99 protein-coding genes, 1 tRNA gene and 1 pseudogene (1 of these 101 running past the window's edge) are annotated in these 115343 nt (G+C 73.4%); 83 read left to right on the plus strand and 18 right to left on the minus strand.

What is annotated here, in order from left to right:
* Positions 1 to 397: 397 nt before the first annotated feature.
* Entirely contained in the window at positions 398 to 2548 is a 2151-nt protein-coding gene (locus tag GC157_06540) for an elongation factor G-like protein EF-G2 (GenBank protein ID MBI1377122.1), read from the minus strand.
* 109 nt (positions 2549 to 2657) lie between these two features.
* On the opposite strand from GC157_06540, the gene GC157_06545 reads away from it, so the two are divergent.
* The 16 genes from GC157_06545 (at position 2658) to GC157_06620 (ending at position 18617) form a co-directional block, all read left to right on the plus strand.
* Positions 2658 to 3278: a CDP-alcohol phosphatidyltransferase family protein gene (locus GC157_06545; protein ID MBI1377123.1), complete on the plus strand. Its 621-nt coding sequence runs from the start codon at positions 2658 to 2660 to the stop codon at positions 3276 to 3278.
* Positions 3275 to 4186, plus strand: coding sequence for a phosphatidylinositol mannoside acyltransferase (locus tag GC157_06550; GenBank protein ID MBI1377124.1), 912 nt, complete (start codon positions 3275 to 3277; stop codon positions 4184 to 4186). The genes GC157_06545 and GC157_06550 overlap by 4 nt, the downstream gene beginning before the upstream one ends.
* A gap of 25 nt (positions 4187 to 4211) precedes the next feature.
* Positions 4212 to 5393: a glycosyltransferase gene (locus tag GC157_06555; protein ID MBI1377125.1), complete on the plus strand. Its 1182-nt coding sequence runs from the start codon at positions 4212 to 4214 to the stop codon at positions 5391 to 5393.
* Entirely contained in the window at positions 5390 to 5956 is a 567-nt protein-coding gene (locus GC157_06560; protein ID MBI1377126.1) for a hypothetical protein, read from the plus strand. Before GC157_06555 ends, GC157_06560 begins: the two co-directional genes overlap by 4 nt.
* Before the next feature lie 63 nt (positions 5957 to 6019).
* The gene (locus GC157_06565; GenBank protein ID MBI1377127.1) at positions 6020 to 7099 is read left to right on the plus strand and encodes a DUF3048 domain-containing protein; all 1080 of its coding nucleotides are present in this window, start codon (positions 6020 to 6022) and stop codon (positions 7097 to 7099) included.
* A gap of 130 nt (positions 7100 to 7229) precedes the next feature.
* Positions 7230 to 8162, plus strand: coding sequence for a pyridoxal 5'-phosphate synthase lyase subunit PdxS (pdxS, locus tag GC157_06570; protein ID MBI1377128.1), 933 nt, complete (start codon positions 7230 to 7232; stop codon positions 8160 to 8162).
* Complete coding sequence (pdxT, locus tag GC157_06575; GenBank protein ID MBI1377129.1) at positions 8159 to 8767, plus strand: pyridoxal 5'-phosphate synthase glutaminase subunit PdxT; 609 nt, start codon at positions 8159 to 8161, stop codon at positions 8765 to 8767. Before pdxS ends, pdxT begins: the two co-directional genes overlap by 4 nt.
* Complete coding sequence (locus tag GC157_06580; GenBank protein ID MBI1377130.1) at positions 8764 to 9516, plus strand: YebC/PmpR family DNA-binding transcriptional regulator; 753 nt, start codon at positions 8764 to 8766, stop codon at positions 9514 to 9516. The genes pdxT and GC157_06580 overlap by 4 nt, the downstream gene beginning before the upstream one ends.
* Before the next feature lie 182 nt (positions 9517 to 9698).
* Positions 9699 to 10280, plus strand: coding sequence for a crossover junction endodeoxyribonuclease RuvC (ruvC, locus tag GC157_06585; GenBank protein MBI1377131.1), 582 nt, complete (start codon positions 9699 to 9701; stop codon positions 10278 to 10280).
* The gene (gene ruvA / locus GC157_06590) at positions 10277 to 10882 is read left to right on the plus strand and encodes a Holliday junction branch migration protein RuvA (protein ID MBI1377132.1); all 606 of its coding nucleotides are present in this window, start codon (positions 10277 to 10279) and stop codon (positions 10880 to 10882) included. The genes ruvC and ruvA overlap by 4 nt, the downstream gene beginning before the upstream one ends.
* A complete protein-coding gene (gene ruvB / locus GC157_06595; GenBank protein ID MBI1377133.1) occupies positions 10879 to 12024 on the plus strand; it encodes a Holliday junction branch migration DNA helicase RuvB in 1146 nt (381 codons plus the stop codon). The genes ruvA and ruvB overlap by 4 nt, the downstream gene beginning before the upstream one ends.
* The gene (yajC, locus tag GC157_06600; protein MBI1377134.1) at positions 11826 to 12458 is read left to right on the plus strand and encodes a preprotein translocase subunit YajC; all 633 of its coding nucleotides are present in this window, start codon (positions 11826 to 11828) and stop codon (positions 12456 to 12458) included. The genes ruvB and yajC overlap by 199 nt, the downstream gene beginning before the upstream one ends.
* A 204-nt stretch (positions 12459 to 12662) precedes the next feature.
* Positions 12663 to 14471: a protein translocase subunit SecD gene (secD, locus tag GC157_06605; protein MBI1377135.1), complete on the plus strand. Its 1809-nt coding sequence runs from the start codon at positions 12663 to 12665 to the stop codon at positions 14469 to 14471.
* The gene (gene secF, locus GC157_06610; protein MBI1377136.1) at positions 14468 to 15646 is read left to right on the plus strand and encodes a protein translocase subunit SecF; all 1179 of its coding nucleotides are present in this window, start codon (positions 14468 to 14470) and stop codon (positions 15644 to 15646) included. The genes secD and secF overlap by 4 nt, the downstream gene beginning before the upstream one ends.
* Positions 15643 to 16179 (plus strand): adenine phosphoribosyltransferase, encoded by a 537-nt coding sequence (locus GC157_06615; GenBank protein ID MBI1377137.1) that lies wholly within the window; start codon positions 15643 to 15645, stop codon positions 16177 to 16179. The genes secF and GC157_06615 overlap by 4 nt, the downstream gene beginning before the upstream one ends.
* Before the next feature lie 269 nt (positions 16180 to 16448).
* Positions 16449 to 18617, plus strand: a complete 2169-nt coding sequence (locus GC157_06620; protein ID MBI1377138.1) for a RelA/SpoT family protein — start codon at positions 16449 to 16451, stop codon at positions 18615 to 18617.
* 54 nt (positions 18618 to 18671) lie between these two features.
* Here GC157_06620 and GC157_06625 read toward each other — a convergent pair whose 3' ends face one another.
* Positions 18672 to 19859, minus strand: a complete 1188-nt coding sequence (locus GC157_06625) for a DUF349 domain-containing protein (GenBank protein MBI1377139.1) — start codon at positions 19857 to 19859, stop codon at positions 18672 to 18674.
* An 836-nt stretch (positions 19860 to 20695) separates the two neighbouring features.
* The gene (locus GC157_06630; GenBank protein ID MBI1377140.1) at positions 20696 to 21568 is read right to left on the minus strand and encodes a peptidylprolyl isomerase; all 873 of its coding nucleotides are present in this window, start codon (positions 21566 to 21568) and stop codon (positions 20696 to 20698) included.
* A gap of 156 nt (positions 21569 to 21724) precedes the next feature.
* Between GC157_06630 and GC157_06635 the strand changes: the two genes are divergently transcribed.
* From GC157_06635 to GC157_06655, 5 genes are all read left to right on the plus strand, one after another.
* Positions 21725 to 22429 (plus strand): MBL fold metallo-hydrolase, encoded by a 705-nt coding sequence (locus GC157_06635; protein MBI1377141.1) that lies wholly within the window; start codon positions 21725 to 21727, stop codon positions 22427 to 22429.
* 1 nt (position 22430) lies between these two features.
* Positions 22431 to 23798, plus strand: a complete 1368-nt coding sequence (locus GC157_06640; GenBank protein ID MBI1377142.1) for a histidine--tRNA ligase — start codon at positions 22431 to 22433, stop codon at positions 23796 to 23798.
* Positions 23795 to 25609 (plus strand): aspartate--tRNA ligase, encoded by a 1815-nt coding sequence (gene aspS, locus GC157_06645; protein MBI1377143.1) that lies wholly within the window; start codon positions 23795 to 23797, stop codon positions 25607 to 25609. Before GC157_06640 ends, aspS begins: the two co-directional genes overlap by 4 nt.
* Before the next feature lie 128 nt (positions 25610 to 25737).
* Positions 25738 to 26400 (plus strand): hypothetical protein, encoded by a 663-nt coding sequence (locus GC157_06650; protein MBI1377144.1) that lies wholly within the window; start codon positions 25738 to 25740, stop codon positions 26398 to 26400.
* A gap of 82 nt (positions 26401 to 26482) precedes the next feature.
* Positions 26483 to 28852: an AAA family ATPase gene (locus GC157_06655; GenBank protein MBI1377145.1), complete on the plus strand. Its 2370-nt coding sequence runs from the start codon at positions 26483 to 26485 to the stop codon at positions 28850 to 28852.
* Positions 28853 to 28862: 10 nt separating this feature from the next.
* Here the strand turns inward: GC157_06655 and GC157_06660 are convergent, their stop codons facing one another.
* Complete coding sequence (locus GC157_06660; GenBank protein ID MBI1377146.1) at positions 28863 to 29693, minus strand: GNAT family N-acetyltransferase; 831 nt, start codon at positions 29691 to 29693, stop codon at positions 28863 to 28865.
* Positions 29694 to 29808: 115 nt separating this feature from the next.
* Between GC157_06660 and GC157_06665 the strand changes: the two genes are divergently transcribed.
* From GC157_06665 to GC157_06820, 32 genes are all read left to right on the plus strand, one after another.
* Complete coding sequence (locus tag GC157_06665) at positions 29809 to 31176, plus strand: AAA family ATPase (protein ID MBI1377147.1); 1368 nt, start codon at positions 29809 to 29811, stop codon at positions 31174 to 31176.
* Between the two features lie 3 nt (positions 31177 to 31179).
* Positions 31180 to 31458, plus strand: coding sequence for a hypothetical protein (locus GC157_06670; protein MBI1377148.1), 279 nt, complete (start codon positions 31180 to 31182; stop codon positions 31456 to 31458).
* 13 nt (positions 31459 to 31471) lie between these two features.
* Positions 31472 to 34144 (plus strand): alanine--tRNA ligase, encoded by a 2673-nt coding sequence (alaS, locus tag GC157_06675; GenBank protein MBI1377149.1) that lies wholly within the window; start codon positions 31472 to 31474, stop codon positions 34142 to 34144.
* Positions 34141 to 34668 (plus strand): Holliday junction resolvase RuvX, encoded by a 528-nt coding sequence (ruvX, locus tag GC157_06680; GenBank protein ID MBI1377150.1) that lies wholly within the window; start codon positions 34141 to 34143, stop codon positions 34666 to 34668. Before alaS ends, ruvX begins: the two co-directional genes overlap by 4 nt.
* Entirely contained in the window at positions 34665 to 35753 is a 1089-nt protein-coding gene (mltG, locus tag GC157_06685; protein ID MBI1377151.1) for an endolytic transglycosylase MltG, read from the plus strand. Before ruvX ends, mltG begins: the two co-directional genes overlap by 4 nt.
* The gene (locus GC157_06690; protein MBI1377152.1) at positions 35743 to 36567 is read left to right on the plus strand and encodes a shikimate dehydrogenase; all 825 of its coding nucleotides are present in this window, start codon (positions 35743 to 35745) and stop codon (positions 36565 to 36567) included. The genes mltG and GC157_06690 overlap by 11 nt, the downstream gene beginning before the upstream one ends.
* A gap of 143 nt (positions 36568 to 36710) precedes the next feature.
* Positions 36711 to 37553, plus strand: coding sequence for a hypothetical protein (locus GC157_06695; GenBank protein ID MBI1377153.1), 843 nt, complete (start codon positions 36711 to 36713; stop codon positions 37551 to 37553).
* A gap of 64 nt (positions 37554 to 37617) precedes the next feature.
* Positions 37618 to 38865, plus strand: coding sequence for a DUF4388 domain-containing protein (locus GC157_06700; GenBank protein ID MBI1377154.1), 1248 nt, complete (start codon positions 37618 to 37620; stop codon positions 38863 to 38865).
* A gap of 2 nt (positions 38866 to 38867) precedes the next feature.
* On the plus strand, positions 38868 to 39443 hold the full coding sequence (locus GC157_06705; protein ID MBI1377155.1) for a GTP-binding protein: 576 nt from the start codon (positions 38868 to 38870) through the stop codon (positions 39441 to 39443).
* A 204-nt stretch (positions 39444 to 39647) separates the two neighbouring features.
* Positions 39648 to 39887 carry a hypothetical protein gene (locus GC157_06710; GenBank protein ID MBI1377156.1) on the plus strand — a complete coding sequence of 80 codons (240 nt, stop codon included), beginning with the start codon at positions 39648 to 39650 and terminating at the stop codon, positions 39885 to 39887.
* A 150-nt stretch (positions 39888 to 40037) separates the two neighbouring features.
* A complete protein-coding gene (locus GC157_06715; protein ID MBI1377157.1) occupies positions 40038 to 41720 on the plus strand; it encodes a type II secretion system protein GspE in 1683 nt (560 codons plus the stop codon).
* Positions 41721 to 42201: 481 nt separating this feature from the next.
* Positions 42202 to 43497 carry a PilT/PilU family type 4a pilus ATPase gene (locus GC157_06720; protein MBI1377158.1) on the plus strand — a complete coding sequence of 432 codons (1296 nt, stop codon included), beginning with the start codon at positions 42202 to 42204 and terminating at the stop codon, positions 43495 to 43497.
* Between the two features lie 23 nt (positions 43498 to 43520).
* Entirely contained in the window at positions 43521 to 44747 is a 1227-nt protein-coding gene (locus GC157_06725) for a type II secretion system F family protein (protein ID MBI1377159.1), read from the plus strand.
* 344 nt (positions 44748 to 45091) lie between these two features.
* The gene (locus tag GC157_06730) at positions 45092 to 45574 is read left to right on the plus strand and encodes a prepilin-type N-terminal cleavage/methylation domain-containing protein (protein ID MBI1377160.1); all 483 of its coding nucleotides are present in this window, start codon (positions 45092 to 45094) and stop codon (positions 45572 to 45574) included.
* Positions 45575 to 45787: 213 nt separating this feature from the next.
* Positions 45788 to 46267, plus strand: coding sequence for a prepilin-type N-terminal cleavage/methylation domain-containing protein (locus GC157_06735; GenBank protein ID MBI1377161.1), 480 nt, complete (start codon positions 45788 to 45790; stop codon positions 46265 to 46267).
* Positions 46268 to 46482: 215 nt separating this feature from the next.
* The gene (locus tag GC157_06740) at positions 46483 to 46962 is read left to right on the plus strand and encodes a prepilin-type N-terminal cleavage/methylation domain-containing protein (protein MBI1377162.1); all 480 of its coding nucleotides are present in this window, start codon (positions 46483 to 46485) and stop codon (positions 46960 to 46962) included.
* Between the two features lie 199 nt (positions 46963 to 47161).
* Positions 47162 to 48475 (plus strand): hypothetical protein, encoded by a 1314-nt coding sequence (locus GC157_06745; protein ID MBI1377163.1) that lies wholly within the window; start codon positions 47162 to 47164, stop codon positions 48473 to 48475.
* On the plus strand, positions 48472 to 49206 hold the full coding sequence (locus GC157_06750; GenBank protein ID MBI1377164.1) for a hypothetical protein: 735 nt from the start codon (positions 48472 to 48474) through the stop codon (positions 49204 to 49206). Before GC157_06745 ends, GC157_06750 begins: the two co-directional genes overlap by 4 nt.
* A gap of 1 nt (position 49207) precedes the next feature.
* Entirely contained in the window at positions 49208 to 51037 is a 1830-nt protein-coding gene (locus GC157_06755) for a hypothetical protein (GenBank protein ID MBI1377165.1), read from the plus strand.
* Positions 51038 to 51043: 6 nt separating this feature from the next.
* Positions 51044 to 51823 carry a prepilin peptidase gene (locus GC157_06760; GenBank protein MBI1377166.1) on the plus strand — a complete coding sequence of 260 codons (780 nt, stop codon included), beginning with the start codon at positions 51044 to 51046 and terminating at the stop codon, positions 51821 to 51823.
* Positions 51824 to 51960: 137 nt separating this feature from the next.
* Positions 51961 to 53007 carry a type IV pilus assembly protein PilM gene (gene pilM / locus GC157_06765; GenBank protein ID MBI1377167.1) on the plus strand — a complete coding sequence of 349 codons (1047 nt, stop codon included), beginning with the start codon at positions 51961 to 51963 and terminating at the stop codon, positions 53005 to 53007.
* Entirely contained in the window at positions 53007 to 53804 is a 798-nt protein-coding gene (locus GC157_06770; GenBank protein MBI1377168.1) for a hypothetical protein, read from the plus strand. Before pilM ends, GC157_06770 begins: the two co-directional genes overlap by 1 nt.
* A gap of 2 nt (positions 53805 to 53806) precedes the next feature.
* Positions 53807 to 54484 (plus strand): hypothetical protein, encoded by a 678-nt coding sequence (locus GC157_06775; protein MBI1377169.1) that lies wholly within the window; start codon positions 53807 to 53809, stop codon positions 54482 to 54484.
* A 15-nt stretch (positions 54485 to 54499) separates the two neighbouring features.
* Positions 54500 to 55129 (plus strand): hypothetical protein, encoded by a 630-nt coding sequence (locus tag GC157_06780; protein ID MBI1377170.1) that lies wholly within the window; start codon positions 54500 to 54502, stop codon positions 55127 to 55129.
* Positions 55130 to 55217: 88 nt separating this feature from the next.
* Complete coding sequence (gene aroC / locus GC157_06785; protein MBI1377171.1) at positions 55218 to 56396, plus strand: chorismate synthase; 1179 nt, start codon at positions 55218 to 55220, stop codon at positions 56394 to 56396.
* Between the two features lie 4 nt (positions 56397 to 56400).
* Complete coding sequence (locus GC157_06790) at positions 56401 to 56919, plus strand: shikimate kinase (GenBank protein ID MBI1377172.1); 519 nt, start codon at positions 56401 to 56403, stop codon at positions 56917 to 56919.
* Positions 56912 to 58012, plus strand: a complete 1101-nt coding sequence (locus GC157_06795) for a 3-dehydroquinate synthase (GenBank protein ID MBI1377173.1) — start codon at positions 56912 to 56914, stop codon at positions 58010 to 58012. The genes GC157_06790 and GC157_06795 overlap by 8 nt, the downstream gene beginning before the upstream one ends.
* A complete protein-coding gene (aroQ, locus tag GC157_06800; protein ID MBI1377174.1) occupies positions 58009 to 58440 on the plus strand; it encodes a type II 3-dehydroquinate dehydratase in 432 nt (143 codons plus the stop codon). The genes GC157_06795 and aroQ overlap by 4 nt, the downstream gene beginning before the upstream one ends.
* 42 nt (positions 58441 to 58482) lie before the next feature.
* Entirely contained in the window at positions 58483 to 59607 is a 1125-nt protein-coding gene (locus tag GC157_06805) for a M24 family metallopeptidase (GenBank protein MBI1377175.1), read from the plus strand.
* Positions 59608 to 59651: 44 nt separating this feature from the next.
* A complete protein-coding gene (gene efp, locus GC157_06810) occupies positions 59652 to 60212 on the plus strand; it encodes an elongation factor P (GenBank protein ID MBI1377176.1) in 561 nt (186 codons plus the stop codon).
* A gap of 2 nt (positions 60213 to 60214) precedes the next feature.
* The gene (gene nusB / locus GC157_06815; protein ID MBI1377177.1) at positions 60215 to 60628 is read left to right on the plus strand and encodes a transcription antitermination factor NusB; all 414 of its coding nucleotides are present in this window, start codon (positions 60215 to 60217) and stop codon (positions 60626 to 60628) included.
* Positions 60629 to 60772: 144 nt separating this feature from the next.
* Positions 60773 to 62212, plus strand: a complete 1440-nt coding sequence (locus GC157_06820) for a serine hydrolase (protein ID MBI1377178.1) — start codon at positions 60773 to 60775, stop codon at positions 62210 to 62212.
* 60 nt (positions 62213 to 62272) lie between these two features.
* Here the strand turns inward: GC157_06820 and GC157_06825 are convergent.
* Positions 62273 to 62346 (minus strand) — tRNA-Leu (locus tag GC157_06825).
* A gap of 85 nt (positions 62347 to 62431) precedes the next feature.
* On the opposite strand from GC157_06825, the pseudogene GC157_06830 reads away from it, so the two are divergent.
* The 7 genes and pseudogenes from GC157_06830 to GC157_06860 all read left to right on the plus strand — a co-directional run bounded on the left by GC157_06830 (position 62432) and on the right by GC157_06860 (position 69248).
* Positions 62432 to 62998 (plus strand): annotated as a pseudogene (locus tag GC157_06830) (response regulator).
* A 174-nt stretch (positions 62999 to 63172) separates the two neighbouring features.
* Positions 63173 to 64447 (plus strand): ABC transporter substrate-binding protein, encoded by a 1275-nt coding sequence (locus GC157_06835; GenBank protein ID MBI1377179.1) that lies wholly within the window; start codon positions 63173 to 63175, stop codon positions 64445 to 64447.
* Positions 64448 to 64568: 121 nt separating this feature from the next.
* Positions 64569 to 65618 (plus strand): branched-chain amino acid ABC transporter permease, encoded by a 1050-nt coding sequence (locus GC157_06840; protein ID MBI1377180.1) that lies wholly within the window; start codon positions 64569 to 64571, stop codon positions 65616 to 65618.
* Between the two features lie 112 nt (positions 65619 to 65730).
* Positions 65731 to 66876, plus strand: a complete 1146-nt coding sequence (locus tag GC157_06845; GenBank protein ID MBI1377181.1) for a branched-chain amino acid ABC transporter permease — start codon at positions 65731 to 65733, stop codon at positions 66874 to 66876.
* The gene (locus GC157_06850) at positions 66873 to 67679 is read left to right on the plus strand and encodes an ATP-binding cassette domain-containing protein (GenBank protein ID MBI1377182.1); all 807 of its coding nucleotides are present in this window, start codon (positions 66873 to 66875) and stop codon (positions 67677 to 67679) included. The genes GC157_06845 and GC157_06850 overlap by 4 nt, the downstream gene beginning before the upstream one ends.
* A gap of 47 nt (positions 67680 to 67726) precedes the next feature.
* Positions 67727 to 68431, plus strand: a complete 705-nt coding sequence (locus tag GC157_06855; protein MBI1377183.1) for an ATP-binding cassette domain-containing protein — start codon at positions 67727 to 67729, stop codon at positions 68429 to 68431.
* Positions 68432 to 68468: 37 nt separating this feature from the next.
* Complete coding sequence (locus tag GC157_06860; protein ID MBI1377184.1) at positions 68469 to 69248, plus strand: GNAT family N-acetyltransferase; 780 nt, start codon at positions 68469 to 68471, stop codon at positions 69246 to 69248.
* Between the two features lie 14 nt (positions 69249 to 69262).
* On the opposite strand, the gene GC157_06865 is transcribed toward GC157_06860, so the two are convergent.
* Positions 69263 to 69652, minus strand: coding sequence for a hotdog fold thioesterase (locus GC157_06865; protein MBI1377185.1), 390 nt, complete (start codon positions 69650 to 69652; stop codon positions 69263 to 69265).
* A gap of 35 nt (positions 69653 to 69687) precedes the next feature.
* Between GC157_06865 and polA the strand changes: the two genes are divergently transcribed.
* Together polA and GC157_06875 are read left to right on the plus strand one after the other, a co-directional pair.
* Positions 69688 to 72378: a DNA polymerase I gene (gene polA, locus GC157_06870; protein MBI1377186.1), complete on the plus strand. Its 2691-nt coding sequence runs from the start codon at positions 69688 to 69690 to the stop codon at positions 72376 to 72378.
* A 479-nt stretch (positions 72379 to 72857) separates the two neighbouring features.
* Positions 72858 to 74303: a hypothetical protein gene (locus GC157_06875; GenBank protein MBI1377187.1), complete on the plus strand. Its 1446-nt coding sequence runs from the start codon at positions 72858 to 72860 to the stop codon at positions 74301 to 74303.
* A 24-nt stretch (positions 74304 to 74327) separates the two neighbouring features.
* Here GC157_06875 and GC157_06880 read toward each other — a convergent pair whose 3' ends face one another.
* Positions 74328 to 75578 carry a polysaccharide biosynthesis protein gene (locus GC157_06880; GenBank protein MBI1377188.1) on the minus strand — a complete coding sequence of 417 codons (1251 nt, stop codon included), beginning with the start codon at positions 75576 to 75578 and terminating at the stop codon, positions 74328 to 74330.
* Between the two features lie 150 nt (positions 75579 to 75728).
* Between GC157_06880 and GC157_06885 the strand changes: the two genes are divergently transcribed.
* The gene (locus tag GC157_06885; GenBank protein MBI1377189.1) at positions 75729 to 77516 is read left to right on the plus strand and encodes a hypothetical protein; all 1788 of its coding nucleotides are present in this window, start codon (positions 75729 to 75731) and stop codon (positions 77514 to 77516) included.
* 286 nt (positions 77517 to 77802) lie between these two features.
* Here GC157_06885 and GC157_06890 read toward each other — a convergent pair whose 3' ends face one another.
* Complete coding sequence (locus GC157_06890) at positions 77803 to 79029, minus strand: glycosyltransferase (protein MBI1377190.1); 1227 nt, start codon at positions 79027 to 79029, stop codon at positions 77803 to 77805.
* 197 nt (positions 79030 to 79226) lie between these two features.
* Between GC157_06890 and GC157_06895 the strand changes: the two genes are divergently transcribed.
* Positions 79227 to 80006, plus strand: coding sequence for a methyltransferase domain-containing protein (locus GC157_06895; protein MBI1377191.1), 780 nt, complete (start codon positions 79227 to 79229; stop codon positions 80004 to 80006).
* Positions 79922 to 84169 carry a DUF3367 domain-containing protein gene (locus GC157_06900; protein ID MBI1377192.1) on the plus strand — a complete coding sequence of 1416 codons (4248 nt, stop codon included), beginning with the start codon at positions 79922 to 79924 and terminating at the stop codon, positions 84167 to 84169. Before GC157_06895 ends, GC157_06900 begins: the two co-directional genes overlap by 85 nt.
* Here the strand turns inward: GC157_06900 and GC157_06905 are convergent.
* Entirely contained in the window at positions 84117 to 85397 is a 1281-nt protein-coding gene (locus GC157_06905; protein MBI1377193.1) for an acyltransferase family protein, read from the minus strand. The genes GC157_06900 and GC157_06905 overlap by 53 nt on opposite strands.
* 84 nt (positions 85398 to 85481) lie before the next feature.
* Here GC157_06905 and GC157_06910 point away from each other — a divergent pair, with 84 nt between their 5' ends.
* The gene (locus tag GC157_06910) at positions 85482 to 86513 is read left to right on the plus strand and encodes a DUF3068 domain-containing protein (protein MBI1377194.1); all 1032 of its coding nucleotides are present in this window, start codon (positions 85482 to 85484) and stop codon (positions 86511 to 86513) included.
* A gap of 13 nt (positions 86514 to 86526) precedes the next feature.
* Here the strand turns inward: GC157_06910 and GC157_06915 are convergent, their stop codons facing one another.
* A complete protein-coding gene (locus tag GC157_06915; GenBank protein ID MBI1377195.1) occupies positions 86527 to 87492 on the minus strand; it encodes a hypothetical protein in 966 nt (321 codons plus the stop codon).
* A 335-nt stretch (positions 87493 to 87827) separates the two neighbouring features.
* Positions 87828 to 88700: a methyltransferase domain-containing protein gene (locus GC157_06920; protein ID MBI1377196.1), complete on the minus strand. Its 873-nt coding sequence runs from the start codon at positions 88698 to 88700 to the stop codon at positions 87828 to 87830.
* Between the two features lie 116 nt (positions 88701 to 88816).
* On the opposite strand from GC157_06920, the gene GC157_06925 reads away from it, so the two are divergent.
* The 5 genes from GC157_06925 to GC157_06945 all read left to right on the plus strand — a co-directional run bounded on the left by GC157_06925 (position 88817) and on the right by GC157_06945 (position 94574).
* Positions 88817 to 90283: a 30S ribosomal protein S1 gene (locus tag GC157_06925; GenBank protein ID MBI1377197.1), complete on the plus strand. Its 1467-nt coding sequence runs from the start codon at positions 88817 to 88819 to the stop codon at positions 90281 to 90283.
* An 89-nt stretch (positions 90284 to 90372) separates the two neighbouring features.
* Entirely contained in the window at positions 90373 to 90978 is a 606-nt protein-coding gene (locus GC157_06930; GenBank protein MBI1377198.1) for a dephospho-CoA kinase, read from the plus strand.
* Between the two features lie 108 nt (positions 90979 to 91086).
* Positions 91087 to 93195: an excinuclease ABC subunit UvrB gene (gene uvrB / locus GC157_06935; GenBank protein MBI1377199.1), complete on the plus strand. Its 2109-nt coding sequence runs from the start codon at positions 91087 to 91089 to the stop codon at positions 93193 to 93195.
* Positions 93196 to 93249: 54 nt separating this feature from the next.
* On the plus strand, positions 93250 to 94269 hold the full coding sequence (locus GC157_06940) for a TerC/Alx family metal homeostasis membrane protein (GenBank protein MBI1377200.1): 1020 nt from the start codon (positions 93250 to 93252) through the stop codon (positions 94267 to 94269).
* 125 nt (positions 94270 to 94394) lie between these two features.
* On the plus strand, positions 94395 to 94574 hold the full coding sequence (locus GC157_06945; protein ID MBI1377201.1) for a hypothetical protein: 180 nt from the start codon (positions 94395 to 94397) through the stop codon (positions 94572 to 94574).
* Between the two features lie 33 nt (positions 94575 to 94607).
* Here GC157_06945 and GC157_06950 read toward each other — a convergent pair whose 3' ends face one another.
* From GC157_06950 to GC157_06960, 3 genes are read right to left on the minus strand one after another with little or no spacing between them, the layout of a single operon-like run.
* Complete coding sequence (locus GC157_06950; protein MBI1377202.1) at positions 94608 to 96164, minus strand: M1 family peptidase; 1557 nt, start codon at positions 96162 to 96164, stop codon at positions 94608 to 94610.
* The gene (locus tag GC157_06955) at positions 96158 to 96814 is read right to left on the minus strand and encodes an MBL fold metallo-hydrolase (GenBank protein ID MBI1377203.1); all 657 of its coding nucleotides are present in this window, start codon (positions 96812 to 96814) and stop codon (positions 96158 to 96160) included. Before GC157_06955 ends, GC157_06950 begins: the two co-directional genes overlap by 7 nt.
* 45 nt (positions 96815 to 96859) lie before the next feature.
* The gene (locus GC157_06960; GenBank protein ID MBI1377204.1) at positions 96860 to 97495 is read right to left on the minus strand and encodes a maleylpyruvate isomerase family mycothiol-dependent enzyme; all 636 of its coding nucleotides are present in this window, start codon (positions 97493 to 97495) and stop codon (positions 96860 to 96862) included.
* A 237-nt stretch (positions 97496 to 97732) separates the two neighbouring features.
* Between GC157_06960 and uvrA the strand changes: the two genes are divergently transcribed.
* The 12 genes from uvrA to GC157_07020 all read left to right on the plus strand — a co-directional run bounded on the left by uvrA (position 97733) and on the right by GC157_07020 (position 111016).
* The gene (gene uvrA, locus GC157_06965; protein ID MBI1377205.1) at positions 97733 to 100630 is read left to right on the plus strand and encodes an excinuclease ABC subunit UvrA; all 2898 of its coding nucleotides are present in this window, start codon (positions 97733 to 97735) and stop codon (positions 100628 to 100630) included.
* A gap of 49 nt (positions 100631 to 100679) precedes the next feature.
* The gene (locus GC157_06970) at positions 100680 to 101177 is read left to right on the plus strand and encodes a Rieske 2Fe-2S domain-containing protein (GenBank protein ID MBI1377206.1); all 498 of its coding nucleotides are present in this window, start codon (positions 100680 to 100682) and stop codon (positions 101175 to 101177) included.
* Positions 101178 to 101223: 46 nt separating this feature from the next.
* Positions 101224 to 103173 carry an excinuclease ABC subunit UvrC gene (gene uvrC / locus GC157_06975; protein ID MBI1377207.1) on the plus strand — a complete coding sequence of 650 codons (1950 nt, stop codon included), beginning with the start codon at positions 101224 to 101226 and terminating at the stop codon, positions 103171 to 103173.
* Between the two features lie 141 nt (positions 103174 to 103314).
* On the plus strand, positions 103315 to 104142 hold the full coding sequence (rapZ, locus tag GC157_06980) for an RNase adapter RapZ (GenBank protein ID MBI1377208.1): 828 nt from the start codon (positions 103315 to 103317) through the stop codon (positions 104140 to 104142).
* Positions 104143 to 104204: 62 nt separating this feature from the next.
* Positions 104205 to 105131, plus strand: coding sequence for a uridine diphosphate-N-acetylglucosamine-binding protein YvcK (gene yvcK / locus GC157_06985; GenBank protein ID MBI1377209.1), 927 nt, complete (start codon positions 104205 to 104207; stop codon positions 105129 to 105131).
* Between the two features lie 90 nt (positions 105132 to 105221).
* The gene (gene whiA, locus GC157_06990) at positions 105222 to 106205 is read left to right on the plus strand and encodes a DNA-binding protein WhiA (protein ID MBI1377210.1); all 984 of its coding nucleotides are present in this window, start codon (positions 105222 to 105224) and stop codon (positions 106203 to 106205) included.
* Positions 106206 to 106344: 139 nt separating this feature from the next.
* Entirely contained in the window at positions 106345 to 107349 is a 1005-nt protein-coding gene (gene gap, locus GC157_06995) for a type I glyceraldehyde-3-phosphate dehydrogenase (protein ID MBI1377211.1), read from the plus strand.
* 8 nt (positions 107350 to 107357) lie between these two features.
* Positions 107358 to 108560 (plus strand): phosphoglycerate kinase, encoded by a 1203-nt coding sequence (gene pgk, locus GC157_07000; GenBank protein ID MBI1377212.1) that lies wholly within the window; start codon positions 107358 to 107360, stop codon positions 108558 to 108560.
* A gap of 3 nt (positions 108561 to 108563) precedes the next feature.
* Positions 108564 to 109364: a triose-phosphate isomerase gene (locus GC157_07005; GenBank protein MBI1377213.1), complete on the plus strand. Its 801-nt coding sequence runs from the start codon at positions 108564 to 108566 to the stop codon at positions 109362 to 109364.
* 116 nt (positions 109365 to 109480) lie between these two features.
* A complete protein-coding gene (gene secG / locus GC157_07010; GenBank protein ID MBI1377214.1) occupies positions 109481 to 109714 on the plus strand; it encodes a preprotein translocase subunit SecG in 234 nt (77 codons plus the stop codon).
* Positions 109715 to 109750: 36 nt separating this feature from the next.
* Entirely contained in the window at positions 109751 to 110083 is a 333-nt protein-coding gene (locus GC157_07015; protein ID MBI1377215.1) for an RNA polymerase-binding protein RbpA, read from the plus strand.
* A gap of 153 nt (positions 110084 to 110236) precedes the next feature.
* Positions 110237 to 111016, plus strand: coding sequence for a histidinol-phosphatase (locus tag GC157_07020; protein MBI1377216.1), 780 nt, complete (start codon positions 110237 to 110239; stop codon positions 111014 to 111016).
* A gap of 30 nt (positions 111017 to 111046) precedes the next feature.
* On the opposite strand, the gene pgl is transcribed toward GC157_07020, so the two are convergent.
* The 4 genes in view from pgl to tal are tightly spaced (at most 12 nt apart) and all read right to left on the minus strand, a layout consistent with a single transcriptional unit that may run on beyond the window.
* Complete coding sequence (gene pgl, locus GC157_07025; protein ID MBI1377217.1) at positions 111047 to 111823, minus strand: 6-phosphogluconolactonase; 777 nt, start codon at positions 111821 to 111823, stop codon at positions 111047 to 111049.
* Positions 111820 to 112926 (minus strand): hypothetical protein, encoded by a 1107-nt coding sequence (locus GC157_07030; GenBank protein MBI1377218.1) that lies wholly within the window; start codon positions 112924 to 112926, stop codon positions 111820 to 111822. Before GC157_07030 ends, pgl begins: the two co-directional genes overlap by 4 nt.
* Positions 112923 to 114464: a glucose-6-phosphate dehydrogenase gene (locus GC157_07035; protein MBI1377219.1), complete on the minus strand. Its 1542-nt coding sequence runs from the start codon at positions 114462 to 114464 to the stop codon at positions 112923 to 112925. The genes GC157_07030 and GC157_07035 overlap by 4 nt, the downstream gene beginning before the upstream one ends.
* Before the next feature lie 12 nt (positions 114465 to 114476).
* On the minus strand, positions 114477 to 115343 hold the 3' portion of the coding sequence (tal, locus tag GC157_07040) for a transaldolase (protein ID MBI1377220.1). The gene runs 243 nt beyond the window's last position; the window shows 867 of its 1110 coding nt (coding positions 244-1110); its start codon lies off the right edge, out of view — the gene reads right to left on this strand; it ends in the stop codon at positions 114477 to 114479.

Consider the following 115343-nt stretch of genomic DNA (forward strand, 5'->3'; position numbering starts at 1 on the left):
AAACCGGCCGGTTCTCCGGTCATTCGGCCAGTTACGACGGGTGGGGCGGGTCGGGGCGGGGCGCCTGTCTCTCCGGGCGGTCAGGCTTGATCCCTGCGAGCCAGGCGACCCGCCCCGCGACCCCTGCGCTCCTGCGGCCGGGAGGGTCGCACGTTACTGCCGGAGAGCGCGGAAACCGGCCGGTTCTCCGGTCATTCGGCCAGTAACGACGGGCGGGGCGGGTCGCCTGTCTCTCCGGGCGGTCAGGCTTGATCCCTGCGAGCCGGGCGCCCCGCCCCGCCCCGCGCTGCCTCCAGCCCGCCCTGTCCCCGCTGCTTCCCGGCGCGCGCTGCGTCGAGTGCCGGACGTGCGACGCCGGCGGCCCGCTTCCTCGTCGGGCCGCCGGCGCCGGTCGGGCCTAGTGGGCGGCCGACTCGTCCTGGATCTTCTTGGCGATCTGGGGCGGCATCGGCTCGTGCCCGGAGTAGGCGCGGGTGAAGGTCGCGGTGCCGTGCGAGAGCGAGCGCAGCTCGACGGCGTAGCGGGTCAGCTCGAGCTGGGGGACGTCGGCCACGATCTGGGTGCGCCCGGTGCCGACCGGCTCGCTGCCCGAGACGCGCCCCCGCCGGCCGGACAGGTCGCTCATGACGGCGCCGACGTACTCGTCGGCCACGAGCACGCGGATCTGGTCCACCGGCTCGAGCAGGGAGACGGTCGCCGCGGCGGCGGCCTCCTTGAGGGCGAGGCTGCCCGCCTGCTGGAAGGCCATGTCGGAGGAGTCCACCGAGTGGGCCTTGCCGTCGACGAGGGTGACCCGGATGTCGATCACGGGGTAGCCGGCCGCGACGCCGCGCTCCATCTGGGCGCGCACGCCCTTCTCCACGCTGGGGATGAAGTTGCGCGGCACGGCGCCGCCGACGACCTTGTCGACGAACTCGAAGCCCGAACCCGAGGGCAGCGGCTCCACCTCGATGTCGCAGACGGCGAACTGGCCGTGCCCGCCGGACTGCTTGACCAGCCGGCCGTGACCCTTGCTGGCGCCGGCGAAGGTCTCGCGCAGGGAGACCCGGACGGGCACGGAATCGACCGCGACGCCGTAGCGGTTGCGCAGGCGGTCGAGCAGCACGTCGACGTGCGCCTCGCCCATGCACCACAGCACGAGCTGGTTGGTCTCCGGGTTGCGCTCCAGGCGCATCGTGGGGTCCTCAGCCACGAGGCGGCCGAGGCTGGTGGCCAGCTTGTCGTCGTCGGCCTTGGAGTGGGCGACGATCGCGACGGGCAGCAGTGGGTCCGGCATCACCCACGGCTCGACGAGCAGCGGGTTCTCCTTCTCCGAGAGGGTGTCGCCGGTCTCGGCGCGGGTCAGCTTGGCGACGGCGACGATGTCGCCGGCCACGGCCGAGCCCACGGTGCGCTGGGTCTTGCCCAGCGGCGAGGACAGCGCGCCGACGCGCTCGTCGACGTCGTGGTCCTCGTGCCCGCGGTCGGGCGCGAAGTGGCCGGACACGTGCACGGTCTGGTCCGGCCGCAGCGTGCCGCTGAACACGCGCACGAGCGAGACCCGGCCCACGTACGGGTCGGTCGTGGTCTTGACCACCTCCGCGCACAGCGGGCCCTCGGGGTCGCACGCCAGGGGGTCGCGGGGGTCGCCGTCGGGGGAGGTGACGGCGGGCAGCGGGTGCTCGAGTGGCGACGGGAAGCCGCGGACCACCACCTCGAGCAGCTCGGCGGTGCCGAAGCCGGCGGGCGCCGACGCCGCGGCGAGGACCGGGTAGAAGGTGCCGCGCGCGACGGCGGTCTCGAGGTCGGCGATGAGGGTGTCGAGGTCGATCTCCTCGCCGCCGAGGTAGCGGTCCATGAGGGTCTCGTCCTCGCTCTCGGCGATGATCCCCTCGATGAGGGCGCTGCGCGCCTCCTCGATCAGCGGCAGGTGCTCGGCGTCCGGCTCGCGCGTGGTGCGGGTGCCGTCGGAGTAGTCCGAGACGGTCTGCGACAGCAGGCCCATGAGCCCGGCCACGCCGCCGTCGTCGCCGTGCATCGGCAGGTAGAGCGGCAGGACGCCGTCGCCGAACACGCGCTGGCAGATCGCCACCACGTCGGAGAAGTCGGACCGCTCCTTGTCGAGCTTGGTGACCACGACGGCGCGCGGCATGCCGACCGCGGCGCACTCCTCCCAGAGCAGCTGCGTCGACCCGTCGACGCCGTCGGCCGCGGACACCACGAACAGTGCGGCGTCGGCGGCGCGCAGCCCGGCGCGCAGGTCGCCCACGAAGTCGGCGTACCCGGGGGTGTCGATGAGGTTGACCTTGACGCCGTCGACCTCGAGGGGCGCGAGCGCGAGGCCCACGGACCGCTGCTGGCGCAGCTCGGCCTCGTCGAAGTCCGACACCGTCGTGCCGTCCTCGACGCGGCCGGGGCGGGTGAGCGTCCCGGCAGCCACGAGGAGCTGCTCGACCAGCGTGGTCTTCCCGGATCCGGACGGGCCGACCAGCACGACGTTGCGGATCCTGTCGGGTCGGTCGGCCTCGGGTGCCCTGCCCGCGGCCCCTGCACTGCTCTTGTCGGCCATGTCGATCGCCTCCGCGCCGTTGCCGATGGATCGTGCCCCCACCTTTCTCCTGCGGCTCGCGCGAGGCAACCGCTTCGTGCAGGACGCCCGCCACTACGCTCGGCACGTCATGCTCAACAACACCTCAGCCCGCCGGGTGCTCGCGGTCGTCGTCGAGCCGCTGGCCCGCGGGCTCCTGCGGATGGGCGTCTCGCCGGACGCCGTCACGCTCGTCGGCACGCTCGGCGCCGCCACCGGTGCGCTGGTCTTCTTCCCGCGCCAGCAGTGGTTCGTGGGCACGATCGTGATCGTCGCCTTCATCTTCAGCGACATGCTCGACGGCACCATGGCCCGGCTGTCCGGCCGCCAGGGCCCGTGGGGGGCCTACCTCGACTCGACGCTCGACCGGGTGGGCGACGGCGCGATCTTCACCGGACTCGCGCTGGGCTTCATGGCCGCGGGCGACACCCGGACGGCGGCCGTGGCGCTGGCCTGCCTCGTGGGCGGCGCCGTCGTCTCCTACGCCAAGGCCAGGGCCGAGGGCCTGGGCGCGACGGCCAACGTGGGCATCGCGGAGCGCGCCGAGCGCCTGCTCATCGCCCTGTTCGCCGCGGGCCTCTACGGGCTCGGCATCCCCTACCTGCTGCCGGCCGCGCTGTGGGTGCTGGCGGTGCTGTCGTGGGTGACGGTCGCGCAGCGAATGTGGCACGTGCGGGGGCAGCTGCGGACCACCACGGAGCCGGCCCCGTGAGCACCGTCACGGACACCCTGGTGGCCTGGGGCTACGGCGCCGGCTGGTCAACGGTGCGCCGGATGCCCGAGCGCATGGCGTACGCCACGTTCGAGCGCATGGCCGACACCCTGTGGGCCCGCCGTGGCAAGGACGTGACCCGGCTCGAGGCGAACCTGCGCCGCGTGATCGGCCCGGAGCCCAGCGAGGCCGAGCTGCGGGTGCTCTCGCGGGAGGGGATGCGCTCATACTTCCGCTACTGGTGCGAGGCGTTCCGGCTCCCGGGCTGGAGCCGGGCCCGCATCCTGGAGTCGATCCGCATCGTGGACGGCCACCACCTCGCCGACGGCCTCGCCACGGGGCGCGGGGTCGTCGTCGCGCTGCCGCACATGGGCAACTGGGACCACGCCGGCGCGTGGGCCACGCTGGCGCATTCCCCGGTGATCACGGTGGCCGAGCGGCTCAAGCCCGAGGACCTCTACGAGAAGTTCCTGGCCTACCGCCGCGGGCTCGGGATGGACGTCATCCCGCTCACCGGTGGCGACCCGCCGTTCCCCTACCTCGCCGACAAGCTGCGCGGGGGCGGGCTGGTGTGCCTGCTGGGCGACCGCGACATCAGCAGGTCCGGCGTCCCGGTCACGTTCTTCGGCTCCCGCGCCAAGTTCCCGGCCGGCCCCGCCGCGCTGGCGGTCGACACCGGGGCGGTGCTGCTCACCGCGGCGCTCTACCTCGAGGACGGCCGCAACACCGTGCGCTTCCGCGAGCCCGTCGCGGTGCCCACCGAGGGCGAGCGCTCGCGGCGCATCTTCCGCTCGACGCAGCTGGTGGCCGACCAGCTCGAGGAGGGGATCCGCGCACATCCCGCCGACTGGCACATGCTCCAGCGGCTGTGGGTGGAGGACCTCGACCCGAGCAGGGCGCCGCGGTGAGCCCCCGCCGGCACGGGGGCTGGCGATGAGGGTCGGGATCGTCTGCCCGTACGACTGGTCGACGCCGGGCGGCGTCCAGTTCCACGTGCGCGACCTCGCGGTGGCGCTCCAGCGCCTCGGCCACGAGGTGTCGGTGCTCTCGCCGTGCGAGGACGAGTCGGACCTGCCGGACTACGTCGTGTCGAGCGGGCGGCCCGTGTCGGTGTCCTACAACGGCTCCAAGGCCAAGGTCGCGCTCGGGCCGGTGTCGACGCGCCGCGTGCGGCGCTGGCTGCGCCACGGCGAGTTCGACGTCCTGCACGTGCAGGAGCCGGCCGCGCCGAGCATCTCGCTGCTGTCGCTGTGGTCCGCGCGCGGCCCGATCGTGGCCACGTGGCACTCGTCCATGGAGCGCTCGCGCGCGCTCTCCGCCGCCTACCCGGTCGTGCAGACCGCCCTCGAGAAGGTGAGTGCCCGCATCGCGGTGAGCGAGGCCGCGCGCCAGACCCTCGTCGAGCACATGGGCGGTGACGCCGTGCTCATCCCCAACGGCGTCGACTGCTCGGCCTTCGGGCACGCCGAGCCGCTCCCGGGCTGGCCGGGCGACGGGGGAGCGCTGTTCTTCATCGGCCGGATCGACGAGCCGCGCAAGGGCCTGCCGGTGCTGCTCGCGGCCATGCCCGCCATCGCGGCTGCGCACCCGGGCGTGCGACTGCTGGTGGCCGGCCCGGGCGACGACGCGGAGCTGCGGGCGGGACTGTCCCCGGACGTGTCGGCGCGGGTGGAGTACCTCGGCCTGGTGTCGGAGGAGGACAAGGCCCGCGCGTTCGTGTCGGCGGACCTCTACGTGGCGCCCAACACGGGCGGCGAGAGCTTCGGCATCGTGCTGCTCGAGGCCATGGCCAGCGGAACCCCCGTCCTGGCCAGCGACCTCGAGGCATTCCGGCGCGTCACCGCCGAGGGGCGGGCGGGGGCGTCGTTCGCCAACGAGGACCCGGCCGACCTCGCGCGGGCCGCGATCCGCCTGCTCGACGACGCCGCGGAGCGCGAGCGGCTGCGCCGCGAGGGGCTCGTGCGGGTGCGCGACTACGACTGGCAGACGGTCGCCCGCCGGGTGGTCGAGGTGTACGAGGCGGTCACCGTCACGGGCGAGAAGGTCCGCGAGGACTTCCGCGGCCAGGTCATCGGCCGGCTGTCGACCCGTCCCGGCCGGACCGAGCCGGCATGAGCACCCTCGTCGACCTCCTGGTCGCGGCCCTCCTGCTCGGCGGGGTCGCGGTCTACCTCTCGTCGATGGCTGGCCGGCTCGACCGCCTGCACCACCGCATCGAGTCGACCCACGCCGGGCTCGACGCCCAGCTCCTGCGGCGCGCCGCCGCGGCGCAGGACCTCGCGGCGTCCGGGCTGCTGGACCCCGCGTCGTCGGTGCTGCTCTCGGCGTCCGCCCAGGACGCTCTCGCCGCCGACCCGGAGGACTCCCGCGCGCGCACCGTGGCGGAGAGCGAGCTCACCCGCACGCTCGGCGCGGTCTTCTCCGACCCCGAGGACGCCGCCGCCGTGGTCGAGGCCGCGGGGCCGGACGACGCCGTGGCCGCCCAGATGGTGGACGAGCTCGCCGTGGCGTGCCGCCGGGTGGAGCTGGCCCGCCGGTTCCACAACGACGTCGTGCGCAGCACGCTCCAGCTGCGCCGCAAGCGGGTCGTGCGCTGGCTGCGCCTGGCCGGCTACACGCCGATGCCCTCGACGGTGGACTTCGACGACACCGTCCCGGCGGGCCTCGCCGGCCGCTGAGACACCGCGACGTAGGGTCCCGGTGGTGGCCCCGGCGGGGGGCCGGGCGAAGCGAGGACGACCGTGCGAGGCGTGAGGCACCACCGGACCACCAGGACGGCCGGGCTGGCCGCCGTCGCCGCGGCCGCGCTGGCCCTCGCGGCCTGCTCCTCGGGCGACTCGTCGGCCCCGAGCAGCACGCCCGCGGCGGCGTCGTCGTCCACGTCGGCGGCCGCGGCCAGCGAGACGCCGAGCGCGAGCCCCACGGTGGACACCGGCATCCCGGCCGGCGCGTCGCCGTTCTCCGGACGCGCCGGCGGAGCGGGCAAGCGGGTGCTGGTGGTCAAGTACGACAACACGCTCAACGCGCAGCCGCAGACCGGGCTCAAGGACGCCGACATCGTCTACATCGAGGAGGTCGAGTACGGCCTCACCCGGATCGCGGCGGTGTTCTCGACCAAGCTCCCGCCCGTGGTGGGCCCGGTGCGCAGCGCCCGCATCTCCGACATCGACCTGCTCGCCCAGTTCGGCAAGCCGGCGTTCGCCTACTCCGGCAGCCAGCACCGGCTGCGTCCGGTGCTGGCGCGTGCGTCGATCTACGACGTCTCCGGCGACATGGGACCGGCGGGCTACTTCCGCGACCTGCACCGGCCCGCGCCCTACAACTTCATGGGCAAGCCGGCCGAGCTCATGAAGCGCGCGCCGCACGCCTCGGTGGCCCGCGACATCGGCTTCGTCTTCGCCGTCCCGACGCCCAGCGGCGGCGTCAAGGTGCACAGCGCGAAGGTGCCCTACCCGGCGTCCTCGGCGCAGTTCGTGTGGGACTCCGCGGCGAAGTCCTTCGACGTCAGCATGAACGGGCGCCCCGCGCGGGCGACCGAGGGCGGCATCCAGCACGCCACCACCGTGGTGCTCCAGTTCGTCAAGCAGCGCGACTCCGGCTACCACGACAAGTTCGGTGGCCGGACGCCGCTGCTCACCACCACCGGCACGGGCAAGGCGTGGGTGCTGCGCGACGGCCGCGCCTACCTCGCCACCTGGTCGCGCCCGGTGGCGACCGGCGGCACCACGTTCACCGACAAGGCGGGCAACGTCATCGACTTCGCGCCCGGACAGGTGTGGGTGGCCCTGGTGAACCGCAGCGCCAAGGTCACCTTCGGCTGATCCCTGGCCCGTCCGGCCACCCGGCGTCCGCGCAGGCTCCCGGGTGGACCGGCGGCGCGCGGCCGGGCCGGTATCCTGAGCGGGCCGGGCGCACTCCGGCACCCCGCCCCTGCGATCACCGAGGTCCCTGATGCCCGACCAGCCCGAGTCCGCCACCCCCGGCACCGCCGCCGCCGGACGCCCCGAGGTGGGCACCGCGCGGGTCAAGCGCGGCATGGCCGAGATGCTCAAGGGCGGCGTGATCATGGACGTCGTCACGCCTGAGCAGGCGAAGATCGCCGAGGACGCCGGGGCCGTCGCGGTCATGGCGCTCGAGCGGGTCCCCGCCGACATCCGGGCCCAGGGCGGCGTCGCGCGCATGTCCGACCCGGACATGATCCAGGGGATCATCGAGTCCGTCTCGATCCCCGTGATGGCCAAGGCGCGCATCGGCCACTTCGCCGAGGCGCAGGTGCTCCAGGCTCTCGGCGTCGACTACATCGACGAGTCCGAGGTGCTCACCCCCGCCGACTACGAGAACCACATCGACAAGTGGGGCTTCACCGTCCCCTTCGTGTGCGGCGCGACCAACCTCGGCGAGGCCCTGCGCCGGATCACCGAGGGCGCGGCGATGATCCGCTCCAAGGGCGAGGCCGGCACGGGCGACGTGTCGAACGCCACCACGCACATGCGCCGCATCCGCGGCGAGCTGGCCCGGCTGCGGTCGATGTCCAAGGACGAGCTGTACGTCGCCGCCAAGGAGCTGCAGGCCCCGTACGACCTCGTGGCCGAGGTGGCCGAGCTCGGCGAGCTCCCCGTGGTGCTGTTCACCGCCGGCGGCATCGCGACCCCGGCCGACGCCGCGATGATGATGCAGCTCGGTGCGCAGGGCGTGTTCGTCGGCTCCGGCATCTTCAAGTCCGGCAACCCGGCCCAGCGCGCCGACGCGATCGTGCAGGCGACCCTGCACTACGACGACCCCGGGATCGTGGCCAAGGTGAGCCGCGGGCTCGGCGAGGCCATGGTGGGGATCAACGTCGCCGACCTTCCGGTCCACCACCGCCTCGAGGACCGCGGCTGGTGAGCACGGCCCCGCTGGTCGGGGTCCTCGCCCTCCAGGGCGACGTGCGCGAGCACGTCCGGGCGCTCGCGGCCGCGGGCGCGCAGACGCGTGCCGTCCGTCGCCCCGAGGAGCTCGAGGGCCTCGACGGCCTCGTGATCCCCGGTGGCGAGTCCACCACCATGAGCAAGCTCGCGGTGCGCTGGGGGCTGCTCGAGCCGTTGCGCGACCTGGTGCGCCGCGGCGTGCCGGCCTACGGCTCGTGCGCCGGGATGATCATGCTGGCCGACCGGATCGAGGGCGGCCGGCCGGACCAGGAGACCGTGGGCGGGCTCGACGCCACGGTGCGGCGCAACGCCTTCGGCCGCCAGGTGGACAGCTTCGAGGCCGACCTCGACGTTCCCGTGCTCGGGCCGCCCGCCCTGCACGCGGTGTTCATCCGCGCGCCGTGGGTGGAGAGCGTGGGGCCGGACGTGACGGTGCTCGGGACGGTCGCCGCCGGTCCGGCCGCCGGTAGGATCGTGGCGGTGCGCCAGGGGACCGTGCTGGCGACCTCCTTCCACCCGGAGCTGACCGGCGACCACCGGGTGCACGCGTACTTCGTCGAGATGGTGAGAGAGCAGGCATGAGCGGCCACTCCAAGTGGGCGACCACGAAGCACAAGAAGGCCGTGGTCGATGCGAAGCGCAGCAAGCTGTTCGCGAAGCTGATCAAGAACATCGAGGTCGCGGCCCGCATGGGCGGCGGCGACCCCGACGCGAACCCCACCCTCTACGACGCCATCTACAAGGCCAAGAAGAACTCGGTCCCGAACGACAACATCGACCGCGCGGTCAAGCGCGGGTCCGGCGCGGAGGCCGGCGGTGCCGAGTACTCCACGATCATGTACGAGGGCTACGGCCCCAACGGTGTCGCGGTGCTCGTCGAGTGCCTCACCGACAACCGCAACCGCGCGGCCTCCGACGTGCGGGTCGCGATGACCCGCAACGGCGGGTCGATGGCCGACCCGGGGTCGGTGTCCTACCTGTTCAGCCGCAAGGGCGTCGTCATCGTCCCCAAGGGCACGCTCAGCGAGGACGACGTTCTCGGGGCCGTGCTCGACGCCGGTGCCGAGGAGGTCAACGACCTCGGCGAGGCCTTCGAGGTGGTCAGCGCCGCGGGCGACGTCGTCGCGGTCCGCACGGCGCTGCAGGCCGAGGGCATCGACTACGAGTCGGCCGAGACCTCGTTCCTGCCGAGCATGCAGGTGGAGGTCGACGAGGACACCGCCCGCAAGGTGCTACGGCTCATCGACGCCCTCGAGGACAACGACGACGTCCAGAACGTCTTCGTCAACGCCGACTTCACCGACGAGGTCCTCGAGGCCATCGACGCGTAGCGTCGGTGGCCTCCACTCCGAGTCGAGAAGTTCTCGAGGTAATCGACGCGTAGGGTCGCTCGTCCCCGTCCACCCCGGATCGGCTCCGTGGCGTCGGCGTGTCCTGGCGTGGGGTGGTCCCGGCGTCGGCTAGCATCCGAACACCTGTACGGGGCAGCTGGCGAGGAAGGGGTCGGAGGCGCATGCGTGTGCTCGGGGTCGACCCCGGCCTGACCCGGTGCGGGGTCGGCGTGGTCGACGGCGCACCCGGCCGCGTGCTGTCGCTCGTGCACGTCGAGGTGGTGCGCACGGCTCCCGACGACGACCTCGCCACCCGGCTGCTGGCCGTCGAGCGCGGGATCGAGGCGGTGCTCGACGCCACGCGCCCGGACGCGCTGGCCGTGGAGCGGGTGTTCAGCCAGCACAACGTGCGCACGGTGATGGGCACCGCCCAGGCCGGCGCGATCGCCGTGGTCGCGGCCGCGCGCCGGGGCATCCCGGTCGCCGTGCACACCCCGAGCGAGGTCAAGGCCGCGGTGACCGGCCACGGACGTGCGGACAAGGCGCAGGTGGGCGCCATGGTGGCCCGGCTGCTGCGCCTGGCCGAGGCACCTCGCCCGGCCGACGCCGCCGACGCCCTCGCCCTGGCCATCTGCCACCTGTGGCGCGGCGACGCCTCGGCCCGCCTCGCGGCGGCCGCCGCGGCCGCGCCGCGCTCCCGCATCCCGGCCCGGGGCTCCCGGGCCGTCCCCGCCCGCGCGCACCTGTCCGGAGGCCGTCCGTGATCGCCTACGTCCGCGGGGCCGTGGCGTCCCTGGGTCCCGACACCGCCGTGGTGGACGTGGCCGGCGTCGGGCTCGAGCTGCAGTGCGCGCCGGGCACGCTCGCCGAGCTGCGCGTCGGGCAGACCGCCACGCTGGCCGCCTCCCTGGTGGTGCGCGAGGACTCGCTGACGCTCTACGGCTTCGCCGACGAGGACGAGCGCAGCGTGTTCGAGATCCTCCAGACGGTCAGCGGGGTGGGGCCGCGGCTGGCCCAGGCGCTGCTCGCCGTCCACTCTCCCGACGCCCTGCGCCAGGCCGTGGCCACCGAGGACGTCGCCGCGCTCATGCAGGTCTCCGGCGTCGGCCGCAAGGGCGCCCAACGGCTCGTGCTCGAGCTCAAGGACCGGCTCGGCGCCCCGAGCGGACCCGTCGTCGACCTCTCCGCGCCGCCGGCCGCCGCGGCGCCCGCCTGGCACGGGCAGGTGCACGCGGCGCTCGTGGGTCTGGGCTGGTCGGCCAAGGAGGCCGAGGCCGCGCTGGTCGCCGTCGCCGAGGACACCCCGCCCGACGCCGATGTCGCCGCCGTGCTGCGCGCGGCCCTGCGCTCGCTGGACCGCGGATGACGGGCCGGCACCCCGATGCGGACCGGGCCGCGCTCGAGGTCGTGCACGAGGACGGCTCGCGCCTCGTGGCGCCCGAGCTGGCCGGCGACGACGCCGCGGTCGAGGGCGCCCTGCGTCCCCGCACGCTGGAGGCGTTCATCGGCCAGCAGCGGGTGAAGGACCAGCTCGGCCTGGTGCTCGAGGCGGCCGCGGCACGGGGCCGGGCCGCCGACCACGTGCTGCTCGCCGGCCCGCCCGGCCTCGGCAAGACCACGCTGTCGATGATCATCGCGGCCGAGCTCGGCGTGCCGATGCGGGTCACCAGCGGGCCGGCCCTGCAGCACGCGGGCGACCTCGCGGCGGTGCTGTCGAGCCTGGTGCCGGGGGAGGTGCTGTTCCCCGACGAGATCCACCGGATGTCGCGCGCGGCCGAGGAGATGCTCTACCTCGCGATGGAGGACTTCCGGGTCGACATCATCGTGGGCAAGGGCCCGGGCGCGACGGCCATCCCGCTCGAGCTCCCGGCGTTCACCCTGGTGGGCGCCACCACCCGGGCCGGCCTGCTGCCCGGTCCGCTGCGCGACCGCTTCGGCTTCACGGCCCACATGGACTTCTACGAGCCGGGCGACCTGCGCGCGATCCTCACCCGCAGCGCAGCCCTGCTCGACGTCGACCTCGACGGCGCCGCCGCAGACGAGATCGCCCTGCGCAGCCGGGGCACGCCCCGGGTGGCCAACCGGCTGCTGCGCCGGGTGCGCGACTACGCCCAGGTGCGCGCGGACGGCCGGGTCGACCTCGCCGTGGCCCGGGCCGCGCTCGCGCTCTACGAGGTCGACGGGATCGGGCTCGACCGGATCGACCGCGCGGTGCTCGACGCGCTGCTGCGGCGCTTCGGCGGCGGTCCCGTCGGGCTGTCCACGCTCGCCGTGGCGGTGGGCGAGGAGCCCGAGACGGTCGAGAGCGTGTGCGAGCCGTTCCTCGTCCGCGCCGGCCTGCTGGCCCGCACCTCGCGCGGCCGGGCGGCCACGCCCGCGGCGTGGGAGCACCTGGGCCTCACCCCGCCCCGGGGCAGCACGCCCGTGCCGCCGTTCGCGGAGCTCGGCGACGCCGAGGACGCCCCCGACGGGCGCGAGGATTCGGGTCCGGGCGCCGGCCCTGCCTAGACTCGACGCTCCACGCCGGGCCGGACGGGCCCGCGCCGACGAAGGGCCCCGTTGTGGACCTGGGCGTTGTGCTGCCCCTCCTGCTGCTCGCGGCGGCGTTCTACCTGCTCATCCTGCGTCCCACCCGCACCCGCCAGGCGGCGGCGCGGGCCACGCAGGCGGCGCTCGCCCCCGGCCGTCGCGTCATGACCACCGCGGGCCTGTTCGGCACCGTGGTGAGCATCGAGGACGGCGAGGTCGAGCTCGAGATCGCCCCGGGGGTGGTCGTGCGCTACGTCGTGGCCGCCGTCGCGCAGGTGCTCGACGTCCCGGCCGGGCCGGATCTCGCCGACGACTCCTCGGGTGCGACCGGGCCCGGGGACGCCCGCCCGGAGCCGGGAACCGGCACGGGCGGCCCGGCGTCCTCACCGGGGGGCGACACGCCTGAGGGCTAGCCCCGGTCGGAGGACGGCCTCGTCGTCCTCCATACTTCTCAGGCACGACGTCGTGGGGAGCCCCGCAGCGCCGTGCCCGGGAGCAGCCCGGACACGGAACGACATCCGCCGGTCCCCGGGGCCGGCACCGCAGGTCCCGCGCAGGGCGGGCACGAGAGGTTCCCGCCGGGGGCGCGACGCGCCTCCGCGGGACGCACGGGAGACATGACGGTGGCAGCACCGACTCAGCGGCACACGGCGCCCGGCCGCACGCTGGCGATCCTGGGGGCCTTCATCGTCCTCCTCGGCGCCTGGACGTTCTGGCCCGGCGAGTCGCACACGCCGAAGCTCGGCCTCGACCTCCGCGGCGGCACCCAGGTCATCCTGACGCCGGTCCCGGAGCCGGGCACGAACGGCACGGTGAGCGACGACCAGCTCAACCAGACCGTGGAGATCATCCGCCAGCGCGTCGACGGGTTCGGCGTCGCCGAGGCCGAGGTGACCACCCAGGGCAGCGGCGCCAACGCCAGCATCCTGGTGTCGATCCCCGGCACCACCAACCAGCAGATCCTCGACTCCCTGGCCACGACGGCGAAGCTGGACTTCCGCCCCGTGCTCGAGGAGGCCGCCGGCGCCCCGACGCCCACCGCCTCGCCCACCCCGTCGGCCACCGGCTCCGGCACGGCGTCCCCGAGCGCCTCGCCGTCCGCCACTGCCTCGTCGTCGGCCACCGCCTCCGCCACGGCGTCGTCCACCGCGTCGGCCACCGCCTCGTCGTCGGCGTCGGGCAACGGGGCGCCGCTCACCGCGGCCCTGCGCGCTGGCACGGCCAACTCGGCCAGCCCCAGCGCGAGCCCCAGCACGACCGCCAGCCCCAGCCCCTCGGCCAGCGGCTCGGCCACGGTGACGTCGGTGAACGGTCTGCCGCCGATCCAGTCCTCGGAGAACAACGCCGAACTCGAGCAGGCCTACCAGAGCCTCGACTGCAGCAAGACCGGCGCCACCAAGGGCGGCCCGGCCGACCCGAACAAGTTCCTGGTCACCTGCTCCAAGGACGGCGCGGTCAAGTACCTGCTCGACAAGGCCGCCGTCCAGGGCACCGAGATCGCCAGCGCCTCGGCCGGCATCAACACCCAGGGGGGCGGCGGCTGGGAGGTCAACCTGACCTTCACCAGCACGGGCGCCGAGCAGTTCGCGACGGTCACCGGCCAGCTGGCCCAGAAGCCGTCCCCGCAGAACCAGTTCGGCATCGTGCTCGACGGCCTGGTCGAGTCCTCGCCGTACGTCAGCAGCGCCATCCTGGGCGGCAGCGCGGTCATCACCGGCTCCTTCACCGCCGACGAGGCCAAGGCGCTGGCCAACGTGCTCAAGTACGGCTCGCTGCCGGTCACCCTCGAGGTGTCCTCGGTGGAGCAGATCTCGCCCACGCTCGGCCAGGACCAGCTCGACGCCGGTCTCATCGCCGGCGCCCTCGGCCTGCTCCTCGTCGTGATCTACCTCGTGATCTACTACCGCGCCCTCGGCCTGGTCGCGGTGGCGTCGCTGCTCGTGGCCGGCGCGATCAGCTACGGGCTGTTCGTCGTGCTGGGCCGCCAGCTGGGCTTCGCGCTCTCGCTGGCGGGCGTGGCCGGTGCGATCGTCGCGATCGGCATCACGGCCGACTCGTTCGTCGTGTACTTCGAACGCATACGTGACGAGATCCGCGAGGGTCGCAGCCTGCGCGCGGCCGGCGACGCCGGATGGATCCGGGCCCGGCGCACGATCCTGGCGGCCGACTTCGTGTCGTTCCTCGCCGCGATCGTCCTGTACTTCCTGTCCGTCGGCAGCGTCCGCGGCTTCGCCTTCACGCTGGGCCTCACCACGCTCGTCGACGTCGCCGTCGCGTTCCTGTTCACGCGCCCGCTGGTGTCGATCCTGATGCGCACGGCGTGGTTCACCTCGGGGAGCCACTGGACCGGCCTGTCGCCGGACCGGCTGGGCGTCAAGCCCGAGGTGGTCCCCGTGGCCGCGCGACCCGTGAAGGAGCCGTCATGAGCCGCATCGGCAGCCTCGGTCACCGCCTCTACAGCGGCGAGGTCTCCTACGACTTCGTCGGCAAGCGCCGTCGCTGGTACGCCATCTCCGGCGCCATCGTGATCCTGGCGCTCATCGGGCTCTTCGGCCGCGGCCTCAACCTCGGCATCGAGTTCAAGGGCGGCTCGCAGTTCACGATCCCGTCCACCACCGCGACCGTCGAGCAGGCGCGCGCGGCGGTGGCGGCGTCGGGCGTGCCGGGAACCTCGGACGCCGTCGTCACGCAGATCGGCAGCGACAAGATCCAGATCCAGACGATCCCGCTGACGCCGACGCAGTCCGCGGCGGTCACCCAGCAGCTCGCGAAGGACCTCGGGGTCTCGCAGGGCGACATCGGTGTCGAGCTGATCGGGCCCAGCTGGGGCGGTGAGATCACCAAACGCGCGGTCCAGGGCCTCATCGTGTTCCTGGTGCTCGTCGTGGTGTTCCTGTCCGCCTACTTCGAGTGGCGGCTCGCCGTCGCGGCGCTGATCGCCCTGATGCACGACCTCGTCATCACGATCGGCATCTACGCGCTGACCGGCTTCGAGGTCACGCCGGCCACCGTGATCGGCGTGCTCACGATCCTGGGCTTCTCGCTCTACGACACGGTCGTGGTGTTCGACAAGGTGAAGGAGAACACCCGCTCGATCACCTCGGGCAACCGGGTCACCTACAGCGAGGCCGCGAACCTGGCGCTCAACCAGACCCTGGTGCGGTCGATCAACACCTCCGTGGTCGCGCTGCTGCCGGTCACGGCGATCCTCGTGATCGGCGTGGGCCTGCTCGGCGCCGGCACGCTCAAGGACCTCGCGCTCGCCCTGTTCGTCGGCACCGCCGCGGGCACCTACTCGTCGATCTTCATCGCGACGCCGGTGGCCTGCCAGCTGCAGGAGCAGCGCCCGGAGATGAAGGCCCTGGCCGCCCGCGTGGCCGCCCGGCGTGCCGGCGGCGACTCGCGCCGCTCGTCGCGCCGCAGCGGCGGCGGTACGGCCACCGCCGTGCTCGAGGACGTCGAGGTCGAGTCGGACGCCGAGTCCGACGGCCCCGCGACGGTCACCCGCGACGACCTCACGGCGTCGCCCGTGACCCAGACCGGCCCGCGGGCCCAGCCCCGGCGCAACCAGACCCGAAGCCAGCGCAAGCGCAAGCGGTGAGCGAGCTCGACGCCCTCCTCGACGCGCGGGTGAGGTCCATCCCGGACTGGCCCGTGCCGGGCGTCGTGTTCCGCGACATCACGCCGCTGCTGGCCGACCCGGCCGGGCTGCGCACCCTGTGCGCCGCGATGGCCGAGGGCCTCGACGGCCTGGGCGCCGGCGGGGTGGACCTCGTGGCCGGCGTCGAGGCGCGCGGCTTCGTGCTCGGCGCACCCCTGGCCCTCGACCTCGGCGTGGGCTTCGTGCCGGTGCGCAAGCAGGGCAAGCTGCCCGGCGACGTGCACACCGAGACCTACGACCTCGAGTACGGCAGCGCCACGCTCGAGATCCAGGTGGACGCCGTGGCCGCGGGCCACCGGGTGGTGCTGGTCGACGACGTGCTGGCCACGGGCGGCACCGCGGCCGCCTCGGCGGCGCTCTTGCGCAGCGCGGGGGCCGAGGTGGTGGCCCTGGTGGTGCTGCTCGAGCTCGCCGCGCTCGGTGGCCGAGCCGCCCTGGGGGACCTGCCCGTGGTCGCGCTGCGCACGCTCTGAGCGGACACCGCACGTGCCGCCCCGCCTCCGCGTGCCTGCCGGCCGGGCGTGCGGCCGAGCCGTGCGCGTGACCGGCGTCGTCCGAACGTAGACTCGGACACCTCCCGACCCGACCAGGGGGCCACGTGGCAGAGGACGTCGTCCGGGGGGCCGGCACCGAGGTGCCCGCCCCGCCGACACCCGCGCCCGTCACGTCCCCGGCCGTCGAGGCCACGAGCCGCCGCTCGCTGCTGCGCATCGCCCCCCGGCGCGGGTCCGGCCGGCAGAGCATGCACCCAGAGCTCGAGCCGCTGCTGCGCACGGTGCGCCAGTACCACCCCAAGGCCGACGTCAAGATCCTCGAGGCGGCCTACGAGCGGGCCGCCTACCTGCACCGCGACCAGCGCCGCCGCTCGGGCGACCCCTACATCACCCACCCGCTCGCGGTGGCGACGATCCTGGCCGAGCTCGGGATGACCCCGCCCACGCTCGCGGCCGCGCTGCTGCACGACACGGTCGAGGACACCGACTACTCCCTCGACGCGCTGCGCGAGGACTTCGGCGACGAGGTGGCGGCGCTCGTCGACGGCGTCACGAAGCTCGACAAGGTCAAGTACGGCCAGGCCACCGCGGCCGAGACGGTGCGCAAGATGGTCGTCGCGATGGCCCGCGACATCCGCGTGCTCGTGATCAAGCTCGCCGACCGCCTGCACAACATGCGCACGCTGCGCTGGATGCCGCCGGAGAAGCAGGAGCAGAAGGCCCGCGAGACCCTCGAGATCTACGCGCCGCTGGCCCACCGCCTCGGCATGAACACCATGAAGTGGGAGCTCGAGGACCTCTCGTTCGCCACCCTCTACCCGAAGATGTACGACGAGATCGTGCGCCTGGTGGGGCAGCGGGCGCCGGAGCGCGACTCCTACCTCGCCGAGGTCAAGAAGATCGTCGAGGCCGACCTGCACACGGCGAAGATCACCAAGGTCACCGTCACCGGGCGGCCGAAGCACTACTACTCCGTGTACCAGAAGATGATCGTGCGCGGCCGCGACTTCGCCGACATCTACGACCTGGTGGGCATCCGGATCCTCGTGGAGTCGGTGCGCGACTGCTACGCGGTGCTCGGCGTCATCCACGCGCGGTGGAACCCGGTCCCCGGCCGGTTCAAGGACTTCATCGCGATGCCCAAGTTCAACATGTACCAGTCGCTGCACACGACGGTGATCGGGCCGGGCGGCAAGCCCGTCGAGATGCAGATCCGCACGACGGACATGCACCGCGCCGCGGAGTACGGCGTCGCCGCGCACTGGCGCTACAAGCAGGGCAACGTCGGGGGCAAGAGCGGGCCGGACGACCTCGGGTGGCTGCGCCAGCTGCTGGAGTGGCAGCGCGAGACCGACGACCCGGACGACTTCCTCGACGCGCTGCGCTACGACCTCGGCTCGAGCGAGGTCTTCGTGTTCACGCCCAAGGGCGACGTGGTGGCGCTGCCCGGCGGCGCCACGCCCGTGGACTTCGCCTACGCCGTGCACACCGAGGTGGGGCACCGCACCGTGGGGGCGCGGGTCAACGGCAAGCTGGTGCCGCTGGAGTCCTCGCTCACCTCGGGCGACGTCGTCGAGATCTTCACCTCCAAGTCCGAGAGCGCGGGACCGAACCGCGACTGGCTCCAGTTCGTCCAGAGCCCGCGCGCCCGCTCGAAGATCAAGGCCTGGTTCTCCAAGGAGCGGCGCGAGGAGGCCGTCGAGTCGGGCAAGGAGTCGCTCACCCGCGCGATGCGCAAGGCGGGGCTCCCGCTGCACCGGCTGCTGTCCGAGGGCGCCCTGCAGGGGCTGCTTGCCGACCTGCACTACCCCGACGTGACCGCCCTGTACATCGCCGTGGGGGAGGGGCGCGTGTCGGCGGCCAGCGTCGTCTCGCGGCTCATGGCCGCGCACGGCGGCGCGGACGGCGCCACGGAGGACCTGGCCGAGGCCATCACGCCGCAGCGCATCACCCAGGGCAAGGCCCGGCCGTCGGGCGACCCCGGCATCGTGGTCGACGGCGACGACGATGTGTGGGTCAAGCTGGCGCGCTGCTGCACGCCGGTGCCGGGCGACGAGGTGATCGGCTTCGTCACCCGGGGGCACGGCGTCTCGGTGCACCGGCGCGACTGCGTCAACGTCGAGTCGCTGCGCAAGGAGCCCGACCGCATCGTGTCGGTCACGTGGGCGCCCAAGGCCACCAGCGTGTTCCTGGTGAACATCCAGGTGGAGGCGCTGGACCGTTCGCGCCTGCTCTCCGACGTCACGCGCGCGCTGTCCGACCAGCACGTGAACATCCTGTCGGCCTCGGTCAGCACCACCCGCGACCGCATCGCGCTCTCGCGCTTCACCTTCGAGATGGCCGACGCGACCCACCTGGGCTCGGTGCTCAAGGCCGTGCGCGGGGTCGAGGGCGTCTACGACGTCTACCGCGTCTGAGCAGCCGCGGGCCGCGTCCGCGCGTCGCCGGACCGCGGCCCTGCGACCCTGCGCTCAGCCGGAGAACTCCTGCGCGGCCTTCTGCGCCGCCTCGAGAAGGGCTCGGGTGGTGGCGATCCGGCCCTCGGCGTCGGCGGCCTTGCGCGCGTCGCCCGCTGCTGCGGCGGCGTCGCGCTGCTTGACCAGCTTGTCGAGCGAGGCCTGGAACTGCTCCACCGTCGCCTCGGCCCGGGCCCGGGCCTCGGGGTTGCTGCGGCGCCACTGGTCCTGCTCGCCGCTGCGCAGCGCCTCCTCGACCCGCCGCAGCCGGCCCTCGACGCGATCCTTGTCGCCGCGTGGGACGTGGCCGATCTTCTCCCAGCGCTCCTGCACCGAGCGCAGCGCCGCCTTCGCGCTGCGCAGGTCGCGGGTGTCGATCGCCTCGGCCTCGGCGAGCAGCGCCTCCTTGGCCGCGAGGTTCTCGGCGTAGCCGGCGTCGCGCTGGCCCAGGGCGGCGTTGCGGGCGCCGAAGAAGGCGTCCTGCGCGGCGCGGAAGCGCGACCACAGGGCGTCCTCGTCGGCCTTGCCGGCGCGACCGGACGCCTTCCAGCGCGCCATGAGGTCGCGGTAGGCCCCGGCGGTGGCGCCCCAGTCGGTCGAGGAGGACAGCGCCTCGGCCTCGGCGACGAGCGCCTCCTTGACCTGCTTGGCCTCCGACCGCTCGCTGTCGAGGCGGGCGAAGTACTGGCGGCGGTGCTTGTCGAACTGGGACCGCGCGTGGCTGAAACGCTTCCACAGCGCCTGCTCCCCGGCACGGTCGGCGCGCGGGGCGGCCTTCCAGTCCTCGAGCAGCTGCTTGAACCGGTCGCCCGTGGACTTCCACTGGGTGGACTCCGCGAGCGCCTCCGCCTCGACGACGATCGCCTCCCGCGCCGCGAGCGCGGCCGCCTTGGCCTGGGCCCGGAGCTCGGCGGCGGCGGCCCGGCGCTCGCCCACGAGGGCGTCGAGGGCGTCGACGCGCGCGGTGAGCGAGGCGAGGTCGCCGACCATCGACGGGGACTCGAGCGACTCGCGCGCGCGCTTCACCACGGCGCCGGCCTGCTCGGGCGTGGCCTTGCCCTCGCGCAGCCGCCGGGTGGCGAGGTCGACCTCGACGGAGAGGTCGTCGTACTTGCGGACGAAGAAGGCCAGCCCCTCCGTGGGGGTGCCCGCGGCCCACTGGCCCACCGGCTGCTCGGAGCCGTCGGCGAGCGTGACGTGCACCGTGCCGTCGTCGTCGACCCGGCCGAAGGTGTGCGAGTCGGTGGGGGCCGGCACCGACTCCTCCGGCTCGGCCGCCGGGGCGGCGGCGGGCGCCGGCGCGGGGCTCTCCGGGGCCGCCGGGCGCGGCGGGGCGGGGCGGGTGAGCCCGGCCAGGGCCGCGGGGGAGGGCCGGGGCCCTGGGCGCGGGGCCGGGGGCTGGGGCGCCGGGGGCTGGGGCGCCGGGGCGGTGGTGCCCGCCGCGGGGGCGTCGGCCGCCGGAGCGTCCGCTGCGGGGGCCTCGGCCGCAGGAGCGTCCGCTGCGGGAGCCTCCGCCGCAGGGGCGTCTGCTGCCGGAGCGTCCGCTGCGGGGGCCTCGGCCGCAGGAGCGTCTGCTGCCGGAGCGTCCGCTGCGGGAGCCTCGGCTGCGGGAGCCTCGGCTGCGGGAGCCTCGGCTGCGGGAGTCTCGGCTGCGGGAGTCTCGGCTGCGGGAGTCTCGGCTGCGGGAGCCTCGGCTCCTTGAGCCTCGGGCTCCTCCGCCGGGGCCGCCTCAGCCTCGCCCGACTCGGCCGCGGCCTCGGGTGCGGGAGCCTCCGCGGCGCCTGCCTCCTCGGCCGGGGCGGCGGGGGTCGGGGCCTCCTCGGCGGGGGCGGCCTGCTGCCCGGACGGCTCGGCGGGGGACTCGGCAGCGGGAGCGGCGGGGGCCTCGGCGGGGCCGTCCGGCCCGGCGGGGACCTCGGGGACGCCCGCGGACGCCTGATCACCCTGGCCCGACGGCGTCCCGCCGGCGAGGGCGGGGTCGTGCGGGGCTGCCGGGTCTCCGGGCGCGCTCGTGGGGTCGCTCATCGCTGGTTCACTCCTCAGCCGGCCTGCGTCGTGCGGGTCGATGCCTTCGTGATGACGATCTTCTGGTTCGGGGCCCCGTCGCCGGTCCCGGAGGCGTCTCCGGCGGAGGCGACCCGGGTGACGACGTCGAGCCCGGACACCACCTTGCCCCAGATCGTGTAGTCCGGCCCCAGAGTTGTGTCCTTGTACACGATGAAGAACTGGCTGCCGTTCGTGTTCGGGCCGGAGTTCGCCATGGCGACGGTGCCCGCGGGGTAGTTGTTCGTGCCCGACTTCGGGAGGTTCTCGTCCGGGATCTGGTACCCAGGCCCGCCCTGCCCGTCGTTGCTGGGGCTGCCGCACTGGAGCACGAACAGCCCGCTGGTGGTGAGCCGGAAGCAGTCGGAGTCGGTGTAGAAGCCCTGACCGGCCAGGAAGGCCATCGACTGCGTGGTCTTGGGCGCGGCCTTCGCGTCCATCTGCACGACGATCTCGCCGCAGTTGGTGCTGATCGCGAAGTACGTCGGGCTGTCGGTCGGCAGGGGGCTGCCGCCGGGCGCGGACCAGGTCTGGGTCTTCTTGGTGGGGGTCGGGGCCGTGGTGCAGCCCTTCACCGGGGTGGGCGAGAGCGCCGGGGACGCCGACGCCGAGGGGCTCGCGGCGGGCGGGGCCGACGCCGAGGTGGTGGGGGTCGGCGAGTCGGTGGGCGAGGCCACGGGCGTCTGGTCGCCGCCGCGGACGGTCAGCAGGATCGCCACGACGGCGCCCACGACCACCACGAGGCTGGCCACCACCGCGGTCACGCGGTTGCGCCGGCGTCGTGCCGCCTCACGCTCGATGCGGCGCCGCTGCTGGCGCTCGAACTTCTGCCGGGCGAGCTCGCGCTCGCGCTTGTTGCTGGTGGCCACGCCCCGAGGCTCCCGTCTGGTCTGCGGCGGAGGTCCGCACCGCGCCGAGTGTAGGGACGACTACCCGCAGGACCACCCTCGGGGCGGCGGGTAGGCTCTGGCGGTCGGGGCGGGAGCCCCGGCCCCACCCACCCCGTCGCCTGGAGGCCCGCCCCCGTGCTCGTCGTCGGCTTCCCCGCGGGTCCCTGGGGGACGAACTGCTACGTCGTGGCCACGGGTCCCGGCGAGCAGTGCCTGGTGGTCGACCCGGGCAAGGACTCCGCGCCGGGCATCGAGGAGGCGGTCCGCGAGCACGGGCTGGCTCCCATGGCGGTGCTCCTCACCCACGGCCACCTCGACCACACCTGGTCGGTGGTCCCCGTGTGCGGGGCCCGGGGCATCCCGGCCTACCTGCACCCCGACGACCGCGGCATGCTCACCGACCCGCTCGGGTCGCTCAGCGCGCAGGCCTCGGCCATGGTCGACGCCATGGGCGGCAGGCTGCCCGTCGGCGAGCCGGACGACGTCCGCCCCCTCGAGGACGGCGGCGTCCTCGAGCTGGCCGGCCTCACGCTGGTGGTGGACCACGCGCCGGGCCACACCCGCGGCTCGGTGATGTTCCGCCGCGCCGGCGAGGACGGCACCCCGCCGCTGCTGCTGTCCGGCGACGTGCTCTTCGAGGGGTCCATCGGCCGCACGGACCTGCCCGGCGGCGACCACGCCGCCATGCTGCGCAGCCTGGCGACCAAGGTGCTGCCGCTCGACGACGACACCGTCGTCCTGCCCGGGCACGGCGGCACCACGACCATCGGGCGGGAGCGGGCCGCCAACCCCTTCCTCACGGCGCTGTCGGAAACCCCTGCTCCGACCCGGGGGCTGTGACATGAGCCGACCCACTGCCCTGTCGGGCTTCCCGGAGTGGCTGCCGGCCGAGCGCATCGTCGAGCTGGCGGTGCTCGACACCGTGCGGCGCGTCTTCGAGCTGCACGGCTTCGCCTCGCTGGAGACCCGCGCGGTGGAGCCGCTGGAGCAGATGCTGCGCAAGGGCGAGATCGACAAGGAGGTCTACGTCCTGCGCCGGCTGCACGCCGACGAGGACGACGCCGAGGGCTCCGGGCTCGCGCTGCACTTCGACCTCACCGTGCCGTTCGCCCGGTACGTGCTCCAGAACGCCGGCCACCTCGAGTTCCCGTTCCGCCGCTACCAGGTGCAGAAGGCCTGGCGCGGCGAGCGGCCGCAGGAGGGCCGCTACCGCGAGTTCACCCAGGCCGACATCGACGTGGTCGGGCGCGACACGCTCGCGTTCCACCACGAGGTGGAGGTGGCCCTCGTGATGGCCGAGGTGTTCCGCGAGCTGCCGTGCCCGCCGGCGGTGATCCTGGTGAACAACCGCAAGCTGGCCGAGGGCTTCTTCCTGGGCGCGGGCGCGAGCGACGCCGCCGCGGCCCTGCGCGCCATCGACAAGCTCGACAAGATCGGCCCGGACGCGGTCGCCGCGCTCCTGCAGTCGGAGGCGGGCCTGTCCGCGGACGGGGCCGCGCTGTGCCTGCGGCTGGCCTCGGTGCGCAGCGCCGACACCTCGTTCGCCGACCAGGTGCGGGCGCTCGGGGTCGAGCACCCGCTGCTCGACGAGGGCCTCGCGGAGCTCGCCGCCGTCGTGGGGGCCGCTCACGCGCAGATGCCGGGCGCCCTCATGGCCGACCTCAAGATCGCGCGCGGCCTCGACTACTACACGGGCACGGTCTACGAGACGCAGCTCGTCGGCTACGAGTCCTTCGGCTCGGTGTGCTCGGGCGGGCGCTACGACGCCCTCGCCAGCGACGGGCGCACCACCTACCCGGGCGTCGGCATGTCCCTGGGCGTGAGCCGGCTGATGGGCGTGCTGGTCGGCCGCGGCCTGGTGACGGCGAGCCGCTCGGTCCCCACGTGCGTGCTGGTCGCCGTCTCCGACGAGGCCTCGCGGCCGGCGTCCGACGCCGTCGCCGCGCTGCTGCGCGCCCGCGGCATCAGCACCGAGGTCGCGCCACGGGCCGACAAGTTCGGCAAGCAGATCCGGCACGCGGACCGGCGGGGGATCCCCTACGTCTGGTTCGTCGACGCCGAGGGCGCGCACAGCGTCAAGGACATCCGCAGCGGCGACCAGGTGCCCGCCGACCCCGCGGACTGGCGGCCCCCGGCCGAGGACCTGGCCCCCAGCGTCCACCTGGTCCACCCCGAGCACGGCCACGACGACGAGGAGAACCACCCGTGATCCGCACGCACACCGCCGGGAGCCTCCGGACGGAGCACGTCGGAGGGTCCGTCACCCTGGCCGGCTGGGTGGCGCGTCGTCGCGACCACGGCGGCGTGGCGTTCCTCGACCTGCGCGACGCGTCCGGCGTCGTGCAGGTGGTCGTGCGCGACCCCGAGGTCGCCCACCCGTTGCGCAACGAGTTCTGCGTCAAGGTCACCGGCACGGTGTCGGTGCGTCCCGAGGGCAACGCCAACCCCGACCTGCCCACCGGTGAGATCGAGGTGGTCGCCGACGAGCTCGAGGTGCTCAGCACCGCGGCGCCGCTGCCCTTCCCGATCGACGAGCACGTCGAGGTGGGGGAGGAGGCGAGGCTGCGCCACCGCTACCTCGACCTGCGCCGTCCCGCCCCGGGTGCGGCGATCCGGCTGCGCAGCCAGGTGAACCGGGCCGCGCGCGAGGTGCTCTACGCGCGCGACTTCGTCGAGATCGAGACGCCCACCCTCACCCGGTCCACCCCCGAGGGCGCGCGCGACTTCCTCGTGCCGGCGCGGCTCCAGCCGGGCAGCTGGTACGCGCTCCCGCAGAGCCCGCAGCTGTTCAAGCAGCTGCTCATGGTCGCGGGCATGGAGCGCTACTTCCAGATCGCCCGCTGCTACCGCGACGAGGACTTCCGGGCAGACCGCCAGCCGGAGTTCACCCAGCTCGACATCGAGATGTCCTTCGTCGACCAGGACGACGTGATCGAGGTGGGCGAGGCGGTCGTGGCCGAGCTGTGGCGGCTCGTGGGCCACGAGATCCCGCTGCCGATCCCGCGGATGACCTACGCCGAGTCCATGGCGCGGTTCGGCAACGACAAGCCGGACCTGCGCTTCGGCCAGGAGCTCGTGGAGTGCACCGACTTCTTCGCCGACACCCCGTTCCGGGTGTTCCAGGCGCCCTACGTCGGCGCCGTGGTCATGCCGGGCGGCGCGTCCCAGCCCCGCAAGCAGCTCGACGCCTGGCAGGACTGGGCCAAGCAGCGCGGCGCGCGCGGCCTGGCCTACGTGCTGGTGCAGGACGACGGCGAGCTCGGCGGCCCGGTGGCCAAGAACCTGGCCGACGCCGAGCGCGCCGGCCTGGCCGAGCGCGTGGGCGCCGCCCCGGGCGACTGCGTGTTCTTCGCCGCCGGCGAGCCCGGGCCGTCGCGGGCGCTGCTCGGCGCCGCCCGGCTCGAGATCGGCCGGCGGCTCGGCCTCATCGACGAGTCGGCCTGGCGGTTCGTGTGGATCGTCGACGCCCCGCTGTTCGAGCCCTCCACCAAGGCGGTGGAGAGCGGCGACGTCGCGGTGGGCGCCGGGGCCTGGACCGCGGTGCACCACGCGTTCACCTCGCCCAAGCCCGAGTGGGTCGACCGGTTCGAGGAGGACCCGGGCGCCGCGCTGGCCTACGCCTACGACCTCGTGTGCAACGGCAACGAGATCGGCGGCGGGTCGATCCGTATCCACCAGCGCGAGGTCCAGCAGCGCGTCTTCGAGATCATGGGGCTCACCCGCGAGCAGCAGCAGGAGAAGTTCGGCTTCCTGCTCGACGCGTTCCAGTTCGGCCCGCCGCCGCACGGCGGCATCGCCTTCGGCTGGGACCGGATCTGCGCGCTGCTGTCCGGCACGGACTCGATCCGCGAGGTCATCGCCTTCCCCAAGACCGGGGGCGGCTACGACCCGCTCACCTCGGCGCCGGCGCCGATCACCCCGGAGCAGCGCAAGGAGGCCGGCGTCGACGCCGTGCCCGCCCACGCGAACGCCGGCGCGGCCACGGGCGACGCCGGCGAGGCGGCGGTCGACCCGGCCTAGCGCCACCCTCAACCGGGGCGAATCGGGTCCCTTCGGGCGCTGGGCGGCGCTCGCGGCCGCATACTGTGCGCCACGGGGCCGTGGCGCACGGTCCCGACGTCCGCGACCGCTCGACCGGAGGGGGTGCCGTGAGCGGACTCCCGCGTCGCCGGGCGGCCCTGGCCGGCGTCGCAGCGCTCGTGCTCGCCGGCTGCGGCGCGCCGGAGTTCCAGTACGCCGCCGAGCAGCCCGGCTCGGTCCCGGCGGGCACCGTGTACTTCAAGGTGCCGCAGGGCTGGACCCAGTTCCCCGCGGCCTCCATCGCTGCGGCGGAGAAGCAGTGGTCCGGCGGCGGCGACCCGGGCCTGATCGTGTCGGCCACCGCCTGGCAGGAGGCCTACGACGCCGCGGCGGACCCCTCGCTCGACCACGTGCTGGGGCGCACCACGCCGGACCACCCGGTGGTCTACGCCAGCCTGCGCTCGCTGTACACCGAGGAGCAGGCCGGGGCGACCCGCGACGCCCTGCGCGACATGCTCGTCCCGGTGTCGACGGCAGGCTCCGGGGTCACGATCCGCACCGACCAGGACGTCGCCCAGGGCGGCGCCCAGGGCGTCCACCTGGTGTTCTCCTACGCTCCGTCACCAGGACAGCCCGAAGAGACCATCGACCAGACGGCGTACCTGTCCGACGGTACGGATGCGGTCTACCTGCTGGTGGTCCGCTGCACGAGCACCTGCTACGACCAGAACCAGGATGCGATCGAGGCCGTGACCTCGTCGTACACGATCCAGGAGGCCGGCCATGGCTGACGAGAGCGACGTCGACCCGCGCACGGCGGAGCACGGCGCGAGCGGCCTGCCCGAGCCCGAGGTGGGTCCGGTGGTCTCGCCCATGCACGGCCGGCGCGACAACCCCGACGACCTCACGCGCAAGCCGCTGGCGTTCTGGGACCGCGTGAAGATCCTGGTCTTCCTCGTCGCGGCGTTCCTGGTGCTCATCTGGGCGCAGATGTCGGGCAACCCGCTGATGACCTTCCCCGAGGCCGAGCGCACCGTCGCGCAGACCGGCCTCGGCCAGATCCTGCTCGTGCTCGTCGTGGTCGAGGCGCTGCGCCAGATCCACTTCCTGCTCGCCGAGCACGTCGCCGCCTACCACCAGGGCTGGCTGCGGGTCTTCGGCCGTAGCGAGCGGTTCACTGCCCGCTACAGCGCCTGGACCCGCTTCCGCGTGGCCCGGGTCGTCAAGTGGGTGGTGGGGCTGGCCATCGTGTCGATGGTCCTCGCGGCGGTGTTCAAGACCTCGCCGATCCTCGCCCTGTTCCAGGTGCCGGCGTGGTTCATCGGCCAGCTCCCGCTGATCCTCCAGCTCACGATCTACCTGTTCATCGCGGTCGCGCAGTTCGCGCTCATCTTCTGGTTCCTCTCCCGCGGCGGGGTCGACGTCTACTACCCGGACGACGTCAAGACCCGCTTCGACGACGTGTGGGGCCAGGACCGCGTGGTCGAGCGCGTGCGGGAGAACATCGTCTTCATGGAGAACCCCGAGGAGATCGAGGCCAAGGGGGGCTACGTGCCGGGCGGCATCCTGCTGTGGGGCCCGCCGGGCACCGGCAAGACGCTGCTCGCCGAGGCGGTCGCCGGCGAGACCGGCAAGCCCTACGTGTTCGTCGACCCGGGCGCCTTCATCAACATGTTCTTCGGGGTGGGCGTCCTCAAGGTCAAGGGCCTGTTCCGCAAGCTGCGCAAGCTGGCGCTGCGCTACGGCGGCGTCATCGTGTTCTTCGACGAGGCCGACACCCTCGGCAGCCGTGGTGGTGGCGTGAGCCAGGCGCGGCGGGCCGAGCTCGAGCGCGAGCGCACCCTGTCCGACGCGCTGCACGGGCCCGCCTGCAACGGTCGCCACTACGTCTCCGAGCCCACCCGGCAGTTCCTCGCCGCCTCCGACCTCGCGCAGCGCCAGCTGTTCGTGCCGACGGGCACCAACGCGGGCGGCGGCATGGGCGGCATGGGCACGCTCCAGGCGCTGCTCACCGAGCTCTCCGGCCTGAAGAAGCCGCGCGGCTTCGTCAACCGGGTGGTGCGCCGCACGCTGGGCATGCGGCCCAAGCCGCCGCCGAAGTACCGCATCCTCGTGATGATGGCGACGAACATGCCCGACGCCCTCGACCCCGCGCTGCTGCGGCCCGGGCGCATCGACCGCATCTTCCGGATGGGCTACCCGTCCAAGGAGGGGCGCGTCGTCACCTACCGCAACTACCTCGACAAGGTGAAGCACGAGGTCACCGAGGAGCAGATCGAGACCCTCGCGACGATCTCGCCGTACTCCACGGGCGCCACGATCAAGGACTCGGTCAACGAGGCGCTGGTCATCGCGATCCGCGACGGCCGCGACACGGTCACCTACTCGGACCTGATCAAGGCCAAGTCGCTGAAGGAGCACGGGATCCCGGACGGCTTCAACTACGTCGACCGCGAGCGGCACTCGCTGGCGATCCACGAGGCGTGCCACGCCGTGACGATGTACCGGCTCCAGCACCAGAACCTCATCGACACCGCGACCATCGAGCGCCGCGGCGACGTCGGCGGGTTCGTGCAGCCGATCCCGATCGAGGAGCGCTTCGTCAAGTGGCGCAGCGAGATCGACATCGACGTCATGACCTTCCTCGCCTCGCTCGCCGGCGAGCGGATGTTCTACGACGGCGACCACACCCAGGGCGTCGGCGGCGACATGGCGGCAGCCACGGGCATCGTGACCCGGTCCTACCTCTCGCACGCGATGGGTCCGAACCTGCGGGCGTTCAACGCGGGCATGCTGAGCCAGTCGGGGCTGGCCACGTCGGTGGGCACCCTCGTGGAGGGCGTGCCGTTCGAGGGCGAGACGGCGCGGGCGGTCGAGGCCAAGCTCGAGGAGCTCTACGAGCGCACCGTCGAGGTGCTGCGCGCCAACCGGCGCGAGGTGCTCGCGGTCACCCACGCCCTGGAGACGCACAAGACGCTCTCCGGCGAGGACGTGGCCGCGGTCATCGAGGGCACCCAGGGCCCGCTCGTGGACGGCCGGGGCTACGTGGAGCCCGAGTTCGTCGCGCAGCTCGAGGAGTACCACCGGCAGGCGGTGGAGGCGCACAAGGTGGTGCACGAGCGGCCGCCGGCGCTGCCCGACCTGCCGGAGCCGCTGGCCGCGGCCCGCACGGCCGCCCCGGCGGTGCCGGCCGCGCCCGCGGGTGCGGGCCTGCCGGCGTCGGCCGAGGCGCCCGAGGGCTGACCGGCCCCGGTCAGTCGCGAGCCAGCGGGCCCGAGGACTGCCCGCGCACGCAGGTGAAGCCGAGCGCGTCGTAGACCCGCCGGGCGGCGTCGTTCTCGGCGTACATGCCGAGCGTCACCGCCGGGCTGCCCGCCCGCAGGGCGTCGGTCGTCACGCGGCCGCAGAGGGCCCGGGCGATGCGCCGCCCGCGCCGCTGCGGATGGGTCGCGACGTCGTTGAGGTGCGCCGCGCCGGAGCGGTGCGTGGTGACCGCCAGCAGGGCCGCGAGGCCCCCGGTGTCGGGCAGCCCGCCCTCGGGGTCCTCCACGCCGGCCCAGCGCGTCACCCGCGCGTCGCCGGGGCGCAGCGGGGCGTCGGGGGAGGCGAGGTCGAGCAGCGGGCCGAGGCGGGGGTCGTCCGGGGCGAGGTCGACCACCTCGAGGTCGTCGCCGTAGGCCGAGCGCGCCTCGTGCGGGTCGGGCTCGCGGCGGGTGAACCAGTAGTCCCACTCCCAGTGCCGCACCGGCCGCAGCGGCTCGGGCAGCAGCTCGAGGCCGCCGCGCGACACGGTGATGCCCGACACCGGGCCGAGCTCCTCGGCCACCAGCCCGGCCAGGCGGACGGCGGCCCCCACGGCCGCGGCGATGTCGGTGCGCGAGTCGGGGTCGAGGGCGAGCGCGGTGAGCCACCGGACGCCGCGGACCGGGTGCGCGGACAGCCAGGCCGCGGCCTCGCCCGGGGCGCTGACCACCCGTTCGATGGTGGCGGGGTCGACGTCGAGCACGACGAAGGGGTCGTCGTGGAGGACGTCGCGGAGCTCGGCGAGCAGCGAGCGGTGACGCTCGTCGGGGACGGCTGGCACGGGGCAACCCTGGCAGACGCCCCGCACGCCACCACCTAGGGTTACGCCGGTGAGCGCGAGCCTGTTCGACGAGGGGGCGGCACCGACCCGGGCCGGGGCGCCGCTCGCGGTCCGCATGCGGCCGCGCAGCCTCGACGAGCTGGTGGGCCAGGCGCACCTGCTCCGCCCCGGCAGCCCGCTGCGCCGGCTGGTGTCGGCGGCCCAGGACGCCGGCCCGGCGCCGACGAGCGTGATCCTCTGGGGGCCCCCGGGCACGGGCAAGACCACCCTCGCCTCCCTGGTGAGCACGGCCACCGGACGCCGGTTCGTCGAGCTGTCCGCCGTGACGGCCGGGGTCAAGGACGTGCGCGAGGTCGTCGAGCGGGCCCGCGACGCCCTGGGGATGCAGGGCACCGGCACGGTGCTGTTCGTCGACGAAGTGCACCGGTTCTCCAAGACGCAGCAGGACGCTCTGCTGCCCGCCGTCGAGAACGGCTGGGTCACCCTCGTCGCGGCCACCACCGAGAACCCGTCCTTCTCCGTGATCTCGCCGCTGCTGTCGCGCTCGATCGTGCTCACGCTCGAGCCGCTCTCGGACGACGACGTCCTCGGCCTGCTGCGCCGGGCCGTCGCCGACCCGCGCGGCCTGGCCGGCACCGTCGAGGTCTCGGCGGAGGCCGAGCAGCACCTGCTGCGCATCGCCGGCGGCGACGCCCGCCGGGCGCTCACGTCCCTGGAGGCGGCCGCGGGTGCGGCGCTCGACGCCGGCACGCACGAGGTGGACCTCGCCGCGGTCGAGCGGGCCGTGGACCGCGCGGCGCCCCGCTACGACCGCGACGGCGACCAGCACTACGACGTGATCAGCGCGTTCATCAAGAGCATGCGCGGCTCCGACGTCGACGCCGCCCTGCACTACCTGGCGCGCATGCTCGAGGCGGGGGAGGACCCGCGCTTCATCGCCCGCCGCCTGGTGATCCTGGCGAGCGAGGACATCGGGCTGGCCGACCCCAGCGCGCTCCAGACCGCCACGGCCGCGGCCGCCGCGATCGCCCTCATCGGCCTGCCCGAGGGGCGGCTGGTGCTCGCCCAGGCGGTGATCGCGCTGTGCCTGGCGCCCAAGTCCAACGCCGTCACGCTGGCCATCGGCGCGGCCCAGGCCGACGTGCGGGCCGGGCTCATCGGCCCGGTGCCGCCGCACCTGCGCGACAGCCACTACGCCCGGGCCGCGGACCTCGGGCACGGCGTCGGGTACGTCTACCCGCACGACCTGCCAGGCGCGGTCGCCGCGCAGCAGTACGGCCCGGACGGTCTCGGGGACCGGCAGTACTACCGCCCGACGCGCTACGGCGCGGAGGCCCGGTACGCCGACGTGCTCGACCGGCTGCGGGTCGCGCTCGGCCGCGCGCCCGGCCCGGCCCCGGCGGCCGCCGGGAACGTCGACCAGCCCGCGGGCCCAGCGCAGGTAGGGTCGGACTCCGGTCGAGATGCAGGAGAGGCGGGCTGAGCCGTGCGGCGGGTGTTCTGGGTGACGGTCGGTGCCGTCGCGGGCTACTACGCCGCGCGCAAGGGTGCCGCCGTCGTCGAGGAGGCGCGCGAGCGCGGCGTGGTGGGCAACGTCACCCTGGCGGCGAGCACCGCCACCAAGGTCGCGACGACCGCCTCGCGCCTCACGCTGGCGGCGGGGGAGGCGCTCGGGTCCCGCACCCGGGCGCTGGCCGAGGGCCGTGAGGCTTCGGCGCCGCCCGCCCCGTCACCCGCCCCCGCACCCCGCCCCATCGAGCGCTGAGAGGTCCGACCCGATGGACTCCGCCGAGATCCGCAGCCGGTTCCTGCGCTTCTTCACCGAGCGCGACCACACGCCCGTGCCGTCGGCGTCCCTGCTGCTCGACGACCCCACCCTGCTGTTCGTCAACGCCGGGATGGTGCCGTTCAAGCCGTACTTCCTCGGCGAGGCGCCCCCGCCCTGGGACCGGGCCACGTCCGTGCAGAAGGTCGTGCGCACCCTCGACATCGAGGAGGTCGGCAAGACCACCCGGCACGCGTCGTTCTTCCAGATGGCGGGCAACTTCAGCTTCGGCGACTACTTCAAGGAGGGGGCGATCCCCTTCGCGTGGGAGCTGCTCACCCGGCCGCAGGCCGACGGCGGCTTCGGCTTCCCCGAGGACCGGCTGTGGGCCACGGTCTACGACAGCGACGACGAGGCCTACGACATCTGGCACCGGGTGGTCGGCCTGCCCGACGACCGGATCCAGCGGCGCGACGCCAAGGACAACTACTGGTCGATGGGCGTGCCCGGCCCCGGTGGCCCGTGCTCGGAGATCTACTACGACCGCGGCCCGGAGCACGGCGCCGAGGGCGGGCCGGTCGCCGACGAGGACCGCTATCTCGAGGTGTGGAACCTCGTGTTCATGCAGCACGAGCTCTCGGCCGTGCGCTCGAAGACCGACTTCGACATCAAGGGTGACCTGCCGGCGCGCAACATCGACACGGGCATGGGCCTCGAGCGGATGGCCGCGATCCTCCAGGGGGTCGACAACATCTACGAGATCGACACCACGCGCCACATCCTCGACCGCGCCGCGGAGCTGTCGGGCGCGCGCTACGGCGTCGACCACGACACCGACGTGCGGCTGCGCGTCGTCGCCGACCACTCGCGCACGGTGGCCTTCCTCATCCAGGACGGCGTGCTGCCCGGCAACGAGGGGCGCGGCTACGTGCTGCGCCGGATCCTGCGCCGCGTGGTGCGCAACATGCGGCTGCTCGGCGCGCACGACCCGGTGATGGCCGAGCTGGTGGCGGCGTCGGTGCAGGCGATGGGGCCGCAGTACCCCGAGCTGCTCGCCGACTCCGGCCGCCTCACCAGCATCGCCGGCACGGAGGAGTCGCTGTTCGCGCAGACGCTGCGCACCGGCACCACGATCTTCGACACCGCCGTCGACGACCTGCGCCGCGCCGGCGGGTCGCGGCTCGCGGGCGACCAGGCCTTCGCGCTGCACGACACCTACGGCTTCCCGATCGACCTCACCCTCGAGATGGCGGCCGAGAAGGGCATCGAGGTCGACGAGGAGGGCTTCCGCCGGCTCATGGCCGAGCAGCGCGACCGGGCGAAGGCCGACGCCCGCCAGCGCAAGGCGGGGCTCACCAGCACCACCGTCTACCGCGACATCATGGACGCGTCCGGCACGACGACCTTCACCGGCTACGACGAGGTCGAGAGCGAGGGCAGGCTGCGCGGCATCGTCGTCGACGGCGTCGACGTCACCAGCGCCCGCGAGGGCGACGGGGTCGAGCTCGTGCTCGACCGCACGCCGTTCTACGCCGAGGGCGGCGGCCAGCTCGCCGACGCCGGGCTCGTGCGCCTGGCCAACGGCGCGGTGGTGGAGGTCGACGACGTCCAGCAGCCGGTGCCCGGCCTGTACGTGCACCGCGGCCGGGTGCTGTCGGGCGAGGCCGTCGTCGGGCAGGACGCGATCGGGTCGGTCGACCTCGAGCGCCGGCGCGCCATCTCGCGGGCCCACACCGCCACGCACATGGTGCACAAGGCCTTCCGCGAGGCCCTGGGCGAGACCGCCACGCAGATGGGCTCGGAGAACTCGCCGGGCCGGTTCCGCTTCGACTTCCCGCTCGCCTCGGCGGTGCCGGCGTCGGTGATGGCCGACGTCGAGTCGCGCGTGAACGAGGTGCTGGCCCAGGACCTGCTCGTCCACGCCGAGTACATGAGCCAGGACGAGGCGCGGGCCTCGGGTGCGATGGCCCTCTTCGGCGAGAAGTACGGCGACCGGGTGCGGGTGGTCTCGGTGGGCGACTGGGCCCGCGAGCTCTGCGGCGGCACCCACGCGCAGCGCTCCGGGCAGGTGGGCCTGGTGAAGTTCCTCTCCGAGGGCTCGATCGGTGCCGGCGTCCGCCGCGTGGAGGCCCTCGTGGGGGTCGACGCCTACCGCTTCCTGGCCCGTGAGCACCTCCTGGTGTCGCAGCTGGCGGAGATCGTCAAGGCCCGGCCCGAGGAGCTGCCCGAGCGCGTCGACGCCGCGCTGACCCGTCTGAAGGACGCCGAGCGCGAGGTGGCGCGGATGCGCTCGGCCGCGCTGGTCGCCAACATCGACGGCATCATCGGCGTCGCCCAGGAGTACGGGGCGGTGCGCATGTGGACCTTCACCGCGCCCGAGGGCACCGACGCCCCCGCCCTGCGCGACATGGTCACCAAGGGCCGCGACGCCGCCCGGCGCGAGATCCCTGCGGTGATCCTCGGCGCGGCCGCGCTCGACGGCAAGGTGTCGCTGGTGGCCGCCACCAACGAGGCCGGCCGGGCCCAGGGCGTGTCGGCCAACCGCGTGCTCCAGGCGGCGCTCGCCGAGGTCGGCGGCCGGGGCGGCGGCAAGGACGACATGGCGCAGGGCGGCGGGTCGGACCCGTCGCGGATCGACGCGGCCCTCGAGGCGGCCCGGGCCGCCGTGCGCACGGCGGTGGCGTGACCTCGCCCACATCCGGCGCCTTCCGGCGCGGAGTGCGGATCGGCGTCGACGTCGGGTCCGTCCGAGTCGGCGTGGCCCGCACCGACCCCGACGGCGTCCTCGCCGTGCCCGTGGCCACCCTCGCGCGCCCGCGCGCGGCCGCCGCGCCGCGCACGGACCTGGAGGGCCTGGTGGCGCTCGTGGCCGAGCTCGAGCCCCTCGAGGTGGTCGTGGGCCTGCCCGTGGCCCTCGACGGCACGGAGGGGCCGGCGGCCGTCGCGGTCCGGGCCTACGCCGCCGACCTCGCAGCGGCGCTGCGCGGCGCCGGGAACCCCGTGGGCGTCCGGCTCGTCGACGAGCGGATGACGACCGCCGCCGCCACCCGCGGGCTGCGCGCCGCCGGGCGGGACGCCCGCAGCGGCCGCGACGTCGTGGACCAGGCGGCGGCTGTCATCATCGTGCAGGACGCGCTCGACGCCGAGCGGTCCACCGGGCGGCCTCCGGGCGAGCTGCTGTCCGACGACCCAGGGAGGATCCGGCCATGAGCCAGCTCGGCCTCGGCATGGTGCACGACGACCCCGGCACCGGGCGCCGCCGGCGCACCGGCCGCGGCGCCGGCGCGGTGCTGGTGGCGCTGCTGGCGCTCGTCGTCGTCGCCGCCGCGGTCGCTCTCGCCCTGCGCTCGGCGTCCGGCGGCTCCGTGGACGACTACACCGGCGACGGCACCGGCACGGTGTCCGTCGTCGTGGCCAAGGGCGACACCGTGCGGCAGATCGGGCGCACCCTCGCCGCGGCGGGCGTCGTCGCCACCGAGCAGGCGTTCGTGGACGCGGCCGCCAACGACCCGCGGTCGCAGAGCATCGTGCCGGGCACCTACCAGATGCGCTCGCAGATGAGCGGCGCCGCCGCGGTCGCCCTGATGCTCGACCCGGCCTCCCGCCAGGTGGTGAAGATCGCCGTCCCTGAGGGCTGGCGCGTCGACCGCATCGTCGCGCAGGTGGTGCAGACCACCGGGCTGTCCGTCGACGAGGTCAAGGGCGCTCTGTCGCGGGCCGGCACGCTCGGGCTGCCTGCCTACGCGGAGGGCGACCCGGAGGGCTTCCTGTTCCCGGCCACCTACGAGTTCCAGCCGGGGGTCGGCGCCGACGAGGTGGTCACGGCGATGCTCCAGCGCTTCGACCAGGCCGCCCAGCAGGCAGGGCTCGAGGCCGGGGCGCGGCGGCTCGGGCTCACCCCGCTCCAGGTGGTGACCGTCGCGAGCATCCTCCAGATCGAGGGCGACACCAGCGACTACCCCAAGGTCGCCCGGGTCATCTACAACCGGCTCGCCCAGGGGATGCCCCTGCAGATGGACTCCACGGTCAACTACGCGCTGGGCACCAACAACCTCAAGCTGAGCGCCAGCGACCTGAAGACCGACTCGCCCTACAACACCTACCTCAACACCGGGCTGCCGCCGGGCCCGATCAGCGCGCCCGGCGACGACGCCCTCCACGCCGCGCTGCACCCGGCCAAGGGCAGCTGGCTGTACTTCGTGGCCACGGACCCGGCCAACCACGTGACGGAGTTCGCCACCACCTACGACCAGTTCCTCGCGCTGAAGCGCAAGTACCAGGCGAATGCCGGCTGAGCCGGCCCGTCGCCGTGCGGCGGTGCTCGGGCACCCGATCGCGCACTCGCTGTCGCCGGTGCTGCACCTCGCCGCCTACGGCGAGCTGGGCCTGGACTGGACCTACGAGCGGGTCGACGTCACCGAGGAGGCCCTGCCGGCGTTCGTGGCCGGGCTCGGCCCGGAGTGGGCCGGCCTGTCGCTGACCATGCCGCTCAAGCACGCCGTGCTGCCCCTGCTCGACTCCTACGACGACGTCGTGGCGGCCACGGGCGCGGCCAACACCGTGCTGCTGGGCGAGGGCGGGAGGCGGGGCGCCAACACCGACGTGGAGGGCGTCGTCGCGGTGCTCGACGAGCTGGCGGCCGGCCGGGGTGACGCGGTGGTGCTCGGGGGCGGGGCCACGGCGCGCTCGACGGTGGCCGCGCTGGCCCGCCGCGGCACCGCGCGGGTGACGGCGTACGCCCGCCGGCCCGGCGCGGCCGACGACCTGCGGGCCACCGCCGAGGCGGTCGGGGTCGCGCTGGAGGTCCGCCCCTGGGATCAGGCCGGATCCGGCCTGAACGCCGGCGTCGTGGTGAGCACCGTGCCCCGCGGCGTCGCCGACGCGCTCTCCGGCGCCGTGCCGGCGCGCGCGGGCACGCTGCTCGACGTCGTGTACGACCCGTGGCCCACCCCGCTGGCCGGGGCGTGGGCGGCGGCGGGCGGCGCCGTCGGGTCGGGCCTGGACCTGCTGCTGCACCAGGCGGTCGCCCAGGTGCGGCTCATGACCGGGCGCACGCCCACCGTGGCGGTCCTGCGCGCGGCGCTCGAGGCGGCCGCGGCCGCCCGCTGACCCTCGCGCGGACCGCCGACGGCGCGTCGCGTCCCGCCCATCGGACGGCTCGGCGGCCCGCCTCAAGCCCGCCTCCCGGAGGGCCGATGGGACACCGTGGCGTTCGTTCCTGTCGCCACGTCCGCGACGCGTCGAGGTGCTCCATGTCCGATCCTGTGTCCGGCCGCGCCGCTCGGCTCGACCGCGCCCTGCGCGACCTGCTCAGCCAGGCACCCGAGCTCGAAGCCGCGGCGGTGGTCTCCTTCGACGGCCTGGCGATGGCGTCCGCGCTGCCGCCGGGCATGGACGAGGACCGGGTCGCGGCCATGAGCGCGGCGCTGCTCTCGCTGGGCGAGAAGGCGGCGCAGGGCCTGGGCCGGGGCGACCTGTCGCAGGTCTACGTCGAGGGGGAGACCGGCACGGTGTTCCTGGTCTCCTGCGACGAGGAGGCCGTGCTCGTGGCGGTGGCCGCCGCCGGCGCCAAGGCCGGCCTCATGCTCTTCGAGGTGCGCCACGCCGCCGCCGCCATCGCCGACGTGCTGCGCACGGAGTCGGTCCCGGTGCCCGCGACGGTGGACGAGGCGGCCCTGGCCGAGGCGGAGGCGGCGTACGCCGCGCACAAGGCGGCGCAGGCGGCCCAGGCCGCCGCTGCGGCCGAGCTCGAGGTGCCGGCCGAGGCCGACGAGCCCGCCGAGCAGCCGCTGCTGACCTCGGCCGAGGCGGCGGCAGCCGAGGCGCTGCCCCCGGCGCCGGCCGTCGCCGTGGAGCCGGAGCAGCCCGCCGAGGCCGCACCCGCCGCCCCGGTCCCGCCCGTGCTGCTGCCCGCGGACTCCCCGACGTCCCTCGCGCGCGGCACCGGCACCTTCTTCCCCGAGGCCGGCGCAGACGGCCCGGACTCCGGCGCGCCGATGGTGCCCGACACCGTGCCCGACGACCTGGCCGACCCGGCGCCGAGCCTCTCGCTCGCGCCGTGGGAGGCCCCGCCGTCCGACCGCAGCTGGTCCTGACCGGCCCGCCCGACCCCGACCGAGCACGAACCCGAGCACCTGACCGCGAGAGGAGGCCCGCCCCGTGAACCTCGAGGGTTCGCTGGACGCCTTCGGGCTGCCCGACGTGTTCGCGCTGCTGGCCTCCACCGGCAAGTCCGGCGGCCTGCTGCTGCGCGCCACCGGGGCGTCGCCGCAGGTCGAAGGCGTGGTCTGGTTCCGCGAGGGGCGTGTCTCCGGAGCCAGCTCGGACCGTTCGCGGGCCTCCCTCGTGCGCCGCGTGGTGGGCTCCGGCGCCGTCGACGACGCCGCCCTGCGCCAGGCCGTGGCCCGGGCCGCCGGTGGCGGCATCGGCGTCGCGCGGGCGCTGCTCGAGGCCGGGGCGGTCGAGCCGGAGCTGCTGCGGCAGGCGGCCACCGACCAGACCGTGGACGCCGTCTTCGACCTCCTGCGCTGGCCCGCGGGGGAGTTCGGGTTCGACCAGGCCGCCGTGGACGTCGACGACGTCGGCGTGAGCCTCGACCACGCCCGGGTGCTGGCCGAGGCCCAGGCCCGGTCGGAGGCCTGGGCCCAGCTCGAGGCGCTGGTGCCCAGCCGCGACAGCGTGCTGGCCGTGCCCGTGGTGCTCCACCACGACCCCGAGGTCTCCCGCGACGAGTGGGCGCTGCTCGCGCTGGTGGACGGCCGTCGCCGGGTGCGCGACCTGGTCGAGCTGACCGGCGCCGGCCAGTTCGCGGTCACCACCACGCTCGCCCACCTGGTGCAGCGCGGCCTGCTGCACGTGCGCGACGCCTCGACCCCCGACCACGTGGGGGTCGTCGAGCGCCGCCTCGCGCTGCTCGCCCCGGTCGAGGGCGGCGAGGTCGGCGCGCACGCGCCCGCCCAGGCCGAGCCGGTCGTGCCGGCGCTGCCGGATCGCGAGCACCCCGTGCCTGCGCCCGCGGCGGCGACGCTGCCGCCCGGACCCGGCGCCCAGGGGATCACCGCCGCCGCGGCGCTGGCCGCCGCGCGGGCGGCCCAGGGCGTCTCCGCACCGGCCGGCGCGGGTGCGCTCGCGCGGCCCGCCGCCCGGCGCGAGGTCGTGCCGCCGCGGCCCGAGCCGTTCCTGCCGGGCCGCCGCCCGGAGCACCCGGAGCCCGGGGAACCGGGTCACGCAGCCCGTGCGGCCACCGGCACGGGCGGGGCCGTGTCCGGCACCGCCGTGGAGGGGGCCACGGCCCGGGCGCTGAGCGAGCCGGTGGCCGAGGCGGTCCCGGAGGGTGTCATCGAGCGCGATCCCGGCGTCAACCGCAGTCTGTTGTTGCGCCTGATCGCCGGGGTCCGGGGGTTGTGACCATGGCCGCACGCAAGTCCCGGCGTCAGGGCGGCCAGGCCGTCAAGATCGTCGTCACCGGCCCCTTCGCGGCCGGCAAGACGACGCTCATCCGGACGATCTCGGAGATCACCGTGCTCTCGACGGAGCGCGGCATCACCGACGAGACGCGCAGCCGCAAGGCCGAGACCACGGTCGCGATGGACTTCGGCCGCATCACGATCGACCGCGACCTCGTGCTCTACCTGTTCGGCACGCCCGGCCAGGAGCGGTTCGACTTCATGTGGGAGATCCTCGGCGAGGGGATGCTCGGCTACGTCCTGCTCCTCGACGCCGACCGCCCGGAGACCCACCCCGAGGCGCTGACGATCCTCGAGGCGTTCCGGCGCATGGCCCGGGTGCCGTTCGTGGTCGCGCTCAACCGCGCCGACGGGCTCGACACGAGGACGGAGAACGAGCTGCGCGACGCGCTGCTGCTCGACGACGCCGTGCCGGTCGTCCCCTGCGACGCCACCGACAAGGAGTCGGTCAAGACCGTGCTGCTGGCGCTGCTCTACTCGGTCCTCGACGAGATCGAGCAGACCGCGGCGCACGCGTAGGCCGCCATGTGGAGGCGACTGCGCGCCTGGCTCGGCCGCTCCGGACGAGGCGCCCCGAGCAGCGGCGGCCGCCATGCCCGCACCGACGCGCTCCCCGGCCCGCGCCCGGACGGGGTCGAGACGCCCGCGCGGCTCGCGGCATCGGACGCCGCACCCCCGGCCGCAGCGGTCCCGGCCGCCGCGCCCCCGCCGCCGCAGCGTCCCGTGCCGCCCGAACCGTCGCTCCAGCCGTCCGTGGCCGAGGTCGTGGCGGTGGCCACCACCGGCGCGGACTCGCCGACGCCGGGGGAGCGGGTCCCGCCAGGAACCCCGCCCGCACCGGCCGGCGCCGGGGTGCGGCTCGGGTTCGCCGACGGGGCGCACGTGGAGCTCGCTCCCGACGACCCGCGGCTGGCGGGGTTCCGCGCCGCGGCGCAGGCGCTGCTGGACGGCCGCGGCCCCTGAGGCCCGGTGGGGTCCCCGGCCGGCTGAGCCGGCGCGCCGGGAGGCCGCGACCCGGCTTCAGCCGGGCTCGCAGTGTGCCGAATGGGTGAGGGTGAGGTCGCGCCTGCGCGCCCTCGTGACGGTCGACGTGACGGACCCGAGAGGACGATCGTGAAGCAGCTGGGCGACATCCTCCTCGAGGGCGGTCTGGTCACGCGCGACCAGCTCGAGGTGGCGATGTCCGAGCAGAACCGCCTGGGCCGCAGCCTGGGCCGGGTGCTCGTGGACCAGGGCGTCCTCACCGAGGCCCAGCTGGTCGCCTCGCTCGCGGCCCAGATCGGCATGCGCTTCGTCGACCTCAGCGACCTCCAGGTGGACGGGTCCGCGCTGGCCCGCGTGCCCGGGCACGTGGCGCGTCGGCACACGGCGATCCCGATCGGGTACGAGGACGGCAAGCTCGTCGTGGCCATGGCCGACCCGGCCAACGTGTTCGCCATCGACGACATCCGCACGGTGGCGGGCGCCGCCGCCGGCGCGCACATCGACGTCAAGCCGGTCGTGGCCACGCGCAACGACGTCGTCGCCGCGATCGACCGCTACTACCGGGCCGGCGACGAGCTCGACGACCTCACCACCGAGCTCGACATGGGCGAGGAGGAGGAGGACCTCTCCAAGGTCAAGGAGATCACCGAGGACGCACCGATCGTCCGGTACGTGAACCTGCTCATCACGCAGGCCATCCAGGACCGCGCCTCGGACATCCACCTCGAGCCCACCGAGCAGGACCTCCGGGTGCGCTACCGCATCGACGGCGTGCTCCACGAGGTCATGCGCTCGCCCCGGGCGATCCAGTCCGGCGTCATCAGCCGGCTGAAGATCATGTCCGACATCAACATCGCCGAGCGCCGCATCCCGCAGGACGGCCGGCTCTCGGTGAACGCCAACGGCAAGAAGGTCGACCTGCGCGTGGCGACCCTCCCCACGGTGTGGGGCGAGAAGGTCGTCATGCGCATCCTGGACAACTCCACCGCGCGCATGGACCTCGAGGACCTCGGCTTCAGCCCGCACAACTTCGGCGTCTACGAGCAGTCGTACATCAAGCCGTACGGGATGATCCTGGTGACCGGGCCGACCGGCTCCGGCAAGTCCACGACGCTCTACGCCACGCTCAACGTGGTGAACAAGCCCGAGGTCAACATCATCACGGTGGAGGACCCGGTCGAGTACCGGTTGCCCGGCGTCAACCAGGTGCAGGTGAACAACAAGGCGGGGCTCAACTTCGCCGCGGCCCTGCGCTCGATCCTGCGGTCGGACCCCGACATCGTGCTCATCGGCGAGATCCGCGACCACGAGACCGCCCAGATCGCCATCGAGGCCTCGCTCACCGGTCACCTGGTGCTCTCGACCCTGCACACCAACGACGCCCCCAGCGCCATCACCCGGCTCACCGAGATGGGCATCGAGCCGTTCCTCGTGGGGTCGGCCGTCGACTGCGTGCTCGCCCAGCGGCTCGCACGGCGGCTGTGCTCCAAGTGCAAGGAGCCGTACGAGCCCACCGAGGAGCAGCTCGAGAAGATCGGGTTCAACCCCCGTCCGGGCGACCCGGCGCCCACCTTCTACCGGCCGGTCGGGTGCTCCACGTGCGCCAAGACCGGCTACAAGGGCCGGCTGGCCCTGCACGAGGTCATGGCCATGGACGACGACATCGAGCGGCTGACGGTCGAGCGGGCCTCGGCCACCGCGATCGGGGCGGTCGCCATCGACCACGGCATGCGCGTGCTGCGCGAGGACGGCCTGCTCAAGGCCAGCCAGGGCATCACGTCCCTGGACGAGGTCTTCCGCGTCGTCGCGTGACCCGCTCACCCTGCGTGCTCGGAAGGCTCAAGCGGAGGTCTCCGCGAACCGATGCCACGAAGGACGCCCGAGGTGTGTCGGGCGCGGAGTCGTAGGAGTGCTCGTGGAGACCACGCCGTACACCGCGGTCCCGGCTGCACCGGGCTACCCCGCGCCCCCGGCAGAGCCCACCGAGTCGGTGCCGCTGACCGCGACCGGCGAGCCGGCCATCGTGTCCTTCGGCGGCCCCGCGCCGGCCGAGCCCGCGCCGTACTCGCCCGAGCCCCCCGCCGCGCCCTACGAGCCCGCACCGTCCGCCGCGCCGGCCGAGCCGTACTCGCCGGTGCCCCCGGAGCAGCTCGCCCAGGCCTACGCCGAGCCCGCCTACGCCGAGCCCGCGTACGCCGAGCCCGTCCCCGCGGAGCCCGCCTACGTCGCGCCGGCGTACGCCGCCCCCGAGGCCGTCGCCCCCGCCTACCCCGCGCCGGCGCCGGAGACGGCCGTGCCGGTCGACCTCCCGGCCCCGGCCACCGCCCCGGTGGCGGCCCCCGCGCCCGCGCCGGCGTACCCGGCGTCGGCCTACCCGGCCCCGGTGGCGCCGGCCGAGCCGGCCCCGGCCGAGCCCGCGCCCGCCGCGGTGCCGCACGACTCGCGCCCGCAGGCGTCGTCGGTGTCCGTCGGGCACGAGGCGCTGATCGGGCGGCAGAGCACCGAGCAGCAGGTGCGCGACGACGACTTCAGCCTCGCCGACGCGCTCAACCAGATGCTCGACCGCGGCGCCTCCGACCTGCACCTGACGTCCGCCGCCAAGCCCACGGTCCGGGTGAGCGGCTCGCTGGTGCCGCTCGAGGACTTCGAGGTGCTGACCCCGCCCGTGCTCCAGCGGGTCATCTACGCGATCCTCACCCAGGCGCAGCGGCTGAAGTTCGAGGAGCAGCTCGAGCTCGACTTCGCGTACTCGCTGCCCGGGCGGGCGCGCTTCCGCGTCAACATCTACCGGCAGCGCGACGCGCTCGGCGCCGCGTTCCGCATCATCCCGTTCGAGATCAAGTCCCTGGAGAGCCTCGGCATCCCGCCGGCGGTGGCGAACTTCGCGAACCTGCCCCGCGGCTTCGTGCTGGTCACCGGGCCGACCGGCTCGGGCAAGTCCACCACGCTGGCCTCGGTGATCGACCTCGCGAACCGCACCCGGCGCGACCACATCATGACCGTCGAGGACCCGATCGAGTTCCTCCACCGGCACAAGAGCTGCCTGGTCAACCAGCGCGAGGTGGGGGAGGACACCTGGTCGTTCTCCAACGCGCTCAAGCACGTGCTGCGCCAGGACCCCGACATCATCCTCGTCGGCGAGATGCGCGACCTCGAGACCATCTCGGTGGCCCTCACCGCGGCCGAGACCGGCCACCTCGTCTTCGCCACCCTGCACACGCAGGACGCCGCCCAGACGATCGACCGCATCATCGACGTGTTTCCGCCGCACCAGCAGACGCAGGTGCGGGCGCAGCTCGCGATGGCGCTGCAGGGCGTCGTGTGCCAGACGCTGGCCAAGTCGGCCGACGGGCACGGCCGCGTGGTCGCCACCGAGGTGCTCGTCGTCACGCCTGCGGTGCGCAACCTGATCCGCGAGGGCAAGACGCACCAGATCTACTCCGTCATGCAGGCAGGAGCCGCGCACGGCATGCACACCCTCGACCAGCACCTGGCCGAGCTCGTCCGCACCCGCCGGATCACCTACGAGGTCGGTCTGGAGAAGTGCCACCACATCGAGGACTTCAACCGGCTCTGCGGCCGGGCCTGAGCGGTCGGGAGAGGACCAGGATCATGGCAGCAACCGCCACCTACGAGTACGCCGTCCGGGACCGCTCGGGCTCCATCGTCACGGGCAAGATCGACGCCGACTCGCCGGCGGCCGTGGCCTCCAAGCTCAAGAGCATGGGCTACGCCCCGGTCAAGATCTCCGTGGTCAAGAACAGCGGCCTCCAGATGGAGCTCAAGCTCCCCAAGCTGGGCGCCAAGGTGTCGCTCAAGGAGCTCGCGGTCTTCTCGCGGCAGTTCTCGACGATGATCAACTCCGGTCTGTCGATGCTGCGCGCCCTGTCGATCCTCGAGGAGCAGCAGCCCAACAAGACCTTCGCCGAGATCCTCACCGAGATCCGCCTCGAAGTGGAGTCCGGCTCGGCGCTGTCGATCTCGATGGGCCACCACCCCGAGGTCTTCCCGCCCCTCATGGTGAACATGATCCGGGCCGGCGAGGTGGGCGGCTTCCTCGACAAGGTGCTCAGCCAGATCGCCGACAACTACGAGGCCGAGGTCCGCCTGCGCGGCAAGGTGAAGTCCGCGATGACCTACCCGGTCGTCGTCCTCATCATGGCGATCCTCATGTCGATCGGCATGCTGCTGTTCATCGTGCCGACCTTCGCGGGCCTGTTCACCTCGCTCGGCGGCGAGCTGCCGGCGCCCACGCAGATGCTGGTGAACCTCTCCAACTTCCTCAAGGTCGCGATCATCCCGCTGGTCATCGTCGCGATCGTCGGCTCGGTCGTCTGGCGGCGGGTCAAGCACACCGAGCGCGTGCGCGAGGTGGTCGACCCGATCAAGCTCAAGGTGCCGATCTTCGGCCAGCTGTTCCGCAAGATCGCGCTGGCGCGGTTCTGCCGCAACCTCGGCACCATGCTCGCTTCGGGCGTGCCGATCCTCCAGAGCCTCGACATCGTGGCCGACACCTCGGGCAACGTGGTGGTCGCGCACGCGGTGCGCGACATCCAGGAGAGCGTCCGCAGCGGTGAGAGCCTCACCGAGCCGCTGAGCAAGCACGACATCTTCCCGGCCATGGTGGTGCAGATGCTGGCGGTCGGCGAGGACACCGGCGCGCTGGACACGATGCTGCACAAGATCAGCGACTTCTACGACGCCGAGGTGGAGTCGACGACGGAGCAGCTGACGGCGCTCATCGAACCGCTGATGATCGCCGTGCTCGGCGGCCTGGTCGGGTCGATGATCATCGCCCTCTACATGCCGATCTTCAAGATCTTCGACCTCATCAAGTAGGTCCTCACCTCCCCGACGGGGGCTTCGGCGAGCGGCGCCGGGGCCCCCGTCGCTGCGCCCCCCGGGGGAGGTCGTTCGTCGGGCCGGCCCCCGCCGAACGGACGAGATCGGCCCCCAGCGGGCACCGAACGGGTGACCTGCGGGCGTGGCGGTCTCAATGGAGGAGCACCGGGGCCCGACGTTCCCAGGGTCATAGCAGTTCGTCGGTCGACCCCGACGCGCACGGGCGCACCCGCCGCGAGGCGGGCGGGCCGGCTCGGTGCACGCCTTCGTCGTGAGGCGCGTGCCGGGTCGGCACGGCACGGGCGCGCCGGGCCGGCCGTCCCCCAGAAGGGCTCGGGCACATGATCGCTCGCCTCAGCACACAGACCGACGAGAGGGAAGGGGGCTTCACGCTCATCGAGCTCCTCGTCGTCATGATCATCATCGGCATCCTCGCCGCCATCGCGATCCCGGTGTTCCTCAACCAGCGCAAGAACGGCTGGAACGCTGCCGCGAAGACCGACCTGGCCAACTTCGGCCTGGCCGTCGAGTCCTCCGGTGTCGACCACGGCGGCAGCTTCACGGCCGTCCTGCTCACCACGCCGGGCAACGTCCTGGCCTCCGGGCAGACCCTCTACGCCGCGAAGCTGGCGTCCGGCTTCGAGTTCAGCGGCACCACGGACGTGACCGTCGTCCTGGGCGCGGCACCGTCGCCCACGGACTTCTGCATCATCGCCAACAACTCCAACGTGAGCGACGCGTGGTGGACCTACAGCCGCAAGCACGGCGGCCTCATGCCACTGCCGAAGGCCACACCGGTGGCGGCCGCCGCCCAGTGCGCGTGAGCCGATCGCTGGACGGGCGGGACGGCCCGGGACCCCTGGTGGTCCCGGGCCGTCCCGCGTCCCGGTCCCCTCGACGCCGGCGCTACGCCGTCCGGCGTACTCCCGGCAGGTCGTGGCAGCCGACCGTCAAGACCGGGTGGCGCCGGAGCCGATCACACGGTGTCGGACCGGCCGTCCAGGGCCGCTCCAGCACCAGCACGGAAGGGGACGGGCATGCTCGCTCGTATCCGCACCACCCGCGACGAGGGGGAGCAGGGCTTCACCCTGATCGAGCTCCTCGTCGTGATGATCATCATCGGCATCCTCGCCGCGATCGCGATCCCGACGTTCCTCAACCAGCGCAAGAACGGCTGGAACTCGGCGGCCAAGACCGACGTGTCGAACTTCGGCCTCGCGGTCGAGTCCTCCGCCGTCGACCAGGGCGGCGACTTCACCGCGGTCCTGCTCGGCGCCCAGGGCGACAAGCTCGCGGCCAACGGCGTGCTCGACGGCACCAAGGTGATCGCCGGCTTCGAGTTCACCGGCTCGCAGAACGTCGACGTCTACCTCGGCGCCGCCCCGGCCGGCTCGGACTTCTGCCTGGTCGGGAACAACACCAACGTCTCCGACGCGTGGTGGGTCTACAGCAAGGGCAAGGGCGGCCTGCAGCCGACCTCGTACGCCGACCTGGCGACCGCCGAGAGCAAGTGCTGACCGGCACCGCACCGCACCGAGAGGACCCGGGACTCGATCCCGGGTCCTCGTGCGTGGGCCTGCGTCGCGCGCCCGGTCACGGGGACGTCACGACCGACCGGTGGAGGCGAAATCAACCTCTCGGAGGACTCAAGGTCCCCGGGGCAGCGCCGATGCCTTGATCACGGTGCGGCCGACGCGGGTCGGTCGAAAACCTCATCCGGAAGGACAAGACCATGCTCTCTCGCGTCCGCACGGCGATCGAGAAGAAGGACGAGGGCTTCACCCTCATCGAGCTCCTCGTCGTCATGATCATCATCGGCATCCTCGCCGCGATCGCGATCCCGACGTTCCTCAACCAGCGCAAGAACGGCTGGAACTCGGCCGCCAAGACCGACGTGTCGAACTTCGGCCTCGCGGTCGAGTCCTCGGCCGTCGACCAGGGCGGCGACTTCACCAAGGTCCTGCTCGGCGCCCAGGGCGACAAGCTCTCGGCCAGCGGCGTGCTCGACGGCACCAAGGTGATCGCCGGCTTCGAGTTCACCGGCTCGCAGAACGTCGACGTCTACCAGGGCGCCGCCGCGGGCAGCAACACCTTCTGCCTGATCGCGAACAACACCAACGTCTCCGACGCCTGGTGGGTCTACAGCAAGGCCAAGGGCGGCCTCCAGCCGACTTCGTACGCCGACCTCGCGACCGCCGAGGGCAAGTGCTGATTGCGCACAACGCGCACCTCGTGCGGGGTGGTGCCCGGGAGCTTCCCGGGTGCCACCCCGCACCGCGTGACGGGGCGGACCGCACGGTCGTGGGCCCGGGTCACCCACTCGCTCCATCGGGGCGCACCGCTGGCTCAAGCCGCGCGCACGCCCGTCCGATGACCGCAAGAGCCGATCGAGATCCTGGGAGGGGCGCCGCATGCGCATCGACTCGCTGGCCACGCGCGTCGCACGGTGCCGCGACGACGACGGCGTGACCCTCATCGAGATCATGGTCGCGTTCTCGCTGCTGCTGGTGCTCTCCGCCGCCGTGGGCGCCGGACTGCTCGCCGTGCAGAAGTCGGCCATGACGTCCAAGGAGCGCAGCGCCGCCGCGAACCTCGCCACACGCGAGATCGAGGTGGTGCGCAACTGGTTCCACTCCAGCGACACCGCGCCCCTGGACGTGATGAACACCGGCGACACCGTCGACGGGGCGCCGCTGCCCGGCCAGACCGGGGCGCTCGTGGTCGACAACGTGCCCTACACCGTCAAGCGGCAGGTGGCCTGGCTGGTCACCGGCAACGGCGTCAGCGCCTGCGACGGCGGCAGCATCGTGACGTACCCGAGCATCAGCGTCCACGTCGAGGTGACCTGGCCGAACATGGGAAGTGTCCCGCCGGTGACCTCCGACACCGTGCTCACCCCGCCCAAGAGCGTGCTCAACTCGAGCAACGGCTACCTCGCCATCAAGGTGGTCAACCGCGACGGCAACGCGAACGCCGGCCGCACGGTGACCGCCACCGGCCCCGCGGGCACCTTCTCCGACACCACAGGCCCCGACGGGTGCGCGACGTTCGTGCTGAGCAAGGCAGGCACCTACACCGTGTCGCTCACCGAGGGCTCGAGCGGCTACATCGCCTTCAACGGCTCGACCAGCCAGGCCGTCGCCGTCAGCATCGGCAGCCTCGTGGTGCGCAGCTTCACCTACGACCTCGGCGTCTCGTTCCGCGCGACCCTGACCCCGCCGGCCGGGTTCTCGCTCCCGGCCACGCTGCCCGCCGTGGCGTTCGGCAACGCCGGCATCCTGCCCAGCGGCGTCTCGACGTTCGCTCCTGACGCGACCGGCACGGCACAGGTCGGGCCGCTCTGGCCGTTCGCCTCCGGCTACTCGGTCTGGGCCGGCAGCTGCACGGACAGCGACCCCGGCCTGACCGGCACGCGTCCGGCGCCCCTGAAGCCGGCCAAGGGCACCACCACCAACACCACGGCAGCACTCCAGGCCGTCGCCATCACGACCACCTACCTGGGGGCCCCCGTGGACGTCCCGGTCACCGCCACCTACAGCGGGTCGGGCAGCTGCCCGGCCGGCGACGGCACGCTCACGCTGGGCACAAGCGCTGCGGGCGTGCTCAACACCTCGCTCCCGTACGGGACGTGGACGCTCACCGCCACCATCGGCAGCGGCCCGGTGACCGGCATCGTGCAGCTCGACGCCTCCACCGGCGGCGTCGTCACCCTGGACGGTGCGTGATGCTGACGCGCACCCGTCGCCGCCTCGAGGCGGCCCGCCGCGGCGACGCCGGCGTCACCATGGCAGAGCTGTCCGTCACTGCGCTGGTCCTCGGCATGCTGGTGACGGTGCTCATCACCATGGTCACCGCCGGCCAGCGCATCTCGCTCGGCGTGCACGAGCGGCTCGACCAGACCAACCAGGCGACCATCGCGATGGAGCGGGTCACGCGCAACCTGCGCACGGCGGTGCTCCAGAGCCAGCTGACCACCACTTGCACGCTCTCGGTCTGCACCGACGCGGCGTTCCTCGTGGGATCGCCCACCTCCGTGCAGTTCTACGCCGACGTGAACAACCCCAAGAACAGCGTGGGCCCGAGCCGCGTGACCTACCAGGTGGTCAACGGCGTGCTCAGCGAGACGATCCAGAAGCCGGACTCGCCGACGCCGGACGCCAGCGGCTACCACTACTGCACGCCCAGCGCGACGTGCATCGTGCGCTCCACCGTGCTGGCCACCGGGGTCCAGACGACGAGCCCGGTCTTCAGCTACTACACCGCCCTGAACCCCAACACCGCGATGGCGATGGGATCGGGCGGGGTGCTCACCTCCGGCCAGCTCAAGCTCGTGGACAGCATCGACGTCCAGCTCACGGTGCTCGACGCCGGGGGCGCCAACGTCGCCGGCGCCACGCTGCTCCAGCGCGTCGCCCTGCCCAACGCCGACAGCGTCGTCCGCACGGATGGGACCTGAGATGAACCGAGTGCTCCGCAGGCTCCGGCGCTCCGACGCCGGTGTCGCGCTCGTCATGGTGATGGGCTGGATGATGGTGGTGGCCATGCTCGTGGCCGCCGCTACCGCCTACGCGATCCAGACCAACGTCGTGGCCCACAAGGGCCAGGACTGGGGCAGCGCGCTGTCCGCTGCCCAGGCCGGCATCGAGGACTACGTCGCCCGGCTCAACCGCAACGACAACTACGGCCGCATCTGGGACTGCACCAACCCGGCGCTCAAGGGCCCCAACCAGCCGGGCAACACCTGCGGCTGGACCTCCGCCACCCCCACCGGATGGGTGCCCGTGGTGGCGACCGAGCCCAACGGCCCCGCGTTCCACTACGACGTCGACGCGAGCAACCTGGACAAGAACGGCACGATCAGCGTGAGCTCGACCGGGCGCTCGGGCAACGAGACGCGCACCGTCGAGGCGGCCATCGGCCGCGGCGGCTCCACCGACTTCCTCTACTACACCGACCTCGAGCACGCGGACCCGGCCAACCAGTTCGTCTACCCCAGCGGCACGAACAAGTACTTCTGCGGCTCCAACGGCGCCCAGAAGGACATCTACTGGTACAGCCCGCCCATCGGCGGCTACGACCGGGCGAACTCCGGTTGCGTGGAGATCGGCTTCGCCAGCGGTGACGTGCTCGACGGCAAGGTGCACTTCAACGACCTGCCCAAGATGAACGCGGCGGGCGCGACGTTTCAGGCCTCCTACGAGACCTCCGCCCCGTCGTGCGCCACCGCCACGCCGCCGAGCTACGCCGGCTGCGTGCGCAGCGGCGGCCCCACGCCGATCTTCGGCTCGGTGTCGAACCCGATCCCGCCGAAGTACGTCGACCCGCTCTACCTCGACGACACGTCCGCCAAGTTCGCCACCTACCCCGGCTGCCACTACTACGGTGCTACCCGGATCAAGTTCAACGCCTCGCCGGCGGGGACGATGACGGTCTGGAGCAAGGACAGCGCCGGCAAGTCGGTGGGCGCCAACTGCGGGACGTTCACCGCGGCCAACGGCTACATGCAGTCCAACCTGCCCGTGCCCAACGACATGGTGATCTACGACAGCGCCGGCAGCGCCGCGCACCGGTGCCTGTCCGGCGAGATCGGCGACGGCCTGCCCCTGGGCACGTACGCGGGCAGCGACACCACGTCCTACACCTACGACCAGAACATGCTCCGGCCGAGCCAGTTCTGCGGTGTCGGGAACCTCTACATCGAGGGCAACGTGAAGGGCCGCGTGACGCTGGCGGCGGAGAACTCGATCACCGTCACGGGCGACCTCGTGCTCTCGAACGGGATCAACGGCACGGACCTGGTCGGCCTCGTCGCGGGCAACTCGGTCGAGGTGTACCACCCGTACGTCGACACCTGGGTCAGCACCACCGTGACGACGGGCTCCGGGAAGAAGCAGACCACCACCACCACGTGGGACTGGAAGGGCTCCCCCTCCGAGGTGTCCGGCTGGCCGCACCGCTACACCGACCCGTCGACCGGCACGGTCAACCCCACCAAGGGGATCCAGATCGACGCCTCGATCCAGACCCTCCAGCACAGCTTCTGGGTGCAGGAGTACAACAAGGGCAGCGGCTCCGGGACGCTCATGGTGCTCGGGTCGATCGCCCAGCGCTGGCGCGGCATCGTCGGCCAGGGCTCGGCCGGGTACATCAAGCTGTACAAGTACGACTCCCGCCTGAAGTACTCCTCGCCGCCCTACTTCCCGCAGTGGACCAACGCCAAGTGGGGCCCGCGACACACCGGTGAGCTCACGCCGGCGTACGACCCGTCCGGCAACTACCTAGGCTGACCCCTCGTGGCCTTCCTCGTCGTCGCGGCGGGGGTGCTCGGCCTGCTCATCGGCTCGTTCCTCAACGTGGTGATCCACCGCGTGCCGAGGGGCGAGTCGGTGGTGCGGCCGCGCTCCCGCTGCCCCCGGTGCGGCACCGAGCTCGGTGCGCGCGACAACGTCCCCGTGGTCTCGTGGCTGGTGCTGCGCGGGCGCTGCCGCACCTGCGGCGAGCCGATCTCCGCGCGCTACCCGCTGGTCGAGCTCGGCACGGGCCTGCTGTTCGCCCTCACCGCCTGGTGGGCCGGCTGGTCGTGGGAGCTGCCGGCCTACCTCTACCTCGCCGGCATCGCCGTCGCCCTGGCCGCCATCGACCTCGACGTCCGACGCCTCCCCGACGCCATCGTGCTCCCGTCCTACGTCGTGACGTTCGCGCTGCTGCTTCTCCCTGCCGTCGTGGAGGGCAGGTGGGACGACCTGCTGCACGCGGTGCTCACCGGCGCGGGGCTGTTCGCCTTCTACTTCCTGCTGGCCTTCATCTACCCGGCCGGCATGGGGTTCGGCGACGTGAAGCTCGCCGGCGTGCTCGGCATGTACCTCGGATGGGTCAACTGGCCGCTGGCCGTCATCGCGACGTTCTTCGCGTTCCTCATCGGCTCGGTCGTGGGGGTGGTGGTCATGGTCCGCAGCCGCAGCGGGCGCAAGACCAAGGTGCCCTTCGGCCCGTTCATGCTGCTCGGGACCTACCTGGCGCTGCTGTGGGGCCAGGACGTCATCGACTGGTACACCTCGCTCGCCGGTCTGTGACCCCAGGTGCCCGTCCCGGCGGGCTCACAGGTTCCCTCTCGTTCGTCCGCTCGTGACGCTCAAGCCCGGCTCACCATCCGCCGAAAGCGGAGAGGAAGAGTCACCGCATCCGTGGTGGCGGGCGAGAGGTGAGAACCGTGGCTGGTCGAACCGCGATCGGACTCGACATCGGCACGTCGAGCGTACGAGCGGCGCAGGTGACTGTGGCGAAGGGCTCTGCCGTCCTGGACCGGTTCGGTCAGGTAGGGCTCCCTCCCGGCGCCGTGCGTGACGGGGAGGTTGCCGACCCCGACGCCGTGGCCGACGCGCTCAAGGTGCTGTGGTCGCGCGCCAAGTTCACCAAGAAGGACGTCGTCCTCGGCATCTCCAACCAGAAGGTGTTCGTGCGCCTGGTGCAGGTGCCCTGGATGCCCGAGTCGGAGCTGCGCGCGTCCCTGAAGTTCCAGGTCGCCGACCTGGTGCCGATGCCGATCGACGAGGCGGTGCTCGACTTCGTCCCGCTCGAGGAGACGACGGCGGAGAGCTCGCGGCTGATCCGCGGTCTGCTGGTCGCCGCGAGCGAGGACATGGTCCTCGGCTCGATCCGGGCCTGCCAGAAGGCCGGGCTCAAGGTGACCACGGCCGACCTCACGCCCTTCGCGGTCCTGCGCTCCGCCGGCACCAACGACCCGCTGGGGCTCTCCGGCCCCGAGGCCGTGGTCGATGTCGGCGCCCGCGTGACCAACATCGTGGTCCACGAGGCCGGCGTGCCCAAGTTCGTGCGCATCCTGCTGCTCGGCGGCGACGACATCACCGGCGTCATGGTCGAGCGGCTCGGCATCCCCACCGCCGAGGCCGAGCGGCTCAAGCGCGACCACGCGGCGCTGTCCGCCCCGGCCGCCGGCGAGGCCAAGCGCGTCATCGACCAGGCCCTCGCCGAGTTCGTCGACGAGGTGCGCGGATCGGTCGACTACTACATCGCCACCAGCGGCAGCCGGCCGCTGTCGCGGCTCGTGCTCAGCGGCGGCGGCTCGCTCGCCGACGGGCTCGCCCAGCGGCTCGCGACCGCGGTGCGCACGCAGGTGGAGTACGGCCGGGCGTTCCAGACGCTGACGGTCGGCAAGACGGGCCTCGCGCCCGAGCAGGTGCAGTTCGTCGAGCCGCTGGCCGCCGTGCCCGTCGGCCTCGCGATGGGAGCGGTGTGATGGTGTCCTTCGGCCGCAGGGGCCAGACCGCCGAGGTCGAGGCCCCCCAGAGCGCGGCGGTGCACGAGCCCGCCCCGATGGACGCGCCGGCCGCGTCCTTCCCGAGGGTCAACCTCATCCCCGAGCAGATCGCCCGCGAGGTCCAGGTGCGGCGCGCCCGCGGGGTCCTCGTGGTCGCAGCGGCGGCCTCCGTCGCGGTCGTCGGCGGCCTCTACATGATGGCGGCGGGCGAGGTCAGCTCGGCCCAGGAGCAGCTGGACTCGGCCCAGGCGCGCAGCGCGCAGCTGGCCGCCGAGGCCGCGAAGTACGCCGACGTGCCCAAGGTGCAGGCCGAGCTCGTGGCGGCGCAGACCCAGCAGGTCACGGCGCTCGGCGGCGAGGTGCGCTGGTCGACGATCCTCAACAACCTCGCGCTCACGATGCCGTCCGGCGCCTCGCTCACCAGTCTCAAGGGCACGGTGAGCGGCCAGGCGCCGCAGGCGGCCAGCACGACCGGGGCGCCCGCCTCGACCAGCTCGACGAGCAGCGTGCTGGGCAACCCCGGCATCGGGACGATCAGCTACGAGGGCGAGGCGCTCACCAACGGCCGCCTCGCCGCCTTCCTCGAGGCGATCAGCCGCAACACCGGCCTCATCGACCCGTTCGCCACGACGGCCCAGGCGGCGCAGAACAGCACGGCCGCGGCGGGTTCCTCCGCCGCCACCACGAGCACGCAGCCGAAGTCGATCACCTTCGCCGCCTCGGCGACCGTGAGCAGCAAGGCGCTCAGCCACCGCTATGACGTGAAGGGCAGCTGACCATGGCCATCTCCGCCACGCAGAAGTGGTACGCCGGAGCCGCCGCCGCGTCGCTCGGCGTGCTGGCCGCCGGCTGGTTCCTGCTCGTCTCGCCGCAGCAGAGCAACGCCGAGGACATCAACGCGCAGGCCGACCGTGTCGCCGTGGCCAACCAGGCCGCGGAGTCGCAGATCGCCCAGCTCAAGGCGCAGTACTCCGACCTGCCCAGCCTGCAGAGCAAGATCGCGTCGATCCGCACCCGGATCCCGCAGACGCCGGACGAGCCGTCGCTGCTGCGCCAGATCTCGAAGGTCGCCAAGGCGTCCGGCGTCACGCTGGTGTCCATCCAGCTCCAGACCCCCGGCGTGATCGCGTCGGGCCAGGCGGGCGCGGCCGCGGCCAAGGGCGACAGCAACCCGCTGTCCGCCCCGGGCGCCGTGTCGTCGATCCCGATCTCGATGCAGGTCGAGGGCACCTTCGCGAACACGCGGCTGTTCCTCAACGCGGTCGAGGGCATGCAGCGCGCGATGCTCGTCACCGGGCTGGACATCAGCCGGTCGGTCGACAACACCACCGGTGCCGTGTCGCTCACCACCAACGTCTCCTCGGCCGTGTTCATGGCCAACCCCGGCGGGATCGTGGCGCCTCCGGCGTCGTCGTCCGCCTCCGTCCCCGTCACCAACGCCGTCTCCCCGAGCTGAGGGTCTGGAGCCACGATGTCCGAGCCCATGTTCCCCAGTCCTGACGGCGGCGCCGCCGCGCCGGCGCCCGCAGCGACGAGCGTCGAGTCCGGCAGCAACCGCCGGGCGCTGCTCGCCGTCGGCGGTGTCGCCGCCGCCCTCGTGGTCGGTGCCGGTGCCTACTTCCTCATGAGCTCCGGGTCCTCGGACCCGGTGCCCACTGCGGCACCGCCGGCCAGCGCGCCCGCCGCGGCCGCCTCGCCGTCGGCGAGCCCGACCAAGGCCAAGCCCGCCGTCGTGCGGCCGGCCTCGGCGTCGCTCACCAACCGCGACCCGTTCAAGCCGCTGTTCGCGCCGAAGCCGGCCAGCACGGCCTCGAGCGGCAGCGGGTCGGCCGGGACGCCGTCGAGCGCCCCCACCAGCCCGGTGACCCCGGCGACGCCGCCGGCCACGCCCTCGGTGACCCTGGCCGTGTCGAAGATCGACGCGAAGGGGCAGAAGGCGACGATCGCGGTGGACGGCAAGCCCTACAGCGTCGGCGTCGGCCAGTTGTTCGCGACGAACTTCATGATGTACTCGGTCTTCAACGGCCAGTGCGTCGGAGTGCTCTTCGGCGACCAGAGCGTGCCGGTGTGCGTGAACTCGCCGCAGACGGTCAGCCCCTGACCGTCACCCCCAGCACCACGAGGGCCGTCCCGTCCGCGGGGCGGCCCTCGTCCGTGCCGGGACCTCCGCGCATGACAGGATTCGGGCCATGCTGCGCTGGCTGACCGCGGGGGAGTCGCACGGCCCTGCCCTCGTCGCGATCCTCGAGGGGCTCCCGGCCGGTGTCGAGGTCACCACGGCGGACCTCGAGCGCGACCTCGCCCGCCGCCGGCTCGGGATCGGTCGCGGTGCGCGGATGAAGTTCGAGCGCGACGAGGTGCGGCTGCTCGGCGGTGTGCGGCACGGTCGCACGATGGGCGGTCCGGTCGCGGTCGAGGTGGGCAACACGGAGTGGCCCAAGTGGGAGACCGTGATGTCGGCGGACCCGGTGGATCCGGCCGAGCTCGAGGGCGTGGCGCGCAACGCGCCGCTCACCCGGCCCCGCCCCGGCCACGCCGACCTCGTGGGCATGCAGAAGTACGGCTTCGACGACGCCCGTCCGGTGCTCGAGCGTGCGAGCGCGCGGGAGACCGCCGCCCGCGTGGCGCTCGGCGCCGTGGCCAAGGCCTTCCTCGCGCAGACCGTCGGCGCGCACGTGCTCTCGCACGTCGTCGAGCTCGGCGCGGCGTCGGCCCCGCCCGGCTCGGTGCCCGGGCCCGACGACCTCGACCGGATCGACGCCGACCCGGCGCGCTGCCTGGACCCCGGCGCGAGCGCGGCCATGCAGGCGGAGGTGGAGTCCGCGCACAAGGACGGCGACACCCTCGGGGGAGTCGTGGAGGTCGTCGTCCACGGGCTCCCGCCGGGCCTCGGCAGCCACGTGCACTGGGACCGGCGGCTCGACGCGCGCCTCGCCGCCGCGCTCATGGGCATCCAGGCCATCAAGGGCGTGGAGGTCGGCGACGGCTTCGACCTCGCCCGCACCCGGGGCTCGCTGGCGCAGGACGAGATCGTGCCGGGGGAGTCCGGCGTGCGTCGGCTGTCCGGACGCAGCGGCGGCACCGAGGGCGGCATGACGACGGGCGAGGTGCTGCGCGTGCGCGCCGCCATGAAGCCGATCTCGACGATCCCGCGCGCGCTGCGGACCGTCGACGTCGCGACCGGTGAGCCGGCCCAGGCGATCAACCAGCGCTCCGACGTGTGCGCCGTGCCGGCCGCCGGCGTGGTGGCCGAGGCGATGGTGGCCCTCGTGCTCGCCGACGCCGTGCTCGAGAAGTTCGGCGGCGACTCGGTCGCCGAGACCGCCCGCAACGCGGCTGCCTACCGGGCCGCACTCGTGGTGTCGTAGTCCGGTGGCTCCTCGCGTGGTGCTCGTCGGCGTCCCCGGCTCGGGCAAGACGACGGTGGGCACGCTGCTGGCCGAGCGCCTCGGCGTCGCCTTCCGCGACACGGACCAGGACGTCGAGCGCGCGGCGGGGACCAGCGTGCCGGACATCTTCGTGGAGCATGGCGAGGCGCACTTCCGCGACCTCGAGCGCAGCGCCGTGGCGCGCGCGCTCGACGAGCACGACGGCGTGCTCGCCCTCGGCGGCGGCGCGGTGCTCGACGCCGGCACCCGCGCGCTGCTCGCGGACCAGCCCACCGTGTGGCTCCAGGTGGGCGCGGCGGCGGGGGCGCACCGCGTGGGCCTGGACGTGCCGAGGCCGGTGCTGCTCGGCAACGTGCGCGGCCGGCTCGCGACGCTCGTGGGCGAGCGGGCACCGCTCTACGCCGAGGTGGCCCGGCTCGTGGTCGACACCGAGGACCGCACCCCCGACGAGGTGGCCGACCTCGTCCTCGCCGGACTCGGGCTGGACCGGGCCGATGGCTGAGAGCACCCGCATCACCGTCGCCGGCGAGCGGCCCTACGACGTCGTCGTCGGCCGCGGCCTCGACCACCTGCTCGCCGAGGCGCTGACCCCGTCCACGAGGCGGGCGGCGGTGATCCATCCCGCCTCGCGCGAGGGCGACGGCCGCCGGCTGGCGCAGGCCCTGGCGGAGTCCGGCGTCGAGCCGCTGCCGCTCGCCATCCCCGACGCCGAGGCCGGCAAGACCGCGCGGGTGGCCGAGCAGTGCTGGGCCGCGCTGGGCCGGGCCGGGTTCACCCGCTCCGACCTCGTGGTGGGCGTCGGCGGGGGAGCCACCACCGACCTCGCCGGGTTCGTGGCCGCCACGTGGCTGCGCGGCGTGCGGTTCGTGTCCGTGCCCACGTCGCTGCTCGGCATGGTCGACGCGGCCGTGGGCGGCAAGACCGGGATCAACACCGCCGAGGGTAAGAACCTCGTGGGCGCGTTCCACGAGCCCGCGCTGGTGCTCTGCGACCTCGACGCCCTCATGACCCTGCCCGCCGACGACCTCGTGGCCGGGCTCGCCGAGGTGGTCAAGGTGGGGCTCACCTCGGACCCGGTGATCCTCGACCTCGTGGAGCAGGACCCCGCCGTGGCGGTCGACGCCGAGGGGCCGGTGCTGCGCGAGCTGGTCGAGCGCGCGGTGACCGTGAAGGCCGTCGTCGTGGCCGACGACCTGCGCGAGTCGCGCGCCGGCGGCCTGGGCCGCGAGGTGCTCAACTACGGCCACACCTTCGGGCACGCGGTGGAGCTCGTCGAGGGGTACCGCTGGCGGCACGGCCACGCGGTGAGCGTCGGGCTCTGCTACGTCGCCGCGCTCGCCCGGCTGGCCGGCCGCCTGCCCGACGCCGACGCCGAGCGGCACGCCAGCATTCTGCGCTCGCTCGCCCTGCCGACCCGGTACGCCGGGGGCCGCTTCGACGCGCTGCTCGAGGCGATGCGTGTGGACAAGAAGTCCCGCGGCGACCTCCTGCGGTTCGTCGTGCTCGACGGCATCGGCCGCCCGGGGCTGCTCGAGGGCCCGGACCCGGACCTTCTCGTCGCGGCCTACCGCGAGATCTCGGAGGAGACCCCATGACCCGCGTGCTCGTCCTCAACGGCCCGAACCTCGCGCGGCTCGGCTCGCGGGAGCCCGACGTCTACGGCGCCTCCACGTACGACGACCTGCGCGAGCTGTGCGTCTCCGAGGGCGCCGCGCTCGGGCTCGAGGTGGAGGTGCGCCAGACCGACGACGAGGCCGAGCTCGTCCGGTGGCTGCACGAGGCGGCCGACTCGGCCACCCCGGTGGTGCTCAACCCGGCGGCGTTCACCCACTACTCGTACGCCCTGCGCGACGCGTGCGCGCAGGCGACCGCCCCGCTGGTGGAGGTGCACATCTCCAACCCCGCGGCGCGCGAGGAGTTCCGGCACACCAGCGTGGTGGCCGCCGTCGCGACCGGCACCATCGCCGGGTTCGGGCTCGACTCCTACGTGCTGGCGCTGCGCGCCGTCGCCGCCCGGGTCTGACCCCCGCCGCCCACCGCGGGCGCGGGCAGCCCCGCCCCTAGGCTGACGGCCGTGACCACGAGCACCGCGTCCCCTGCCGGGGCGGCCCCGCCCGGGACGGCCCGCCGCGAGCGGGTCCGGGACCTGCTGCGGGAGGCGGGGCTCGACGCCCTGCTCGTCTCGGCGCCCTCCAACGTCCGCTACCTCACCGGCTTCACCGGGTCGAACGGCGCCGTCGTCGTCGCACAGGACGCGGACGGGGACCGGCTCGTGACGGACTTCCGCTACCGCACCCAGGTAGAGACCGAGTGCCCCGGCATCGACGTCGTGATCGACCGCGGCGTGGTGCTCGGCGGAGCGGCGTACGCGACGGGCGCAGGGCTCTCCCGGCTGGGCTTCGAGGCCGAGCACCTCACGGTGTCGCTGCACGCCGCGGTGCAGGCGGCCCACCGCGACCTCGGGCTGACCGCGACGAGCGGGCTCGTCGAGGGCCTGCGCGTGGTGAAGGACGACGCCGAGCTCGCGGCGCTCGCCGAGGCGTGCCGCATCAGCGACGCCGCGCTCGCCGACCTGCTGCCGCAGGTGCGGCCCGGGCTCACGGAGCGCGAGCTCGCCCGCCGGCTCGAGGCGCTCATGCTCGACCACGGCGCCGAGGCCGTGTCCTTCGACAGCATCGTGGCCGCCGGCCCGCACTCGGCGATCCCGCACCACAGCCCCACCGACCGGCCGGTCGAGGCGGGCGACCTGCTCAAGATCGACTTCGGCGCCCTCTCCGCGGGATACCACGCGGACGAGACCCGCACCTTCGTGGTGGGCCGGCCCCCCGCCGCGTGGCAGAGCGAGCTGCACGCGCTCGTGGCCGAGGCGCAGCGGGCCGGCGTCGCAGCCCTCGGGGTGGGGGCCGGCCTGCGTGACGTCGATCACGCGGCACGGTCGGTGATCGCGGCGGCCGGGCACGCCGAGCACTTCGGTCACGGCCTGGGCCACGGGGTGGGCCTGGACATCCACGAGGCGCCGATGATCGGGTACGCCGCGGACGGTATCCTCGTGGACCGCACGCCGGTGACCGTCGAGCCGGGGGTCTACCTCCCCGGACGCGGCGGGGTCCGCATCGAGGACACCCTCGTCGTGCGGACCGGCGGGCCCGTGTCGCTCACCACGACCACCCGCGAGCTTCTCGTCCTCTAGACCTCGTCCTCCCGCCCCGGGACGGACCCGACCGGGAGACCCCAGTGGCCACCACCAACGACCTCAAGAACGGCCTCGTGCTCAACATCGACGGCCAGCTGTGGACCGTCGTCGAGTTCCAGCACGTCAAGCCCGGCAAGGGCCCGGCCTTCGTCCGCACCAAGCTCAAGGCGGTGCTCAGCGGCAAGGTCGTCGACAAGACGTTCAACGCCGGCGTGAAGGTCGAGACCGCCAACGTCGACAAGCGCGACATGCAGTACCTCTACCGCGACGGCGACGACTGGGTGTTCATGGACACCGACTCCTACGAGCAGCTGCACGTCCCGGACGACGTCGTCGGCGACAACTCCAAGTGGATGCTCGAGGGGCAGACCGCGATCGTGGCCACCCACGACGGCGCGCCGCTCTACGTCGAGCTCCCCGCCGCGGTCGAGCTGATGATCACGTACACCGAGCCGGGCCTTCAGGGCGACCGCTCCACCGGCGGCACCAAGCCCGCGACCCTCGAGACCGGCGCCGAGATCGCGGTGCCGCTGTTCATCGAGTCCGACACCAAGGTGAAGGTCGACACCCGCGACGGCTCCTACCTGGGCCGGGTCAACTAGCCGTGACCGCCCGGGGCAAGGCCCGCAAGAGGGCGCTCGACGTCCTGTTCGAGGCCGACGTCCGCGGGGTGCCGGCCGTCGAGGTGCTCGACGCCCGCGCCGAGCAGGTCGACCCGCCGCTGAACCCCTACACCTCCGAGCTCGTGTGGGGCGTCGTCGAGCACCGCGAGCGCATCGACGACCTCCTCTCCACCTACTCCGAGGGGTGGACGCTCGACCGGATGCCCGCGGTGGACCGCAACGTGCTGCGCATCGCGACCTACGAGCTGCTGTGGTCCGACGACGTGCCGGCCGGCGTCGCGATCTCCGAGGCGGTCGAGCTCGTGCGGTCGCTGTCGACCGAGGAGTCCGGCGCGTTCGTCAACGGGCTGCTCGCCCGCATCCTCGACGTCAAGCCGCTGCTGACCCTGGACTGAGCACGGGCACCTGCCGCGGAAGGTTCGGCGCGGCAGTTGTCGTCGCAGTCGCGTCACGACCCGCGGCTGCACGGCCTCCTCGCACCCGCGACTGGGTACGTTGCTGTTCGGGTCCGCGTCCGCGCCACGGAGAGGTCCGACATGCTGCGGCAGCTGGTGGCCGTCCTCGCGCTCGGCCTCGGGTCCGCAGTGCCCCAGGGCTCGATCGACGACGTGATCGACGCCGAGATGGCCGCCTCGGGCGCACCCGGGATGGCCTACGCGGTGGTGTCCGACGGCGAGGTCACCGAGGTGGGCGCGCGCGGTGTGGTCCGGGCCGGGGGCGACACCGCCGTCACCCCGGACACGCCGTTCATGTCCGGCTCGATCACCAAGAGCGTCACGGCGCTGGCGGTGATGCAGCTGGTCGAGGCCGGGGACGTCGCCCTGGACGCCCCGGTGTCGGACTATCTCGAGCCCTTCTCGGCCGGCCCTGGCGCCGCCATCACCGTGGAGCAGCTGCTCAGCCACACGAGCGGGTTCTCCACGATGCAGGGGAACTCCTCGTTCGCCGACGGCGAGGGCGGCGCCGACGAGCTGGCCCGGCGGGTCGAGGGGCTCGCCACGACCGCCCCGGCCCACGCGCCGGGGGAGACGTGGGAGTACTCCAACGCCAACTACCTCGTGCTCGGCCGGCTGGTGGAGGTCGTGAGCGGGCTCGACTACCAGGCGTACGTGAGGACCCACGTCCTCGACCCGATCGGCATGACGGACAGCTTCGTGTCCGACGGCGAGGTGCACGAGTCGATGGCCACCGGGCACACGCCGTGGTTCCTCGGCAAGCGGGCCCTGCCGGAGAACACGACGAGCCGCGGCATGGCTCCCGCCGGCGGGGTCGTCGCGAGCGCCCGCGACCTGGCGCGCTTCCTCGCGGTGATGATGGACGGCGAGGACGACGTCCTCAGCGCCGACGGGAAGGCGCAGATGATGCGTCCGGCCGGCCCGGGGTCGCCCTATTACGGCTTCGGCTGGTTCGTCGACCCGGGCAACGGCACGGTGTGGCACTCCGGATCGACCCCCGGTGTCGAGACCCTCGCGACCATGGTCCCCTCGCAGGGGGCGGGCGTCGTGGTGCTGGTGAACGCCGGCAGCGGCGTCGGCTTCGGCGAGACCGCGCAGCTGCGCGACGCCGTCACCGCGCAGGCGCTCGGGCTCGACTACGAGGGCGAGGGCTCCCGGCTGCCGCAGCAGGCCCTGTTCCTGGGCCTGGTCCTGCTTCCCGTCGTGTACCTGCTGAGCATCGTGTGGGCGTGGCGCCATCGCGCCCGTATCCGGGCCAAGCGGAGAGGTGGGGCGGCCGGCCTGTTCAGCCTGTGGTTCCCGCTGCTGACCACGCTCGTGGCCGCCTGGGTCGTGCTCGTGCTCGTGCCGGGACTGATGGGCGCACCGATCGCCACGATCAGCCTGTTCCAGCCCGATCTCGGGCTCGCGATGGTGGCTACCGCGGTGTGCGGCGTGCTCTGGGCCGTGGTCAGGCTGGGCGTGGCGTACACGGGCGGCGCCGGAGCGCGGCCCGAGGGAATCGACCAGCCGGCCGGCGCCTGACGCCGACGACGCGCGGCGGGGCTGCCCGTCGGCCGCCCGGCGGCGCCCGGGCCGCAGCGGTGCCCCGAGTGGGAGTCGAACCCACACTGGATGGTGTTTGAGACCACTGCCTCTGCCGGTTGGGCTATCGGGGCGGCGTGCTCAGACTACCGGCCGGAGGCAGACGGTCCCGTTCCGTAGGCTTCGCCCGTGACCGAGACGCCCGCACCCGCCGTCCGCCGCGTCGTCGTGGCCGAGGACGAGGCCCTCATCCGGCTCGACCTCGTCGAGATGCTGCGCGAGGAGGGCTACGACGTGGTGGGCGAGGCCGGCGACGGTGAGAGCGCCGTCGCCCTGGCCGAGGAGCACCGCCCGGACCTCGTGATGCTCGACGTCAAGATGCCGGTGCTCGACGGGATCAGCGCGGCGGAGCGGATCGCCGGCGCGCGGCTGGCCCCCGTGGTGATGCTGACGGCGTTCAGCCAGCGCGAGCTCGTCGATCGCGCCCGCGACGCCGGGGCGATGGCCTACCTCGTGAAGCCGTTCACGAAGAGCGACCTCGTGCCGGCGATCGAGCTGGCGGTGAGCAGGTTCGCCGAGATCACCGCGCTCGAGGCCGAGGTGTCCGACCTCGAGGAGCGGCTCGAGACCCGCAAACGGGTGGAACGCGCCAAGGCTTTGCTGCAACAGACCTACGGGATGTCGGAGACCGACGCCTTCCGGTGGCTGCAGAAGTCGGCCATGGACCGGCGCCTGAGCATGCGCGAGGTGGCCGACGTCGTGATCCGCGAGGTTTCGCCGAGGTAACGCTCCGGCGTCGGTGGGGGTCCCGGGGCCCTGATCAGCGCCGTCGTGTCCAAAGCGTGACACGACCGGTCGGGAATGTTGGCTCAGCCGTGACCCCTCGGCCCTGCATCGCTGCTAGGTTCACGGACATTCCAGACCCGGTAGTGCCGGGCGTTTCTCACGCTAGGACGGGATATGCGTAACGCTTACAAGATCGGGGCGCTGGCGATCGCCGGAAGCCTCGCGCTCGCCGCGTGCGGCAGCTCGACGTCGAACGGCTCGTCGAGCGGGGGCGGCGGCGGCGGCGGCAAGACGGTCACGATCTCCACCGACCTCCCGCTGCAGGGCTCGTCGAAGGACGCGTCCGACGCCACCAACCAGGCGATCGAGCTCTACCTCGACCAGATCGGCTACAAGGCCGGCGACTACACGATCGAGCTCAAGAAGTACGACGACTCGACCGCGGCCGCGGGCAAGTGGGACCAGGCGCAGTGCACCAAGAACGCGCAGGACCACGTGGCCAACACTGCCGAGGTCGCGGTCATGGGCACCTACAACTCCGGGTGCGCGCAGATCCAGATCCCGATCCTCAACCAGGACCCCAGCGGCCCGATGCTGATGGTCTCGCAGGCCAACACCTACCCCGGCCTGACCAAGTCGTGGGCCCCTGGCGACCCTGACAAGTACTACCCGACGGGCAAGCGCAACTACGCCCGCGTCGTCACCACCGACGACAACCAGGGCCGCGCCGCCGCGCAGTTCATGGCGAAGGACCTCGGCGTCAAGAAGTGCTACGTGCTCAACGACAACGAGACCTACGGCCAGGGCATCGCGAAGGCGTTCGCCGACGAGGCCGCCAAGCAGGGCATCACGGTGCTCGGCAACGACCCGTGGGACGCCAAGCAGCCGAACTACACCGCTCTCTTCGAGAAGATCAAGTCGCAGAGCCCCGACTGCATCTACCTCGGCGGCATCTTCGACAACAACGGCGGCCAGCTGATCAAGGACAAGGTCTCGGTCCTCGGTGACAACACCAAGGTCGCGATGATGGGTCCTGACGGCTTCACCGGCTACCCCGAGCTGAACAAGCTGCCCGAGGGCCAGGGCATGTACCTGTCCTTCCCCGGCCTCACCAACACCGACCTGCGCGCGCAGGGCGGGGCGGCCGCGAAGCTGCTCGACGACTACAAGGCCAAGTACGGCTCCGACCCGGCGTCCTCCTACGCGCTGTACGGCGTCGCGGCGGTCCAGGTCATCCTGCAGGCCATCCAGCAGTCCGACGGCACCCGTGCCTCCGTGACCAACCAGGTCTTCAGCGGCTCGGGCATCACGATCCCCGCGGACGTGTCGGCCATCGGTAAGGAGATCAAGATCGACCCGACGACGGGCGACGTGAACCTCGTCGACCTGACGATCGAGCAGATCAAGAACAACGAGGAGACCACCCTGAAGGCCTGGCCCGTCTCCTGACGGTCCCGTCTCGGGTCTCCACGAGAAAAAGTCTCGACAAAGCAGGTCGGGCGGGGCACGCAGCCCCGCCCGACCTGCTAACTTTCGGGCCACTTCCTGATCGTCCGCGAAGGGGATGTCCATGACCATCACGGCAGTAGAGGTAGCGGACTCACGACCCGTACTCATGGCCCGGGAGAAGGTCGAGCGGGGGATCGGGATCGCCCTCCTGGTCGGGGTGACTGCCTGGTTGATCTGGAACTTCGTCGCCGGCCCGGTGCAGTTCGTGAACGTGGGGCTCGCGGGTCTGCGGCTCGGCGCGATCTACGCGCTGATCGCGCTGGGGTACACCCTGGTGTACGGCATCATCGAGCTGATCAACTTCGCCCACGGCGACCTGTTCATGCTGGGGTCCGTCTTCTCGGCGCTGATCCTCGTCAAGGCGCTGGGCGCTGACAGCAACACGCCGCTCAACTGGATCCTCATGATCGGCGTCATGGTGCTCGTCATGGCCATGTGCGCCACGCTCAACGTGACCGCGGAGTTCGTCGCCTACCGGCGGCTGAGACGAGCGCCCAAGCTGGCGCCGCTCATCACCGCGGTCGGCATCAGCTTCATCTTCCAGTGGTTCGGCCTCAAGCTGAACGGCTCCGCGCCGAAGAGCTGGCCCAAGGTCATCCCCGACGGCGGTCTGAAGATCGGCTCCGTCACGATCGACTGGTCCACCATCATCGTGATCGGTGTGACGATCCCGCTCCTGCTGCTGCTGTCCTACATCGTGCAGCGCACCCGCCAGGGCAAGGCGATGCGCGCCACCGCGCAGGACCAGGACGCCGCGCGGCTGATGGGCATCAACGTCAACCGCACGATCTCGTTCACCTTCGCCCTCGGCGGGGCGATGGCCGGCGCGGCCGGCATGCTCTACCTCGAGACCTTCGGCACCACGCGCTACGACGCCGGCTTCCAGCTCGGCCTCATCGCGTTCACCGCCGCCGTCCTGGGCGGCATCGGCAACCTGCAGGGCGCCGTGCTGGGCGGCTTCCTGATCGGCCTCATCCAGGGCTTCAACGACGGACTGCCGTACGGCCTGGGCCAGAAGTGGTCGCAGACCGTGGTGTTCACCATCCTCATCCTGCTCATGGTCTTCAAGCCCGAAGGCATCCTGGGCAAGCCGACCATCGAGAAGGTGTGACGAGATGAGCGTGAGCACGACCGACACGGTCACCGACGAAGCAGTCAAGTCCGACCTCGTCGTCACCCACACCAAGCGCTGGGCGCTGTCGTTCGTGGCAGCGGCCGTGGTGATGTGGCTCTTCTACACCTTCGCGCTGCCCAACACGTCGGAAGGCGTCCAGACCTTCTTCCGCGAGTGGCTGCCGCTCAACTCGGTCAACGAGGCGCTGGTCTGGGTGATCTGCGCGGTCGGCCTGAACATCGTGGTCGGCTACGCCGGACTGCTCGACCTGGGGTTCGTCGCCTTCTGGGCCATCGGCGGCTACACCGCCGGCTGGATCATGTCGACGTTCTTCAACCAGATCACGAACGGCTTCTACTTCCTCTCGGCCGCTCCGCCCAACCAGCCCGGCATCCACATCAACTGGTGGATCGTGCTGGTGGTGGCCGGCTGCGTCTGTGCGCTGGCGGGCATCATCATCGGCGCGCCCACCCTGCGCCTCAAGAGCGACTACCTGGCGCTGGTCACCCTCGGCTTCGGCGAGATCATCCCCCAGGTGTTCCTCAACGGCGACGACATCAACGGCTTCAACTTCACCAACGGCGCCCTGGGCATCGCACCCCTCGACAACGTGGCACCGCTGCCCTTCGGACCGGCCGAGATCACCATCGGCAACGCCAACATCGCCATCTCCAGACCGCTCGGGCCGTTCGACACCACGGCGAAGTTCGTGCTCTTCTCGATCGTCACGGCGTTCGCGGTGTTCGTGTCGCTGCGCATCCGCGAGGGACGCCTCGGCCGGGCCTGGCTGGCCATCCGCGAGGACGAGCTGGCGGCGTCGATGATGGGCGTGCCGCTGATGCGCTCCAAGCTCGCGGCGTACGCCGTGGGCGCGTTCATGGGCGGCCTGGGCGGCGTGGTCTACGCCGTGCACAACAACAGCGTGTTCCCGGACCGCTTCAACTTCTCCATCTCGATCATCCTGCTCGCGATGGTGGTGCTCGGCGGCATGGGCAACGTGTGGGGCGTCATGATCGGCGCCCTGCTGCTGGCCTGGTTCAACTCGACGGGCCTGCCTCAGTTCGGCGACTCGTTCAACGCGCAGTTCGGCACGGACATCAACTTCCCGTCGTTCAACTACCTGATCTTCGGGTCGATCCTCGTGCTCATGATGCTGTTCAGACGCGAAGGCATGTTCCCCGAGACGCGCACCCGGCAGGTGCTGCAGGAAGCGGAACGGTCGGACGACGAAGAGCTCGACGGAGGAGAGGTATGACCGCGAGCGCGGAGGCGACCGCCACAGCCCTGGTCGCCGACAACATCACCGTCCGGTTCGGCGGCCTGGTCGCCGTGAAGGGGGTGTCGTTCGTCATCCCCGAGAACACGATCGTCTCCCTCATCGGGCCCAACGGCGCCGGCAAGACGACGTTCTTCAACGTCCTGACCGGGCTCTACCGCCCGGCGTCGGGTTCGGTGACCCTCGGCAGCACTGACATCACCGGCCAGTCGCCGCACAAGATCGCCCAGCTCGGCCTGGGCCGGACCTTCCAGAACATCCGGCTGTTCGGCCTCATGACCGCGGCCGAGAACGTCATGGTGGCGATGCACTCGCACACCACGTCGAACATCTTCCAGATCGTCGGCAGGACCCGGCACCAGCGGCGCGAGGAGCGCGAGTCGCGCGCGTTCGCGCAGGAGATGCTCGAGTTCGTCGGCATCGGCCGGCACGCCGAGGAGTACGCCCGCAACCTGTCCTACGGCGACCAGCGGCGCCTGGAGATGGCGCGCGCGCTCGCCCTGCGCCCCAAGGTGCTGCTGCTCGACGAGCCCACGGCCGGCATGAACCCGCAGGAGTCGGCCGTGTTCGTCGACTTCGTGCGGCGCGTACGCGATGAGCAGCACGTGTCGGTGCTGCTCATCGAGCACGACATGAGCGTGGTCATGCGCGTCTCGGAGCGGATCACCGTGCTCGACCAGGGCGAGAAGATCGCCGAGGGCGGACCCGACGACATCCGCAACGACCAGCGCGTCGTCGAGGCCTACCTCGGCAAGACGGGCACCGAGGGGAGCGCCCGATGACGGCCATGGAGCCCACCGTCGACGCGACGGGCCGCAAGGGCGCCCCGATGCTGGCGATCGACGACATCGCCGTCTACTACGGCAACATCGCCGCGGTGAAGGGGCTCTCGCTGCGGGTGCACCCGGGCGAGATCGTCACGCTCATCGGGTCCAACGGCGCGGGCAAGTCCACGACGCTGCGGGCCATCTCCGGGCTGATCCGGACCAAGAGCGGCACGATCCGGTTCAACGGCGACCAGATCAACGGGCGCGAGGGCCACGACATCGTCAAGGCCGGCATCTGCCAGTCGCCGGAGGGCCGGCGCATCTTCCCGCGCATGACCGTCTCGGAGAACCTCGACCTCGGCGCGTTCCTGCGCGACGACAAGGAGGGGATCGAGGCCGACCGCCAGCGGGTGCTCGAGCTGTTCCCGCGCCTGGCCGACCGCATCCACCAGAAGGCCGGCACGATGTCCGGCGGCGAGCAGCAGATGCTCGCGGTGGCCCGCGCGCTCATGGGGCGGCCCCAGCTGCTGCTGCTCGACGAGCCGTCCATGGGTCTCGCGCCGGTGCTCGTCGACCTCATCTTCGACACCATCGAGACCATCCGCGAGCAGGGCACCACGGTGCTCGTCGTGGAGCAGAACGCCCTGGCCGCCCTGCGGATCGCCGACTACGCCTACGTGCTGGAGTCGGGCTCGCTCAAGCTCGAGGGCCCGGCAGCCCCGATGGCCGAGGACGACGAGATCGTGCGCGCCTACCTCGGCGGCTGAGCGGACACCGCACCGCAGATCGCCCGGCCCGGCCCGCCTGCGCACGCAGGATCGGGCGTCTTGGCAAACCCTTGACGCAGATTCTGGGGCGAAAGGGTTGCATGGGTGGCCGGCCCGGACGAGAGTGCGGCAGGCGCCGTGGGGGCGGCGCCGAGGCGTGCCGACCGGCCGTCTCCCGCCGTCCAGGGGGTGTCGCGTGCTCCGAGCACCGGTCGTGGTCCGCTCCGCGAACGAGGCCGACCTGCCCGCCCTCCACGACCTGTGGGAGGAGTTCCGGGACCGGTCCGGTGCGGCAGTGCTGCCCCACGGCTCACCCGACGTCGGCGAGCGGATCTCGGCGCGCATCGCCGAGTCGCGCGCCGCGGTGGAGGCCGGCCTGCGCCCCTGCTACCGCCTGATCATCGCCTGGCGCGACGGCGAGCCGATCGCCTTCGCGTCGCTGTCCGTGGTGGACCGCGGGCTGCTGTCCGGCTCGTGCGCCGTGCTCGTGGACGCGCTGCACGTCGACGCGCGCCACCGCAAGCTGGGGGTCGGCACGGCCATGCTCCGCGATGCCGCGGCGTTCGCTGAGGAGATCGGCGCGGCCGACGTCGTGGTGAACGCGCCGCCGAACCTGCGCGACGCGAACCGGTTCTACGCCCGGCACGGCTTCGCGCCGGTGGTGGTGCGCCGCTCGGCGCCGCTGTCCGTGCTCCGGCGCAAGCTCGGGGTGGAGCCGCGGCTCGACATGCGCGACGCGACCTCCGACCTCACGGCCGTGCAGCGCACCCTGCGGCGCCGGGCCCTGCTCACACCCCGGCGCGCGGCGCGCCCCTGAGCGGACGCCGGGGCTCAGACCCCGGGCCGGTCCCGCAGCATGCAGGTGAGCCGCACCGTGCACACCCGGCGGCCGTCGTCGTCGACGATGACGATCTCGTAGGTGGCCAGCGTGCGGCCCAGGGAGATGGCCGTCGCGGTGCCCGTCACGTGCCCGCTGGTGGCGCTGCGGTGGTGCGAGGCGGAGATCTCGATGCCCACGGCCACCCGTTCCGGGCCGGCGTGGATGTTCGCGGCGATCGAGCCGAGGCTCTCGCCGAGCACCGCGCTGGCGCCCCCGTGCAGGAGCCCGAAGGGCTGCCGGTTGCCGGCCACCGGGATCCGGCCCACGACGCGCTCCGCCGAGGCCTCGAGCAGCTCCATGCCCATGGTCTCGCCCAGCTCGCCGATGCCGATCTCGGACATGTGGTCCAGGAAGTCCGTCACCGCCCCAGCCTAGGATCACCGACGTGACCTCGACGCAGGAACGCCCCCGGCTCCTCCTCCTGGACGGCCACTCGCTGGCCTACCGGGCGTTCTACGCCCTGCCCGTGGAGAACTTCTCCACCACCACGGGGCAGGCCACCAACGCGGTGTACGGCTTCACGTCGATGCTCATCAACACCCTGCGCGACGAGCGGCCCACGCACGTCGCGGTGGCCTTCGACGTCAGCCGCACCACCTTCCGCACCGAGGCCTACCCGGAGTACAAGGCCAACCGCTCGACGAGCCCGGACGAGTTCAAGGGCCAGGTGTCGCTGATCCGCGAGGTGCTCGACGCGCTGTCGATCCCCTACGTCGAGGTCGACGGGTACGAGGCGGACGACCTCATCGCCACCCTCACCACCCAGGCCGAGGACGAGGGGTTCGAGGTGCTCGTGATCACCGGCGACCGCGACGCGTTCCAGCTCGTCGACCCGGACGTCACCGTGCTCTACCCGCGCAAGGGGGTCAGCGACCTCGCGCGCATGACACCGGCGGCGATCGAGGAGAAGTACGGCCTCACGCCCGCGCAGTACCCGGACTACGCCGCGCTGCGCGGCGACCCGAGCGACAACCTCCCCTCGATCCCGGGAGTGGGGGAGAAGACGGCGTCGAAGTGGGTGCGCGAGTTCGGCTCGCTCGACGCGCTCGTCGACCGGGTCGGCGAGGTGAAGGGCAAGGCCGGCGACGCCCTGCGCGCCGCGCTGCCCGACGTCATCCGCAACCGGCGGCTCACCGAGCTCGTCCGCGACGTCGAGCTCCCCGTGCGACCGGCCGACCTCGAGCGCCGTCCCTTCGACCGCGACCGGGTGCACGAGGTGTTCGACGCCCTCCAGTTCCGCGTGCTGCGCGACCGGCTCTTCGCCGAGCACGGCGACGAGGCCGCCACCACGGGCGAGGCCGTCGAGGTGCAGGTGGAGTCACCGGCTGAGGGTCTCGGCCCGTGGCTCGCCGAGCACGCCCCCGCCGGCGCACGCACCGGCGTGCAGCTCGAGGGCACCTGGGGCAGCGGTACCGGCGACGTGGCGGCCCTCGCCGTCGCCGCGCCGGACGGCGCGGTCGCGTGGTGGTCCGTGCCGGCCCTCGACCCGCAGGACGAGCAGGCGCTCGCCGACTGGCTCGGCGACGAGGCCCGCCCCAAGGCGATGCACGACGCGAAGGGTCCCGAGCTCGCGCTGCGCGCGCGAGGCCTGACGCTGCGCGGGCTCACCTGCGACACGGCTCTCGCGGCGTACCTCGTCCTGCCGGGGCAGCGCAGCTTCGACCTCAGCGACCTCGCCCCCCGCTTCCTGCGCCGCGAGCTCGGCGCCGCCGCCGGCGGCGACGACCAGCTCGCGTTCGACACCGACCCGGACGAGGCACGGGCCGCCGCCCTCGGGGCGCAGGCGCGCGCGGTGCTCGACCTCGCCGACGCCCTCGAGACCGAGCTCGAGACCCGCGGGGGCACGGCCCTCATGCGCGACGTCGAGCTGCCGCTGCTGCACGTGCTCGCCGACCTCGAGCAGGCCGGCATCGCGGTCGACTCCGACCACCTCGGCCGGCTCGAGGCCGAGTTCGCCGAGTCCATGCGTGCGGCCGAGTCCACCGCCCACGAGCTGGCCGGGCGGCCGTTCAACCTCGGGTCGCCCAAGCAGCTCCAGGAGATCCTCTTCGGCGAGCGCGGCCTGCCCACCACCAAGCGGATCAAGACCGGCTACACCACGGACGCCGACGCCCTGGCCGACCTGTTCGCCCGCACCGGCGACCCGCTGCTCGAGCAGCTGCTGCGCTGGCGGGACGTCTCCAAGCTGCGGCAGACCGTGACGGGACTGCTCGCCGCCGTGCGTGACGATGGGCGCATCCACACCACCTTCAACCAGATCGTCGCGGCCACCGGCCGGCTCTCGTCGCAGGACCCGAACCTGCAGAACATCCCGATCCGCACCGACGAGGGTCGCCGGATCCGGAGCGGGTTCGTGGTGGGCCCGGGGTACGAGTCGCTGATGACCGCCGACTACAGCCAGATCGAGATGCGGCTGATGGCGCACCTCTCGGAGGACGAGGGGCTCATCGAGGCGTTCCGGTCGGGGGAGGACCTGCACCGCTACGTCGCCTCCCGTGTCTTCTCGGTGGAGCCGGCCGAGGTCGACGCCGAGATGCGCCGCAAGATCAAGGCCATGTCCTACGGCCTCGCCTACGGCCTCTCGCCGTTCGGGCTCTCCCAGCAGCTCGGCATCGAGACGTCCGAGGCGAGCCGGCTCATGAACGAGTACTTCGAGCGATTCGGCGGCGTGCGCGACTACCTGCACGACGTCGTCGACCGCGCCCGCGGCACCGGCTACACCGAGACCATGCTCGGCCGGCGCCGCTACCTGCCCGACCTCACCTCCGACGTGCGCCAGCGCCGGGAGATGGCCGAGCGGATGGCGCTCAACGCCCCCATCCAGGGCTCGGCGGCCGACATCGTCAAGGTCGCCATGCTGCGCGTGGACGCCGCCCTGCGCGCCGGCGGCCTGCGCTCGCGGATGCTGCTCCAGGTGCACGACGAGCTCGTCCTCGAGGTCGCACCGGGCGAGCTCGAGGCCGCCGAGGCCGTGGTGCGCGAGGGCATGGGCGGCGCGGTCCCGCTCACCGTGCCGCTCGACGTCTCCGTCGGCGTCGGACGGACCTGGGAGGACGCCGGGCACTGAGTTTCTGTGCCGCTACGCGGCGGTCGCGCCCTCTCGGGCTTCGCCCTCGGCGGCTCGCCTTCGGCTCGCCGCGCGCGACGGGGTGGGGCGGGAGTTCCAGCGAACAGTCGGCCGCTCGGGCTTCGCCCTCGGTGCCGCTTCGCGGCACGGGGCCTTGCCTGTTGGCCGCTGTGCGGCGGTCGCGGGGTGCTTTCTGGCCGCTGCGAGGCTGTCGCGCCCATCTCGGGCTTCGCCCTCGGCGGCTCGCCTTTCGGCTCGCCGCGGCGCGACGAAGTGGGGCGTTGCTCTCGTCGGGGTAGTCGGCCTCTCGGGCTTCGCCCTCGGTGCCGCGTTCGCGGCACGGGCCTTGTGTTCTCGACGCGGGCTGGGGTTCCTCCCGACACCTGGGTTCGGGGTTGCCTGGGGTGCTGGGTCGCGGGGTGGTTACGGGGGGCGCGTCGGGGTGTGTGGGGGCGGGGGGCGTGCCACACTCACCCGCCATGAGCGCGCTTCGTCGTCCTGCCGCCCTCGTCGTCGTGGCCTCCGCCGCCCTGGTGCTGTCGGCCTGCGGGTCGTCACCGGACATCCCGCGGGCGCGCATGGTGACCCCCGACGTCGCCTTCCACGGCTGCGACACGGTGAAGTGCGAGGACACCCTCAACGGCGCGGCCTTCAAGATCGAGATGCCGACGACCTGGAACGGCACACTGCTCCTCTACTCCCACGGGTACCGCTACGCCGAGCCCGCGCCGCCGGACTTCGCGCCGGTCGACACCAACGCCACGGACGCCTCCGACGACGCGACCGCGAAGGCGCTGCTCGATCAGGGCTATGCGCTGGCCGGCTCCGCGTACGCCAGCAACGGCTGGGCGGTGGCCGACGGCGTCAAGGCAGCCGAGGACCTGCACACGTACTTCAGCCAGAACATCGGGGAGCCCTACCGCACCCTGCTCTGGGGCGACTCGCTGGGCGGGCTCATCACCCAGGTGATCGCCGAGAAGCACCCGGAGTGGGTCGACGGCGCTGCCCCGCTGTGCGGCGTGCTCGGCGGCGTCGTCCCCAACATGGACCTCGCGCTCGACGTGTCCTACGCCGTCAAGACGCTGATCTACCCCGGCCTCAAGCTCACGGGCTACAGCTCCTACGAGGAGTCGGTCACGAACTGGACCGAGGCGGTCAAGCGCCTCGTGGCCGCGGCGAAGGACACGGCCGGAGGCGGCACGGCGAAGGTGCTCACCATCGCCGCGCTGGTCAACGCCCCCCGCCAGACCCAGCACTTCGACGGCTCCACGATCGAGTCGCAGGTGTCGGCCACGGTCGAGGCGCTGGCCACCGCGCTCGGGTACGCGACCTTCGCGCGCTACGACCTCGAGAAGCGGTTCGGGGGCAACCCCTCCACCAACGAGGGGGTCGACTACGCGTCCCGGATCGACCCGTCCGAGGCGTCCCTGATCGACGCCGTCACCCCGGGAGCGGCGGAGGCGAACGCGGCAGCCCTGGACGCCGGCACCCGCGTGGCGGCCGACCCGGCCGCTCTCGCGAAGGCGAAGGCCGACGGCGGCGACCCGCAGGCCACGCTGACCAGGCCCGAGATCACCATGCACACCGCGGCCGACCCGCTCGTGATCGCGCAGAACGAGACCTTCTTCGAGGACCGCTACCTCGCGGCGCAGAAGGCGGGCACCGCCACGGCGGGGCTCGTGCAGCTGTTCACGGTGCCGCCCGCCACCTACCCGGCCGACCCGGGTGCTCCCTACGGGGCGGGCCACTGCAACTTCACGTCGCAGTCGCGCGTGGCCGTCATCGACCTGCTCACCCACTGGGTGCAGGACGGCGTCTACCCCGGCTCCGCCGCGATCGCGGCAGCGATGGGCACCTCGAGCGGCTACGAGGCCGCCTACCGGCCGGGGGACTGGCCGGGCACGCCGGGGCCGCTGGACTCCTGACGCCGGCACCCCCGACCGGGCGGCTCAGCCGGTCGGGGCCGGCGGCACGGCGGGAGCGACCGCCGGTGGCCGGCGCAGCTCCGACCGGGCGAGCAGCGCCCCGGTCACGCAGAGCAGGCCCACGACGGCGACCGCGGAGAGCACGATCGCGCGCACCGAGTCGTGCGGGCCGAACCACACGACGGCCACGAGGGCGACCACGGCGGCCCACAGCGCCAGCACCGCGCTGCGGTCCTCCACCGCGAGCCGGCTGTAGAGCAGGAACTGGGCCAGCGACTGCAGCGCGCCGAGAAGGGCGAACAGCGGCACGACCGGCACGAGCGCCTCGTACTGCGATCCGCCGACGACGGCCACCACGAGCCGGGGCAGCAGCGCCGTGCCGAGCACCAGGGCGGCGCCGAGGGCCAGGATCGCGCCTGCGCCCACCAGCATGGCCCGGCGGCGGCGCGCGTCGGCCATGCCGGGGAAGGCCAGCACCAGGATCGCCTGCGGCAGCCAGAACGCGACCTTCACGACGATGCCGCCGGCGGCGTAGACCCCGGCGGAGGCCGGGTCGAGGAAGTGCCGGGCCAGCAGCAGGTCGACGTTGGTGAGGGCGAACAGCGCCAGCAGCGCGTGCGAGGCGTGCAGCAGCTCGGCGCGCACCCCGGGCAGCGGCGCGCGCGGACCCGCCGCCTGCCGGCGCAGGAGCACCCAGAGGAGCAGCAGGCCGGCGGCGGAGCCGATCACCAGCCCCACGAGCGTGCCGGTGACGGTGCCCGTCACGAGCGCCCCGACGATCCCGCCGAGCGACTTGGTGACCCCGCCGAGGAAGTACGCCGCCGCGAGCAGCCCGGGTGTCTCGTGCCCCTGCGCCACACCGAGCCAGGCACCCGTGACCGTGAGGGGCACGAGGGTCAGCGCCACCAGCACCAGGTCGAGCGCGGAGTCCAGGTGCAGTACCGAGGCGAGCACCGGCCACACGACGACCACGGCCACGGCCACGCCCGCCGCAGCGGGCAGCGCCACCCGCACGCACGCCGCGGCGACCCCGCCCCGGTCGGCGGGCAGCGCCACGACCACCCGGCGCGCCGTGACCGCCTGAAGGCCGAGGGCCACGACGTTGCCGATGGCGACGACGCCCAGCAGCGACGCGAGAGCACCGAAGCCCTCCGGACCCAGCCGCCGAGCCCCGACGAGGTTCAGCGCGTACGTCGCCACCTGCGCGGTGCCGATGCCGAGCGCCACGAGGGCGGCGGCGCCGACGAGCCCGCGGGCTCGCGTCGTGCCGTCCATGCGCACGGCTCCTCGGTGGCTGGTGCGGGTGACCCGGTGGGTCGTCGCCCGGAGGCGACGGCGTCGCGACACCATAGGCCGTCATGGCCCCCGTCGACCCGCGCGCGCTCCGGCGGCACCTCGGCGGTCGCCGTGGCTGACGCTCGGCCCGTGGCCCCGGCCGCAGGGCTGCCCTCGCCACGATGGCTGCGCTGGACGCCGGCCGTCGTCGTCATGGCCGTGGTGGCGGTGGTGCTCGGGCCGGCCCTGCGTCCGGGCTACGTGCTCACCGGCGACCAGGTCTTCGTGCCGGACCAGACACTTCTGCCCTGGATGCTCGGGCTCGGTGGCGGCCTGCCCCGATCGGTGCCGCAGGACGCGGTCGTGGCACTCGTCACGGGTCCTGTCCCGGGGTGGGTGTGGGAGAAGGTGGCGCTGCTGGGGGCCCTCAGCACGCTCGGCCTCGGCGTGGCACGGCTGCTGCGACCGGCCGGACGACGTGCCGCCGTCGTGGGCGCCGTCGCGGCGGTGTGGTCGCCCTACGTCGCCGAGCGGCTGCTCCAGGGGCACTGGAGTCTCCTCCTCGCCGTCGCGGTGCTGCCCTGGGCCGTGGCCCAGGCGGACGCTGCACGGCGCGGCGAGGTCCGGGCGGCCTCCCGGTGGGTCCTCCTCGTGGGGCTGGCCTCGCTCACGGTCACCGGAGGGCTCCTCGTGCTCCTGGTGACGGCCCCGCTGCTGCTCGTCCCGGGAGCGCTGTCCCGTCGGGCACGGGTGGCGGCGCTCGTGGGCGGAGTCGTCCTGCAGCTGCCGTGGCTGGTCCCGTCGTTGGTCCACCCGGTCTCGCCGGCCCCCCTGGGTGCCGATGTCTTCGCGCTGCGCTCGGAGGGCTGGTGGGGGTCGCTGCTGACCGCCCTGGGGACGGGCGGTCTCTGGAACGCCGGATCCGTGCCGTCGTCTCGTGCGACCGTCCTGGCGCCGATCGTGACCGTGGTGCTTCTGGCCCTGGCCTTCCTCGGCAGCAGGGGGGCCAGGCGCGTGCTGGGGACCCCCGTGCTCGCCTGCCTCGGGACGGCCTCCGCCCTGGGCCTCGCAGTGGCAGTGGCGGGCTCGTGGTCGGCGACCGCGGGCGTCACCGCCTGGGTGGTGGCCCACGTTCCCGGGGGCGGTGTGATCCGCGACGGGCAGAAGCTGCTGGCGCCGTGGCTCATCCTGCTCTCCTGCCTCGTGGGGCTGGGTGCGGCACGGCTCTCCCGCGCAGTCCACGCCCGCCGCGGAGCGCCGGCCGCCGCAGCGGCGGCGGGACTGCTGGCCGTCGTCCCGCTGCTCGGTGTCCCCGACCTGGTGTGGGGGGCGCAGGGGCGGCTCGCCGCCGTGCGCTACCCCGACGACTGGAACGCCGTTCGCGACGTCCTCCTGCGCGACGCCGCTCCCGGCGACGTCGTGAGCCTGCCGTGGTCGACCTTCCGACGGTTCGACTGGAACGACGGGCGCACGGTGCTCGACCCGGCGCCGCGGTTCCTCCCCAGGACCGTGGTCGCCGACGACCGGCTCCTGGTGAGCCGCGGCGGCGAGGTCGTGGTCGTGCCCGGTGACGACCCGCGCAGCGCCGCGGTCGGAGAGGCTCTGCGCACGGGTGCCCCGCTCGGCCCCGTCCTGCGGTCCGTGGGCGTCGGATGGGTCCTCGTGGAGCCGACCACGGCCGGTCCGTCCGCTCCGAGCCCGCCCGCGGGCGCCGTGCTCGTGCACCGCGGCAGCACGCTCTCGCTCTACCGGCTGGCCGCTCCCGCTTCCCTGCCCCCGCCGCCGGGCCGACCGGCCGTCCTGTCGGCGGACGCCTCGGCCCTCGCCGTGCTGGTCACGGCGGCCCTCGTCGCGGTCGCGGCACCCCGACGACGCGCTCGTGCGCCGGGCGCCGACGGCGCACGTGCCGGCGCACGCGGCCCGGAGCGGGACGGCTGATCACGGGCGGGTCACACCGCCCGATCAGCCGCCGTCCAGGGGCTACTGGCTGGTAGCCTGCGGCTCGCCTCCAGCACGGAGGGTCCTGAGGAGGTCGACATGACGGGTGTGGTCGCGGGTCTCGTCGCCGCGCTCATCGGTGCGGTGGTGGCAGTCGGCGGCGGCGTCGCGCTCGCGGCCAGCCAGGGCCCCACGTACCCGGCCCAGAACACCGAGTCGATCACGGTCTACGGGAACCAGTAGCCCCTCTCGGCCCGCGCCCACGGTGCACGCGCTCCGCGGCAGGTCAGCGCAGGGGATCGCGACGTTCGATCGAACCTCCGTGGGCAGCCGGGGCATGCCCGGCCCTGAGGTCGATCACGTCGGACGCCGGGTGCCCGAGCTGGACGTGCGCCGGGCGGGCGTCGACGAGCGCCGCGGCGGCGTCCCGTCCGACCGCTCGCAGAAGCACCTGCGTGAACGCGCGAGCGGCAGCATCCCAGCCGAACTCCGAGGCCCGCGCCGCCGCGGCTGTGCCGAGCCGCCGACGCAGAGCCCGGTCGGCGAGGAGCCGTCCCAACGCCGCGGTGAAGCCGTCGAGGTCGTCGGCGAGCAAGCCGGTCACGCCGTCGACGACGGACTCGGCCACACCGCCCGCGTCGGCGTAGCCGACGGTCGGCACGCCGTAGCCGGCGGCCTCCATGACGACCAGGCCCCAGCCCTCCTTGAGAGAGGGCAGTGCCAGGACCCATGCGCGGGACAGCTGACGGTGCTTGTCCTCCTCGGAGCAGAAGCCCGTGAACTCCACGATGTCCTCGACGCCGAGGCGTCGGGCTTCGGCGTCGAGCTCCGGAGCCCACCAGCCGTCACCGACGACCGCCACGCGGAGATCGGGGTGGTCGACGCGGAGCCGAGCGGCTGCCGCGAGCACGTGCTCGACCCTCTTGTGCGGGACGAGCCGTCCGAGCACGAGGATCCTCGGGCTCTCGTCCGGCTCCGCCGGAAGCAGCGGGCGCTCGACGCCGTTGTGCACCACCTCGATGCGCCGCGAGTCGACGCCCAGTGCGGCCAGCTCGCTGCGCGTCGACTGCGACACCGCGACGTAACGGCAGTGCCGGTAGATCCGTGGAGCGACGGTCGATTCGAGCGCCCAGCCGATGCGCGAGCGGACCGGTCCGTACACGACCGGCCACTGCTCCCGGTGCACGTGGTGCACGAGCACCACGACCGGCGAGGACGTGACCAGAGTGGAGGCGAAGGGGATCCCGTTCTGGACGTCGACCACGACGTCGAACCGCCCGAGCGCTCCACCGAGCTGGGTCCGCAGCGCCGCCGGGTAGACGCCGAGCTTTCCGCCCCGGCGCACGAAGCGCACCCCGTCGACGACCTCGTCCTCGGGAGCGTTCGCGTGCTGCGCGCAGAGGATGGTCACGTCGTGACCCGAACGCGCGAGCGCCGTGGCGACGCTCTCGACGTAGACCTCGGAACCGCCGCCCTCCGGGTTGCGCGTGTCGCGCCAGTTGCAGAACAGCACACGCAGCGCGGGAGCGGCCTCCCCGGACGGGTCGGACTCGGGGTTGGGACGGGGGAGCGGGACGTCCGGCACGGGCACCGCCTCTCCGCATGCCGTCCGCGCGTGCGGCCGACGGGACCGTCCCGCTGGGCGGCGATGTTACCGACAAGTAGGGCCGTGACAACCCCTCATCTGAGGGTCCGATACGGTCCGGGGCCATGCAGCGGCTCGGGTGGACCGTGAGCGACCGTCCTGACGACGCGTTCCGCGCCACGGTGCGTCGCTCCGTCGACCTGCTCGCCGCGTTCCGCCAGGAGCAGACCCGCCCCGACGTCTTCTACAGCGCCCTGGCCCGCGACTCGGCGGCGCAGGTGGCGTCCTACCTGCCGCTGGAGGGGGCGCGACTGCTCGACGTCGGCGGAGGGCCCGGCTACTTCGCGGAGGCGTTCGAGGCACGGGGCGCCCTCTACGTGCCCCTCGACGCCGACGCCGGAGAGCTGGCGCTGCACGGCCGGGCGCCCGGCCCGCGCACCGTGCTGGGCGACGGGACGTCGTTGCCGTTCCGTGACGCCGGCTTCGACGTCGTCTACTCGAGCAACGTGGCCGAGCACGTGCGCCATCCCTGGCGCATGGCCGACGAGATGGTGCGCGTCGTGCGGCCCGGCGGCCTCGTGTTCCTGTCGTACACGCTCTGGTACGGACCCTGGGGCGGCCACGAGACCGCGCCGTGGCACTACCTCGGTGGCGACCGCGCCGCGCGCCGATACACCAGGCGGCACGGTCGACCACCGAAGAACGTCTACGGTCAGTCGCTGTTCCGGACGACGGCGGCCGCGGGCCTGCGATGGGCCCGTGCCCGCCAGCTCGACGGCACGCTCGCCGAGGTGCACGCCGTGCCGCGCTACCTCCCGCGATGGGCGTACGGGCTGGCGCGGGTGCCGGTGCTCCGCGAGGTGATCTGCTGGAACCTGGCCGTGGTCGGCCGGCGCAGCGGATGAGCCGGCTCTCCTGGAGACTGCGCCTCGTCGCGACATGCGCTGCGCTGGTGGCTCTCGCCTTCATGCAGTCCCCCGGCATGATCGCGGCGGACACCAAGCTGGACCTCACCCAGGACCCCGGGCAGTTCCTCGGCCGGGCGTTGCACCTGTGGGACGACCAGGCGTTCTTCGGACAGCTTCAGAACCAGGCCTACGGCTATCTCTTCCCGATGGGTCCGTTCTTCTGGCTCGGGAACCTCGTGCACCTCGACCCCTGGGTCGTTCAGCGGCTGTGGTGGTCGCTGCTGCTGTGCACCGCCTTCCTGGGGATGGTGCGGCTCGGGCGGCTCCTGGGTCTCGAGTCACCGGGTGCGCGGTGGGTGGCAGCGGTGGTGTTCGCGCTCTCGCCCCGCGTCCTGAGCACCCTCGGTCCCATCTCAGTCGAGTCGCTGCCCTACGTGCTCACTCCCTGGATGCTGCTCCCGCTGGTCGGGCTGCGCCACGGCGGCTCCGTGCGACGAGCGGCGGCGGAATCCGCGGTCGCCGTGCTGCTCATGGGCGGCGTCAACGCCGCGGCCACCCTCGCCGCCGTGGCACTGGGGGCCGTATGGCTGGCCACGGGTGCACCGCGCCCGGTCCGTGCCCGGCTCGCCGCCTGGTGGGTGGGGTGCGTCGCGCTCGCGACCGCCTGGTTCGTGCTCCCTCTGCTGCTGCTCGGGGCGTATTCGCCGCCCTTCCTGGACTGGATCGAGTCGTCCTCCGTCACCACGTCGGTGACGGACGGTTCCGCCGCGCTGCGCGGCGTGACCGACTGGGTCGCCTACATCGCTGGTGGGGCGGGGCCGCAGTGGCCCGCGGGGTGGGCGCTCGTGTCGGAGCGGATGCTCGTCGCCGGCACCGTGGTCGTCGCCGTGGCGGGAGCGGTCGGCTTGGCGCTGCGGCGCACGCGGCATCGCGGGTTCCTCGTGGCCGCGCTCACGCTCGGTCTGCTCGTGCTGGTGTCGGCGCACGTCTCGGCCGCCGGGGGATGGGCGGACGGGGTCGCGGCGCCATGGTTGCGCTCCCTTCTGGACGGCGCGCTCGCGCCGCTGCGCAACGTCCACAAGTTCGACGTCTGGGTCCGCCTCCCGCTCTCGATGGGGGCCGGGTGGGCCGTCGCGGCGATGGCGCGGCGCGCGTCGCGTTTCCGGGCGCCGGCCTACGCGGACTACGTGGCCCGCGCATCGTCGTGGAACCTGCGCTGGGTCGCGCCGCGGCTGGCGCTGGCCGGCCTGGCCGTCGGCGTCATCGCCGGCACGGCCCCTGCGTGGCGAGGCGAGCTGGCTGGTCGAGGGTTCGCGGAGATCCCGGGCTACTGGCGCGACACGGCCTCGTGGCTGGCAGCCGCTCCCGAACGGGGGAGGGCGCTCGTGGTGCCGGGCGCCTCGTTCGGCGAGTACCTCTGGGGTCAGACCCGCGACGAGCCCCTCCAGGTCCTGGCTTCCACCCCCTGGGCCGTACGGGACGCCGTCCCGCTCTCGTCGGCAGGAAACATCCGTGCGCTCGACGAGGTGGAGGCCCTGTTCTCCGACGGTCGTGGCGACCCGTGGCTCGCGCCGTACCTCGCGCGCATGGGGGTGTCCTACCTCGTGGTCCGCAACGACCTGGACCTCTCCGCCGTGGACTCGCCCCGGCCTTCCCTGGTCCATCAGGCGCTGACCCAGTCCGGGGGCTTCATCCGTGAGGCGTCGTTCGGGCCGCTGCTGTCCGGCTTCGCTGCCGACGGCGTGGTGGCCGACGCGGGGATCGACGGCACCTATCCGGCGGTCGAGGTGTTCCGCGTGGACGGCGCCTTGCGCGACCCGAGGGCGGTGCTGCGCGATGCCTCCGCCACGGACGTGCTCGCGGGTGAGAGCGAGTCTCTGCTCGGCGTCGCCGCGCTCACGGGGGAGGCGGGGCGGTCGGTGGTGCGCGACGCCGACCTGGTGGACGGGGTCCCGGTGGGGCGGCGGATCGTCACCGACAGCGGTCGATCGTGGGAGGTCGACTTCGGCTGGGTGCACGACAACCGCTCTTCGACGCTGGCGCCAGGCCAACCGTGGACCCTGGCCCGACGTGTGCACGACTACGTCGTGACGCCCGTGCGCGCCGGCCCGGCCACCGCGTTCCCCGGCGGCGTCTCGGTGTCCGCGTCGAGCTCGCGCGGGGACGCGGCCTCCCTGAGGATCCTCCCCGCGTCAGGTCCGTGGAACGCCGTGGACGGCGACGTGCTGACGGCGTGGCTGCCGACCGCCGCTGACCGCGATCCCTGGTGGTCGCTCGCGGCTGCGTCGCCGTTCCGGGTCGGCGGCGCGACCGTGGTGCTCGCGATGTCCCCCGCCGCCTCGTCCGGCAGCGTCGACCTCCAGGTGTCGACGTCGACCACCTCGCGGGTCGTGACGGTCGACGCAGAGACCCGGACCGTGGTGCTGCCGGAGGCCCTCGGGTCCTCGGACTCGTTGCGCCTCGCCGTGGTGGGCCGGTCCGGGCTCGACGGGGTCACCGTGGGCGTGGCCGAGGTGACCGGCACCGGGCTGGACGCATCACGAACGCTGGTCACCGGTTCTGCCTCCGGGTACCTCCCCTCGGCCCTGGTGCTGCGGGCCCGCCACGGGAACCGGTCCCCGTGCGTGGCCCACCGGCCCACGACCTGCCTGCCCTCGTTGGCACGGTCCGGCGAGGAGGACGCCGGGATCGACCGGACCGTCTCCGTCGGCGCGTCCGTGAGCGGCTCCCTCCACCTCGAGGTCCAGCCGGTGCCCGGGCCGGCGCTCGATCGGCTGCTGGTCCCACCGGGAGGTGCCGTCGCGTCGGCCTCGAGCACGTGGGTGGCCGATCCGGCGTACCGCGCGCAGGCGGCCATCGACCGCGACCCGTCGACGGCGTGGGTCGCCAGCCCCCTGGACCGGGCTCCGCGGCTCTCCGTCCAGCTCGCCACGCCGGTGCGGCTGTCCTGGGTGCGGGTGCTCGAGTCGCTCTCGACTGCGGCCTCCACGCCGCTCGCGGTGGATGTCACGGTGGGGGGTCGGACCTACTCCACGCTGCCGGACCCGCGGGGCTACCTGCGCTTCCCCGCGACGGAGACGTCGTCGGTCGTGCTCACGGTGCGCTCGTCCGTGCCGCGCCTGTCCTACGACTCCGCGCTGCGGCTGAGCACGGTGCTGCCGGTGGGGATCAGCGACCTGGTGCTCGGTGAGGCGGACGACCAGCGCAAGGGCGTGGAGCCCGGTGCCAGGATCACGATGCCGTGCGGCTTCGGCCCGGTCGTGCAGGTCGACGGACGTCGTGTGCTCACCGAGGTGACCACCACAGCGGGCGCCGCCGTGGACGGCGCACCGGCAGTGGCGAGCGAGTGCGGTGACCAGGGTGCGGTGCTCGGCCCTGGGAACCATCGGATCCGCGTCGCCCCCAGCGCGGAGTTCCGGCCCGTCTCCCTCGTCTGGGGCTCGTCCGGCCCGCAGACGTCGCCGGACGCGGCCACGGTGCGGGACTGGACGGCGACCTCGCGGCAGGTCGAGGTGACCGCGGCGAACCGGGTCCGCACGCTCGAGCTCGGCGAGAACGCCAACGCCGGATGGGTCGCGACGCTCGACGGGACCACGTTGATGCCCGTGCGCGTGGACGGCTGGCGTCAGGCCTGGATCGTCCCCGCGGGAGCGTCCGGCACCGTCACGATGACCTACGGGCCCGACGCGCTCTTCCGGACTGCGCTGCTCGCCGGGGCGGCGTGCGTGCTCCTGCTGCTGCCGCTGCTCCTGCTGCCCCCGCGCCGAGTGGCGACCGTGCCCCAGCACGTGCGGTCCCGTCGGCCGGGACCGAGGGCCAGGCTGCTCGGGCTGCTCGTCCTCACCGCCGCCACGACCGGGCCGGCCGGCGTGGTCGGAGCGCTGCTCGCGTTCGTGGCGGTGCGGGGACGCGAGCGGCGTCGCGTCCTGCTGGCCATCAGCGGCGTCCTCCTGGCGACGGGTGCCGCCCTGGTGACGCCCTGGCCCGTGTCGACCACGTGGACCGAACCGGTCGCCGTGGCCGTCGCGGTCCTGGTCGCCACGGGGGGCGGCGTCGTCGTCGGCGCGCTCTGGTCGCCGGTGCGCACCGGGCGCGCGGCGTCGGGGCTCAGACGCGGTGCGCCCATCTCTGCGCAGGACGCTCCACCCACCGATAGGTGACCGCGGCCACCACGAGGGTGGCCGGCAGCAGGAGGACGGCGAGCAGGAGCATGTGCCCCGTGAACACGGGGATGTCGAGCCACGCGAGCAGCAGCCTGAGGAAGAGCAGGTGCCACAGGAAGATCCCGTAGGAGATCAGGCCGGTCAGCCTGGGCACGCGCGACGACAGCGTCTGGGTCCATCTGCTGGGCCGGCCCAGCACGCCGGGGAGCAGCAGGAAGAACGCCGCCACCATGTAGAGCAGGTGCTTGGACAGCGACTGCCAGGCCGTGTTGGGCGTGAAGAGGTAGGTGCCGCCGAGCGGTGTCGAGACGACGAGGAACGCCGCCACACCGATGACGAGAGAGGTCACGTGGTCGCGGCCGAGTCCCTCACCGACCCGGACCAGCCGCGGGGGGCAGGGGAGCCTGCCACGTACCTCCAGGACCGCCAGCAGCATCCCGGCGGCGAACCAGTCGAGGAATCCGGGCAGCCAGAGCCCGGCCAGGGGCGAGAGCGCGGAGGTCAGGGTCGCCAGCAGGTTCCAGACGAGCGCAACGAGCGCGAGCGCGCCCAGCACGACGAGCTGACGCCGGTAGGCCGCGTCCGGGGACGAGCGACGTCGACCCAGCGCGAGCGCACCGATCAGAGGCAGTGCGACGTAGAACGCGATCTCGGTGCAGAGGCTCCACGTCTGGGCCAGCCCCTCCACCGCGCCCGGCGGTGCGTAGATCTGCACGGCGAGCAGATGGCGCCACCAGGTCTCGGCCGAGACGGGCCGGACCTCGGGGAGGACGAGCAGCGTGGTGACGACCACGACCCAGTACAGCGGCAGGATGCGTGCCGCGCGCCGGAGCGCATACCTGCCCAGCTGCGGGCGGGTACGGCCCTCGATCGCCGCTCTGGCCCACGGCCGGTACAGCAGGAATCCCGACATCAGGAAGAACAACGGGACGCCGAAGTCGAACCGGCCCATCACCCGGCCGAGGGGACCGTCGACGGTGTCCGTCGCCGTCGCGAGGTGCGTCACGACCACCATGAGGGCGGCGATGGCCCGGTAGCCGTCCAGTGCCCCGAAGTGGGTGCCGGCGGAGACCTCCCGCCCGTGCTGGGCCCGCTCGGCGGGGACGTCCTGCGAGACCGGCGCCAGCTCCGCGCCGGAGGACCCGGGGGCGGTTCCTGGGTCGGACGCTCCCGTCGCCCCGGGGCGCCCGGGGGCTCGGGTCCCGGCGTCCGGCGTGGCGCTCACCAGGCCTCCTCGCACCCGCGCAGGTGGTCTCGCGTGCGTGTTCTGGAGCCGCAGCACGCGACTGCCCACGGTGCAGCGGGCGGCATGAGGTTACGGGATCGTGTCGAAGAGTTACCCGCCAGTACGGACTTCCGCTACCTTTCGCCCGACGTTCACCCGGCCGGGAGGACGCCCGCGCGGGAGGAAAGACTCATGCGACGTGGTCTCGGGCTGGCCCTCATCGGGCTGGGAGTGGCCTTTCTCGTGCTCGCCCCGATGGTGCGCTGGTACGTGGTGCCGCGCGTGGCTGTGGCCCCGCTGGACCTCGACCCCAAGAACACGTCCGACTCCGCCGGCACCGTCGCCACGGTGATCGATCTCGCGGCCGGGGGCACGGAGAGCCACGACGTAGCGCTGCTCTCGACCCGGCGTACGAAGGCCGACGTCGTCGCCTCCGAGCAGGCGGGGGGCAACGTCGGGGTCTACGACAGCCTCTCGACGGTCAGCCTGGCGTCCAACCCGAGCGGGACGCCGTTCCTCCCGACCGACGTCGAGCGCTACGCCTTCGACCGGACGACGAGCGTGATGGTGGCGACCGCCGGGGCCAACGTGGGGGGCACACCCATCACGGACGCCATGATCGGCAGTGACACGATCATGCCGCTGAAGATGCCGTTCTTCTCCGAGAAGCGCACCTACAGCGTCTTCGACAGCACTCTCATGAAGGGCGCGCCGGCGGACTTCGTCGGCGAGGACACGGTCAACGGGCTCGCCACCTACAAGTACGAGCAGAAGATCGCGCCCGTGCAGGTGGGGGAGCAGGCCGGCCAGCCGCTCTGGTACCAGAACGACCAGGTGATCTGGGTGGAGCCCGTCACGGGGCAGATCGTCAACGGCTACCAGCAGGTGAAGCAGTGGCTGAAGAACGCGGACGGCAGCGACGGCACCGTGCTGATCGACGGCAAGATCGGGTTCACCGACCAGGAGGTCGCGGACTCGGTGGCGCAGGCGAGCGCGAACTCCAGCAAGCTCAATTTCGTGGCGAACATCCTGCCGGTCCTGAGCCTGGTGCTCGGCGTCGTGGTGCTCGTGGTGGGACTGCTCCTGGTGCGCCGGCCGGACGGCCTCGACGGCTGACGCTACCGAGCGATCAGAGGCCGGTGGCGATGTCGCGGAAGACCGGGAGCGTGAGCTCGGGACGGCGCCGGGCCAGCTCAGGGCTCGTCGTCGTCCGGCTGACCACGACCACTGCAGGTCCACCGGGCGTGGATCCGGCGACGACGTCCGGGGAGTAGTGCGGGACTCTCTCGCCGGAGGGCGAGCGGAACAGCGTCGTGGCGGAGAACGGCCCCCAGGCGTGCTCGGACCGGAGCGCCACGACCCGATCGTCGAGGAACTCCTGCGGCTTGGTCACCAGGACCACACCGGTGCCGGACGTCACGGCGCCCAGCACCGTCGAGACCCCCTCCCGTGCGGGACGAACCACCGCGGCGTCGAGCGGGTCGAGCGACCAGCCCCGCTGGGTCCGGTATCGCCAGCTGCCGAGGTCGTCCACGTGCGCGGTGGGGACGCGGGCGACGAGCAGCTCGCGGCCCAGCGCCTCGGAGGGGTCGACCGCGCGCGTGCCATACACGTAGGTGGTGGACCCCTGCTGAAGGATCCCGGCGCCCCACAGGACGTCGCTGGCGGGCAGGTCGCGCACCGTGCCGACGAGCGGCATCCCGCCCCACGGAACCGTGAGACGGATCATCGCCGTCCCGACGCGCGAGAACGCGAAGGGGCCGCGCCCGGTGCTCCGCACGCGCTGGGCCAGAACCACGACGGTGGCAGGAGACCCCGGACCACCTGAGGCCGCGACGACGGCGTGCATGGGCCAGAGCCAGGTCCCGTGGGCCCCGGGCAGGGCGTCGCGATCCGTGGGGAGCGCCTCGGCGCAGCGACCCTGGGTGACCACGACGCTGTTGCGCACGAGTCGCGACCCGGCGAGCCTCTGCCCGGCGATGGAGAGGCCGCCGCTCCAGGTGTCGCCGAAGAGCCAGAGCACCCGCCCGTCGGGCAGCAGCGTGCTCGCCGCGCCATCACCGCCCGACCACGCCGGTCCCAGAGAGCCCAGCACGCGGTCCCAGCCCGCCGCGGACGCGGGACGGGAACCGCAGGCGGCTGCCTCCGCCGGGCCGGTCGGGACGGCACGGGCCGTCTCAGACGGGTGCACCGGCGCCGGGGCCACGGGGGCGCCCCTGCCGTCGGCCCGGCCTGGCGCTGTCAGGGTGCCCGTCAGCACCACCCCCACCACGAGCCCGGTGGCGAGCAGGGAGCCGACAGACCTGCGCACACGGAGGACATCGACCGGCGCGGCGGCCGGCTGATGCCCTGCGGGGCCGAACGGGTGAGCTCCGACCTAGGACCCAGGCCCGGGGTCCTGAGGCATCCGGCCGCCGCGCCAGCCACCGCTCAGCGGGAACGCTCCGCGACCCAGATGGCGGTGCCGGGGATGACGGCGCCGCGCAGGGGCGACCAGCCGCCCCAGGTCTCGCGGTTGCGGGCCGGCCACTCCGGTTCCACGAGGTCGAGCACGGTGAACCCGCACGACACGAGGGCGCGCACGGTGTCGCCGAGGGTGCGGTGGTGCTCCACGTAGGTGGCGGTGCCGTCCTCGTCGCGCTCCACGTAGGGGGTGCGGTCGAAGTACGGGCGGTCCGCGACGAGGCCCTCGGGCCCGGGGGCGTCCGGGAACGCCCACCGCACGGGATGGGTCACGGAGAACACCCACCGGCCGCCGGGGCGCAGCACCCGGGCGACCTCGGCGAGGACCGCGGACAGGTCGGCCACGAAGGGGAGCGCGCCGTACGCCGAGCAGGCCAGGTCGAAGGACCGGGAAGCGAGCGGCAGGGCGGCGGCGTCGGCCTGCACCAGCGGCACCGTCGGCCGGCGGCCCCGGGCATGGGCCAGCATGGCGTGGCTGACGTCGAGCGCCACCGGGCGCGCGCCCTGCGCGGCCAGCCAGCGCGAGCCCTGCGCGCCTCCGGCACCGACCTCGAGCACCCGGCGGCCCTCGACCGGCCCGAGCAGGCCCAGCTCGGCCTCGGTCCAGCCCTCCGGGCCCCAGACGAGGTCGCCGCCGTGCCGGTCGTCGCCCAGGAAGGCGCCGTGCTCGGCGGCGTAGGCCGGCGCCTCGGCGTCCCACCACCTCCGGGAGGCCCGGACGGAGTCGCGTTCTCCCACGTCAGAGCGGTGAGGGCGGTTTGACCCCTGATCAGCCACGTCCGTATCCTTGCGGGTGCGTCGCGGGCCTGCGCGCGCCTCGGACCGAGCAGGCACGCGCATGTCGTTCGTCGTGACCCACCGCGAGAGCCGCACAGGCCCCTGCCCGGACCGCGCCGCATGATGAGGGCCCGCCGTCGCACCCGTCACGACACCCATCCACCGGAGCTCTTCACTCCATGACGTCCACCATCGACAACCCCGCGGTCGCGCAGATCGCAGTCAACGACATCGGCGACGCCGAGGCCTTCGCGGCTGCAGTTGACGAGACCATCAAGTACTTCAACGACGGCGACATCGTCGAGGGCACCATCGTCAAGGTCGACCGCGACGAGGTCCTGCTCGACATCGGCTACAAGACCGAGGGCGTCATCCCCTCGCGCGAGCTGTCCATCAAGCACGACGTGGACCCGCACGAGGTCGTGGCGCTCGGCGACGTCGTCGAGGCCCTGGTCCTCCAGAAGGAGGACAAGGAAGGCCGTCTGATCCTGTCCAAGAAGCGCGCGCAGTACGAGCGCGCCTGGGGCACGATCGAGAAGGTCAAGGAGGAGGACGGCGTCGTCACCGGCACCGTCATCGAGGTCGTCAAGGGCGGCCTCATCCTCGACATCGGCCTGCGCGGCTTCCTCCCTGCCTCCCTCGTGGAGATGCGCCGCGTGCGCGACCTCCAGCCGTACGTCGGCAAGGAGCTCGAGGCGAAGATCATCGAGCTGGACAAGAACCGCAACAACGTCGTGCTCTCCCGCCGCGCGTGGCTCGAGCAGACGCAGAGCGAGGTCCGGCAGAACTTCCTCACGCAGCTGCAGAAGGGCCAGATCCGCTCCGGCGTCGTCTCGTCCATCGTCAACTTCGGCGCGTTCGTCGACCTCGGCGGCGTGGACGGCCTCGTGCACGTCTCCGAGCTGTCGTGGAAGCACATCGACCACCCGTCCGAGGTCGTCGAGGTGGGCATGCCCGTCACGGTCGAGGTCCTCGACGTCGACATGGACCGCGAGCGCGTGTCCCTGTCGCTCAAGGCCACGCAGGAAGACCCGTGGCAGCAGTTCGCCCGCACGCACCAGATCGGCCAGGTCGTCCCCGGCAAGGTCACCAAGCTGGTGCCGTTCGGCGCGTTCGTGCGGGTCGACGAGGGTATCGAGGGCCTGGTCCACATCTCCGAGCTGGCCGAGCGCCACGTGGAGCTGCCGGAGCAGGTCGTCGCGGTGGGCAGCGACATCTTCGTCAAGGTCATCGACATCGACCTCGACCGACGTCGCATCTCGCTGTCGCTCAAGCAGGCCTCCGAGGGCATCTCCGGGGCCGACGACGAGCACTTCGACCCGGCTCTCTACGGCATGACCGCCACCTACGACGAGCAGGGCAACTACGTCTACCCGGAGGGCTTCGACCCGGAGACCGGCGAGTGGCTGCCCGGCCACGAGGCGGCCCAGGCCGAGTGGGAGCGGCAGTACGCCGAGGCCCACTCCCGCTGGGAGGCCCACAAGAAGCAGGTGGCCGAGCAGCGCAAGGCCGACGCCGAGGCCGGCGTCACCGAGAACGCCGAGACGGGTGGGCAGTCCTACGCCTCGCCCGCCCCGGAGGCCTCGGGCACCCTCGCCACCGACGAGGCCCTGCAGGCGCTGCGCGACAAGCTCACCGGCGCCTGACCCCGGGTCACCGCACCACCGCAGGAGCCCCCGACCTCGTGGTCGGGGGCTCCTGCGCGTCCGGGGCGGCCCCCGGTTAGGTTCGCCCCGTGCGCGTCGCGGTCACCGGGGGCATCGGCTCGGGCAAGAGCGCGGTCTCGGCACGGCTCGCCCGCCACGGCGCGGTCGTGGTCGACGCCGACGCGATCGCCCGCGAGGTGGTCGAGCCCGGAACCCCGGGCCTGGCGGCGGTCGCCGCGGAGTTCGGGCCCTCGGTGCTCACCGCCGACGGCCGCCTGGACCGCGCGGCCATGGCGGCCCTGGTCTTCGCCGACGACGAGCGCCGCCGCGCGCTCGAGGCGATCGTGCACCCGCTCGTCGGCGCCCGCTCGGCCGAGCTCATCGCCGCGGCGCCCCCGGACGCGGTGGTGGTCTACGACGTCCCGCTGCTGGCCGAGTCCGCCGGGGGAGCGCTGGGCCGCGTCGAGGGGTTGGACGCTGTGGTGGTCGTGGAGGCCCCGCTGGCCGCCCGGGTGGAGCGGCTCGTAACGCGCGGGCTGTCCGAGGCCGACGCCCGGGCCAGGATCGCTGCCCAGGCCACCGACGAGGAGCGCCGACGCATCGCCGACCACGTGGTGGTGAACGACGGCGACCTCGCCGACCTCGACGCGCGGGTCGACGTCCTCTGGGCCGCGCTCGCCCCGTCGGCGACCTGACCTGACCCGGCCGGGCCGGGGCGGCGCGCGCGGGCCACCCGTGCCGCGTTCGCTCAGGGCGCGACGTCCACCTGGGCCGTTGTCGGGGGGCCGTCGTACCGTGGCGGCATGGCCCGCCCCGTCACCGACCTCCAGCGCACCGTGGCGCCCTTCGAGGTCGTCAGCGACTACCGGCCCTCGGGCGACCAGCCGGCCGCCATCGAAGAGCTGGCCCGTCGCATCCAGGGCGGCGCGCGCGACGTCGTCCTGCTCGGTGCCACGGGCACCGGCAAGTCGGCCACCACGGCCTGGCTCATCGAGAAGCTCCAGCGGCCCACGCTGGTGATGGCCCCCAACAAGACCCTCGCCGCCCAGCTGGCGAACGAGTTCCGCGAGCTGCTGCCGAACAACGCGGTCGAGTACTTCGTCAGCTACTACGACTACTACCAGCCCGAGGCCTACATCCCGCAGACGGACACCTACATCGAGAAGGACTCCTCGGTCAACGAGGAGGTCGAGCGGCTGCGGCACTCGGCGACCAACTCGCTGCTCACCCGGCGCGACGTCGTCGTGGTGGCCTCGGTGTCGTGCATCTACGGCCTGGGCACGCCGCAGGAGTACGTCGACCGCATGGCCCGGCTCAAGGTCGGCGAGGAGTACGACCGCGACGACCTCCTCCGCCGGCTGGTGTCGATCCAGTACACCCGCAACGACCTCGCCTTCACCCGCGGCACCTTCCGGGTGCGTGGCGACACCATCGAGGTGTTCCCGGTCTACGAGGAGCACCCGGTCCGGATCGAGATGTTCGGCGACGAGGTCGAGCGGCTCATGACCCTGCACCCGCTGACCGGCGAGGTGCTCACCGAGGACGACGAGCTCTACATCTTCCCGGCCACGCACTACGTCGCGGGTCCCGAGCGCATGGAGCGGGCGATCGCCGGCATCGAGGTCGAGCTCGAGGAGCGCCTCGCCGAGCTCGAGCGTCAGGGCAAGCTGCTCGAGGCGCAGCGGCTGCGCATGCGCACCACCTACGACCTCGAGATGATGCGGCAGGTCGGCTTCTGCTCCGGCATCGAGAACTACTCCCGCCACATCGACGGCCGCTCGGCCGGCACCGCGCCCAACACGCTGCTCGACTACTTCCCCGAGGACTTCCTCCTCGTCATCGACGAGTCCCACGTGACGGTGCCGCAGATCGGCGGCATGTTCGAGGGCGACATGAGCCGCAAGCGCAACCTCGTCGAGCACGGGTTCCGCCTGCCCAGCGCGATGGACAACCGGCCGCTGAGGTGGGAGGAGTTCGTCGAGCGCATCGGCCAGACCGTCTACCTCTCGGCCACTCCCGGGCCCTACGAGCTGTCGCGGGTCGAGGGCGACGTCGTCGAGCAGGTCATCCGGCCCACCGGTCTGGTCGACCCTGAGGTGGTGGTCAAGCCCACCAAGGGCCAGATCGACGACCTCATGGGCGAGATCCGGGCGCGCACCGAGCGCGACGAGCGCGTGCTGGTCACCACGCTCACGAAGAAGATGGCCGAGGACCTCACCGACTACCTGCTCGAGCAGGGCATCCGGGTGCGCTACCTGCACTCCGAGGTCGACACCCTGCGCCGCATCGAGCTCCTGCGCGAGCTGCGCCTCGGCCTGTTCGACGTCCTCGTCGGGATCAACCTGCTGCGCGAGGGTCTCGACCTCCCGGAGGTGTCCCTCGTCGCGATCCTCGACGCCGACAAGGAGGGGTTCCTGCGCTCGGGCACGTCGCTGATCCAGACCATCGGGCGCGCGGCCCGCAACGTCAGCGGCCAGGTGCACATGTACGCCGACACCGTCACGCCGTCGATGGCCAAGGCGATCGAGGAGACCAACCGCCGCCGGGCCAAGCAGGTGGCCTACAACGAGTCGATGGGCGTCGACCCGCAGCCGCTGCGCCGCCGGATCGCCGACATCACCGACCTCATCACGCGCGAGGACGCCGACACCGAGGAGCTGCTCGGCGGATCCGGGCGCACCCAGAGCAGGGGCAAGGCGCCGGTGCCCGGCATGTCCTCCTCGGGGGCCGCCGCCGGCCTCGAGGTGAAGGGGCTGCCCGCGCGCGAGCTCGCCGAGCTGATCGGCCAGCTGACCGACCAGATGCACGCCGCCGCGGCCGAGCTCCAGTTCGAGGTGGCGGCCCGGCTGCGCGACGAGGTCTCCGACCTGAAGAAGGAGCTGCGGTCGATGCAGGCCGCAGGCCACGCCTGAGCCGGTCCGGGTGAGCGGTCGTGCCCGCACCCGGCCGCTCGCCCCCGTGCGAGGATGGCCACCCCGCCCGCCGCCGCCCGAAGGACGCCAGTGGACATCCCCGGCACGATCTGGGCGGCCACGCTCGGGTTCTTCCTGGTGCTGTTCGTGGTGGACCTCGCCATCGTGGGGCGGCGCCCGCACATCCCGAGCACGGCGGAGTGCCTGCGCTGGCTGTCCCTCTACGTGGGGCTCGCGGTGGTGTTCGGCCTCGTGCTGGGCGCCTGGGCCGGCCACGAGCGCGCGACCGAGTTCTACGCGGGCTGGATCACCGAGTACAGCCTCTCGGTCGACAACCTGTTCGTGTTCCTGCTGATCATGGCGCGCTTCGCCGTGCCGCGGGTGCTCCAGCAGGCGGCGCTGATGTGGGGGATCCTCATCGCGCTGGCGCTGCGGGCCGTGTTCATCGCCCTCGGCGCGGCCGTGATCGCCCGCTACAGCTGGGTGTTCTACCTCTTCGGGCTCTTCCTCGTGGTCACCGCCGTGCGGCTGGTGCGCGAGGGCGAGACCGGCGACGACGAGTACCACGAGAACGCGCTCGTGCGCCGGCTGGAGCGCCTGCCCAACGCCACCCACGAGTTCCACGGCACCGCGATCCGCACCGTGGTCGACGGACGACGCGTGTGGACCCCGATGCTCGTGGTGCTCATCGCGCTCGGCACCACCGACGTGCTGTTCGCGCTCGACTCCATCCCGGCGATCTACGGGCTCACCTCCGAGCCCTACATCGTCTTCGCCACGAACGTCTTCGCCCTGCTGGGCCTGCGCCAGCTCTACTTCCTGCTCGGCGACCTGCTCAACCGGATCGTGTTCCTGTCGATCGGGCTGGCGGTGGTGCTCGGCTTCATCGGCGTCAAGCTGGTGCTCGAGGCGATGCACACCAACACGGTGCCCTTCCTCAACGGCGGCGAGCCCTACGACGTCTGGGTGCCCTCGATCGGCGTCAGCCTCGCGTTCATCGTCACCGCGCTCGCCGTCACGGCGGCCACGAGCCTCGTGGTGTCCCGCAGGCGAGCGAGCGGGGCCGCGGGCTAGCGCCGCCGGCAGGACGAACGTGTCCCTCCTCGCCATCGCCGTGATCCTGCACGCTCGCCTAGCCTGGGAGCGCGGCGCGAGCCGTCGGGCCCGGCGCCGAGCCGACCGCCCGCCGACGGGAGGACGTGGGCGCGGTGGAGCTGCTGCTCGGGCTGGTCGCGGTGGTGGTCGTGGTGGTGGCGCTCCTGCTCTGGTCGCGGCGGCACGGCAACCGCGGCGTGCGGGGGGTGCGGCCGGGGAGCCAGCAGCACGGGATCTCCGGCGAGCCTCCGGCGTTCCGCCGCGAGGGCACCTGGGGGCCGTGAGCCCGCCGGCCCGGTGCCGGCCGAGGGCCGGCGTCAGGCGGTGGGAGCCGACCCGACCGGGGCCGCTGCGGCGACCGCTGCCGGGTCCCAGCCGTCCGGCTTGTGGGTGGAGTACAGCCAGGTGTCGAACACGGCCGTGAGGTCGCGCCCGCTCACCTGCTGCGCGAGGGCCACGAACGCGGCGGTCGTCCCGTTGCCGTCGCGGTGCTCGGCCGCCCAGCGCCGCAGCGTGGTGCGGAAGGCGTCGTCGCCCACCACCTCGCGCAGCGCCTCCAGCACGCAGGCGCCGCGGTAGTAGACCGCTGCGTCGAACAGGTGCTGCGGGCCCGGGTCGGAGATGTCGGTGGTCCAGAACGGGTCGTCGGCCGGGGCGCTGCTCAGCTCGCGCGTGATCATCGTGGCCGGGTCCAGGCCGTCCACGTGCTGCCCCCAGAGGTACTCGGCGTAGGTCGCGAAGCCCTCGTTGAGCCACACGTCGCGCCACGACGAGAGCGACACGCTGTCGCCGAACCACTGGTGGGCCAGCTCGTGGGCCAGCACGTACACCGGGTGGTCGCCGGACATGATGGGCGCGCCGTACACCGGGCGGGTCTGGGTCTCGAGCGCCACCTGCGGCACCTCGGGCACGACGACCGCGCCGGCGGCCTCGAACGGGTAGGGGCCGAAGGTCGCGGAGAGGACGTCGATCACCTCGCCCTGGCGCGCCAGGGCGGCGTTCGCCGAGGCCGGCACCCCCGGCCCCACGGCGTCGACGACGGGCAGGCCGGAGTCCGTGGTCCACCGGTGCAGGGTGAGGTCGCCGACCGCGAGGAGCACCAGGTAGGAGGCCATGGGGTGCTGGGTGCGCCACCGCCACGTGGTGCGACCCCCGGCCGTCACGGGGGGCCCGACGGGGAGCCCGTTCGAGACCGCCGTGCGCCCCTGCGGCACCGACACCGTGACGGTGTACGTCGCCTTGTCCGAGGGGTGCTCGCTCACCGGGAACCACACGGAGGCGCCCTGCGGCTCGCCGAGCACCGCGGCGCCGCCCTGCCCGACGTACCAGCCGTTCTGCACGCCGTCGTCGCCCGGCAGCAGCGTGGGGGAGCCGGCGTAGCGCACCCGCGTGCGGAACGTCGTCCCGGCGCGCAGCGGGGCAGCGGGGGTGATCACCAGTTCCTGCCCGTCGCGCTCCCACCGGGCCGCGCGCCCGTCCACCGTCACCGAGGACACCGTGAGCCCGTGCAGGTCGAGGTCGTAGGCGGAGAGCGCCTGGGTGGTGCGCGCCGTCAGCGTGGCGTCGCCGGTGATCGTGCGCAGGTCGGCGCCCACCGACACGCGCAGGTCGTAGTGCAGGGCGTCGTAGCCGCCGTTGCCGTCGAGGGGGAAGTACGGGTCCCCGGCGCCGTCGGCGCCGGCCGAGGGCACGCCGTCGTCCACCACGGCGGGTGCCGACGACGACGCCGGCCCGGGCGCAGGGGAGGAGCCGGTGGGCGCAGCCGCCGGGCCGCCGCCGGTGCACCCCGCGAGGAGGGCGCCGAGGGCCAGGGCCGCCGCGGGGGTGGCCGCGCGGGCGCGGGCCCGGCGGGCCGGCCCGGGGCGGCTCACCAGCCGCGCTCGCGCCACTCGGCCAGGTGCGGGCGCTCGGCCCCGAGCGTCGTGTCGCGGCCGTGGCCCGGGTAGACCCAGGTCTCGTCGGGGAGGCGGTCGAAGATGCGCCCCACGACCCCGGAGTAGAGCGAGTCGAACCGCTCCGGGTCCTTCCAGGTGTTGCCGACCCCGCCCGGGAACAGGCAGTCGCCGGTGAACAGGTGCGGAGCGCCCGTGGGGTCGTCGTACAGCAGGGCGATCGAGCCCGGGGTGTGCCCCACGAGGTGGATCGCCGTGAGCGCGACGTGGCCCACGTGCACGGTGCCGCCGTCCGGCACGGTCTCGTCGATGGCGACGCCGATGTCGCCGGCGTCGTCGGCGTGCGCGAGCGTGCGGGCGCCCGTGGCCGCCACGACCTCCGCCAGCGCGCCCCAGTGGTCACGGTGCGCGTGCGTGGTGACCACGGCGGCCAGGCCGCCGTCGCCGACCAGCTCGAGGAGGCGCTCCGGCTCGGCCGCGGCGTCGACGAGCACCTGCTCGTCGGTGGCCGTGCAGCGCAGGAGGTAGGCGTTGTTGTCGTGCGGGCCCACCGCGAGCTTGGAGATCACCAGGGCGGGCAGCTCGCGGACGTCCGCGTCGCCGCCGACGGAGACGTTGCCGGTGTAGGTCACGGGGTCATCCTCTCCTGCCGCGGCGGGTGTGGCCCGCCGTCCCGGCTACCAGCCCGCGGGCGGGTCGCCGGGCTCGGAGCCGTCGAGCCGTCGCACGCTGGGCCCGGCCCCGCGGCCGATCCGCCACGCCAGCACCTCGGCGGGCTCGCCCACGACGTCGATGGGGCCGGTGCGGGCGTGCACCCACAGCAGCGTGCGCTCCACGAACGCGGCCGGCCAGTCCGGGGGGCGGTAGGACGGCAGCCCGAGGTCCACGTGGTGCACCTCGACCTCCCGCAGCCGGCCGAAGAGCAGGCTGCGCGCGGGCTGGTCGGGCACCCGGCCGAGCTGGGGCGGACCGAACAGCACGAGCGAGCCGAGCACCTCCTCGCCCGCGCCCGCCAGCTCGGCCAGGACGGGGGCCAGCCCCTCGGCCGAGCGGCGCACGTCGTCGGCGATCTCGGCGGCCGGTCGCCCCGCCCCCTGCTCGATCGCGGCCTCCCGGGCCTCGGCGGAGTCGTACATCGGCGCCGGGACGCCGGCCAGCACGCCGCGGGCCGTCCGGGCCATGCCGTCGGCGTTGCGCGCCAGGTGGCTGAGCACGTGCCCCCGGGTCCATCCGGGCAGCAGCGAGGGCGCGCGCACGGCGTCGTCGTCGAGGGAGTCCGCCGAGGCGAGCAGCCGGGCCGTGGCCGCGGCCAGGTCGGCGAGGTCCGCGAGGTCGGCCTCGGTCGCGGGCGCCGGCGGGCCCGGCTCCGGGTGGCGGGGGTCGGTCACGGCCGAACCGTACCGCTCCGCTCCCACGCCCTCGGCGGACGTGGGAATGTGGCTGTCGGACCTCCTGGTTAGCCTGGACCGCGGCCGTGCTGCCCCTGGCAGGCGCGGCCGGGTCCCGTGCGCCCCCGGCCGGGACGCCTCGACTCGAGAACAGGACCTGGTGTGGCCGATCGCCTCGTCGTCCGCGGTGCCCGCGAGCACAACCTCAAGGACGTCTCGCTCGACCTCCCGCGCGACGCCATGGTCGTGTTCACCGGGCTCTCCGGCTCGGGCAAGTCCTCGCTGGCGTTCGACACGATCTTCGCCGAGGGCCAGCGCCGCTACGTCGAGAGCCTCTCGGCCTACGCCCGGCAGTTCCTCGGGCAGATGGACAAGCCCGACGTCGACTTCATCGAGGGGCTCTCGCCGGCCGTCTCGATCGACCAGAAGTCCACCAACCGCAACCCGCGCTCCACGGTCGGCACGATCACCGAGGTCTACGACTATCTCCGCCTGCTCTACGCCCGGGCTGGCCGCCCGCACTGCCCGGTCTGCGGGCGCGACATCGCCCGGCAGACCCCCCAGCAGATCGTCGACCGCATCCTCGAGCTCGAGCCCGGCACCCGCTTCCAGGTGCTCGCCCCGGTCGTGCGCGAGCGCAAGGGGGAGTACGCCGACCTGTTCCGGCAGCTGCAGACCCAGGGCTTCTCCCGGGCGCGGGTCGACGGCGTCGTCCACTCGCTGGCCGAGCCGCCCACGCTCAAGAAGCAGGAGAAGCACACCATCGAGGTGGTGGTCGACCGGCTCGCGGTCAAGGCCGACGCCAAGCGGCGGCTCACCGACTCCATCGAGACCTCGCTGCGCCTGTCCGGCGGCCTGGTCACGCTGGAGTTCGTCGACCTGCCCGACGACGACCCCGAGCGCGAGCGGATGTTCTCCGAGCACCTGGCCTGCCTCTACGACGGCCTGTCGTTCGAGGAGCTCGAGCCCCGCTCGTTCTCGTTCAACTCGCCGTTCGGCGCCTGTCCGGAGTGCACCGGCCTGGGCACGCGGATGGAGGTCGACCCGGAGCTCATCGTCAGCGACCCGTCGATGACCCTCGCCGAGGGCGCGATCGGGCCGTGGTCCAGCGGCCACATCAGCGAGTACTTCGAGCGCCTGCTCGCCGCCCTGGGCGACGAGCTGGGCTTCACCCTCGACGACACCTGGGAGTCGCTGCCGGCCAAGGCGCGCAAGGCGATCCTCCAGGGCCACAGCACGCAGGTGCACGTCCGCTACAAGAACCGCTACGGCCGCGAGCGCAGCTACCGGACCGCGTTCGAGGGCGTGATCCCGTACGTCGAGCGGCGCCACTCCGAGGCCGACAGCGACACCAGCCGGGAGCGCTTCGAGGGCTACATGCGCGAGGTCCCGTGCCCGTCGTGCCAGGGGGCACGTCTCAAGCCCATCAGCCTCGCGGTCACCCTGGGCGGCCGCTCGATCGCCGAGGTCGCGTCCCTGCCCATCGGCGAGTGCGCCCTGTTCCTCGCCGACCTCGACCTCTCCCCGCGCGAGCGCCAGATCGCCGAGCGCGTGCTCAAGGAGGTCAACGAGCGGCTGCGCTTCCTCGTCGACGTCGGGCTCGACTACCTCAGCCTCGACCGCGCGGCCGGCACGCTGGCGGGCGGGGAGGCCCAGCGGATCCGCCTGGCCACCCAGATCGGCTCCGGGCTCGTCGGCGTCCTCTACGTGCTCGACGAGCCGAGCATCGGCCTGCACCAGCGCGACAACCGCCGCCTGATCGAGACCCTCGTGCGCCTGCGCGACCTCGGCAACACCCTCATCGTCGTCGAGCACGACGAGGACACGATCCGCCAGGCCGACTGGGTGGTCGACATCGGCCCGGGTGCGGGGGAGCACGGCGGGCAGGTCGTGGTCTCGGGCACCGTGCAGGACCTGCTCGACCACCCGGACTCGCTCACCGGCGCCTACCTCGCCCGGCGGCGCTCGATCGAGGTGCCGGCCGTGCGCCGGCCGCCCACCCCCGGCCGCGAGCTGCTCGTGGAGGGCGCCCGCGAGCACAACCTCAAGGACGTCGACGTCGCGTTCCCGCTCGGCTGCTTCGTCGCGGTCACGGGGGTGAGCGGCTCGGGCAAGTCCACCCTGGTCAACGACATCCTCTACACGACCCTCGCGCGCGAGCTCAACGGCGCGCGGGCCGTCCCCGGCCGTCACCGCCGGGTGCGCGGCCTCGACCACCTCGACAAGGTCGTCCACGTCGACCAGAGCCCCATCGGGCGCACCCCGCGGTCCAACCCCGCCACCTACACCGGGGTGTTCGACCACATCCGCAAGCTCTTCGCCGAGACGCCCGAGGCGAAGATGCGCGGCTACCTGCAGGGCCGCTTCTCGTTCAACGTCAAGGGCGGGCGCTGCGAGGCCTGCGCCGGCGACGGCACCATCAAGATCGAGATGAACTTCCTGCCCGACGTCTACGTGCCGTGCGAGGTGTGCCACGGCGCCCGCTACAACCGCGAGACGCTCGAGGTGCACTACAAGGGCCGCACCATCGCCGAGGTCCTCGACATGCCGATCGAGGAGGCCCTCGGATTCTTCGAGGCGGTCCCGCCCATCGCGCGCCACCTGCGCACGCTGGTCGAGGTGGGCCTCGGCTACGTGCGGCTCGGCCAGCCGGCCACCACGCTGTCCGGCGGCGAGGCGCAGCGGGTGAAGCTGGCCAGCGAGCTGCAGAAGCGGTCCACCGGCCGCACCGTGTACGTGCTCGACGAGCCCACCACCGGCCTGCACTTCGAGGACATCCGCAAGCTGCTCGGCGTGCTGCACTCGCTGGTCGACAAGGGCAACTCGGTGCTGGTCATCGAGCACAACCTCGACGTGATCAAGACCGCCGACTGGATCGTCGACATGGGCCCGGAGGGCGGCACCGGGGGCGGCACCGTTGTCGCGACCGGCACCCCCGAGGAGATCGCCGCCGTCCCCGAGAGCCACACCGGCGTGTTCCTGCGCGACGTCCTCGGCGTGCGGGAACCCCGGCCCCGGGCCCGTTCGTCCACGCGACGCAAGGCCAAGGGCGCCGCGTGAGCCTGTCGCACCGCCGCGCCGTCCGCCACTGCCGCCCCGAGGAGCCCCGATGACCGACCGCCCGGCCACGACCCCCGCCCCCGCGCTGCTGCCCGTGCAGCCCGCCCCCGCCGCCGAGCCGACCCGCCGTCGCGTGCTGGTGGCCGGTGGTGTGGTGGCGGCAGCCGCGGCCGTCACGACCGCCTGCGGGAGCAGCTCGGGCACCGCGGGGACCCCCGCTGCGAGCGACACGTCCGCCGGGAGCGGGAGCAGCGCCGGCGGCGCCGCCACCATCCCGACCTCGGACGTCCCCGTGGGCGGCGGCACCGTGCTGGCCGACCGTCAGATCGTCGTCACGCAGCCGAGCGCCGGGGAGTTCAAGGCCTTCAGCGCCGTGTGCACCCACCAGGGCTGCATCGTGGCCGGCGTGACCAACGGCGTGATCGTCTGCCCGTGCCACGGCAGCACGTACTCCATCGCGGACGGGTCCGTGCAGGGCGGCCCGGCCCCGGCCCCGCTGCCGGCCGAGACCATCACGGTCTCCGGCGGCACCATCACGCTGCCCTAGCCCCGGGGGCCGGGTGCCCCCCCCACCACCGACGAGAGCGCAGAGAGTGGCCGATCCCGCGACGTACCGCCCGGCACCGGGGGAGGTCCCCGACTCGCCGGGCGTGTACCGGTTCCGCGACCGCACGGGCCGGGTGATCTACGTCGGCAAGGCCAAGAGCCTGCGCTCGAGGCTCGCGTCGTACTTCCAGGACGTCGCCGCGCTGCACCCCCGCACGGCCGCCATGGTGACCACGGCAGCCTCGGTCGACTGGGTCACCGTGGGCACCGAGGTGGAGGCCCTGCAGCTGGAGTACTCCTGGATCAAGGAGTACGACCCGCGCTACAACGTGCGCTACCGCGACGACAAGAGCTACCCCTACCTAGCGGTCACCCTCGACGAGGAGTTCCCCCGCATCACGGTGATGCGCGGCGCTAAGCGCAAGGGCGTGCGCTACTTCGGTCCCTACGCCCACGCGTGGGCGATCCGCGAGACGGTCGACCTGCTGCTGCGGGTCTTCCCGGCCCGCACCTGCAGCGCCGGGGTGTTCAAGCGGCACGGCCAGATCGGGCGCCCGTGCCTGCTCGGCTACATCGGCAAGTGCTCGGCGCCGTGCGTGGGACGGGTGGACGCCGAGGAGCACCGGCGCATCGTCGAGGACTTCTGCGCGTTCCTGTCCGGGCAGACCGTCGCCTACACCAAGCGCATCGAGCGTGAGATGAAGGCCGCCGCCGCCGAGCTCGACTACGAGCGGGCCGCCCGCCTGCGCGACGACCTCCGGGCGCTCGAGCGCGCGCTGGAGAAGAACGCGATCGTGCTCGGCGACGGCACCGACGCCGACGTCGTCGGCATCGCCGAGGACGAGCTCGAGGCAGCCGTCCAGGTCTTCCACGTGCGCGGCGGACGCGTGCGCGGCCAGCGCGGGTTCGTCGTGGAGAAGGTCGAGGAGGTCTCCACCTCCGACCTCGTCGACCACCTGCTCCAGCAGCTCTACGGCGACGTCGTGCCGGACTCCGTGCCCCGCGAGGTGCTGGTACCCGTGCTGCCCCCCGACGCCGCCACCAGCACCGCGTGGCTGTCCGGCCTGCGCGGCAGCCACGTGGAGCTGCGCGTGCCGCAGCGCGGCGACAAGCGCGACCTGCTCGAGACCGTCACTCGCAACGCGGCCCAGGCGCTCGTGCTGCACAAGACCCGTCGCGCCGGCGACCTCACCACCCGCAGCCAGGCGCTCGAGGAGCTCCAGGAGGCCCTGGGGCTGTCCGAGGCGCCGCTGCGCATCGAGTGCGTCGACGTCTCCCATCTCCAGGGCACCGACGTCGTCGCGAGCCTCGTCGTCTTCGAGGACGGCCTGGCGCGCAAGTCGGAGTACCGGCGCTTCGCGATCCGCGGCGCCGCCGGCGACGGCGTCAGCGACGACACCCGGTCGGTGGCCGAGGTCGTCACCCGCCGCTTCCGCCGGCTCCTCGAGGAGCAGCCGGACCCGGACGACCCGAACCCCGGCATCGACCCGGTCACGGGCCGCCCCCGCAAGTTCGCCTACCCGCCGCAGCTGTTCGTCGTCGACGGCGGCCAGCCGCAGGTGGAGGCCGCGCAGGCGGCGCTCTCCGAGCTCGGGGTCACCGACGTCGCGGTGGTCGGCCTCGCCAAGCGGCTCGAGGAGGTGTGGCTGCCCGGCGACCCGGACCCGGTCATCCTGCCGCGCGCCTCGGAGGGCCTCTACCTGCTCCAGCGGGTGCGCGACGAGGCGCACCGGTTCGCCATCACCTACCAGCGCCAGAAGCGCGGCAAGCGCATGGTCGAGAGCCTGCTCGACGACGTGCCCGGCCTCGGCGAGGCCCGCAAGAAGGCGCTGCTGCGCCAGTTCGGCTCGCTCAAGCGGCTGCGCGCGGCCACCGCCGACGAGCTCGCCACGGTCCCCGGCATCGGCCCCACCGTGGCGCAGGCCGTCGTCGACGCGCTCGCCGCGGAGGCGCCGGCGCCCGCGGTCAACACGGCCACCGGCGAGATCCTCGACTGACACCGGGGGCCGGGCTGCCGGGCGCACGCGTCCGGGTGTGACACGCTCGTGCCGGCACACCAGGAGCCCGGGCGCCGCCCGGCCGTCAGGGAGGACCTCGTGATCACGGACCCCTCGTTCGAGCTCGTGCTCGTCACCGGCATGTCCGGCGCCGGCCGCTCCACGGCGGCCCGGGCGCTCGAGGACATCGGGTGGTTCGTGATCGACAACCTCCCGCCGGCGCTGCTCATGGACGCCGTCGACCAGGTCGTGCACGAGGTCGGCGCGCAGCGCGTGGCGGTCGTCGTCGACGTGCGGGGCGGGCGGGTGTTCGACGACCTCGCGGAGAGCCTCCAGCAGGTGGTGAACGCGGGGCTCGACCTGCGCGTGCTCTTCCTCGAGGCCCGCGACAACGAGCTGGTGCGGCGCTTCGAGTCCAGCCGCCGCCCGCACCCGCTCCAGGGCTCGTCCACCGTCCTGCAGGGCCTGGCCCGCGAGCGCGAGCTGCTCGGCGACCTGCGCGCCCGCGCGGACCTCGTCATCGACACGACCGACCTCAACGTGCACGACCTGCGACGCAAGATCGACGCGGCCTTCGGCGGCGACGACCAGGTGCGGCTGCGGGCCACGGTGATGTCGTTCGGCTTCAAGTACGGCATCCCGATCGACGCCGACATCGTCAACGACGTCCGGTTCCTGCCCAACCCCTACTGGGAGCCGGAGCTGCGCGACCTCACCGGGCTCGACCCCGACGTGAGCGACTACGTCACCGGGCAGCCCCACGCCCGCGAGTTCCTCGACGCGATGGCCGGCATGCTCGACCTGGTCTCGGACGGCTACCTGCGCGAGGGCAAGCGCTACGTCACGGTCGCCGTCGGCTGCACCGGGGGCAAGCACCGCAGCGTGGCCATGGCCGAGAACCTCGCTGCGCGGCTGGTCAAGGACGGGGTCGAGGTGCTCGTCGTCCACCGCGACCTGGGCCGCGAGTGAGCGTCGTCCCGCCCGGGCGGCGCACCCTGGCCGCGCCGGGATCCGTGCGCACCGGCCCGCGTGTGGTGGCGCTGGGCGGCGGTCACGGGCTGGCCGCCTCCCTGCGGGCGCTGCGACGCGTGTCCGACGACGTGACCGCCGTCGTCGGGGTCTCGGACAACGGCGGCTCCAGCGGCCGCCTGCGCGACGAGTTCGACGTCGTGCCGCCGGGCGACCTGCGGATGGCGCTGGCGGCCCTGTGCGGCGACGACACCTGGGGCCGCACGTGGAGCCGGGTCGTGCAGCACCGGTTCGCCGGCTCCGGCGACCTGGCCGGGCACTCGGTCGGCAACCTGCTCATCACGGCCCTGTGGGAGGAGACCGGCGACATCGTCGCCGGGCTCGACTGGGTGGGCGCGCTGCTCGGCGCGCACGGCCGCGTGCTGCCCGTGGCCACGCGGCCGTTGCAGGTCGTCGCGGAGGTCGCCGGCCTGCACCCGGAGGACCCCGCGGCGGTCGAGCGCGTCGTGGGGCAGGTCGAGGTGGCCACCACGCGCGGCGAGGTGGTGGCGCTGCACCTCGAGCCGCCCGACGCCGAGGCGTGCCCCGCAGCGGTGGACGCGATCGCCGCGGCGGACGCCGTCGTGCTCGGTCCGGGCTCGTGGTTCACCAGCGTGCTCGCGCCGTTGCAGGTGCCGGGGATCGGCCGCGCCGTCACACAGGCCACGGGCCGCGTGGTCGTGGTGCTCAACCTCGCGGCGCAGCCGGGGGAGACCGACGGCTTCTCGCCGCACCGTCATCTCGAGGTGCTCCATGCGCAGGTCCCCGCGCTGCGGGTGGACACCGTCATCGCCGACCCGGGCCTCGTCGGCGACGTCGACGCCCTCGCGGACGCGGCCGCCCGCCTCGGCGCCCGTGTCGTGCTCGCGTCGGTGGCCAGCCGCGACGGATCGCCCGCGCACGACGTCGACCTGCTGGCCTCGGCGTTCGGCGGCGTGCTCGGCCGCTGAAGCGCTGGATGGACCCACGCCGGGGCCCGACCGTCCGGCAGCCCCCACTCAGGGAGCAGGGTGTTTGACCCGGGTGGCAGGATGCCCGGCATGGCGATGACGGCAGCGGTCAAGGACGAGTTGGCGCGCCTCACGATCACCAAGCCCTGCTGCCGCAAGGCCGAGGTGTCGGCGATCCTGCGCTTCGCATCGGGGCTGCACATCGTGGGCGGCAAGATCGTCATCGAGGCCGACCTCGACACCGCGTTCGCCGCGCGACGCCTGCGCAAGGACATCGCCGAGGTGTTCGGCCACTCCAGCGAGATGGCCGTGGTGCACCCCGGAGGGCTGCGCAAGGGCAACCGCTACCTCGTCCGCGTGCACTCCGACGGCGAGCAGCTCGCCCGGCAGACGGGGCTCGTCGACGCGTCGGGCCGCCCCGCGCGCGGGCTCCCCACGGCCATCGTCAACGGGTCGCTGTGCGACTCGGAGGCGGCCTGGCGCGGCGCGTTCCTGGCCCACGGCTCGCTCACCGAGCCGGGCCGCTCGTCCTCGCTCGAGGTCACCTGCCCCGGCCCGGAGGCCGCGCTGGCGCTCTCCGGGGCGGCCCGCCGGCTGGGGATCGCGGCCAAGCCGCGCGAGGTCCGCGGCGTCGACCGCGTGGTCATCCGCGACGGCGACGCCATCGCCGCGCTGCTCACGAGGCTGGGGGCGCACGAGTCCGTGCTGGCGTGGGAGGAGCGCCGCATGCGGCGCGAGGTGCGGGCCACGGCCAACCGGCTCGCGAACTTCGACGACGCCAACCTGCGCCGCTCGGCCCGGGCGGCGGTGGCCGCGGGCGCCCGGGTGTCGCGCGCGCTGGAGATCCTCGGCGCCGAGGTGCCCGACCACCTCGCGGACGCCGGCCGGCTGCGCATGGAGCACCAGCAGGCCTCCCTGGAGGAGCTCGGCGCCCTGGCCGACCCGCCCATGACCAAGGACGCCATCGCGGGCCGCATCCGCCGCCTGCTGGCGCTGGCGGACAAGCGCGCCGCGGAGCTCGGCATCCCGGACACCGAGGCGGGCATCCCGGCCGATCTCGTCGAGACCGACTGAGCTCTCGGCGGCACGCAACCGCTTCCACGCGTCCGATAGGGTCGGAGACGCCACGCGGGCACCGTCGGTGCCCCGCGACCGAAGAGCCGGCAACGAGGCCGGCTGTCGTCTGTCGACCCAAGACGAGGACTGAAGACCCGTGACCGTTCGTGTGGGCATCAACGGCTTCGGCCGTATCGGCCGCAACTTCTACCGCGCGCTGCTGGCGCAGGGCGCCGACGTCGAGATCGTCGCCGTCAACGACCTGACCGACAACGCGACCCTGGCGCACCTGCTCAAGTACGACAGCATCCTGGGCCGCCTCGGCTCCGACGTGAAGGCGTCCGAGGACTCGATCCTCGTCGGCGACAAGAAGATCGTCGCGCTGGCCGAGCGCGACCCCGCCAAGCTGCCCTGGGGCGACCTCGGCGTGGACGTCGTGGTCGAGTCGACCGGCTTCTTCACCGACGCCGAGAAGGCCAAGGGGCACGTCGCGGGCGGCGCCAAGAAGGTCATCATCTCGGCGCCGGCCAAGGGCGAGGACGCCACGATCGTGATGGGCGTCAACCAGGACGTCTACGACCCGGCCGCGCACACCATCATCAGCAACGCGTCCTGCACCACCAACTGCCTGGCGCCCATGGCGAAGGTCATTAACGACTCGTTCGGCATCGAGAACGGGCTCATGACCACGATCCACGCCTACACCAACGACCAGGTGATCCTCGACTACCCGCACAAGGACCTGCGTCGTGCCCGGGCCGCCGCGATCAACATGATCCCGACCAGCACCGGCGCGGCGAAGGCCATCGGCCTGGCCCTGCCCGCGCTCAAGGGCAAGCTCGACGGCTACGCCATGCGCGTGCCGGTGCCCACCGGCTCGGCCACCGACCTCACCGTCACGCTCGCGCGCGAGGTCAGCGCCGAGGAGATCAACGCCGCGGTCAAGGCGGCGGCGGAGGGCCCGCTCAAGGGCATCCTCGAGTACACCGAGGACCCGATCGTCTCCAGCGACATCGTCACCAACCCGGCGTCCTGCATCTTCGACGCCGGCATGACCAAGGCGATCGGCTCCACCGCCAAGGTGCTCGGCTGGTACGACAACGAGTGGGGCTACAGCAACCGTCTCGTCGACCTCGTGTCGTACGTCGGCGCCTCCCTGTAGGACGCGCCGTGCAGACGATCGACGACCTCGACGTCGCCGGTCGCCGGGTCCTCGTGCGGGCGGACTTCAACGTCCCGCTCGAGGACGCCGGCGACGGCACGCGACACATCACCGACGACGGCCGGATCCGCGCGGCGCTGCCCACCATCGAGTCGCTGCGCTCGCGCGGCGCCCGGGTGGTGCTCGTGGCGCACCTCGGCCGGCCCAAGGGCGAGGCGAAGCCGGAGCTCTCGCTGGCGCCCGTCGCCGCCCGGCTCTCCGAACTGCTCGGGGCCCCGGTGGCCCTGGCCGCCGACGTCACCGGCCCCTCGGCCCGCGACACGGTCGCGGCGCTGGGCGACGGCGACGTCTGCCTGCTCGAGAACGTGCGCTACGACGCGCGCGAGGACAGCAAGGACGACGCCGCCCGGGCCGAGCTCGCCGGCGAGCTGGCCTCGCTCGCGGACGTGTTCGTCAGCGACGGGTTCGGCGTGGTGCACCGCAAGCAGGCCAGCGTCTCGGACGTCGCCACCCTGCTCCCGCACGCGGCGGGCCGGCTCGTCCTCGCCGAGGTCGAGGTCTTCCGCACGGTGCTCGGCGACCCGGACCGGCCCTACGCCGTCGTGCTGGGCGGGTCGAAGGTCAGCGACAAGCTCGGGGTGATCGAGAACCTGCTCACCTCGGTGGACCGGCTCCTCGTCGGCGGCGGGATGTGCTTCACGTTCCTGGCCGCCCTCGGCAAGAACGTGGGCTCCTCGCTCCTCGAGACCGACCAGGTGGAGACGGTGCGCGGGCTCATCGCCACCGCGGAGGCCCGCGGCGTCGAGCTCGTGCTGCCCGTCGACGTCATCGTCGCGACCGCGTTCTCGGCCGACGCCGAGCACAAGGACGTGTCGGTCGACGACATCGAGGACGGCTGGATGGGCCTGGACATCGGGCCCAACTCCCGCGCCCTGTTCGCCGACCGGCTCGCGGACGCCCGCACGGTGGTCTGGAACGGGCCGATGGGCGTGTTCGAGATGGCCCCGTACGCCGAGGGCACGCGCGCGGTCGCCGAGGCGATCACCCGCGTCGACGGCCTCACCGTCGTGGGCGGCGGCGACAGCGCCGCGGCCGTCCGGCTGCTGGGCATCGACGAGTCCGGCTTCTCCCACATCTCCACCGGCGGCGGCGCGTCGCTGGAGTTCCTCGAGGGTCGCACCCTCCCCGGCATCGCGGTCCTGGAGGACTGACCCGTGGCAGACCGGACCGGCCGGCTCCCGCTCATGGCGGGCAACTGGAAGATGAACCTCAACCACCTCGAGGCCATCGCGGTGGTGCAGAAGCTCGCCTTCGCGCTCTCCGAGGCGGACCTGGCCGCCTGCGAGGTGGCGGTGCTGCCGCCCTTCACCGACATCCGGTCGGTGCAGACCCTCATCGACGCCGACAAGCTCGACCTGCGCTACGGCGCGCAGGACCTCTCCGAGCACGACAAGGGCGCCTACACCGGCGAGGTCAGCGGCGCCATGCTGGCCAAGCTCGGGTGCACCTACGTCGTCGTGGGCCACAGCGAGCGGCGGCAGTACCACGCCGAGACCGACGAGGTCGTGGGCGCCAAGGTGCGCGCCGCCTACCGCCACGGCCTGGTGCCGATCCTGTGCGTGGGCGAGGGGCTCGACGTCCGCCAGGCGGGCACGCACGTGCCGCACACGCTGGCCCAGCTCGACGGCGCCCTCGCCGGGCTGCCCGCCGCGAGCGCCCGCAGCCTGGTCGTGGCCTACGAGCCGGTGTGGGCGATCGGCACCGGCGAGGTCGCGACGCCGCAGGACGCCCAGGAGGTCTGCGCGGCCATCCGGGGCCGGCTCGCCGAGCTCTACGACGGCGAGCTCGCCGACGGCGTCCGCGTGCTCTACGGCGGCTCGGTCAAGGCGTCCAACGTGGCCGCGATCATGGCCCAGCCGGACGTCGACGGTGCCCTCGTGGGCGGCGCGAGCCTCGACCCGGACGAGTTCGTGGCGATCGCGAAGTTCCGGCTGCACCCGGCCGAGGCTTCCTGAGCCACGACCGCCGGGCGACCCGGGACGGCGGTGCGGCACCCGGTCCGGGGCCGGGTCACGTATCCTGACCTGACGCGTCGGGCCTGCGACGCGAGACGAGAGGAATGAGCACCGCCGTGGTCCTGGCCTTCGAGATCCTGCTGATGATCATCAGCGCTCTCCTCGTGGTCCTCGTGCTGCTGCACAAGGGCAAGGGCGGGGGACTGTCGGACATGTTCGGCGGCGGCATCTCCTCCTCGTTCGGGGGGTCGAGCGCGGCCGAGCGCAACCTCGACCGCATCACGATCGGCCTGGGCGTGCTCTGGGCCGCTCTCATCATCGGGCTCGGGCTGCTGCTCAAGTCGGCCTGACCCCCGTACGTCCGTCCGCGAGAAAGGGCACCACCTGTGGCCAGTGGCAGTGCGATCCGTGGCAGCCGTGTGGGCGCCGGGCCGATGGGCGAGGCGGAGCGCGGCGACGCCGCACCCCGCCACCGGGTGGCGTTCTACTGCGCCAACAACCACGAGACCCGGCCCAGCTTCGCGACCGAGGCCGCCGTGCCGGAGACCTGGGACTGCCCGCGCTGCGGCCTGCCGGCCGGTCGCGACAAGGACAACCCGCCCGCGGCCCCCAAGATCGAGCCGTACAAGACCCATCTCGCCTACGTGAAGGAGCGGCGCAGCGACGCCGACGGCGAGGCGATCCTCAACGAGGCGCTGGCCAAGCTGCGCGACAAGTAGCGTCTCCCCGCACCGCCCGTGAGGGCCCCACCCGGATCCCGGGCGGGGCCCTCACGGCATGCTGGACGGGTGAGCGCGGACGAGCCGACGACGCAGCACCCCGCCGACGACCACGTCCACTCCCAGTGGTCCTGGGACACCGACACGGGCGACATGGCGGCCACCTGCGCCCGGGCGGTGGAGCTGGGCCTGCCGTCGGTGGCGTTCACCGAGCACGTCGACCACTGGCGCTGGCGCCTCGGCGACGACGCTCGCCTCCCGGGCCACTGGTGGCCCATGGTGGACGACGGGGTGATGGCGCCGCGGCCGTTCGACGTCGCCGGGTACCTCGCGGAGGTGGAGCGCTGCCGCGAGCGGTTCCCGTCGCTGCGGATCCTCACCGGCATCGAGTCCGGCGAGCCCCACCGCCATCCGGAGGCCGTGCGCTCGGTGCTGCGCGGCGGCGCCTTCGAGCGGGTGCTCGCGTCCGTGCACGCCGAGCCCTACGGTCCGCCCGGCGAGTGGCGCGACGTCGGGTTCGGCCTCGGCGAGGGCGATCCCTACGCGGTGCTGCGGCGCTACCTGGCCGAGCTGCGCACCCTGATCACCACCTGGGACGACTTCGAGGTGCTCGCCCACATCGACTACCCGCTGCGCTACTGGCCGCAGGCGGCCGCCGGTCCGTTCGACCCGGCCGTGGTCGAGGACGACGTGCGCGAGACGCTGCGCACGCTCGCGCGGGCCGACCGCGTGCTCGAGCTCAACACGCGTCGCCCGCTGGAGCCGGTGGTGCTGCGCTGGTGGCGCGAGGAGGGCGGCCGGGCGATCAGCTTCGCCAGCGACGCCCACGAGCCGGCCGCGCTGGCCCGCGGCTTCCGCGAGGCGGCTCAGGTGGCGGCCGCCGCGGGGTTCCGGGGCGGGGCGGCGCCGCACGACTTCTGGGTCCGCGCCTGACGGCAGCGCGGCGTACGCCGGACCCGGACCTCAGGGGCTGGCGATGCGGCGGATGTCCGGGGGCAGGGCGGAGGCCGCCGCCTCGTCGAGCAGCACGAGCGTGCGCTCGCGGCCACGCGCCCCGGCGGCGGGCACCTGCACCGGGCCGGCGCCCGAGAGCGCCAGCCGGATCGCGTCGGCCTTGCCCTGGCCCGAGGCGATGAGCCAGACCTCGCGCGAGGCCTGCAGGGCCGGCAGGGTGAGCGACACGCGCGTGGGCGGGGGCTTGGGGGAGCCGTGCACGCCCACCACCGTCCGGCGGGTCTCGTGGATCCCGGCCATCTGCGGGAACAGGCTCGCGATGTGCGCGTCCGGCCCGATGCCCAGCAGGCAGACGTCGAACGAGGGCAGGTCGGCGTGGTCCTCCGTGCGGGCGTGACGGCGCAGCTCCTCGGCGTAGGCCTCGGCGGCACCCTCGGCGTCGAGCCCCGAGTCGGTGCTCGGCATCGGGTGGACCCGGGCCGGGTCCAGGGGCACGTGGTCGAGCAGCGCCTGCCGCGCCTGGAGCTCGTTGCGGTCGGGGTCGCCGGAGGGGACGAAGCGCTCGTCGCCCCACCACACGTGCAAGGCCGGCCAGTCGATCGCGTCGTGGGCCGGCGAGGCGAGCAGCGCGGCCAGGCACGAGATGCCCAGCGTGCCGCCGGTGAGGCACACGTGCGCCTCCCGGCCCCCGGCCTGCGCGTCCACGAGCGCCGTGACCAGGCGCGCCGCGATGGCGTCGTCGAGTGCGCGCTCGTCGCGGTGGACGAGGACCTCGGGCGTGCTCACGAGCCCGCCTTGCCGCGGCCGGACGTGCCGGCCGACGAGCGGGCGCGCCCGGTGCCGGTGCCGGCGGCGGCGCGTCGGCGGGGGGCCTCGCCGTCCGCGGCCGCCGCTCCGTCCGGTGCGGGGAGCCGCGTGGTGGCCGCGACGTCCGTGGAGCGCTTGGCCACGGGCTTCTCCTTGTCCGGGACGTGGGCCGCGAACAGCGCGAGCGAGGGCAGCGCGCCGAGGGTCTCGCCATAGATCTCGTCGGGGTCGAGCCGGCGCAGCTCCTCCGCGATGAGGCCCTCCACGGTGCGGCGCTGGAGGGCCGCCTCGCGGTGGGGGAAGCCGGGCCGCGTCATGGTCGCCACGCGCCCGTCGGGACGGGTGACGGAGATGTCCCCGCGCTTGGTCCGGATGGTCACCCCGGTGATCCCCGGACCGCGGCTGGTCGTGACGTCGACCCGCACGCCGAGGCCGTGCTGGAGCCACGCGGCCAGCAGCACCGCGGAGGGGTTGCTGCGCTGGGCCTGCACGGTGGCGCCGGTGATGGTCTCGTAGGGCAGGTCCAGGGCGCTGGCCAGCAGCGCGCGCCAGGGCGTGATGCGGGTCCAGGCGAGGTCGGTGTCGCCCGCGGCGTAGTGCTGCCGGCGCACGTCGAGTGCCTTGAGCGGCCGTGAGGCCGCCGAGGCGTCGGTGATCCGTCGCTGGGCCAGCCGGCCGACCGGGTCCGACGCCGGGTCGTCGGGCGCGTCCTCCGGCCACCAGGCGACCACCGGCGCGTCCGGGACCAGCAGCGGCAGCACGACCGAGGCCACGTGGTGCGAGAGCGGGCCGCGCAGCCGCAGCACGGCCAGCTCGCCCATGCCGTCGCTGCCGCCGACGGTGATCTCGGCGTCGAGGCGGGCCGGCCCGCGGCCGGGCCGGGGGATGGCGGTGAGGATCCGGCACGGGTGCTCGCGGGCCGCCTCGGCGGCGGCGCGCACGGCGTCGGCCTGGGTGGCCTCGTCGGCCACGATGACCAGGGTGAGCACCCGGCCCACGGCCGAGGAGCCCTGCCGGAAGCGCTCGGAGGAGATGGCGAGGCCGACCTGCGCGGCGGTGGTGTCGTCGAGCCGCACGCTCATGGCCGCCTCCAGCTGCGCCCGTCGCGGGCGATCATCTCGTGCGCGGACGCGGGCCCCCACGTGCCGGACTCGTACTGGTCCGGCGCGCCGCGGGCGGCCCAGTGGTCGAGCACCGGGTCGAGCACCTTCCAGCCGAGCTCGACCTCCTCGTGCCGCGGGAACAGCGGCGGGTCGCCCAGGAGGACGTCGAGGATGAGGCGCTCGTAGGCCTCGGGGCTGGACTCGGTGAAGGAGTCGCCGTAGGCGAAGTCCATGTTGACGTCGCGCACCTCCATGTGGGTGCCGGGCACCTTGGACCCGAACCGCATGGTGACGCCCTCGTCGGGCTGGATCCGCACCACGATGGCGTTCTGCCCGAGCTCCTCGGTGTCGGTCGCCGTGAACGGCAGGTGCGGCGCACGCTTGAAGACGATCGCCAGCTCCGTGACGCGCCGGCCGAGCCGCTTGCCGGTGCGCAGGTAGAACGGCACCCCGGCCCAGCGGCGGGTGTCGACGCCGAGTCGGACCGCGGCGAAGGTCTCGGTGTGCGAGTCCGGGGCGATGCCCTCCTCGTCGAGGAACCCGATCACCTGCTCGCCGCCCTGCCACCCCGCGGCGTACTGCCCGCGGGCGGTGTGCAGGTCGAGGTCGTGCGGCAGCGTCAGCGCGGCCAGCACCTTCTCCTTCTCCAGGCGGACGTCGTTGGCCTGGAACGACAGCGGCTCCTCCATCGCGGTGAGGGCGAGCAGCTGGAGCAGGTGGTTCTGCATGACGTCGCGGGCCGCGCCGATGCCGTCGTAGTAGCCGGCCCGGCCGCCGATGCCGATGTCCTCGGCCATCGTGATCTGCACGTGGTCGACGTAGTTGGCGTTCCAGATCGGCTCGAACATGGTGTTGGAGAAGCGCAGCGCCATGAGGTTCTGCACGGTCTCCTTGCCCAGGTAGTGGTCGATGCGGAACACCGAGCCGGACGGGAACACCTCGTCGATCGTGGCGTTGAGCGCCCGGGCGCTCTCGAGGTCGTGGCCGAACGGCTTCTCGATCACCACCCGGCGCCAGGCGCCGTCGTTCGACACCGACAGCCCCGAGCGCTTGAGCTGCTGGACCACGTCGCCGAAGAACTTCGGCGGGATCGACAGGTAGAACGCGTGGTTGCCCCGCGTGCCGCGGACCCGGTCGAGGTCGAGGACGACCTGCGAGAGGTTGTCGAAGGCATCCTCGTCGGCGAAGTCGCCCGCCACGAAGCGAAGGCCCTTGCAGAGCTCGTTCCACACGTCCTCGCGGAACTCGGTGCGCGCGTGCTCGCGCACGGAGTCGTGCACGATCTGCTGGAAGTCCTGGTCCGCCCAGTCGCGCCGCGCGAACCCGACGAGAGCGAACCCGGGCGGGAGCAGCCCGCGGTTGGCGAGGTCGTAGACCGCGGGCATGAGCTTCTTGCGCGCGAGGTCGCCGGTGACGCCGAAGATCACGAGGCTGCACGGCCCCGCGATCTTGGGCAGCCGTCGGTCGCGCGGGTCGCGCAGCGGGTTGTCCGACGGCGTCGAGACCGTGGTCCTCATCGGGCCGGCCCCTCAGCGACCGGCGGACGCGCGGGCCAGGTCGAGCGCGGAGGAGACGGTGGAGAGCAGCTCCTCCCAGGAGGCGACGAACTTCGCGACCCCCTCCTCCTCGAGCACTTGCACCACGTCGTCGAGGTCGATCCCCGCGGCGGTGAGCGCGTCGAGGGCGGCGTGCGCGGCGGCGTAGTTCGGCACGATCGTGTCGCCCACGACCTCGCCGTGGTCGCGGGTCGCGTCGAGCGTGGCCTCCGGCATGGTGTTGACGACGTCGCGCGTGACCAGGTCGACCACGTACCGGGTGTCGGCGTACGCCGGGTCCTTGACGCCGGTGGAGGCCCACAGCGGCCGCTGCACGTGCGCCCCGGCGGCCGCGAGCGCCTGCCAGCGCTCGCCGGCGACCACCTGAGAGAACGTCTCGTGGGCGACGCGCGCGTTCGCGATCGCCGCGGTGCCGCGCAGCGGCGAGTCGGCCGGCAGCCGCTTGTCGACCTCGGTGTCGACCCGGCTGACGAAGAACGAGGCCACGCTCTCGATGCGCGAGAGGTCGCGCCCGGCGTCGCGGGCCCGCTCCAGGCCGGTGAGCCAGGCGTCGAGCACGGCGCGGTAGCGCTCCACGGAGAAGATCAGCGTCACGTTCACGCTGATGCCCTCGGCCAGCACCGCGGTGATGGCCGGCAGGCCCTCGACCGTGGCCGGGATCTTGATGAACGTGTTGGGCCGGTCGACCGCCCAGGCCAGCGCCTTGGCCTCGGCCACGGTCGCCTCGGTGTCCCGGGCCAGGCGCGGGTCGACCTCGATGCTCACCCGACCGTCGACGCCGGCGGTGCGCGACCACGTGGGCTCGAGCACGTCGCAGGCCCAGCGCACGTCATACGTGGT

It is taken from the genome of Frankiales bacterium (assembly GCA_016125335.1).
Taxonomy (GTDB): Bacteria; Actinomycetota; Actinomycetes; order S36-B12; family CAIYMF01; genus Longivirga.

Coding starts and splice junctions, on each gene's coding strand:
- GC157_06540 (MBI1377122.1), bottom strand. CDS start 2,548: ATGGCCGACAAGAGCAGTGCAGGGGCCGCGGGCAGGGCACCCGAGGCC.
- GC157_06545 (MBI1377123.1), top strand. CDS start 2,658: ATGCTCAACAACACCTCAGCCCGCCGGGTGCTCGCGGTCGTCGTCGAG.
- GC157_06555 (MBI1377125.1), top strand. CDS start 4,212: ATGAGGGTCGGGATCGTCTGCCCGTACGACTGGTCGACGCCGGGCGGC.
- GC157_06560 (MBI1377126.1), top strand. CDS start 5,390: ATGAGCACCCTCGTCGACCTCCTGGTCGCGGCCCTCCTGCTCGGCGGG.
- pdxS (MBI1377128.1), top strand. CDS start 7,230: ATGCCCGACCAGCCCGAGTCCGCCACCCCCGGCACCGCCGCCGCCGGA.
- GC157_06580 (MBI1377130.1), top strand. CDS start 8,764: ATGAGCGGCCACTCCAAGTGGGCGACCACGAAGCACAAGAAGGCCGTG.
- ruvC (MBI1377131.1), top strand. CDS start 9,699: ATGCGTGTGCTCGGGGTCGACCCCGGCCTGACCCGGTGCGGGGTCGGC.
- ruvB (MBI1377133.1), top strand. CDS start 10,879: ATGACGGGCCGGCACCCCGATGCGGACCGGGCCGCGCTCGAGGTCGTG.
- secD (MBI1377135.1), top strand. CDS start 12,663: ATGACGGTGGCAGCACCGACTCAGCGGCACACGGCGCCCGGCCGCACG.
- secF (MBI1377136.1), top strand. CDS start 14,468: ATGAGCCGCATCGGCAGCCTCGGTCACCGCCTCTACAGCGGCGAGGTC.
- GC157_06620 (MBI1377138.1), top strand. CDS start 16,449: ATGCACCCAGAGCTCGAGCCGCTGCTGCGCACGGTGCGCCAGTACCAC.
- GC157_06640 (MBI1377142.1), top strand. CDS start 22,431: ATGAGCCGACCCACTGCCCTGTCGGGCTTCCCGGAGTGGCTGCCGGCC.
- GC157_06655 (MBI1377145.1), top strand. CDS start 26,483: ATGCACGGCCGGCGCGACAACCCCGACGACCTCACGCGCAAGCCGCTG.
- GC157_06665 (MBI1377147.1), top strand. CDS start 29,809: ATGCGGCCGCGCAGCCTCGACGAGCTGGTGGGCCAGGCGCACCTGCTC.
- alaS (MBI1377149.1), top strand. CDS start 31,472: ATGGACTCCGCCGAGATCCGCAGCCGGTTCCTGCGCTTCTTCACCGAG.
- mltG (MBI1377151.1), top strand. CDS start 34,665: ATGAGCCAGCTCGGCCTCGGCATGGTGCACGACGACCCCGGCACCGGG.
- GC157_06690 (MBI1377152.1), top strand. CDS start 35,743: ATGCCGGCTGAGCCGGCCCGTCGCCGTGCGGCGGTGCTCGGGCACCCG.
- GC157_06695 (MBI1377153.1), top strand. CDS start 36,711: ATGTCCGATCCTGTGTCCGGCCGCGCCGCTCGGCTCGACCGCGCCCTG.
- GC157_06705 (MBI1377155.1), top strand. CDS start 38,868: ATGGCCGCACGCAAGTCCCGGCGTCAGGGCGGCCAGGCCGTCAAGATC.
- GC157_06725 (MBI1377159.1), top strand. CDS start 43,521: ATGGCAGCAACCGCCACCTACGAGTACGCCGTCCGGGACCGCTCGGGC.
- GC157_06730 (MBI1377160.1), top strand. CDS start 45,092: ATGATCGCTCGCCTCAGCACACAGACCGACGAGAGGGAAGGGGGCTTC.
- GC157_06735 (MBI1377161.1), top strand. CDS start 45,788: ATGCTCGCTCGTATCCGCACCACCCGCGACGAGGGGGAGCAGGGCTTC.
- GC157_06740 (MBI1377162.1), top strand. CDS start 46,483: ATGCTCTCTCGCGTCCGCACGGCGATCGAGAAGAAGGACGAGGGCTTC.
- GC157_06745 (MBI1377163.1), top strand. CDS start 47,162: ATGCGCATCGACTCGCTGGCCACGCGCGTCGCACGGTGCCGCGACGAC.
- GC157_06755 (MBI1377165.1), top strand. CDS start 49,208: ATGAACCGAGTGCTCCGCAGGCTCCGGCGCTCCGACGCCGGTGTCGCG.
- GC157_06770 (MBI1377168.1), top strand. CDS start 53,007: ATGGTGTCCTTCGGCCGCAGGGGCCAGACCGCCGAGGTCGAGGCCCCC.
- GC157_06775 (MBI1377169.1), top strand. CDS start 53,807: ATGGCCATCTCCGCCACGCAGAAGTGGTACGCCGGAGCCGCCGCCGCG.
- GC157_06780 (MBI1377170.1), top strand. CDS start 54,500: ATGTCCGAGCCCATGTTCCCCAGTCCTGACGGCGGCGCCGCCGCGCCG.
- aroC (MBI1377171.1), top strand. CDS start 55,218: ATGCTGCGCTGGCTGACCGCGGGGGAGTCGCACGGCCCTGCCCTCGTC.
- GC157_06795 (MBI1377173.1), top strand. CDS start 56,912: ATGGCTGAGAGCACCCGCATCACCGTCGCCGGCGAGCGGCCCTACGAC.
- aroQ (MBI1377174.1), top strand. CDS start 58,009: ATGACCCGCGTGCTCGTCCTCAACGGCCCGAACCTCGCGCGGCTCGGC.
- GC157_06835 (MBI1377179.1), top strand. CDS start 63,173: ATGCGTAACGCTTACAAGATCGGGGCGCTGGCGATCGCCGGAAGCCTC.
- GC157_06840 (MBI1377180.1), top strand. CDS start 64,569: ATGACCATCACGGCAGTAGAGGTAGCGGACTCACGACCCGTACTCATG.
- GC157_06845 (MBI1377181.1), top strand. CDS start 65,731: ATGTGGCTCTTCTACACCTTCGCGCTGCCCAACACGTCGGAAGGCGTC.
- GC157_06850 (MBI1377182.1), top strand. CDS start 66,873: ATGACCGCGAGCGCGGAGGCGACCGCCACAGCCCTGGTCGCCGACAAC.
- GC157_06855 (MBI1377183.1), top strand. CDS start 67,727: ATGCTGGCGATCGACGACATCGCCGTCTACTACGGCAACATCGCCGCG.
- GC157_06865 (MBI1377185.1), bottom strand. CDS start 69,652: ATGTCCGAGATCGGCATCGGCGAGCTGGGCGAGACCATGGGCATGGAG.
- GC157_06875 (MBI1377187.1), top strand. CDS start 72,858: ATGAGCGCGCTTCGTCGTCCTGCCGCCCTCGTCGTCGTGGCCTCCGCC.
- GC157_06880 (MBI1377188.1), bottom strand. CDS start 75,578: ATGGACGGCACGACGCGAGCCCGCGGGCTCGTCGGCGCCGCCGCCCTC.
- GC157_06895 (MBI1377191.1), top strand. CDS start 79,227: ATGCAGCGGCTCGGGTGGACCGTGAGCGACCGTCCTGACGACGCGTTC.
- GC157_06900 (MBI1377192.1), top strand. CDS start 79,922: ATGGGCGTACGGGCTGGCGCGGGTGCCGGTGCTCCGCGAGGTGATCTG.
- GC157_06910 (MBI1377194.1), top strand. CDS start 85,482: ATGAGGTTACGGGATCGTGTCGAAGAGTTACCCGCCAGTACGGACTTC.
- GC157_06920 (MBI1377196.1), bottom strand. CDS start 88,700: ATGCGCGTGCCTGCTCGGTCCGAGGCGCGCGCAGGCCCGCGACGCACC.
- GC157_06925 (MBI1377197.1), top strand. CDS start 88,817: ATGACGTCCACCATCGACAACCCCGCGGTCGCGCAGATCGCAGTCAAC.
- uvrB (MBI1377199.1), top strand. CDS start 91,087: ATGGCCCGCCCCGTCACCGACCTCCAGCGCACCGTGGCGCCCTTCGAG.
- GC157_06940 (MBI1377200.1), top strand. CDS start 93,250: ATGGCCACCCCGCCCGCCGCCGCCCGAAGGACGCCAGTGGACATCCCC.
- GC157_06970 (MBI1377206.1), top strand. CDS start 100,680: ATGACCGACCGCCCGGCCACGACCCCCGCCCCCGCGCTGCTGCCCGTG.
- rapZ (MBI1377208.1), top strand. CDS start 103,315: ATGTCCGGCGCCGGCCGCTCCACGGCGGCCCGGGCGCTCGAGGACATC.
- whiA (MBI1377210.1), top strand. CDS start 105,222: ATGGCGATGACGGCAGCGGTCAAGGACGAGTTGGCGCGCCTCACGATC.
- GC157_07020 (MBI1377216.1), top strand. CDS start 110,237: ATGGCGGCCACCTGCGCCCGGGCGGTGGAGCTGGGCCTGCCGTCGGTG.
- GC157_07030 (MBI1377218.1), bottom strand. CDS start 112,926: ATGAGCGTGCGGCTCGACGACACCACCGCCGCGCAGGTCGGCCTCGCC.
- GC157_07035 (MBI1377219.1), bottom strand. CDS start 114,464: ATGAGGACCACGGTCTCGACGCCGTCGGACAACCCGCTGCGCGACCCG.